Origin of the sequence: Mesobacterium pallidum (genome assembly GCF_019966535.1) — a bacterium.
Taxonomy (GTDB): Bacteria; Pseudomonadota; Alphaproteobacteria; order Rhodobacterales; family Rhodobacteraceae; genus Mesobacterium; species Mesobacterium pallidum.
The window spans coordinates 279,708-363,486 of the sequence record NZ_JAIMID010000003.1 but is presented as its reverse complement, the minus strand read 5'-3'; the positions used below and the strand labels follow the sequence as shown (position 1 = coordinate 363,486).

At 67.2% G+C, this 83,779-nt stretch carries 95 protein-coding genes and 1 pseudogene (1 of these 96 running past the window's edge); 45 read left to right on the top strand and 51 right to left on the bottom strand.

Features of this window, described 5'->3' with window-relative positions; genetic code table 11:
* Nucleotides 1–35: 35 nt before the first annotated feature.
* The 9 genes and pseudogenes from MF270_RS07120 to MF270_RS07080 form a co-directional block, all read right to left on the bottom strand.
* Nucleotides 36–284, bottom strand: coding sequence for a hypothetical protein (locus tag MF270_RS07120; RefSeq protein WP_238365181.1), 249 nt, complete (start codon nucleotides 282–284; stop codon nucleotides 36–38).
* A gap of 125 nt (nucleotides 285–409) precedes the next feature.
* Nucleotides 410–679 (bottom strand): hypothetical protein, encoded by a 270-nt coding sequence (locus tag MF270_RS07115; protein ID WP_238365180.1) that lies wholly within the window; start codon nucleotides 677–679, stop codon nucleotides 410–412.
* A 381-nt stretch (nucleotides 680–1,060) separates the two neighbouring features.
* Complete coding sequence (locus MF270_RS07110; protein ID WP_238365179.1) at nucleotides 1,061–1,549, bottom strand: hypothetical protein; 489 nt, start codon at nucleotides 1,547–1,549, stop codon at nucleotides 1,061–1,063.
* Nucleotides 1,550–1,568: 19 nt separating this feature from the next.
* Nucleotides 1,569–1,700: pseudogene (locus tag MF270_RS07105) on the bottom strand (transposase domain-containing protein); the annotation flags it as partial.
* Nucleotides 1,669–1,833, bottom strand: a complete 165-nt coding sequence (locus MF270_RS07100) for a P-loop NTPase family protein (protein ID WP_238365186.1) — start codon at nucleotides 1,831–1,833, stop codon at nucleotides 1,669–1,671. The pseudogene MF270_RS07105 and the gene MF270_RS07100, both read right to left, overlap by 32 nt.
* Nucleotides 1,834–1,889: 56 nt before the next feature.
* Entirely contained in the window at nucleotides 1,890–2,510 is a 621-nt protein-coding gene (locus MF270_RS07095) for a 2OG-Fe(II) oxygenase family protein (protein WP_238365178.1), read from the bottom strand.
* A gap of 52 nt (nucleotides 2,511–2,562) precedes the next feature.
* The gene (locus tag MF270_RS07090) at nucleotides 2,563–3,633 is read right to left on the bottom strand and encodes a calcium-binding protein (RefSeq protein ID WP_238365177.1); all 1,071 of its coding nucleotides are present in this window, start codon (nucleotides 3,631–3,633) and stop codon (nucleotides 2,563–2,565) included.
* A gap of 68 nt (nucleotides 3,634–3,701) precedes the next feature.
* On the bottom strand, nucleotides 3,702–4,781 hold the full coding sequence (locus tag MF270_RS07085; RefSeq protein ID WP_238365176.1) for a hypothetical protein: 1,080 nt from the start codon (nucleotides 4,779–4,781) through the stop codon (nucleotides 3,702–3,704).
* 196 nt (nucleotides 4,782–4,977) lie between these two features.
* Nucleotides 4,978–5,880, bottom strand: coding sequence for a LysR family transcriptional regulator (locus MF270_RS07080; protein WP_238365175.1), 903 nt, complete (start codon nucleotides 5,878–5,880; stop codon nucleotides 4,978–4,980).
* Nucleotides 5,881–5,970: 90 nt separating this feature from the next.
* Here MF270_RS07080 and MF270_RS07075 point away from each other — a divergent pair, with 90 nt between their 5' ends.
* Nucleotides 5,971–6,186 (top strand): hypothetical protein, encoded by a 216-nt coding sequence (locus MF270_RS07075; RefSeq protein ID WP_238365174.1) that lies wholly within the window; start codon nucleotides 5,971–5,973, stop codon nucleotides 6,184–6,186.
* 6 nt (nucleotides 6,187–6,192) lie between these two features.
* Here MF270_RS07075 and MF270_RS07070 read toward each other — a convergent pair whose 3' ends face one another.
* Entirely contained in the window at nucleotides 6,193–6,759 is a 567-nt protein-coding gene (locus tag MF270_RS07070; protein WP_238365173.1) for a hypothetical protein, read from the bottom strand.
* 293 nt (nucleotides 6,760–7,052) lie between these two features.
* On the opposite strand from MF270_RS07070, the gene rpmC reads away from it, so the two are divergent.
* The 11 genes from rpmC to rpmD all read left to right on the top strand — a co-directional run bounded on the left by rpmC (nucleotide 7,053) and on the right by rpmD (nucleotide 11,419).
* Nucleotides 7,053–7,253 (top strand): 50S ribosomal protein L29, encoded by a 201-nt coding sequence (gene rpmC, locus MF270_RS07065; RefSeq protein WP_238365172.1) that lies wholly within the window; start codon nucleotides 7,053–7,055, stop codon nucleotides 7,251–7,253.
* 13 nt (nucleotides 7,254–7,266) lie between these two features.
* Nucleotides 7,267–7,497 carry a 30S ribosomal protein S17 gene (gene rpsQ / locus MF270_RS07060; RefSeq protein WP_238365171.1) on the top strand — a complete coding sequence of 77 codons (231 nt, stop codon included), beginning with the start codon at nucleotides 7,267–7,269 and terminating at the stop codon, nucleotides 7,495–7,497.
* A gap of 77 nt (nucleotides 7,498–7,574) precedes the next feature.
* Complete coding sequence (rplN, locus tag MF270_RS07055) at nucleotides 7,575–7,943, top strand: 50S ribosomal protein L14 (RefSeq protein WP_100164027.1); 369 nt, start codon at nucleotides 7,575–7,577, stop codon at nucleotides 7,941–7,943.
* Nucleotides 7,943–8,248: a 50S ribosomal protein L24 gene (gene rplX / locus MF270_RS07050; protein WP_238365170.1), complete on the top strand. Its 306-nt coding sequence runs from the start codon at nucleotides 7,943–7,945 to the stop codon at nucleotides 8,246–8,248. The genes rplN and rplX overlap by 1 nt, the downstream gene beginning before the upstream one ends.
* The gene (gene rplE, locus MF270_RS07045) at nucleotides 8,248–8,811 is read left to right on the top strand and encodes a 50S ribosomal protein L5 (RefSeq protein WP_238365169.1); all 564 of its coding nucleotides are present in this window, start codon (nucleotides 8,248–8,250) and stop codon (nucleotides 8,809–8,811) included. The genes rplX and rplE overlap by 1 nt, the downstream gene beginning before the upstream one ends.
* A 21-nt stretch (nucleotides 8,812–8,832) precedes the next feature.
* Nucleotides 8,833–9,138, top strand: coding sequence for a 30S ribosomal protein S14 (rpsN, locus tag MF270_RS07040; protein ID WP_238365168.1), 306 nt, complete (start codon nucleotides 8,833–8,835; stop codon nucleotides 9,136–9,138).
* A 12-nt stretch (nucleotides 9,139–9,150) separates the two neighbouring features.
* Nucleotides 9,151–9,543, top strand: a complete 393-nt coding sequence (rpsH, locus tag MF270_RS07035; RefSeq protein ID WP_238365167.1) for a 30S ribosomal protein S8 — start codon at nucleotides 9,151–9,153, stop codon at nucleotides 9,541–9,543.
* Nucleotides 9,544–9,553: 10 nt separating this feature from the next.
* The gene (gene rplF / locus MF270_RS07030; RefSeq protein WP_238365166.1) at nucleotides 9,554–10,087 is read left to right on the top strand and encodes a 50S ribosomal protein L6; all 534 of its coding nucleotides are present in this window, start codon (nucleotides 9,554–9,556) and stop codon (nucleotides 10,085–10,087) included.
* An 11-nt stretch (nucleotides 10,088–10,098) separates the two neighbouring features.
* Complete coding sequence (gene rplR, locus MF270_RS07025; RefSeq protein WP_238365165.1) at nucleotides 10,099–10,458, top strand: 50S ribosomal protein L18; 360 nt, start codon at nucleotides 10,099–10,101, stop codon at nucleotides 10,456–10,458.
* A 190-nt stretch (nucleotides 10,459–10,648) separates the two neighbouring features.
* Nucleotides 10,649–11,227 (top strand): 30S ribosomal protein S5, encoded by a 579-nt coding sequence (gene rpsE / locus MF270_RS07020; RefSeq protein ID WP_238365164.1) that lies wholly within the window; start codon nucleotides 10,649–10,651, stop codon nucleotides 11,225–11,227.
* A gap of 3 nt (nucleotides 11,228–11,230) precedes the next feature.
* Nucleotides 11,231–11,419 (top strand): 50S ribosomal protein L30, encoded by a 189-nt coding sequence (rpmD, locus tag MF270_RS07015; protein WP_025311786.1) that lies wholly within the window; start codon nucleotides 11,231–11,233, stop codon nucleotides 11,417–11,419.
* Between the two features lie 365 nt (nucleotides 11,420–11,784).
* Here the strand turns inward: rpmD and MF270_RS07010 are convergent, their stop codons facing one another.
* From MF270_RS07010 to MF270_RS06980, 7 genes are all read right to left on the bottom strand, one after another.
* Complete coding sequence (locus tag MF270_RS07010; protein WP_238365163.1) at nucleotides 11,785–11,955, bottom strand: hypothetical protein; 171 nt, start codon at nucleotides 11,953–11,955, stop codon at nucleotides 11,785–11,787.
* An 80-nt stretch (nucleotides 11,956–12,035) separates the two neighbouring features.
* Nucleotides 12,036–13,028, bottom strand: a complete 993-nt coding sequence (gene lpxK, locus MF270_RS07005; RefSeq protein ID WP_238365162.1) for a tetraacyldisaccharide 4'-kinase — start codon at nucleotides 13,026–13,028, stop codon at nucleotides 12,036–12,038.
* Nucleotides 13,028–14,260 carry a 3-deoxy-D-manno-octulosonic acid transferase gene (locus MF270_RS07000; protein WP_238365161.1) on the bottom strand — a complete coding sequence of 411 codons (1,233 nt, stop codon included), beginning with the start codon at nucleotides 14,258–14,260 and terminating at the stop codon, nucleotides 13,028–13,030. Before MF270_RS07000 ends, lpxK begins: the two co-directional genes overlap by 1 nt.
* Nucleotides 14,261–14,281: 21 nt before the next feature.
* Complete coding sequence (locus tag MF270_RS06995) at nucleotides 14,282–14,512, bottom strand: DUF4170 domain-containing protein (protein ID WP_238365160.1); 231 nt, start codon at nucleotides 14,510–14,512, stop codon at nucleotides 14,282–14,284.
* Nucleotides 14,513–14,647: 135 nt separating this feature from the next.
* Nucleotides 14,648–15,427 carry a 3'(2'),5'-bisphosphate nucleotidase CysQ gene (locus MF270_RS06990; protein ID WP_238365159.1) on the bottom strand — a complete coding sequence of 260 codons (780 nt, stop codon included), beginning with the start codon at nucleotides 15,425–15,427 and terminating at the stop codon, nucleotides 14,648–14,650.
* Complete coding sequence (locus tag MF270_RS06985) at nucleotides 15,414–16,760, bottom strand: TldD/PmbA family protein (protein WP_238365158.1); 1,347 nt, start codon at nucleotides 16,758–16,760, stop codon at nucleotides 15,414–15,416. Before MF270_RS06985 ends, MF270_RS06990 begins: the two co-directional genes overlap by 14 nt.
* 513 nt (nucleotides 16,761–17,273) lie before the next feature.
* A complete protein-coding gene (locus tag MF270_RS06980; RefSeq protein WP_238365157.1) occupies nucleotides 17,274–18,830 on the bottom strand; it encodes a DUF2125 domain-containing protein in 1,557 nt (518 codons plus the stop codon).
* A 136-nt stretch (nucleotides 18,831–18,966) separates the two neighbouring features.
* On the opposite strand from MF270_RS06980, the gene MF270_RS06975 reads away from it, so the two are divergent.
* Entirely contained in the window at nucleotides 18,967–19,716 is a 750-nt protein-coding gene (locus MF270_RS06975) for an SDR family oxidoreductase (protein WP_238365156.1), read from the top strand.
* The gene (locus MF270_RS06970; RefSeq protein WP_238365155.1) at nucleotides 19,713–20,324 is read left to right on the top strand and encodes an enoyl-CoA hydratase/isomerase family protein; all 612 of its coding nucleotides are present in this window, start codon (nucleotides 19,713–19,715) and stop codon (nucleotides 20,322–20,324) included. The genes MF270_RS06975 and MF270_RS06970 overlap by 4 nt, the downstream gene beginning before the upstream one ends.
* A gap of 341 nt (nucleotides 20,325–20,665) precedes the next feature.
* Here MF270_RS06970 and MF270_RS06965 read toward each other — a convergent pair whose 3' ends face one another.
* A complete protein-coding gene (locus tag MF270_RS06965; protein ID WP_238365154.1) occupies nucleotides 20,666–24,241 on the bottom strand; it encodes a hydantoinase B/oxoprolinase family protein in 3,576 nt (1,191 codons plus the stop codon).
* A 160-nt stretch (nucleotides 24,242–24,401) separates the two neighbouring features.
* Between MF270_RS06965 and MF270_RS06960 the strand changes: the two genes are divergently transcribed.
* Together MF270_RS06960 and MF270_RS06955 are read left to right on the top strand one after the other, a co-directional pair.
* The gene (locus MF270_RS06960) at nucleotides 24,402–26,075 is read left to right on the top strand and encodes a bifunctional protein tyrosine phosphatase family protein/NAD(P)/FAD-dependent oxidoreductase (RefSeq protein WP_238365153.1); all 1,674 of its coding nucleotides are present in this window, start codon (nucleotides 24,402–24,404) and stop codon (nucleotides 26,073–26,075) included.
* A gap of 93 nt (nucleotides 26,076–26,168) precedes the next feature.
* On the top strand, nucleotides 26,169–27,962 hold the full coding sequence (locus MF270_RS06955) for a SulP family inorganic anion transporter (protein WP_238365152.1): 1,794 nt from the start codon (nucleotides 26,169–26,171) through the stop codon (nucleotides 27,960–27,962).
* Between the two features lie 3 nt (nucleotides 27,963–27,965).
* Here MF270_RS06955 and MF270_RS06950 read toward each other — a convergent pair whose 3' ends face one another.
* The 6 genes from MF270_RS06950 to petA form a co-directional block, all read right to left on the bottom strand.
* Entirely contained in the window at nucleotides 27,966–28,664 is a 699-nt protein-coding gene (locus MF270_RS06950; RefSeq protein ID WP_238365151.1) for a sirohydrochlorin chelatase, read from the bottom strand.
* Between the two features lie 96 nt (nucleotides 28,665–28,760).
* Nucleotides 28,761–29,369 (bottom strand): glutathione S-transferase, encoded by a 609-nt coding sequence (locus MF270_RS06945; protein WP_238365150.1) that lies wholly within the window; start codon nucleotides 29,367–29,369, stop codon nucleotides 28,761–28,763.
* An 18-nt stretch (nucleotides 29,370–29,387) separates the two neighbouring features.
* The gene (locus MF270_RS06940; RefSeq protein ID WP_238365149.1) at nucleotides 29,388–30,011 is read right to left on the bottom strand and encodes an FMN-binding negative transcriptional regulator; all 624 of its coding nucleotides are present in this window, start codon (nucleotides 30,009–30,011) and stop codon (nucleotides 29,388–29,390) included.
* A 128-nt stretch (nucleotides 30,012–30,139) separates the two neighbouring features.
* Nucleotides 30,140–30,931, bottom strand: a complete 792-nt coding sequence (locus tag MF270_RS06935) for a cytochrome c1 (protein ID WP_238365148.1) — start codon at nucleotides 30,929–30,931, stop codon at nucleotides 30,140–30,142.
* A 17-nt stretch (nucleotides 30,932–30,948) separates the two neighbouring features.
* Nucleotides 30,949–32,274, bottom strand: a complete 1,326-nt coding sequence (petB, locus tag MF270_RS06930; protein ID WP_238365147.1) for a cytochrome b — start codon at nucleotides 32,272–32,274, stop codon at nucleotides 30,949–30,951.
* A gap of 15 nt (nucleotides 32,275–32,289) precedes the next feature.
* Nucleotides 32,290–32,874, bottom strand: coding sequence for a ubiquinol-cytochrome c reductase iron-sulfur subunit (gene petA, locus MF270_RS06925; protein ID WP_238365146.1), 585 nt, complete (start codon nucleotides 32,872–32,874; stop codon nucleotides 32,290–32,292).
* Nucleotides 32,875–33,126: 252 nt separating this feature from the next.
* Between petA and MF270_RS06920 the strand changes: the two genes are divergently transcribed.
* Nucleotides 33,127–33,783 (top strand): outer membrane protein, encoded by a 657-nt coding sequence (locus tag MF270_RS06920; RefSeq protein WP_238365145.1) that lies wholly within the window; start codon nucleotides 33,127–33,129, stop codon nucleotides 33,781–33,783.
* A 48-nt stretch (nucleotides 33,784–33,831) separates the two neighbouring features.
* Here MF270_RS06920 and MF270_RS06915 read toward each other — a convergent pair whose 3' ends face one another.
* Both MF270_RS06915 and MF270_RS06910 read right to left on the bottom strand, forming a co-directional pair.
* Nucleotides 33,832–34,476, bottom strand: coding sequence for a ChrR family anti-sigma-E factor (locus MF270_RS06915; protein ID WP_238365144.1), 645 nt, complete (start codon nucleotides 34,474–34,476; stop codon nucleotides 33,832–33,834).
* Nucleotides 34,473–34,991, bottom strand: coding sequence for a sigma-70 family RNA polymerase sigma factor (locus tag MF270_RS06910; protein WP_272490703.1), 519 nt, complete (start codon nucleotides 34,989–34,991; stop codon nucleotides 34,473–34,475). Before MF270_RS06910 ends, MF270_RS06915 begins: the two co-directional genes overlap by 4 nt.
* A gap of 271 nt (nucleotides 34,992–35,262) precedes the next feature.
* Here MF270_RS06910 and MF270_RS06905 point away from each other — a divergent pair, with 271 nt between their 5' ends.
* From MF270_RS06905 to MF270_RS06890, 4 genes are all read left to right on the top strand, one after another.
* Nucleotides 35,263–36,561, top strand: coding sequence for an NAD(P)/FAD-dependent oxidoreductase (locus MF270_RS06905; protein ID WP_238365142.1), 1,299 nt, complete (start codon nucleotides 35,263–35,265; stop codon nucleotides 36,559–36,561).
* Nucleotides 36,558–37,310 carry a DUF1365 domain-containing protein gene (locus MF270_RS06900; RefSeq protein WP_238365141.1) on the top strand — a complete coding sequence of 251 codons (753 nt, stop codon included), beginning with the start codon at nucleotides 36,558–36,560 and terminating at the stop codon, nucleotides 37,308–37,310. Before MF270_RS06905 ends, MF270_RS06900 begins: the two co-directional genes overlap by 4 nt.
* Complete coding sequence (locus tag MF270_RS06895; protein ID WP_238365140.1) at nucleotides 37,307–38,038, top strand: SDR family NAD(P)-dependent oxidoreductase; 732 nt, start codon at nucleotides 37,307–37,309, stop codon at nucleotides 38,036–38,038. The genes MF270_RS06900 and MF270_RS06895 overlap by 4 nt, the downstream gene beginning before the upstream one ends.
* Nucleotides 38,039–38,101: 63 nt before the next feature.
* Complete coding sequence (locus tag MF270_RS06890; protein WP_238365139.1) at nucleotides 38,102–38,443, top strand: DUF3775 domain-containing protein; 342 nt, start codon at nucleotides 38,102–38,104, stop codon at nucleotides 38,441–38,443.
* 79 nt (nucleotides 38,444–38,522) lie between these two features.
* On the opposite strand, the gene MF270_RS06885 is transcribed toward MF270_RS06890, so the two are convergent.
* The 12 genes from MF270_RS06885 to ffh all read right to left on the bottom strand — a co-directional run bounded on the left by MF270_RS06885 (nucleotide 38,523) and on the right by ffh (nucleotide 47,256).
* Nucleotides 38,523–39,662 (bottom strand): saccharopine dehydrogenase family protein, encoded by a 1,140-nt coding sequence (locus tag MF270_RS06885; protein WP_238365138.1) that lies wholly within the window; start codon nucleotides 39,660–39,662, stop codon nucleotides 38,523–38,525.
* Nucleotides 39,659–40,720, bottom strand: coding sequence for a saccharopine dehydrogenase (locus MF270_RS06880; RefSeq protein ID WP_238365137.1), 1,062 nt, complete (start codon nucleotides 40,718–40,720; stop codon nucleotides 39,659–39,661). Before MF270_RS06880 ends, MF270_RS06885 begins: the two co-directional genes overlap by 4 nt.
* 11 nt (nucleotides 40,721–40,731) lie before the next feature.
* On the bottom strand, nucleotides 40,732–41,391 hold the full coding sequence (locus MF270_RS06875; protein ID WP_238365136.1) for a histidine phosphatase family protein: 660 nt from the start codon (nucleotides 41,389–41,391) through the stop codon (nucleotides 40,732–40,734).
* An 84-nt stretch (nucleotides 41,392–41,475) separates the two neighbouring features.
* Nucleotides 41,476–42,306 carry a hypothetical protein gene (locus tag MF270_RS06870; RefSeq protein ID WP_238365135.1) on the bottom strand — a complete coding sequence of 277 codons (831 nt, stop codon included), beginning with the start codon at nucleotides 42,304–42,306 and terminating at the stop codon, nucleotides 41,476–41,478.
* Between the two features lie 2 nt (nucleotides 42,307–42,308).
* A complete protein-coding gene (gene rimM / locus MF270_RS06865) occupies nucleotides 42,309–42,815 on the bottom strand; it encodes a ribosome maturation factor RimM (protein ID WP_238365134.1) in 507 nt (168 codons plus the stop codon).
* Nucleotides 42,812–42,967, bottom strand: a complete 156-nt coding sequence (locus MF270_RS06860; protein WP_238365133.1) for a hypothetical protein — start codon at nucleotides 42,965–42,967, stop codon at nucleotides 42,812–42,814. Before MF270_RS06860 ends, rimM begins: the two co-directional genes overlap by 4 nt.
* Before the next feature lie 233 nt (nucleotides 42,968–43,200).
* A complete protein-coding gene (rpsP, locus tag MF270_RS06855) occupies nucleotides 43,201–43,590 on the bottom strand; it encodes a 30S ribosomal protein S16 (protein WP_238365132.1) in 390 nt (129 codons plus the stop codon).
* 44 nt (nucleotides 43,591–43,634) lie between these two features.
* On the bottom strand, nucleotides 43,635–43,934 hold the full coding sequence (locus MF270_RS06850) for a chorismate mutase (protein ID WP_238365131.1): 300 nt from the start codon (nucleotides 43,932–43,934) through the stop codon (nucleotides 43,635–43,637).
* Nucleotides 43,931–44,539 carry a GNAT family N-acetyltransferase gene (locus tag MF270_RS06845; RefSeq protein ID WP_238365130.1) on the bottom strand — a complete coding sequence of 203 codons (609 nt, stop codon included), beginning with the start codon at nucleotides 44,537–44,539 and terminating at the stop codon, nucleotides 43,931–43,933. The genes MF270_RS06850 and MF270_RS06845 overlap by 4 nt, the downstream gene beginning before the upstream one ends.
* Entirely contained in the window at nucleotides 44,536–45,060 is a 525-nt protein-coding gene (locus tag MF270_RS06840; RefSeq protein ID WP_238365129.1) for a GNAT family N-acetyltransferase, read from the bottom strand. The genes MF270_RS06845 and MF270_RS06840 overlap by 4 nt, the downstream gene beginning before the upstream one ends.
* Nucleotides 45,057–45,605, bottom strand: a complete 549-nt coding sequence (locus MF270_RS06835; protein WP_238365128.1) for a GNAT family N-acetyltransferase — start codon at nucleotides 45,603–45,605, stop codon at nucleotides 45,057–45,059. The genes MF270_RS06840 and MF270_RS06835 overlap by 4 nt, the downstream gene beginning before the upstream one ends.
* A gap of 142 nt (nucleotides 45,606–45,747) precedes the next feature.
* Complete coding sequence (gene ffh, locus MF270_RS06830) at nucleotides 45,748–47,256, bottom strand: signal recognition particle protein (protein WP_238365127.1); 1,509 nt, start codon at nucleotides 47,254–47,256, stop codon at nucleotides 45,748–45,750.
* A gap of 341 nt (nucleotides 47,257–47,597) precedes the next feature.
* Here ffh and MF270_RS06825 point away from each other — a divergent pair, with 341 nt between their 5' ends.
* Nucleotides 47,598–48,347, top strand: a complete 750-nt coding sequence (locus MF270_RS06825; RefSeq protein ID WP_238365126.1) for a glycosyltransferase family protein — start codon at nucleotides 47,598–47,600, stop codon at nucleotides 48,345–48,347.
* On the opposite strand, the gene MF270_RS06820 is transcribed toward MF270_RS06825, so the two are convergent.
* Nucleotides 48,334–49,266: a calcium/sodium antiporter gene (locus tag MF270_RS06820; protein WP_238365125.1), complete on the bottom strand. Its 933-nt coding sequence runs from the start codon at nucleotides 49,264–49,266 to the stop codon at nucleotides 48,334–48,336. The genes MF270_RS06825 and MF270_RS06820 overlap by 14 nt on opposite strands.
* A gap of 153 nt (nucleotides 49,267–49,419) precedes the next feature.
* Nucleotides 49,420–50,232: a M15 family metallopeptidase gene (locus MF270_RS06815; RefSeq protein WP_238365124.1), complete on the bottom strand. Its 813-nt coding sequence runs from the start codon at nucleotides 50,230–50,232 to the stop codon at nucleotides 49,420–49,422.
* A 179-nt stretch (nucleotides 50,233–50,411) separates the two neighbouring features.
* Between MF270_RS06815 and MF270_RS06810 the strand changes: the two genes are divergently transcribed.
* Entirely contained in the window at nucleotides 50,412–51,293 is an 882-nt protein-coding gene (locus MF270_RS06810) for a LysR family transcriptional regulator (RefSeq protein ID WP_238365123.1), read from the top strand.
* A gap of 13 nt (nucleotides 51,294–51,306) precedes the next feature.
* Nucleotides 51,307–52,188: a DMT family transporter gene (locus MF270_RS06805; protein ID WP_272490690.1), complete on the top strand. Its 882-nt coding sequence runs from the start codon at nucleotides 51,307–51,309 to the stop codon at nucleotides 52,186–52,188.
* A 134-nt stretch (nucleotides 52,189–52,322) separates the two neighbouring features.
* Here the strand turns inward: MF270_RS06805 and MF270_RS06800 are convergent, their stop codons facing one another.
* From MF270_RS06800 to MF270_RS06775, 6 genes are all read right to left on the bottom strand, one after another.
* The gene (locus MF270_RS06800; protein ID WP_238365121.1) at nucleotides 52,323–53,129 is read right to left on the bottom strand and encodes a trypsin-like serine peptidase; all 807 of its coding nucleotides are present in this window, start codon (nucleotides 53,127–53,129) and stop codon (nucleotides 52,323–52,325) included.
* Nucleotides 53,126–53,959 (bottom strand): trypsin-like serine peptidase, encoded by an 834-nt coding sequence (locus MF270_RS06795; protein ID WP_238365120.1) that lies wholly within the window; start codon nucleotides 53,957–53,959, stop codon nucleotides 53,126–53,128. The genes MF270_RS06800 and MF270_RS06795 overlap by 4 nt, the downstream gene beginning before the upstream one ends.
* 62 nt (nucleotides 53,960–54,021) lie before the next feature.
* Nucleotides 54,022–55,314, bottom strand: a complete 1,293-nt coding sequence (glcF, locus tag MF270_RS06790; protein ID WP_238365119.1) for a glycolate oxidase subunit GlcF — start codon at nucleotides 55,312–55,314, stop codon at nucleotides 54,022–54,024.
* Nucleotides 55,315–55,324: 10 nt separating this feature from the next.
* Nucleotides 55,325–55,465, bottom strand: a complete 141-nt coding sequence (locus MF270_RS06785) for a hypothetical protein (protein ID WP_238365118.1) — start codon at nucleotides 55,463–55,465, stop codon at nucleotides 55,325–55,327.
* Nucleotides 55,462–56,568 carry an FAD-binding protein gene (locus tag MF270_RS06780; RefSeq protein ID WP_238365117.1) on the bottom strand — a complete coding sequence of 369 codons (1,107 nt, stop codon included), beginning with the start codon at nucleotides 56,566–56,568 and terminating at the stop codon, nucleotides 55,462–55,464. Before MF270_RS06780 ends, MF270_RS06785 begins: the two co-directional genes overlap by 4 nt.
* Nucleotides 56,569–56,675: 107 nt before the next feature.
* Nucleotides 56,676–58,109, bottom strand: a complete 1,434-nt coding sequence (locus MF270_RS06775) for an FAD-linked oxidase C-terminal domain-containing protein (RefSeq protein ID WP_238365116.1) — start codon at nucleotides 58,107–58,109, stop codon at nucleotides 56,676–56,678.
* Between the two features lie 83 nt (nucleotides 58,110–58,192).
* Here MF270_RS06775 and MF270_RS06770 point away from each other — a divergent pair, with 83 nt between their 5' ends.
* The 3 genes from MF270_RS06770 to MF270_RS06760 all read left to right on the top strand — a co-directional run bounded on the left by MF270_RS06770 (nucleotide 58,193) and on the right by MF270_RS06760 (nucleotide 59,889).
* Nucleotides 58,193–58,933, top strand: coding sequence for a DUF599 domain-containing protein (locus MF270_RS06770; RefSeq protein WP_238365115.1), 741 nt, complete (start codon nucleotides 58,193–58,195; stop codon nucleotides 58,931–58,933).
* Nucleotides 58,934–58,942: 9 nt separating this feature from the next.
* Nucleotides 58,943–59,308 (top strand): hypothetical protein, encoded by a 366-nt coding sequence (locus tag MF270_RS06765; protein ID WP_238365114.1) that lies wholly within the window; start codon nucleotides 58,943–58,945, stop codon nucleotides 59,306–59,308.
* An 80-nt stretch (nucleotides 59,309–59,388) separates the two neighbouring features.
* The gene (locus MF270_RS06760; protein WP_238365113.1) at nucleotides 59,389–59,889 is read left to right on the top strand and encodes an OsmC family protein; all 501 of its coding nucleotides are present in this window, start codon (nucleotides 59,389–59,391) and stop codon (nucleotides 59,887–59,889) included.
* A 337-nt stretch (nucleotides 59,890–60,226) separates the two neighbouring features.
* Here MF270_RS06760 and xylB read toward each other — a convergent pair whose 3' ends face one another.
* Complete coding sequence (gene xylB, locus MF270_RS06755) at nucleotides 60,227–61,678, bottom strand: xylulokinase (protein ID WP_238365112.1); 1,452 nt, start codon at nucleotides 61,676–61,678, stop codon at nucleotides 60,227–60,229.
* A 135-nt stretch (nucleotides 61,679–61,813) separates the two neighbouring features.
* On the opposite strand from xylB, the gene MF270_RS06750 reads away from it, so the two are divergent.
* Complete coding sequence (locus MF270_RS06750) at nucleotides 61,814–62,974, top strand: MFS transporter (protein WP_238365111.1); 1,161 nt, start codon at nucleotides 61,814–61,816, stop codon at nucleotides 62,972–62,974.
* 2 nt (nucleotides 62,975–62,976) lie between these two features.
* Here MF270_RS06750 and MF270_RS06745 read toward each other — a convergent pair whose 3' ends face one another.
* Nucleotides 62,977–64,008 (bottom strand): substrate-binding domain-containing protein, encoded by a 1,032-nt coding sequence (locus tag MF270_RS06745; protein WP_238365110.1) that lies wholly within the window; start codon nucleotides 64,006–64,008, stop codon nucleotides 62,977–62,979.
* Nucleotides 64,009–64,162: 154 nt separating this feature from the next.
* Here MF270_RS06745 and MF270_RS06740 point away from each other — a divergent pair, with 154 nt between their 5' ends.
* Complete coding sequence (locus MF270_RS06740; RefSeq protein ID WP_238365109.1) at nucleotides 64,163–64,855, top strand: D-lyxose/D-mannose family sugar isomerase; 693 nt, start codon at nucleotides 64,163–64,165, stop codon at nucleotides 64,853–64,855.
* On the opposite strand, the gene MF270_RS06735 is transcribed toward MF270_RS06740, so the two are convergent.
* On the bottom strand, nucleotides 64,852–65,304 hold the full coding sequence (locus tag MF270_RS06735; RefSeq protein ID WP_238365108.1) for a MarR family winged helix-turn-helix transcriptional regulator: 453 nt from the start codon (nucleotides 65,302–65,304) through the stop codon (nucleotides 64,852–64,854). The two genes, MF270_RS06740 and MF270_RS06735, sit on opposite strands and share 4 nt — an antisense overlap.
* Nucleotides 65,305–65,461: 157 nt before the next feature.
* Here MF270_RS06735 and MF270_RS06730 point away from each other — a divergent pair, with 157 nt between their 5' ends.
* From MF270_RS06730 to MF270_RS06660, 15 genes are all read left to right on the top strand, one after another.
* Nucleotides 65,462–66,160, top strand: a complete 699-nt coding sequence (locus MF270_RS06730) for a fumarylacetoacetate hydrolase family protein (protein ID WP_238365107.1) — start codon at nucleotides 65,462–65,464, stop codon at nucleotides 66,158–66,160.
* 223 nt (nucleotides 66,161–66,383) lie between these two features.
* Nucleotides 66,384–67,427 (top strand): TRAP transporter substrate-binding protein, encoded by a 1,044-nt coding sequence (locus MF270_RS06725; protein WP_238365106.1) that lies wholly within the window; start codon nucleotides 66,384–66,386, stop codon nucleotides 67,425–67,427.
* 152 nt (nucleotides 67,428–67,579) lie between these two features.
* Entirely contained in the window at nucleotides 67,580–68,347 is a 768-nt protein-coding gene (locus MF270_RS06720) for a crotonase/enoyl-CoA hydratase family protein (protein WP_238365105.1), read from the top strand.
* 28 nt (nucleotides 68,348–68,375) lie between these two features.
* The gene (locus MF270_RS06715; RefSeq protein ID WP_238365104.1) at nucleotides 68,376–70,178 is read left to right on the top strand and encodes a feruloyl-CoA synthase; all 1,803 of its coding nucleotides are present in this window, start codon (nucleotides 68,376–68,378) and stop codon (nucleotides 70,176–70,178) included.
* A gap of 10 nt (nucleotides 70,179–70,188) precedes the next feature.
* A complete protein-coding gene (locus MF270_RS06710; RefSeq protein WP_238365103.1) occupies nucleotides 70,189–71,064 on the top strand; it encodes an amidohydrolase family protein in 876 nt (291 codons plus the stop codon).
* A 109-nt stretch (nucleotides 71,065–71,173) separates the two neighbouring features.
* Nucleotides 71,174–72,763, top strand: a complete 1,590-nt coding sequence (locus MF270_RS06705; protein ID WP_238365102.1) for an acyl-CoA dehydrogenase family protein — start codon at nucleotides 71,174–71,176, stop codon at nucleotides 72,761–72,763.
* A gap of 202 nt (nucleotides 72,764–72,965) precedes the next feature.
* Nucleotides 72,966–74,498, top strand: a complete 1,533-nt coding sequence (locus MF270_RS06700; RefSeq protein WP_238365101.1) for a benzoate-CoA ligase family protein — start codon at nucleotides 72,966–72,968, stop codon at nucleotides 74,496–74,498.
* Nucleotides 74,498–75,322, top strand: a complete 825-nt coding sequence (locus MF270_RS06695; protein ID WP_238365100.1) for an alpha/beta fold hydrolase — start codon at nucleotides 74,498–74,500, stop codon at nucleotides 75,320–75,322. Before MF270_RS06700 ends, MF270_RS06695 begins: the two co-directional genes overlap by 1 nt.
* Nucleotides 75,323–75,325: 3 nt before the next feature.
* A complete protein-coding gene (locus MF270_RS06690) occupies nucleotides 75,326–75,787 on the top strand; it encodes a DUF309 domain-containing protein (RefSeq protein ID WP_238365099.1) in 462 nt (153 codons plus the stop codon).
* A gap of 198 nt (nucleotides 75,788–75,985) precedes the next feature.
* Nucleotides 75,986–77,641 carry a 2,3-epoxybenzoyl-CoA dihydrolase gene (gene boxC, locus MF270_RS06685; protein WP_238365098.1) on the top strand — a complete coding sequence of 552 codons (1,656 nt, stop codon included), beginning with the start codon at nucleotides 75,986–75,988 and terminating at the stop codon, nucleotides 77,639–77,641.
* Nucleotides 77,642–77,751: 110 nt separating this feature from the next.
* Nucleotides 77,752–79,203, top strand: coding sequence for a benzoyl-CoA 2,3-epoxidase subunit BoxB (boxB, locus tag MF270_RS06680; protein ID WP_238365097.1), 1,452 nt, complete (start codon nucleotides 77,752–77,754; stop codon nucleotides 79,201–79,203).
* Between the two features lie 147 nt (nucleotides 79,204–79,350).
* Nucleotides 79,351–79,518, top strand: coding sequence for a hypothetical protein (locus MF270_RS06675; RefSeq protein WP_238365096.1), 168 nt, complete (start codon nucleotides 79,351–79,353; stop codon nucleotides 79,516–79,518).
* Between the two features lie 86 nt (nucleotides 79,519–79,604).
* On the top strand, nucleotides 79,605–80,792 hold the full coding sequence (gene boxA, locus MF270_RS06670) for a benzoyl-CoA 2,3-epoxidase subunit BoxA (protein WP_238365095.1): 1,188 nt from the start codon (nucleotides 79,605–79,607) through the stop codon (nucleotides 80,790–80,792).
* Nucleotide 80,793: 1 nt separating this feature from the next.
* The gene (locus tag MF270_RS06665; protein ID WP_238365094.1) at nucleotides 80,794–81,216 is read left to right on the top strand and encodes an acyl-CoA thioesterase; all 423 of its coding nucleotides are present in this window, start codon (nucleotides 80,794–80,796) and stop codon (nucleotides 81,214–81,216) included.
* A 150-nt stretch (nucleotides 81,217–81,366) separates the two neighbouring features.
* Nucleotides 81,367–82,353 carry a hypothetical protein gene (locus MF270_RS06660; RefSeq protein ID WP_238365093.1) on the top strand — a complete coding sequence of 329 codons (987 nt, stop codon included), beginning with the start codon at nucleotides 81,367–81,369 and terminating at the stop codon, nucleotides 82,351–82,353.
* A gap of 181 nt (nucleotides 82,354–82,534) precedes the next feature.
* Here the strand turns inward: MF270_RS06660 and MF270_RS06655 are convergent, their stop codons facing one another.
* Nucleotides 82,535–83,248 carry a M48 family metallopeptidase gene (locus MF270_RS06655; RefSeq protein ID WP_238365092.1) on the bottom strand — a complete coding sequence of 238 codons (714 nt, stop codon included), beginning with the start codon at nucleotides 83,246–83,248 and terminating at the stop codon, nucleotides 82,535–82,537.
* A gap of 139 nt (nucleotides 83,249–83,387) precedes the next feature.
* Between MF270_RS06655 and MF270_RS06650 the strand changes: the two genes are divergently transcribed.
* The gene (locus MF270_RS06650; RefSeq protein ID WP_238365091.1) at nucleotides 83,388–83,624 is read left to right on the top strand and encodes a hypothetical protein; all 237 of its coding nucleotides are present in this window, start codon (nucleotides 83,388–83,390) and stop codon (nucleotides 83,622–83,624) included.
* On the opposite strand, the gene MF270_RS06645 is transcribed toward MF270_RS06650, so the two are convergent.
* On the bottom strand, nucleotides 83,621–83,779 hold the 3' portion of the coding sequence (locus MF270_RS06645) for a DUF167 domain-containing protein (protein ID WP_238365090.1). It continues 93 nt past the right edge of the window; 159 of the gene's 252 nt are visible here — the last part of the coding sequence; its start codon lies off the right edge, out of view — the gene reads right to left on this strand; the stop codon is at nucleotides 83,621–83,623. The genes MF270_RS06650 and MF270_RS06645 overlap by 4 nt on opposite strands.

Sequence of the window (83,779 nt, the reverse complement as noted above, 5' to 3'; positions counted from 1 at the left end):
CTCAGCATAACAACGAAAGCCGCCTGATCATGCCCTCAGGCCATCCGGGAAATTACACCACCTTGACGGACGTGACCTTCAGGTGGATTTAAGCTGAGGGAGAACAGGTGATTGATGCACCGCGTTCCCATCGAGATGGCTTCAGCTTCCAGGAGCGCGCCATGCAAGTCATCGGAGACGAAGCCGCGCAGATCATGCAGTTCGACGTGATCGTTGTCGCGAATGTTCAACAGATGGCGCGCAAGCTCCTTCGCGTTGCCGCGTTCATTGCCGTTCAAGATCATGACTCACCCCCGTCCTTGCCGAAGGCTTCGAGCAGAGCGGTTCTCATCTCGTGCACCTCGCCGCAGGCACGGCGAAGGTCTGCCTCCGTTTCGGGATGCACTGGCAGGGTGCCGGTGTTTACGGCTCACGCCATTTGGTTGAGGTTTGCAGACAGGCGTGACTGTCCGAGCGTGGCCAGCACGCGGCCCAAGGCCTCGTGGTCTTTGACCGGCTGGGTGTTCCGTCGCCGCACTTTGGGCAAGCCGCTGCCGAAAAGCACCGCCTTGATATAGGTGCCAAGCGGCACGCCGTTTGCGGCGTCCTCCAACTTGGCACGTTCCTCGAATGTCAGTCTGAGCGAGAAGGGCGCTTCACGCTTTCGCTGACTTCCATGTGTATTGAACTCGGTTTTCATGTCGGGTTCCTTTCGGACCCGGCATGACGGCGGAAACAACTTTCCTGAGCGATTGCATCATAGTTTCAAACGCTTAGGAGGCGTATCGCCATGCCGAGAAGTCTGGCGCGAAGATCAGCAAGTTAAGTTGGTTGCGAGCCCCCGCAACCAACTTATCCTGCGACCCTCGCAGGTTAAGTTTAGATCGCCCTCCCGCAACCAGTTTTAGCGAACAGGCCGCTCCCGAAAGGGACGCGGCCTTTTTGACGTCCCCAAAGCCCATCCCAACAAAACGAACCGCTCAAAGAGCAAACGCCTGGTAGCTCCGCCCAAAAAAGATGGAGCAGGACCTGCACACCGCGGAAAGCATCCGTCCGTTAAGGGCGCTAACCAGCTCGTAGCTCAGTTTTGTTGTTTCCTTAGCAACTTTCGAATTTGGACTGCGAATGACCGGGCGCTTTCGGCGGCCAGTTGCAGTCTGGTTTGGCGTGCGTCCGACGCTTGGTCCGAACTGTTGAGTCCTCGAGTTATATAGCTCCAATTAGGTGCATTGTTTTCAAAGCACAAAGCGTCCCATGTCGCAGAGCCCGGTTCGATGATTTCACCAAGGTCCTCGCAAGCGTCTTCGATGAGGTTGGTCCAGACGGTGAACTCCTGGAGCAAACATCGCTCCTTCGCGAGGGTTGGATTTGCGGCGATGCCAAGCTGTTCGCCCATACAGGTATAGTACGTCACATCAAAACACTGGTGCTCAGCGCCTTGATAATCGAACAGGCAAGCTTGCAGAGCCAACGTTTCGCGCTGTCCTGCGCCGTCAGCCCAGGACGGGCCTGCACATATCGTGCTCAAGGCGAGCAACGATAGCAGCCTTGCCGTGCGTGCATTCGCCATGCTTTCAAAACCCTTCTTTCTACGTCCACGGCATCAGTTCATCGAGGCGATTGACTTTGTGACCTGGCAACTGCTCCCAGACCCACGCCAGCCAAGCCCTTGGATCGACGCCGTTCATCTTAGCCGTTTCGATCAGCGTGTAGGCGATGCTCGGCCCGGTCGCGGACCTGCCAACCGGGCAGCCAGCGGATGTCGCGGTCATGACTGACGTAAGGGATGTCGAGCCGCGCCGCGATCTGTTGTGACAGGGTTGATTTTCCGGAACCAGACACGCCGATGACCATGATCCGCCGCGCCCTTGGCAGCAGGGCGCACGCCTCGTCCACAGAGAGCCGGCGCCTCACTCCCACTTGTAGTTGAAGCTGACCGAGATCCGCTCGTCCTCGGCCATGTTCATCGGCACCTCGTGCCGCAGCCAGGATTCCCACAGCAGCACATCGCCAACCTCCGGCTTGGCGTAGACGAACGTCTTCAGCTCTTCCCGCGCATCCTTGCGGCGCGGAGGCGCGGCCATCATCCGCGCACTTCGGGGGTCTTCGAGCTTGAGCGCCGAGGTGCCTTCGGGCATCGCCACGTAGGTCGTTCCGGAAATTACCGAATGCGGATGCAGGTGCGAGCTGTGCGTGCCGCCTTCGGGCAGGACGTTGATCCAGAGATCCTCGAGCACCAGCTTGCGGCCGCCGAGGTCGAATTCCAGGTCCTCGGCAAAGGCCGCCACATGCAGGTCGAGCGATTTGACCAGGTCGGCAAAGATCGGGAAGCGCCAGGGCAGGTCGGTCAGCGACGCGTAAGAGGTGTAGCCCGGATAGCCGTTCTCTTCGCACCATTCCTGCCCGGCCTCGTCATCCTCGGCGATGCCGTAGCAGGACGCCTCCATCTCGGCGGCGTCGATGGCGGGGCCGTGCTCGGACAGGGCGGCACGGTAAAGGCGGGTCACGAAGAGCGAGGAAATCTGGGCCATGGCTCCTCTTAGCGCGGGCCAACGGCCTTGGCGAGAGGGGCCGTGAACAGCATCAGGCCACCGCGGGCGACAGCACCGGCACCTGCGCGCCGACAAAGGCGATGTCGGACCAGGTCGCCACCACGTCGCCAAGATCCACGGTCATCTCGCGCGGGTCGAGGCCGTCGCCCTCGTAGCGCAGAACCAGCGTGGAATGAGGCATGTCGTCGGTCACCTCGGTCTCGATCCGGGCGGCGGTGAAGGTATAGGGCGAGCCCTCGAGCGGGTCGGCGTTGATCTCGATTACGTCCTCGCCGGGGGTGAAATCGCCCAGCCGCACGGCTTCGAAGGTCTCCACCCCGTCGACCATGCGGATGAAATCCCACCCTTCGTAGGTGTCGCCGCCCGGGATCAGGTCGAGCGCGAAGGTGTCGCCATCCGCGCCTCCGTTCAGCTTCATCGGGCTGTAGCCGTCGCTGGCAAAGGTGATGTTGTCCTGCAGATAAGAGATCGTGTCCGCCCCCGCGCCGCCGTCGGTGGTGGTGTAGAAATTGCCGAAGGCATCGTTCGCGCCGCCGGTCACGAGCACATCGTCGCCCGCGCCGCCGTTCAGGGCCGTGTCGGTGCCGATCAGCGTATCGTTCCCCGCGCCACCGTCCAGCTCGGACACGCCTGCGTTGATGCCGGAGCCGCTGAGAAGGTCGTCGCCATCACCGCCGGTGACGGTCATGTCCTCCATGTAATCGAGGATCACCACGTCGTCGCCCGCGCCGCCGTTCACGAGGTTGCCAAGGGCCGCACCGACCAGCGTGTCGTCGCCGTCGCCAAGGTCGAAGGTTGAGGCCCAGGGCGCCGTTGCCGTCGGCTCGGTCGCGACGTCGAGATCTACGAAATCGTCACCGGCCCCGGCGTCGAGGTCGAGGATCATCGACCCGGCGCCCTCGAGCAGGATGAAGTCGTCGTCGCCGTCCGTACCCGTGACCTCGTCGGTACTGCCGTCCAGCAGGAAGGTCGTCGGGCCCTCGGTTTCGATCGGTTCCTCGGTCTCGGGCGCTTCGTCATCGTCGTTGCCGCCGAAGAGATCAAAGCCTGAAAAGACCATCAGGGCGGCGCCGGCAAAGCCGAGCAGGGCGAAAAGTTCCATTAGGTGTCTCCCTTCCGGAGCGCTTGAAACGTGTAAGTGGCGGAGGCGCAGGAGCGCGCCGTCCGGGGTCAGGCCAGGATCTCGGGCGTTGTCTCGCCGACAAAGGCGATGTCGTCCCAGCTGATCGTGTCGCTGTTCACGCGGATCACCAGCTCGCGCGGGGCGAGCGTTTCGTGGGCATAGGTGATGACCACGTCGGTGGTGCCCGCCTCACTGCCCGCGCGCAGCTGGGCGGTGGTCGGGGCATAGCTGTCGTCCTCGGTCAGCGGCTCGATCAGCAGCGTGTCCTCGGTCGGGTCGAAATCCGTGATGTTCAACGCGGTGATCGACTGGTCATAGGCGCCGCCTTCGAGCCTGTCGGACCCTTCGGCCAGCCATTCCTCGGTCGCGGTAAAGGTGACACGGAAGAGGTCCTCGCCGTCGCCGCCCGCCGCGTCGCCAGCGGAATGCAGCTCGCTGACGAAGGGGTCGCCCTGGTACCACAACAGGTCGTCGCCGGCGCCGCCGTCCACATTGACCTGGTAACCGGCGCCGCCCTGGTCGGGCTGGCCATACAGGATCACGTCATTGCCGTCGCCACCCGAGGCAGTGATGTTCTCCATCAGGCGCACGTCCAGCAGGTCGTTGCCCTCGCCGCCGTCGAAGCGGGCGCCGTCCCCGCTGAAGAGCTCGCCCGAGATGGTGTCATTGCCCGCGCCGCCGGTCACATCGGTGCCACCGGCAAAGCCGCGCAGCGTGATCAGATCGTCGCCTGCGCCGCCGTCGATGTCCGAATAGGTCATGACGGCATCAAGCGTGTCATCGCCATCGCCCAGATCGACCTCGGCATTGTCGAAGGAAATCTCGAAGGGGTTGGCCCCGTCGTCGGTTTCCGGATCGACGAGCAGGACGGCATCGTCCCCCGCGCCGGCGTCCAGCGTCATCCCGGCGACGCCGGCCGATCCGGACGTGCGCGTGAAGATGTCGCCGCCGTCCGTGCCTGTGACCTCGGTCGCGGTCTCGTCGATCACCAGCGTCAGGGGCTCCTCGGCCTCGGTCTGGCCGGCCTCGTCCGTGTTGTCCTGGTCGTCATCGCCGCCGAACAGATCGAAACCCGACAAGACCATCATCGCGGCGCCGGCAAATCCGAGCAGGGCAAATAATTCCATGACAATCCCCCAAAGACATCTCGGTAATTCCTTGTCGAATTGAGGCAGAAATTTGGCAATCAAGTCAAATGGATCGCGTCAAGCTCGTCGCTGATCTCGACATCAGGTAACAAAAGTCCCGAGGTGACGTCATTGTTGACAGGATGGCGGTATTGTCCACCCGCGCCGGGAAGAGGATTCGCCACTCGCGCCCGTGTCAACTCGTTGAGGACGTGCGGAAAATCTCGGCATAGCGGGGCGCAAAGAAGCTGACGAACAGCCGGACTTCGGGCCGGCGGTAGGCGTCGGGGCTGACCAGCAACTGGTGACGGGCCGCAAGTTCGGGGATCGGATCGCTGCACCGGATCAGATCGGGGTCCATTTCGGCCAGCCGAAGGTTGATGACGCCCAGCCCGGCACCGCCGCGGACGGCCATGTCCATCATCTCGAACTCGCTGAACGTGGTGACGATCCGGTCGGGCGGGACATGGCTGCGCAACCAGGTGTCGGAGGCCGCGGGCACGTCGCGCCTGACAAAGCTGACAAAGCGGTGCCTGGCGTAGTCCTCCGGTCCGCTGGGCAGGCCATGTTCCCGGGCATAGCTGCGCGCGCCGTAGAGCGCGAATTGCGCCGTGCTGATCTTGCGCTGGATCAGCTCGGGGTCGGGGTCCGAGCGCGAGATCCGCAAGGCCACGTCCGCCTCGCCGGCCATCAGGTCGAGGATGCGTGTCGACGACAGGAATTCCAGCCTGATGCCCGGATGCTGCATCGCGAAATCGCTGAAGATCGCAGTGATCCGGGGAGAGAAGTTCTTTGAGAAGGCGGTGATGAGAATCGGCTTTGACTGCCGGCAATCTGCGGCGGCCTCGGCCAGGGCGATGGCTGCGCGTTCCATCGCCTCGGCCTGCGGCGCAAGGGCTGCGGCGGCCGAGGTCGGATGAAAGCCCCGCGTGTCCCGCTCGAAAAGCACCAGACCGGTCTCGTGTTCCAGCGCGTCGATCCGGCGGGCCACGGTCGGCTGCGCCATCCCGAGACCGCGCGAGGCCGCAAGCGTCGATCCCGACCGCAGCACGGCCAGGAAGACGCGGACGTCCGACCAGTTGCCGAATGCGCTCTTCATTTTTGAAGAACAGCACAACGTCGCAGGCAATACCACAAAAAGCGGCAGCGGCGCAGGATGATCGCATCACCCCTGTCGAGGACCCCAGCCATGACCATGACGATCGACACGCCCCGCAGCCTGTCCCGGATCGGGCTTTCCCTTCTGACGGTCCTGCGACCGCGCCCTGCGCCCGAGCCGGACCTGAACGATGCGGAGGACGTGCGGCGTGACTTCATTCTCGGGCGGATGGCCGATGCTCCGGATGCCTTTGCCAGCGAATACGACGTCGCCGCGATGGCGCTGCATTTTCCGCGGTCCTTCTGACAGCGCTCAGCGCGTCGCGTCGAATCCCTGGTACCAGGCGATGGCCTCGGCAAAGCGGTCCTGCGCCGGGGCAAGGTCGATGGGCGCCGCGAGCGGGCGCGAGACGTTCTTTTTCGGCAGCGTGAACGCATCGCCGTAGAGCGACCGCAGGTAGGCGACGAAGACATCCATCTCTTCGTACTTGTAGACCCGGTCGACCCGGGCACCCGCATCGGGCGCGAAGATGAAATCGCGGTCGTCCACCTCCCGGGCCGGAACCTGCGCCACGAATTCGGCAAAGCTGAGGTCTCCGGCATAGCGCGGCGACCCGGCCAGCCCCTTGCGCGAGCGGAACTTGTACCAGCTGAGCGCCTTGCTGGCCGGGTGACGGATCATGCAGACGGTGGTGAACCCCTCGGTCCGCAGGATCGGCGCCAGCTCGAGGTAGCGGGGAAACTTGATGTGCTTGATCGACGGATGGCCGTCAATCCGACCCAGCTGGCGCACGTGCTTGTCCAGCGCGGCCTCGACGCTGGACGAGGCGACCTTGGAGTTGGACAGGAAAACGAACTTCTTGGCGAAATCTATGCGCATGGGCGGCTCTTGCTGACCTGTGCCGGGCGGGCTATGCCCTTCCGGCTACCCGGCCACGGCGCCGAAGGCAAGGCAGCCGCGTCGCGCCTGCGGCGCTTGGGGGCGGGCGGCTGGGAAAAACGGCAGTGCGGGGAAAAACCTCCTTGCCACGTGAGGCGCACATCCTTATAGGGACCCATCCCGCAGATTCCGTGCGATGCACGGGATTCGCGTGTGCATGACATCCATCCACCAGGTGACGGGTGACCCTGACAATCAGGGGCTCGCTGGTGTTCTGAGAAAGGACAAGGCGCATGAGTGCCAAGGATCTTCGTGAGAAGACCGCGGATCAGCTCCGCGAAGAGCTCGCAAATCTCAAGAAGGAGGCGTTCAACCTCCGATTCCAGCAGGCCACCGGCCAACTGGAAAGCACTGCCCGCATGCGGACCGTCAAGCGTGACGTCGCCCGCGTGCTGACCGTGCTGAACGAAAAAGCCGCTGCGGCAGCCGAGTAAGAGGAGCCAACAGATGCCCAAACGTATCCTGCAAGGCACCGTCACCTCGGACGCCAACGCACAGACGATCACCGTCCTGGTGGAGCGTCGCTTCAAGCACCCGGTCCTGAAAAAGACCATCCGGAAATCCAAGAAGTACCGGGCGCACGACGAGAACAACGCCTACAAGGTGGGGGACAGCGTTCGCATCGTCGAATGCGCGCCCCGTTCGAAGACCAAACGCTGGGAGGTGCTGGAGGCTTAAGCCCCAGCGCCTTTCCGGCACATACGAAACCCTGGGGGAGCTAATCAGAAAAGCCCCCAAAGGTCGGGAGAAACCACATGATCCAGATGCAGACCAATCTGGATGTCGCTGACAACTCCGGCGCACGCCGAGTTCAGTGCATCAAGGTCCTGGGTGGTTCCAAGCGTAAGTACGCTTCGGTGGGCGACATCATTGTCGTCTCCGTCAAGGAAGCCATCCCGCGCGGCCGCGTGAAGAAAGGGGACGTCCGCAAGGCCGTCGTCGTGCGCACCGCCAAGGAAGTCCGTCGTGAAGACGGCACCGCCATCCGCTTTGACCGCAACGCCGCCGTGATCCTGAACAACTCAGGTGAGCCGGTCGGCACCCGTATTTTCGGGCCGGTCGTGCGCGAGCTGCGGGCCAAGAACTTCATGAAGATCATCTCGCTCGCTCCGGAGGTGCTCTGATGGCTGCGAAACTGCGTAAAGGCGACAAGGTCGTCGTGCTCACCGGCAAGGACAAGGGCAAGACGGGCGAGATCTCGTCGGTCGACCCCAAGGCCGGCAAGGCCGTCGTGTCGGGCCTGAACATGGCCATTCGCCACACCCGTCAAAGCCAGACCTCGCAGGGCGGCCGCCTTCCCAAGGCGATGCCGATCAACCTGTCGAACCTGGCCATCGTCGATGCAAACGGCAAGGCAACCCGCGTCGGCTTCCGCATGGAAGGCGACCAGAAGGTGCGTTTTGCCAAGACCACCGGGGACGTGATCTGATGCTGGATACTGCCAACTACACCCCGCGTCTGCGCGAGCTCTTCGAAAGCACCATCAAGGCTGCGATGAAGGAAGAGTTCGGCTACACGAACGACATGATGATCCCGCGTCTGGACAAGATCGTCCTGAACATCGGCTGCGGCGCCGAGGCGGTGAGGGATTCCAAGAAGGCCAAGTCGGCCCAGGAAGACCTGAGCGCCATCGCCGGCCAGAAAGCCGTCATCACCAAGGCGAAGAAGTCGATCGCAGGCTTCCGCGTCCGTGAAGAGATGCCGCTGGGCGCCAAGGTGACCCTGCGCGGCGCACGGATGTACGAATTCCTCGACCGCCTGGTCACGATCGCCATGCCCCGCGTCCGCGACTTCCGCGGCGTCAATGGCAAGTCGTTCGACGGTCGCGGCAACTACGCCACCGGCCTGAAAGAGCACATCGTGTTCCCCGAGATCGAGTTCGACAAGGTCGACGAGGTCTGGGGCATGGATATCGTCATCTGCACCACCGCGAAAACCGACGCGGAAGCCAAGGCGCTGTTGAAGCATTTCAACATGCCCTTCAACAGCTGATCCGCCGGAGGGATTTGAGACATGGCTAAGAAAGCAATGATCGAACGCGAGAAGAAGCGTCAGGCGCTGGTGGAGAAATATGCCGCCAAGCGTGTCGCTCTGAAAGAGATCGCGAACGACGAGAGCAAGCCGATGGAAGAGCGCTTCAAGGCGCGCCTGAAGCTGGCCAAACTGCCGCGCAACTCGGCCCCGAGCCGCCTGCACAATCGCTGCCAACTGACGGGCCGTCCCCACGCTTACTACCGTAAGCTCAAGGTCAGCCGGATCATGCTGCGCGAGCTGGCGTCGTCGGGCCAGATGCCCGGCATGGTGAAATCGAGCTGGTAAGGAGGACATCGAATGAACGATCCTATCGGCGATATGCTCACCCGCATCCGCAACGCACAGATGCGTGGCAAGTCGGTCGTGAGCACCCCGGCCTCCAAGCTGCGCGGCTGGGTTCTGGATGTCCTTCAGGACGAAGGTTACATCCGTGGCTACGAAACTGGCACCGACGCGGCGGGTCACCCGACGCTCGAGATCAGCCTCAAGTACTACGAAGGCGAGCCTGTCATTCGCGAACTCAAGCGGGTTTCCAAGCCCGGCCGTCGCGTCTACCTGAGCGTCAATGAGATCCCGCAGGTCCGCCAGGGCCTGGGTGTTTCGATTGTCAGCACGTCCAAGGGCGTGATGTCGGATGCAAGCGCACGCAGCCAGAACGTTGGCGGCGAAGTGCTTTGCACGGTGTTCTGAGGAGGTCGCAATGTCTCGTATTGGCAAGAAACCGGTCGAGCTGCCCAGCGGCGTGACCGCGTCGGTCTCCGGCCAGACCATCGAGGTGAAGGGCCCGAAAGGGACCCGCAGCTTCACCGCAACCGACGACGTGACCCTCGCGGTCGAGGACAGCAGCGTTTCGGTCACCCCCCGTGGGTCGTCCAAGCGTGCGCGCCAGCAGTGGGGCATGTCCCGCAGCCAGGTTGCGAACCTCGTCCAGGGCGTGACCGGCGGCTTCAAGAAAGAGCTCGAGATCCAGGGTGTGGGTTACCGCGCTCAGGTTCAGGGAAACACCCTGAAGCTGAACCTCGGCTACAGCCATGATGTCGATTTCGACGTGCCGGCAGGCATCACCGTGACCTGCCCCAAGCAGACCGAGATCGTCGTCGAAGGCATCGACCAGCAGCTGGTCGGCCAGGTCGCGGCGAACATCCGCGAGTGGCGTGCACCCGAGCCCTACAAGGGCAAGGGCATCCGCTACAAGGGCGAGTTCATCTTCCGCAAGGAAGGCAAGAAGAAGTAAGGACGACAGAGATGGCAAACAGCAAGAGACAACTGTTCCTCAAGCGCCGCCTGCGCGTCCGGAACAAGCTTCGCAAGATGAACGCCGGGCGCGCGCGCCTCAGCGTGCATCGCTCGAACAAGAACATCAGCGTCCAGCTGATCGACGACGTGCAGGGCCGGACGCTGGCCGCGGCATCGTCGCTCGAGAAGGACCTGGGCGTGGTTGGCAAGAACAACCGCGAAGCGGCCGCCAAGGTTGGCGCGCTGATCGCGGAACGTGCCAAGGCAGCCGGCGTCGAGGAATGCTACTTCGACCGTGGCGGCTTCCTCTACCACGGTGGCATCAAGGCCCTGGCCGATGCCGCGCGTGAAGGTGGCCTGAAGTTCTGACGGAGCATGGGTGGGGTCTAACCCCACCCTACCGTCCCTCCGGACGGTTCGAGAAATCCGTAGGGTGGGGTTTTACCCCACCTTGCATTTTGCAGGCGGGTGACCGCCTCGATGACCGGGGAGCCGCGTCCGCGCACTCACTTCGGTTGTGACATCAGGCCGCGAGGCCGCAGTGATAAGGAAGCCATTCATGGCAGAACGTGATAACCGCCGGGGCAACCGTCGCGACCGCGAGGAAGCACCGGAATTCGCAGATCGCCTGGTCGCGATCAACCGCGTGTCCAAGACCGTCAAGGGCGGTAAGCGCTTCGGCTTCGCCGCGCTCGTCGTGGTCGGTGACCAGAAGGGCCGCGTCGGCTTTGGCAAGGGCAAGGCCAAGGAGGTCCCCGAGGCCATCCGCAAGGCGACCGAGCAGGCCAAGCGCCAGATGATCCGCGTGCCGCTGCGCGAAGGCCGCACGCTGCACCACGACATCGAGGGCCGTCACGGCGCAGGCCGCGTCGTCATGCGCACCGCCCCGACCGGGACCGGGATCATCGCCGGTGGTCCGATGCGCGCCGTGTTCGAGATGCTGGGCGTCCAGGACGTGGTCGCCAAGTCGATCGGCTCGCAGAACCCCTACAACATGATCCGCGCCACCCTGGACGGTCTGAAAAAGGAAATGTCGCCCCGCACCGTGGCCCAGCGCCGCGGCAAGAAAGTGGCCGACATCCTGCCCAAGCGCGACGAGGCCCCGGCCGAGTCGAGCCAAGTCGCAGAGGAAGCGTAAACCATGGCCAAGACCATCGTCGTCAAGCAGATCGGCTCGCCGATCCGTCGCCCCGAGATTCAGCGCAAGACCCTCATCGGCCTGGGCCTGAACAAGATGCACAAGACTCGCGAGCTCGAGGACACCCCCTCGGTCCGCGGCATGATCAACAAGATCCCGCACCTCGTCGAGATCGTCGAAGAGCGCGGCTGAGCCAGCGTCTTCCGGGTCTCGGCCCGGTGATCACAGAACAGGAACGCCCCGATCCAGCGGATCGGGGCGTTTTTCGTTGGTGCGGTCAGTGGCAGTGATACGGCTGTTTGCCCGCGTGGCAGCATTGCCCGGGCGGAGAGGACTTGCGGCACCCGCCGCCGTGGCCGAGTTCGTCTGTGGTCGCCGCTGTGGGTATCTGCGGCGCAAGGGCGGGGGCCGCGTGCACGGGCAGGCAGGCCCCTGCCAGCACGAGTCCAAGGATCAGTTTCTGCACTATGGGTCGCCTTCATTTTGGTTAACAATTCGTTAACGTTGCAACCCGACGTGGCATATTTGTGAAGCTTCCGTGGCGCGGCCGGTTCCTGTCACCTGTGTGACCGGGTCTCGACGCAGCCACAATCGATGGCGGGCTCGGCAGTGCCATCACGCCGGGCCATCAGGGCAGCGATCTGCCGGTCGCGGCACAGGGCCTGCACCTCTTCTTCGATGCGGCGGGTGATGTCCGAAGGGCGGGATTGAAAGAAGGACGTGAACATGGGTCATCTCCGATTGCGTTGATGATCCAAGGATGCGACCTCAAGCGGACTTTAGGTCAAGGAAAAAGAAACGTTGAGTTTCAACGCTTCGCGGGCATGGTTCCATCAAGTGCCGCGTCCAGCGAAGCGGTGTCGTCAAAGACCAGGCGCACCGGCAGCGTCACCACCTTTGGCCGGAACTCCGCCGGGAGGCGTACCGCGTCCTTCTCGGTGCAGACGATCTGCGCGCCGGCCTGCAGCGCCTCGGCTTCCAGCCGGCGCAGCAGGGTCGGGGTCAGGGCCTGATGATCGTCCAAAGCCTCGGCCCGCACCAAGTCCGCCCCGAGACTCCGTAGCGTGCGGAAGAACTTGGATGGGTTGCCGATCCCTGCGAAGGCGAGGCAACGGAGCCCCTCCCAGTCCATCCCGGTTTGCAACGGTTCCAGGCATGCACGCAGGCGGGGCAGGGCGATCTCACCGCCCCAGCGGGTCTCGAAGGCCGCCTGAGCCTCGGCATCGCCAATCGTCAGCACGAGATCGGAGCGGGCCAGCCCGGCCGCCACGGGTTCGCGCAAGGGGCCGGCAGGCAGGCAGAACCCGTTGCCAAAACCCGCCCCCGCATCGACCACCACCAGCGTCAGGTCCTTGGCGACCGAGGGGTTCTGGAGCCCGTCATCCATCACGATGACATCCGCCCCGGCGGCTTCGGCCAGCCGGGCGGCCTCGGCCCGGTCGCGGGCCACGTGGACGGGGGCAAAGGCGGCCAGCAGCAGCGGCTCGTCCCCGACCTGCTCGGCCGAGTGGCGGCGCGGGTCCACGGTCACCGCGTCGCGCGCAGACCCGCCGTAGCCGCGCGAAATCACATGCGGTGCCAGCCCGCGCCCCTGCAACGCCTGCACCAGCGCGATCACGGTCGGCGTCTTGCCGGTGCCGCCCGCGTTGATGTTGCCGACGCAGATCACCGGCACCGCAGGGCGATAGCCCGGCCCGCGGGCCACACGTGCCCGCGTCGCCCGAGCGGTCAGCGCGCCCAGCGGCGCCAACAGGCGCGCCACCAGCCCCGGCGGGCGGTCCCAGAAAGCGGGCGCGCGCATCAGCCGCCCCCCGCGTGGTCAAGCAGGTCCAGCGCCAGGTCGACCACCTGGTCCGTGACCTCGGCGCCCTCGGACAGGCATTCCCAGGCCGAATGCGCCATCGAGGCCGAGACATCCGGCGCGATCAGCCAGGTTACAGCCGCCGCGAGGCCCGAGGCGTCCTTGACCACCCGTGCGGCCCCCGCGGCGGCCAGGCGGTTGTAGGCCGCGAGGTGACGCCGCACGTGCGGCCCGTAGATGATGGCCGAGCCCAGCGTGGCAGCCTCGTAGGGGTCATGCCCGCCCGTCCCCGAGGCCAGCGAGCCGCCGACGAAGGTGATCGGGGCCAGGCGATACCACAGCCCCATCTCGCCGCGGGTGTCGGCCAGGATCACCTCGGTCTGTTCGTCCGGCCAGCCGCCCGTGGACCATTGCACGTAGGCCAGCCCCGAATCCTGCAGCGCGTCGATGAAGGGTTCGGGCGCCTCGGGGTCCTCGGGCACGAGGATCAGCAGCAGCCGATGCGCGGTGCGCAGGGCGCGCTGATGCGCCTCGAGCACCTCGCAGACCTCGTCCGCCGCCAGACGCGCGGCGAGCCAGACCGGGCGGCTGCCGAAGACGTCGCTCATCTCTTCCAGTTCCGCCTCGTTCACGCGCAGCGGGATGGCGCCGTCCTGCAAGGGCCCGCTGAGGTGGATGTCGTCATCCGCCACGCCCAGCCGGCGCAACCGCCGCGCGGCATTGGCCGAGCCGGCGTAGATCGCGGAAAAGCGGTCCAGCGTGCTGCGCGTGAGGTCAAGCAGGGGCCGCAGCGATCGGTCCGACAGCGCGCCCTCCGCCGCGTCCACGAGGATCATCGGCACCCCTGCTTCGTCGGCCCGCGCGATCAGCAGGGGCCGCAGCTCTCCGGTCGACCAGAGACAGAGGTCGGGCATCCAGTGGTCGATGAACTCGGCCACCGTTTCGGGATGTTCGGCCGGACAGGGCTCCCAGGTGATGTAGGGGCGCTTGTGCAGCTGCGGTGGCGTGTCCTCGAGCGTGGTCAGCAGCACATGCGCCGGCTCGCCGCTTTGCAGGGCGATGCGGCCCGCGAGGTGCAGCGCCGCGGCACGGCGGCTGGTGTCGGGTGCATGGACCCAGAAGACACGGCGATCCTTGGGCCGTGGCGCCCGCGTTGCCGGATCGACGGAAGGTGGACGCGGCCCGCGCCGCGACAGCGCCTGGTAGGCCTTGAGCGACAGCGGCCGTTTCATCGCCCGGCCCCTGGGGCGACGTCAGCCGCCGGCGTTTTCCCCGGCCTCCTCATCGCGCAGCCTGTGCAGGTGCGCGATGAAATAGCGCATGTGGGCATTGTCCACGGTGCGCTGCGCCTCGGCCTTCCAGGCGTCGTAGGCGGTGGCGTAATCCGGGAAGATGCCGACGATATGCAGGTCGTTCACATCGCGAAAGACGGTCTTGGCCGGATCGACCAACTCGCCCCCGAAGACCAGGTGCAGGCGTTGCATGGCATGTCCTTTCAGCATCTCGGCATCGCCCCGACCCTAGCGGCAAATGCTGCAGGTGCAAGGACAGGGCGCGGGCGCCGGCCATGCCGGACCGGATACGCCATCCGGATGAACAGCGAATGAACACGCGGGCGCTCATGCCGGCCCCAGCCGCGCCAGCAGCGGGCCGTGCAAGCCCGGCGCGGCGGCCAGGATGCCGCGGGTGCGCGGGTCGGCGTTGTTGAACCGCAGCGGTGCGCCGGTGCGGTCGGTGACCCGGGCGCCGGCCTCCTGGCAGATCAGTGTGCCGGCGGCGATGTCCCATTCCCAGGACGGTCGCAGCGTCAGCATGGCATCGAATCGCCCCTCGGCCACGAGGCACAGCCGGTAGGCCAGCGAGGGCCGGTAATGACGGTAGAGCTCGGGTGGCGCGCCCTTCCAGTGCTCGGCGGCCAGCGCGGGCTTGGCGGCCAGCACCCGCGCGCCGTCGGGATTATGCGCGACCGAGGGCACCAACGCTGCGCCGTTCAGATCCGCGCCCTGGCCCAGGGCGGCCGAGAACATGCGGTCCCGCATCGGCAGGTACACGGCGGCGGCGACCGGCTTGCCATCCCGCACGACCGCCAGCGAATGCGCCCAGGTCGTGTCGCCCTGGATGAAACTGCGGGTGCCGTCGATCGGATCGACGACAAAGGTGGCAGGGGCGCTCAGCCGCTCCGAATCCGGCGGGCTCTCCTCGCTCAGCCAGCCATAATCGGGCCGGGCCCCGCGCAGCACCCGTTCCAGTGTCGCATTGGCGGCCAGGTCGGCCTGGGTGACCGGCCCGGCGCCATCGTCCTTTTCCTCGATCTCCAGCGGCTGGCCGAGCAGGTCGCGCACGGTCTGCCCCGCCGCGCGGGCGGCCCGGATCAGCAGCTCGAGGTCAGTTTCCGGCAAGGGTCAGCCCCTCGACCAGCAGCGAGGGCACCACCGTGGACAGCCAGCTGCGCGCGTCGTTGGCGGGGGTCAGCCGGGGCAGAACCTCCAGCAGGTTCCCCGCGATGGTGCATTCGTTGACCGGGTAGGCGATCTCGCCGTTCTCGATCCAGAAACCCGAAGCGCCGCGCGAATAATCCCCGGTGTTGGGGTTGATCGTGGCGCCGATAAGCGAGGTGACCAGCAGCCCGGTGCCCATGTCGCGGATCAGCTCTTCGCGGCTGGCGGTGCCCTGAGTCAGCGCGATGTTCCAGTTGGACGGGGACGGCGGGGCCGAGGTGCCGCGCGTGGCATTGGCGGTGGATTGCAGCCCCAGTTGCCGCGCGGTGGCCAGGTCCATGGTCCAGCCCTGCAGGACGCCATCGCGGACGATGTCGCGCGGCCGGGTCGCCAGCCCCTCGGCATCGAACAGGCGCGAATTGCCGACGCGGGGGCGGTGCGGATCCTCGGTGATCGACAGGGCCTCGGGCAGGATCACCTCGCCCAGGCGGCCGCGCAGCCAGGACGACCCGCGCGCCACGGCGCTGCCGCTGGCCGCCGCCAGCACGTGCCCGATGAGCGAACTCGAGATACGTTCGTCGAACAGCACCGGGTAGGCGCCGGTGGCGGGCTTGCGCGGGGCGCGGCGTTCGACCGCGCGTTCGGCCGCGCGGGCACCGATCTCTTCGGGGCTGCGCAGGTCTGTGGCGTAGATCCGGCTGTCGCCGTCGTAGTCGCGCTCCATCCCCAGCCCTTCGCCCGAGATGGCGACGCAGGAGACCGAGGTCGAGGTCCGCGCGTAGCCGCCCGAAAAGCCGTTGGTCGCCGCCATGTGGAACTCACGCGCGCCGTAGCCGGCCGAGGCGGATTGCACCTGGGAAACGCCCGCGTTCTCCAGCGCGGCGGCCTCGGCCCGGACCGCCATGTCCTGCAACGTGGCGGGGGCCGGCTCTTCGGCCGGATCGCAGAGGTCGAGACCCTCGGCCGTGCCATTCCTGACCACGTCTCCCGGCTCGGCGAGCCCGGCATAAGGGTCCTCCGGCGCCTCGCGGGCCATGGCGACGGCGCGCGCGGCCATCTCGGCGATGGTTTCGTCGCGCGTGTCCGAGGCGGACACGCAGGCCTGGCGCCGCCCGATCAGCACGCGCAGGCCCAAGTCGGTGCCCTCGGACCGCTCTGCCTGCTCCAGCGCGCCGTGGCGGATGTCGATCGAGATCGAGCTGGCCGAGACGGCGATGGCATCGGCCGCATCGGCGCCGGCGCGTTTGGCGGCGCTCAGCAGCGCTTGGGTCAGGTCGGGCAAGGGGCGGATCATGCGGCCTCCGGGTCACTTGGGTCTGTTCGGAGGTAAACGCCGGGCGGTCCCGGTTCAAGCGCCGCTTGCGGTTTCCAGCGTCGAAAGCGCGCGGCATCCACGGCGCGCCCAATACCACGAGGCGACGCCGACGGGCTCGGTTGCATTGAGTATTTCTAGAAAAGTGAAGGCAGGGGCGCCCCGATCCGTTCTTCATCTTGCCCCTAAACTCCGGGGAGTGTGAGGGGCTGGCCCCTCACTCCGACACGCGCCTCGGGCGCCCCGGTGCGATGCCTCGCAACAAGGGGACCAGGCACCCCGATCCCCTTCATCTTTCCGAAAATATGCCGGGGAGCGCGAGGGGCTGGCCCCTCGCTTGTTGTGGTACCGCGCCTCTGGCGCAGTTGACGTGCCGCGCCTCCGGCGTAGTTGACGCGCCGCGCCTCCGGCGTAGTTGACGCGCCGCGCCTCCGGCGTAGTTGACGCGCCGCGCCTCCGGCGCGAGGGGCTGACCCCTCGCTTCCGCCTCAGCGCTCAGCGCAGGCGTTGGCCATTGGCCAGGACGTGGCCCTGTTCGTTTACCTCGATGGTGGATTTCAGCGTGTCCTCGCCGTCGCCCGGGACGGCGAACATGCCCATCATCATCCGCGCGCCCATGGCCTGTTCCTGCGGCAGCAGGCCCATCTGGACGAGGTTGTCCATCAGCGCATTGGCGCCTCTGAGGGTCAGGTTCAGCTCGCCTTCCGGGCGGGGCATGCCGTCAAAGGTCTCCATGTCCGTGTTGTCGATGGCGAAGCTGCCTTCGCCCGTCAGCCGGGCGCCGGCCGCTTCGACCAGCAGACCGTCAAGCGTGACCTGGTGCAACTCGCCCGGCATGGCGGGGGCCTGGCCCATGCCCATGCCGCTCATTTCGTCCTCGATCTTGAAGAGGTTCATGAACAGCCTGGCCTGGCCGCTGAGGTCGATGTCGATCGTCGCCGGGTCGCGCGGCAGCACGCCCTGCATGTCGAAGAGCGACCAGATCATGTCGGACATCTGGAACCCGCCCAGCGTCACGTCCAGCTCGAAATCCTGCGGATCATCGGTGGGCTGGACCGGCACCGACAGCTTGAAGCCGGTCTCGGCCATGGCCAGCGACACCGGGAAGGGCAGCTGCGAGCCGGTGAGGTCGATCTTGGCATCGGTCCCGCCCGCCTCGTAGGACAGCCGGTCGCCGTTCATCATCATGGCAAAGCTGCCGGTCGCGGCGCCGGCGGTGCCGTTCACCGTGTCGCCGTTGTCGTTGAACGAGAACTGCGCCTGAGTCGGTCCGTAGGAATACGAGGCATCCACGGCAAACCCTGCCTCGACCGCGGCGCCCATGTCGGCCATGTCCGTGTTCTGCGGGATCGCGCCCGTGGCGGCAAAAGCCAGGTTGTCCAGCGTCCCGGTCAGGACGAGGCGGTCCTCCTCTTCCTCGGGCGGCTGCACATCGATGTCGTAGGTCACCTGCGCGACCGATCCGCTCTGGTCGAATTCCCGTAGCTCGCCCACCTTCATCGTGCCCGTGCCGGCCACGTCATCCATGCCGATGACGACACGGAAGACGTCGCTGCCAAAGGTCTCGCCTTCGGCCGTCACCTCGTCCAGCTGCACCGTGATGCTGTCGGCGCCGACAGTGGTCTGCGTGTCGCCCGGGCTGCCCGAGATCACCGTCTCCATCCCCTCGCTGAGGTAGCTGAGCCTGCCCGACACCGGGTCTTCGCCCGCGATGGCGACATCGAATTCAAGCGGCCAGCTGGCGGGGATGGACAGGGACACGGTGCCGTCACCGCGGTCCACCAGCGCCAGGTCGCCCATGCGGATGATGACCGTGCCTTCGGCGTCCGGGATCTCCATCGACATGGTCAGGTCGGTGACATTGAGCGTGTCGCCGGATTGCGCGGTGGTCGCGGTGATGTCGTAGCCGAAGCCGGTCATGTAGGCCTGCAGGTCGGTCCAGACCTCCTGCGCGGTGATATCGGCCTGGGCCGCGCCGGCGCCCAGGCAAAGGGCCAGCGCCGATGTCGAGGCAAGCGAGGCAAAGCGGGTCATGATGATACCTTTCGTCAATCGATTGACTCACCTTCACGCGCGCGGCGCGGCAAGGTCAAGGGGGGCTTTCCTGACCCTTTCCCCGTAGCGGTTGCGCTTGCCCGCCGCGCCGGTGACAATACCGCGATCTGAACTTGAGCCGAAGGAACGGGGCATGGAGATGCAGGGCAAACGGGTGATCGTGACGGGCGCAAGCCGGGGGATCGGGGCAGAGACGGCGCGGGCCTTTGCCGCGGCCGGCGCAAAGGTCATGCTGGTCTCGCGCGGGAGCGGCGAGATCGGCAAGCTTGCGGACGAGATCGGCGGCGACGCGGTGGCGCAGGCTTGCGACGTCTCGGATGCCGGGGCGGTGGCCGCGATGGTCGCGAAAGCGGGCGATCTGTGGGGCGGCGTGGACGTGCTGATCAACAACGCCGGCGTGATCGAACCCATCGCCCGCATGGACGCCGCCGACGTGGCCGAGTGGGGCCGGGTGATCGACATCAACCTCAAGGGCGTCTTCTATGCCATGCACGCGGTGCTGCCCGGCATGATCGCGCAGGGCGGCGGGACGGTGCTGACTGTGTCCTCGGGTGCCGCGCATGGGCCGGTCGAGGCCTGGTCGCATTACTGCGCCTCCAAGGCCGGGGCGGCGATGCTGACCTCCTGCCTCGACAAGGAATACCGCGATCAGGGCATCCGCGCGCTGGGCCTGTCGCCGGGGACCGTCGCGACGCAGATGCAGCGCGAGATCAAGGCCTCGGGCATCAACCCGGTCAGCCGGCTCGAATGGACGGACCACATTCCGCCGGACTGGCCGGCCAAGGCGCTGCTGTGGATGGCCTCGGCCGACGCGGATGACTTCATCGGGACGGAAATCAGCCTGCGTGACGAGGCAATCCGCAAACGGCTGCGCCTCGCATGATCGAGGTCGGCAAGGACGGCGCCGCCTGGGTGCTGCGGCTGAACCGGCCGGACAAGGCCAATTCGCTGACCGCAGAGATGCTGGAGAGGCTGGCCGAGACGGTCGAGGCGGCGCATGAGGGCGCGCGGGTGCTGATCCTGACCGGGACGGGCAAGGTGTTCTCGGCCGGTGCCGACCTCGAGGCGGCCCGGGCCGGGCTGGCCACCTCGCCGCTGTGGGAGCGGCTGTCGTGCGCGATCGCCGCCTTTCCGGGTCTCAGCATCGCCGCGCTGAACGGCACCTGCGCTGGCGGGGCGATGGGCATGATGCTGGCTTGCGACCTGCGGATCGCGGTGCCGGGGGCCAAGATCTTCTACCCGGTGATGAAACTCGGGTTCCTGCCGCAGCCCTCGGACCCGGCGCGGCTGGCGGCCTTGGCGGGGCCGAGCCGGGCCAAGCTGATCCTGATGGGCGGGCAGAAGATCCCGGTCGAAGAGGCGCAGACCTGGGGCCTCATCGACCGGATCGTTGCGCCCGAGGCGCTGATGGACACGGCTGCGGACCTCTCTGCCGACACGCTGGCCGCGCCCGAGGATGTGGCGCGGGGGATCAAGGCGTTGTGCGGGTGAGGGTGACGGGGGCGGTTTGGTCACAAGCCGCGCAGCGTCGGGTCGCGATACGGCGATCCAACCTTTTTGGTGGGAACTTTATCCCAGCCAAGTCCGTAGGACCTGTGAACGTAACGCCCAGCTCAGCCAAATCGCCGTGCCGGGGGGCGGCCTGTCATGTCGGAGACATGCCTCCGGCATGATGCGCGCCGGCCTGTCGGCCTTGGTTCCGCGCGGGGTCTTCTAATGAAACCGTTTCGAACAGGTCGTCTTGGTCGCGGTTTTCGTTCGTTGGCGGAGCTGCAAATTGGGCCAGCGGCAGAGGTCGGCGCAACCTTGCCGCTGCACCGTAGGGTGGGGTTTCACCCCACCTTGCCCCACCCCCCGCCACCGGGCGTCGCCATCCCGAACACGGCGCCTTCCGGAAGGTCGATCTCGTCATTCCCCTGCAGGTCCACCCGGCTGCCATCCGGCATCTCGGCCCAGTTCTCTCCGACCTTGCCCGGCGCACCGCCCGCCGCGCCGAAGGGCGGCACCCGCCGGTGCGAACAGAGCGTCGTCACCGTCACCGGCTCCAGAAACCTCAACCGCCGCAGCGCGCCATTGCCGCCGGGCCATTCGCCGGCCCCGCCAGACCCCGCCCGGACGCCGAATTCCTCCAGTCGCACCGGAAAGCGCTTTTCCAGGATCTCCGGGTCGGTCATCCGCGTGTTGGTCATGTGGCTTTGCACCGCGTCGCAGCCCGCAAAGCCCGGCCCGGCGCCGGTCCCGCCCGCGATGGTCTCGTAATTCTGGAAGGTCTCGTTGCCCCAGACGAAGTTGTTCATCGTCGCCTGGCTTGACGCCATCGTCCCCAGCGCGCCGTAAAGCGCGTTGCAGGCGGCCTGGCTCACCTCGGTGTTCCCGGCGATCACCGCCGCCGGGTAGACCGGGTTCAGCATGGACCCCTCGGGCACGACGATGTCGAGCGGTTTCAGGCAGCCTTCGTTCAGCGGGATCTCGGCCCCGACCAGCGTACGGAAGACATAGAGCACCACCGCATGGGCGATGCTTTTCGGCGCGTTGTAATTGCCCGCGTGCTGCGGCGCGGTGCCGGTGAAGTCGATTTTCGCCGTCCGGGCGGCGCGATCGACCGACACCGCCACCTCGATCCGCGCGCCATGGTCCATCTCGTAGCTGAAGCGGCCATCGCGCAGCCGGTCGATGACCCGGCGCACGCTTTCCTCGGCATTGTCCTGCACATGGCCCATGTAGGCGCGCACCACGTCCAGCCCGTGGGTGTCCACGACACGCAAAAGCTCGCGCCGCCCGGTCTCATTCGCGGCCACCTGTGCCTGCAGGTCGGCGAGGTTCTGTGTCACGTTCCGCGCAGGGTACTTGGCGCCTGTCAGCACCTGCGCCGCGCGGTCCGACAGGAAGCGGCCCTCGTCGACCAGCTTCACGTTGTCGATCAACACGCCTTCTTCCTCGATCCGCGTCGAATCCGGCGGGGCCGAACCGGGTGTGCGCCCGCCGATATCCGCATGGTGCCCGCGCGAGCCGAGCCAGAAGACGATGTCATCCCCGACAAACACCGGCGTCACCACGGTCACGTCGGGCAGGTGCGTGCCGCCGTTGTAGGGCGAATTCAGCATGAAGGCGTCGCCGGGGGCGATCTGGCCTTCGTTCTCGCGCATCACGGTGCGGATGCTGTCGGCCATCGACCCGAGGTGCACCGGCACATGCGGCGCATTCGCCACGAGGTCCCCGGCGGCGTCGAAGATCGCGCAGGAAAAATCCAGCCGTTCCTTGATGTTGACCGACCAGGAGGTGTTGGCCAGCGTGGCGCCCATCTGGTCGGCGACGGACATGAAGAGGTTGTTGAAGACCTCAAGCAGCACCGGGTCGGCCTTGGTGCCGGCGGCGTCTTCGCGCGTCGCTGCCTCGGTCCGCTCCATCACGAGGTTGCCCAGATCGTCAAGGAAGGCGGTCCAGCCCGGTTCGACCACGTTGGTGCCGGTGGGTTCGGTGATCACCGCGGGGCCGGGGATGCGGGCGTCGCGGGGCAGGTCGGTGCGGTCGTGCAGGGGGATCTCGCGGGCCTCTCCGCCCGTGTGGACGGGGATCATCGCCAGCGGGCTGGCGTCGCTGCCGAACTCCGCCGCGCCGGGGCGCTCGCCGGTGGCGCCGACGGCCTCTACGCTGATCATCTCGTAAAGGATCGCGCGGTCCGGGGAGTGGAAGCCGAAGCGCTGGCGATGCGCCTCCTCGAACGCCGCCTGCATGTCCTGGGGCGGGCCGAAGAGCACCTCGAGCGGCTGGTGCGAGCCGTCGTAGCGCAGGTGGGCACGGATCATCAACTGGGTCTCGGTGATGCCCTGCGCGCGGACCTCGGCCTCGGCCTCGTCAATCAACGCGTCGCGGGCGGCCTCGGCCCCGGCGGTGTCCGACAAGGGCGCGTCGTGCTGGACCTCGCGCATGGCGCGGATCTCGGCCAGGCCCATGCCATAGGCCGAGAGCACCCCGGCGTGGGGGTGTACGAAGACCCGCGTCATCCCCAAGGCATCGGCGACAAGGCATGCGTGCTGACCACCCGCGCCGCCGAAACACTGCAGCGTGTAGCGGGTCACGTCATGGCCGCGCTGCACGCTGATCTTCTTGATCGCGTTGGCCATGTTGTCGACGGCGATGCGCAGGAAGCCCTCCGCCATTTCCTCGGGAGAGCGGGCGGCATCGCCCGTCGCCTCGGCCACCTCGGCGGCGAGTTGTGCGAACCCGCGCCGCACCGCGTCCACGTCCAACGGCTGATCGCCGTTCGGGCCGAAGACGGCGGGAAAGTGAACCGGGTTCAGCTTGCCCAGCATGACGTTGCAATCGGTGACCGTCAGCGGCCCGCCCCGGCGGTAGCAGGCGGGGCCGGGATCGGCGCCCGCGCTTTCCGGGCCGACCTGGAAGCGGCCATCCTCGAACTTGCAGATCGACCCGCCGCCCGCCGCGACGGTGTGGATATCCATCATGGGGGCACGCATGCGCACGCCCGCCACCTCGGTCTCGAAGCTGCGCTCGAAAGCGCCAGCGTAGTGGCTGACATCCGTCGACGTCCCGCCCATGTCGAACCCGATCAGGCGGTCGTGTCCCGCTGCCTCGGCCGTGCGGACCATGCCCACGATGCCGCCCGCGGGGCCCGACAGGATCGCGTCCTTGCCCTGGAACAGCTGCGCATCGGTCAGCCCGCCGTTCGATTGCATGAACATCAGCCGTTCGCAGGCGGTGCCGAGGTCCAGCGCCTCGGCCACCTGCGCCACGTAGCGGCCGAGGATGGGCGAGAGGTAGGCGTCGACCACGGTGGTGTCGCCGCGCCCGACCAGCTTGGCCAGCCGGCTGACCTCGTGGCTGGTCGACACCTGGGTGAAGCCGATCTCGCGGGCGATCTCGGCGGCGCGGGCCTCGTGACCCGGGTTCAGGTAGGCGTGCAGCCCGGCGATGGCCACGGCGCGGATGCCCGCGTCATGGGCGCTTTGCAGGCTGGCGCGCAGGGCGTCCTCGTCCAGCGGCTCGAGCACCTCGCCTTCGGCATCCAGCCGCTCGGCCATCTCCTCGACCTGCTCGTACAGCAGGTCGGGCCGCTTGATCGCAAGGTCGAAGAGGCGGGGCCGCGTCTGGTAGCCGATCTTCAAGAGATCCCGGAACCCCCGCGTGATCAGCAGCAGCACCCGTTCGCCCTTGCGCTCGAGCAGCGCGTTTGTCGCCACGGTCGTGCCCATCTTGACCGCGCGGATGGAGCCCGGCGCGAACTCCGTGACCCCCATCAGCTCTCGGATGCCCTGCACGGCGGCGTCGCGGTAGCGCTCGGGGTTCTCGGACAGCAGCTTGTGCGTCACGACTTCTCCGTCCGGCTTGCGCGCCACGATGTCGGTAAAGGTGCCGCCCCGGTCGATCCAGAATTCCCACGCGCTCATCGTCTGCTCCTTTTCACAAGGACTGGTTCGCCCCCCGCTCACCGAATGTCAACGCGGCTGAGCGATAACCGAAAATGCACGCCCGGGGTTTACATATTCTTGAATGCGAATATATACAGGACAACCTCATGATTCTGCCCCGCCCGGAGGAGCGCGCACCATGGATCTCAAGAAAATCTCTGACGACATCACCGTCTCTCCGCAGATCACCGCAGACGACATCCCGGCCATCAAGGCGGCCGGTTTTCGCAGCATCCTGTGCAACCGCCCCGATGGCGAGGCGGCCGACCAGCCCACCGTGACCGAGCTGCAGGCCGCCGCCACGGCCGCGGGTCTAGAGATGCGCTACCAGCCGGTGGTGCCGGGCAAGGTGTCGGATGCCGACGCCAAGGCCTTTGCCACCAACATGCGCGAACTGCCGGGGCCCGTGCTGGCCTATTGCCGCACCGGCACGCGGTCGGCGACGTTGTGGTCGCTGGCTGCGGCCAAGACCATGGCGCCGGCCGATATCCTCGCCGCGACCAAGGCGGCGGGCTACGACATGGCGGGCGTGGTGCGCCGCATCGTCAATGGCGGCAAGACGCCCACCGACTCCGGCGATGCGTCCTTCGACGTGGTGATCGTCGGCGGCGGGGCGGCCGGCATCTCGGTCGCGGCCAGCCTGCAGGCCCGCAAGGCCAGCCTGAACATCGCCATCATCGACCCGGCCGACATCCACTATTACCAGCCCGGCTGGACCATGGTCGGCGGCGGCATCTTCGAGGCGCAGGACACGGCCCGCACCATGGGCAGCCTGATCCCCAAGGGCGTCCACTGGATCAAGTCGGCCGTCGCCGCGTTCGAGCCCAAGGACAATGCCGTCATCCTCGACGGTTGCCGGGTGGTGAAATACACCCGCCTGATCGTGGCGCCCGGTCTCAAGCTGGACTGGCACGGGGTCGAGGGGCTGGTCGAGACGCTGGGCAAGAACGGCGTCACCTCGAACTACCGCTACGACCTCGCGCCCTATACGTGGGAGCTGGTGCGCGGAATGACATCCGGCCGGGCGTTGTTCACCCAGCCGCCGATGCCGATCAAATGCGCCGGCGCGCCGCAAAAGGCGATGTACCTGTCGGGTGATGCTTGGGTCAGGGCCGGTGTCATCAAGGACATCGACATCCAGTTCATGAACGCGGGCGGCGTGCTGTTCGGGGTCAAGGATTACGTGCCCGCGCTGGAAACCTACGTGAAGAAATACGGCGTGGACCTGAACTTCTTCCACACGCTCAAGGCCATCGATGGGCCGGGCAGGACGGCGACCTTCAAGGTCGCCAAACCCGACACCGAGCCGACCGAGGTGACGGTCGAGTTCGACATGATCCACGTGGTGCCGCCGCAGGTCGCGCCCGACTTCATCCGCGTCTCGCCGCTGGCCGATGCCGCCGGTTGGGTTGACGTGGATCAGAGCACGCTGCGCCACAAGGAGTACGACAATATCTGGAGCCTCGGCGACGTGATGAACGCCCCCAACGCCAAGACGGCGGCGGCGGCACGCATCCAGGCGCCGATCGTGGCCCAGAACGTCGCCGACGACATCGCGGGCCGCTCGCCCACGGCCGTCTACAACGGCTACGGGTCCTGCCCGCTGACCGTCGAGCGTGGCAAGATCGTCCTGGCCGAGTTCGGCTATGGCGGCACCCTGCTGCCGAGCTTTCCCAAGTGGATGCTGGACGGCACCAAGCCGAGCCGCGCGGCCTGGCTGCTCAAGGAAAAGGTGCTGCCGCCGATCTACTGGAAGGCGATGCTGCGCGGAAAGGAATGGATGGCCAGCCCGGAACCCGTGTCGGCCAACTGACGACCCGGCGGGCCCCGCGGCCCGCTACACCCCGCCCCCGGGCGGACCCGGGCCCGCGATCGGGAGGCGCGGGCCAAGTAAAGGAAATGCGCCATGAGCCTTCCCAAGATGAACCGCGCCGCGTTCGAGCGCACCATGCCGATCCTCACCTGGGGACGGAGCTATAACCGAGACACGCTGACCTCGGATGCCGTGGCCGCCGTGATCGTGACGATCATGCTGATCCCGCAATCGCTGGCCTATGCGCTGCTGGCGGGGCTGCCGGCCGAGATGGGGCTGTATGCCTCGATCCTGCCGCTCTTTGCCTACGCGGTCTTCGGCACCTCGCGGGCGCTGGCCGTGGGGCCGGTGGCCGTGGTGTCGCTGATGACCGCCGCCGCCGTCGGCAACCTTGGCCTGACCGACCCGGCTGCCATCGCGCTGGCCGCGGGCACGCTCGCCTTCATCTCGGGCCTGATCCTGACGCTGCTCGGGGTGTTCCGCCTCGGGTTCCTGGCGAACTTCCTCAGCCACCCGGTGATCGCGGGCTTCATCACCGCCTCGGGCGTTCTGATCGCCACCTCGCAGCTCAAGCACATCTTCGGCGTGCCGGCCCATGGCCACACGCTGCCGGGGCTGCTGAGCTCGCTCCTCAGCCACCTTGGTGAGATCAACGTCATCACCCTGATCATCGGCGTCGCCGCCACCGCCTTCCTGTTCTGGGTCCGTAAGGGGCTCAAGCCGCGCCTGCTGGCCGCCGGGTTCAAGCCACGCATGGCCGATATCCTGGCCAAGGCCGGGCCGGTCGCCGCCGTGGTCGTGACCACGCTGCTGACCTGGGTGCTGGGCCTGTCGAACTGGGGTGGCGTCAAGGTCGTGGGCGAGGTCCCGATGGGCCTGCCGCCGCTGACCATGCCCAGCCTCGATCCGTCGATGTGGAGCCAGCTTTTCGTCGCCGCCCTGCTGATCTCGATCATCGGCTTCGTCGAATCCGTCTCGGTCGCGCAGACGCTCGCCGCCAAGCGCCGCCAGCGCATCGTCCCCGACCAGGAATTGATCGGCCTTGGCGCGTCGAACATCGGCGCCGCCCTGACCGGCGGTTACCCGGTCACCGGCGGGTTCGCCCGCTCGGTCGTGAACTTCGACGCAGGCGCCGAGACGCCGGCGGCCGGGGCCTTCACCGCCATCGGCATCCTGCTGGCCGCGCTGCTGCTGACGCCGCTGCTCTACTTCCTCCCCAACGCGACGCTGGCCGCGACGATCATCGTCGCCGTCATCAGCCTCGTCGATTTCTCGATCCTCAAGAAGACCTGGGGCTATTCCAAGGTGGACTTTGCCGCCGTCACCGCGACCATCGTGCTGACGCTGGGCTTCGGGGTCGAGGTGGGCGTTTCGGCCGGGGTCATGATCTCGATCGGGCTGTTCCTTTACCGCACGACCAAGCCGCACGTGGCCGAGGTCGGGCTGGTGCCGGGCACGCAGCATTTCCGCAACATCAAGCGGCACAGCGTCGAGACCAGGCCGTCGCTGGTCACCCTGCGGATCGACGAAAGCCTGTACTTTGCCAATGCGTCCTTCCTGCAGGACCTGGTGCAGGACCGCGTGGCCTGTGACGAGCCGATCACCGACGTTGTCCTGATGTGCTCGGCCGTGAACGAGATCGACCTGTCGGCGCTGGAAAGCCTCGAGGCGATCAACCTGCGGCTCAAGGATTACGGCATCAAGTTGCACATGTCCGAGGTGAAGGGCCCGGTGATGGACCGCCTCAAGCGCTCGCACTTCCTGGAGGAGATGACGGGCCAGGTGTTCCTGTCGCAATACGACGCCTGGCGGACCCTGACGGCGACCGAGACCACCCCGGTCGAAACCGCCGCCAACCCCGACGGCCCGTCCGAGAACGCCGCCTGACGCTCAGGCCGCCATCCGCGCGGCGGCCGCGATCAGGGCGGGCACCTGCGGGTGATCGCCCAGCACGGGCAGACGGTGCCCTTGGTATTCGACCTGCCCGAGCGCCTCGGGCAGGTCGTCCAGCACATGCCCCCCCTCGAGCGCGAAGAACGGCAGGCACAGGCTTTGCGGCCCGAGCCCCCGCGCGGCATCGACGAGGCGCGGGTCCTGTTCGACGAAGCCGACGGTAAAGCGCGTGGCGGGCAGCTGCGCCGCCAGCTTGTCGGTGAAATCCAGCGCCACCTCGGCCGGGCGGTGGCTGCGGCCCGACCCATGGGCGGCCAGCATGACCGACAGGTCCTCGGGGGGCCAGCCGCGCTGGGCGGCCTCGGCCACCAGCCATTGCGCGGCCAGCACCGGCAGCGCGGGGTCGAGCCCGAAGGGCGCGAGCTGCCGGAACCGGCGGGGGCCGAGCTTGCGCGGCAGGTTTTCCTGCGTGAACCAGCCATCGGCCATGAAGAACGGGTAGATCAGCGCGTCATCGGGCAGGCTCTGGCCCAACTCGGCCAGCTTGCCGGGCGTGGCGATGGTGGCGCTGCGCACCTCCCAGCCCGGCAGGTGGCCGGCCACGCGGGCCGCCAGTGCTTCCATGTGCGCCTCGGGCGGCTCGGGCTCGCTGGGTTGGCCATGGGCGACGATCAGCAGGGTCTTGGCTTGGGTCATCCGGATCCAATTGTGCGCTTCCGCGCGCTTTAATTCAGCAAGGGGCGCGGCGACGCCCCACCCTTTCCGTCCGAGATGGCGCGGGCGAGCGCGGGGTCAAGGATCGACGGGCGCTGTGTCGGCCAGGCTCGGGCGGTCCTTGATCTTGTCGTACCAATCCGCCAGCGCCTCGCGTCCGCTGCGCCAGTCCCGCCCGCCGTGGCGGAAATCGAGGTAGCCAAGCGCGCAGGCTACGGCGATATGGCCCATGTCCACGGGGCCGTGCAGGTGGCTCATCCAGCGCGCGTCCAGCGCGTCGAGCGCGCGGGTCACCTTGGCCCACTGCCCTTCGATCCACTCGGGGCTTTGCTGCGCTTCGGGGCGCAGGCGCTTTTCGTAGATCATCAGCACGGCCGCCTCGGCGATGCCGTCGGCCGTGGCCTCGAGCGTCAGCACCTCCCAGATGCGCGCCTCGGGGTACAGCTTGCCGCCCGCCCGCGCGTCGAGAAACCGGGTGATGACCCGGCTGTCGTAAAGCGCCGGGCCGTCGTTGCGGATCAGCGCGGGGATCTTGCCCAGCGGGTTGGCGGCGGCGGCCTCGGGCGCGGTCTTGAGCGCGGAGGTGGCGACCACCAGCTCTTCGACCGCATCCACAAGGCCGGTTTCGCGCAGCACCGCGCGGACCTTGCGGACAAAGGGCGAGGCGGGGGACGAGATCAGTTGCATGGGGCTTCTCCTTGATCGTCAGGTGTCGGGCAGGTCGGTCATCAGGCGGGCAAGGTCGTCCAGCCCCTCGCCATGGGGCGAACTGGCAAGGCCCGCGGCGGCGGCCAGGCGGGCCGCGTCGGGCTTGTTCTGACCCAGCTTCCAGGTGCCGTCGATCTCGGCCACCTGCATGCGGAAGGGCAGGATCATGCGCATGAAGCGCCCCTGCATGTCGTCCGTCAGCTTGTCCATCAGCCAGACCGGCTTGGGCGCCTGCGCGGTTTCGAAATGGGTCGAGAGGGCGGACAGGTGGTCGGGCAGGTCCTCGACCGGGCGCGGTTCGATCTGGCCGACGAGGTGCACGGCAACGTAGTTCCAGGTCGGGACCTGGTCGTCCAGCCCGTACCAGTCGGGCGAGATGTAGCCATGCGGGCCGGTCACGGCCAGCCGCGCGGCCAGCGGGCCCTTGCAGGCCCGGGCGATGGGGTTGGAGCGGGCGAGGTGGAACTCGGCCGTCGTCCCGTCCTCGCTCAGCAGGAAGGGGATGTGGGACATCAGCGGCGCGCCCTCGGCCACCACGGCCAACGTGCCGAAGCCACGCGTCCGGGCGAAGGCGAGGTTGCGGTCGCGCGGGGCGCCGCGAAAGGCCGGATTCGGGTGCATGATCTCCCCCCTCCTGGGATCCGGGGGCAGAATGCGCGGGGCCGCGGGAAAGGTCCAGACAGAAGACGCGGAAAGAAAAAGGCCCGCCGGAGGGGCGGGCCTTTCGGATCTCGCTGGGGAAGCGGCGCTCAGAGCGCGGTCTTCTTGCCCTTGATCGGGGCCCAGAGCTTCTTGTTCGTGAGGTACAGCAGCACGGCGAAGATGGTCAGGAAGAACACGCCGAGGAAGCCGAAGTGCTGGCGGGCCATCATCTTGGGCTCGGCCGTCCACATCAGGAAGGCGGCGACGTCTTCTGCCATGTTATGCACGTCATTGGCGTGACCGTCGTCGAATTCCACCTGCTCGTCCGACAGCGGCGGGCCCATCGAGATGTAGCCCGACGGGAAGGCCGTGTTCTCGTAGAGGAACGTGCCTGCCTGTTCCATTTCCTCGCCGGTGTAGCCGGTCAGCAGCGAGTAGATGTACTCGCCCCCGCCCATGCCGTTGAAGAGCTGGCTCAGGCCGGTGCCGTAGGGCCCGTGGAAGCCGGCGCGGGCCTTGGCCATCAGGCTCAGGTCCGGTGCGCCGACGCTGGTGTTGGCCGGGAAGTGGTCCGAGGGGATCGCAGGACGGAAGTCTTCCAGCTCGTCGTCGTAGACCTCGAAGCCCGAGGCATAGACGCGGACCTGGTCCTCGGTGAAGCCCACGCCGCCCTCTTCGGCCAGCGACCGGAAGGAGACGTATTGCAGACCGTGGCAGGCCGAGCAGACCTCGGTGTAGACCTTCAGTCCGCGCTGCAGCTGGTTCTGGTCAAAGGTGCCGAAGGGACCTTCGTACGAGAAGGCGATGTCTTCGACATGGCCTCCCTCGACGGCGGCGAAGGACGCCGCCGGTACGAGTGCCAGCGCAGCAACCGCGGAGATGGCAAGTTTCTTGAACATGTTCATCAGTCCCTTTTTCATTCCGCCGGCGTCGCGTCGGACTTGCCGTAATGGGCGTTGAAGTCCGCTTCGATCGTGTCGGGCAGTTCGGCCGGCTTCTCGATCACGCCGAGGATCGGCAGGATGACCAGGAAGTAGGCGAACCAGTAGGCGGCCCCGATCAGCGAGATGATCGAATACGGCGGTTCGGCCGGCTGGGCGCCACACCACATCAGCACGACGAAGTCGATCGCCAGCAGCCAGAACCACCACTTGAACATCGGGCGGTAGGCGCCCGAGCGCACGCGGGAGGTGTCGAGCCAGGGGGTGAAGAACATCACCGCGATGGCGCCGAACATGGCGAGCACGCCGAAGAACTTGGCGTCGATGATGCCGCCGGTGACCCAGCTTGCGATCATCACGACCCAGACGTCCGAGGTGAAGGCGCGCAGGATGGCGTAGAACGGCAGGAAGTACCATTCGGGCACGATGTGCGCCGGCGTCGAGAGCGGGTTCGCCTCGATGTAGTTGTCGGGGTGGCCGAGGTAGTTCGGCATGAAGCCGACGATCGCCCAGAACACGGCCAGAACGACGACCAGTGCGAACAGGTCCTTGATCACGAAGTAGGGCCAGAAGGGCAGGGTGTCCTTCTTGGCGTCTTCCTTCGAGGTGCGGCGCACTTCAACACCCGTGGGGTTGTTGTTGCCGGTCGTGTGGAAGGCCCAGATGTGCACCGCCACCAGCGCCGCGATGACGAAGGGCAGCAGGTAGTGCAGCGAGAAGAAGCGGTTGAGCGTGTAGTTGTCCACGGCGGGCCCGCCCAGCAGCCAGGTCTGCAGCGTCTCGCCCACGAAGGGGATGGCGCCGAAGAGGCCGGTGATCACGGTCGCGCCCCAGAAGGACATCTGGCCCCAGGGCAGCACGTAGCCAAGGAAGCCGGTGGCCATCATCAGCAGGTAGATGACCATGCCGATGATCCAGGTGACTTCGCGCGGGGCCTTGTACGAGCCGTAGTAGAGGCCGCGGAAGATGTGGATGTAGACGGCAAAGAAGAACAGCGAGGCGCCGTTCATGTGCAGGTAGCGCAGCATGTAGCCGCCGTTCACGTCGCGCATGATATGCTCGATCGAGGCGAAGGCGTAATCGACATGCGGCGTGTAGTGCATAACCAGCACGATGCCGGTGACGATCTGCAACACGAGGCAGAAGGCCAGGACGATGCCCCAGATCCACCACCAGTTCAGGTTCTTGGGGGTGGGGATCATCAGGGTGTCGTAGACGAGCCCGAGAATCGGCAGGCGGCTGTGCAGCCACTTTTCACCGCCGGTCTTCGGCTCGTAGTGGTCGTGGGGGATACCAGACATTGTTCGCGCGCTCCCTTAACCCAGTTGGATCGTGGATTCGTCCACGAATTCGGCGACCGGAACCGGCAGGTTCTCGGGCGCGGGCCCGCGGCGGATACGGCCGGCGGTGTCGTAGTGAGACCCGTGGCACGGGCAGAACCAGCCGCCGAAGTCACCGGCGCCATCACCCAGCGGCACGCAGCCGAGGTGGGTGCAGACGCCCATCATGACCAGCCATTCGCTGTCGGTGCCTGCCTCGGCGCCCGGCGGCAGCAGGCCGCGGTTCGGGTCCGTGGCGGGGGCATCGCCCGAAATGTTCTCGTTCCGGGCAATCGGGTCCGGCAGCGAGCTCACGTCCACGTCGTTGGCGGCTGCGATCTCGTCTTCCGTGCGACGACGGATGAACACCGGCTTGCCCAGCCACTTGACCGTGATCTGGGTGCCGACCTCGACGCCCGACACGTCAACCCGGATCGAGCTGAGCGCCTGCACGTCTGCGGACGGGTTCATCTGGTTGATCAGGGGCCAGACAGCGGCACCGGTTGCCACGGCACCGGCACCGGCCGTGGCATAGTAGAGGAAGTCCCTCCGGGTGCCTTCGTGATCTTCTGCGTGGGACACGAGGTTTTCTCCAGTTTCCTTGGCCCCCGAAGGGCCGCCTGCGATTACGGGGCCCAGACCCCGTTAGGGGCGGCCCTATCGGGGCCGCTATTTATACGGGCAACTTCCACCCGTCCAGCGGCGAATGCCCGCCATGGCCGGGGCGGGCTGATGTGTCGCGGTTGCGCCCGGGCGCAAGGCGGCATATCTGTCGATCAAAAGCGCCCGGTTTCCGACCGGACGGGCGTGGCACGGGCGCACTGGATGGTTTCTATGCAAAAGGCTCTTCTCGCGGCAACGATTCTCTCGGCCTCGCTGGCGGGTGGCATGGCCGCGGCCGAGTTCCGGCTCGAGGTCTACGGTGGAGCGCAGACCTCACCGCACAGCCGCGTCAAGGGCGACCAGCCGGATGGCGGCACCTACAACGCGCTCATCGGGTGGGACGGCAAGAGCTTTTCGCCGCCGCCCTACTACGGGATGCGCGGCACCTGGTGGCGCACCGATACCTCGGGCTTCGCGCTCGAGCTGACCCATGCCAAGGTCTATGCCCCGGATGCCGAGCGCAACGCGATGGGCTTTGACCGGTTCGAATTCTCGGACGGGCACAACATCATCACCGTGAACTACATGCGCCGCTGGCCCGGCCAGTTCGGCGAGGTGACGCCCTATGCCGGCGCCGGCATCGGTGTCGCCTTTCCCCATGTCGACGTGCTGAGCGCGGGCGGAGAGCACACTTACGGTTACCAGCTGACCGGCCCCGCGGCCCGGGCGCTGGCCGGCGTGAGTTACCAGCTGAACGACCGCTGGTCGCTGTTCGGCGAATACCAGTTCACGATTTCCCAGAACCACGCCGAGCTTGACGGTGGCGGCGATCTGGACACCCGGATCATCACCAACGCGATCAACGTCGGCGTCGGCTTCGACTTCTGATCGCCTTGTCCATGGGCAGGGCCGGCCGGCCCCACCCTTGGGCTTGGGTCAGATCTTGAGGAACGGCTGCGCGAGGCGCGGCATCCAGCCCTTGAACTTCAGCGGCGCATCGGTGACCGCAAGACAGATGCAATCCTCGCCGGCTTCGGCAACGGGGGTATGTTCGAGATCGTCATCCGCGGTCTCCACGTCACCGCGCGCGAATCGGTCGGTCTGGTCGGAAAAGGCGCCCTGAAGCACCATCGTCAGCTCGAGGCCGCGGTGCGAATGGTCCGGCACCGATTGTCCGGCCGGAATATACAGCAGCCGCGCCGAGGCGCCCTTGTCGGTCGGCAGGATCGCCTGCTTGACGCCCATGCCAACGGGCCGCCACCGGATCGCATCCAGCCCGCCACCGACATACTCGGCCAGCGGCGCCGGCAGCACCGGATCCTTGGGCCGTGCTGGTGGCTCGGTCGCGCCCTCGCCCGACTTGATGCGCGCCATGCAGGCGGACAGGCTCTCATGGCCCATCGCGATCGGTGCCACGTCGTCCAGAACCGCGCCACCCAGCGCCTCGAAGGCGCCAAGCGCCGCACGGCAGTCGTCGCAGACCGACACATGCGTGGCGATGATCAGGTTGAAGGCCTCGGGCAGGGTGCCGGCCGCGTACCCCGCCAGAAGGCTGTCTGAAATGTGATGCCTGATAGTCATTCGTCGTCTCGTCCCATTGCGTGGCGCAGGCGGTCCATGGCCAGGCGCAACCTGCTCTTGATCGTTCCCATCGGAAGCCCCGTGACCTCCGCGATTTCGCTGTGGGTCAGGTCCCCGAAATAGGCCTTCTCCACGATGTCCCGCTGCTTTTTCGGCAGGGCCTTCACGGCCTCCCGCAGGCGGGCGGAATCCTGGCTCACCGCCAGCTGTTCGTCCGGTTCCACCTCGGGCTCGGGGCCCCAGGGCAGATCCTCGGGTTCGGGCCTGCGGCTGCGACGGATCACGTCGATGCGCTTGTTCCGCGCGATCGTGAAGACCCATGTCGCGACCGAGGCCCGCGCCGGATCATAAAGGCGGGCCTTGTTCCAGACCGTCGCCATCACGTCCTGCGCGCAATCCTCGGCCAGCGCCGCATCACTGCCCGACCGGATCAGGAATCCCTTCACCCGCGGGGCGAAGTGGTCGAACAGCGCCGCAAAGGCCGCCGCGTCCTGCCGGTCGCGGATCGCAAGCATCTCTGCGACCCAGTCCTGTGTCTTGTCGTCTCCCTCGCTCACGCGCGGTGGTCCCCATGCAGATCTTGTCTTCCGCTCCGCTCTAACACGAGGCGGAACGGGGGGCGAGGTCATCACGGCGCTGGAGGGCTCGGGATTGTACATGTTCGTGTTACGTCACCCCTGCGCGGCCGGATCACTTTGCGGCAAGATTTTTTGGCTGGCGGGCAGAAGTGAACCGGGCGGGGCGGGCCGCCGTATCAGACTGGAACATCAAGAGGAATTCCATCGCATGTTGCAGTCACCGCTTGCTCCGACCCGCAGCCGCATCGCCGTGATCGGAGGGGGCATTTCCGGGATGGGGGCCGCCCACCTGCTGGCCCCTCACGCACAGGTGACCCTGTTCGAGGCCGAAAAGCGCCTGGGCGGCCATGCGCGGACCAAGCTGGCGGGCAAGCGGGGCGACCAGCCGGTCGATACCGGCTTCATCGTCTACAACAAGGCGAATTACCCGCATCTCGTGTCGCTGTTCGAAGATCTGGACGTGCCGGTCACGGAAAGCGACATGAGCTTCGGCGCCAGCCTGCGCGGCGGGCGGCTGGAATACGGGCTGCGCGACCTGCGCGCGGTCTTCAGCCAGCCCTGGCGGGCGGGGGACCCGCGTTTCGTGCGGATGCTGCGCGACATCATCCATTTCAACGCCCGCGCGCTCGAGACGGCGGGGCCTGGCATGACCATCGGTGACCTGCTCGAGGTGCTGGGCACCGGGCGCTGGTTCCGCGACTATTACCTTCTGCCGCTGTCGGGGGCGATCTGGTCCACCCCGCGCGACCAGATCCTGCGCTTTCCGGCCGAGGCGATGATCCGCTTTTTCGAAAACCACGCGCTGCTCAGCCACACCGGCCAGCACCAGTGGTACACCGTCAAGGGCGGCTCGGTGCAATATGTACGCCGGCTGGATGCCGCGCTGCGCCGCGCTGGGGTCGAGGTCCGCACCGGCACGCCCGTCGCCGGGGTGCGCCGCACCGGCGGCGTCGCCGTCCGGGCCGAGGGTGGCGAGTGGGAGGCCTTCGACGAGGTGATCTTTGCCACCCATTCCGACGACACGCTGTGTCTGCTGTCTGACACGACCCGCGAAGAGGTCGCGGCGCTGTCGGCCATCCGCTACCAGCCGAACGAGGTCGTGCTGCACGCGGACGAGACGCTGATGCCGCGCCGCAAATCGGCCTGGTCCAGCTGGGTCTATACCGAAGAGGCGGACCGCCGCGCCGAGGGCATCGACATCACCTACTGGATGAACTCGCTGCAACCGATCCCCAAGGACGATCCGCTTTTCGTGACGCTGAACTCGCGCCGCCCGATCCGGGAAGAGCTGATCCATGACCAGGTCACCCTGCGCCATCCCGTCTATGACAGCGCGGCCTTTGCCGCGCAGGGACAGCTGGCGCGGATGAACGGCCAGAACGGCACCTGGTTCTGCGGCGCCTGGATGAAGAATGGGTTCCACGAGGACGGGCTGTCCTCGGCCGTGGACGTGGCCCGTGCGATCACCGAACGCGCCGTGCAGCCCGCCCGGGTCGCGGCCGAGTGACCGGGGTCGAGCATATCCCCGGCCACACCTGGCACGGTCGCAAGGACGGGCCCGAGAACGGCTTTCGCTATTCCATCGACTACGTGCTGCTGGACGCCGAGGCCGCGCCGGACACGCCCAGCCTGTTCGCCCGCAACGCCGGGGCGCCGATGTCCCTGCATGACGTCGACCACGGCGGCGCCCCGGGCGAGGGGCGCGGCGCGGTCTGGGCGCGCGAGGTGCTGGCAGCCCATGGCCTCGACCTGCCGGGGCCGCTGTTGCTGCTGGCGCAGCCGCGCCTGCTGGGACATGTGTTCAATCCGGTCAGCTTCTGGCTGTGTCACGATGCCGGCGGGCAGATGTGTGCCGTGATCGCCGAGGTGACGAACACCTTCGGCGACCGGCATTCCTACCTCTGCCACCACGAAGACCTGCGGCCCATCGGCCCCTCGGACCGGCTGAGCTCGCAAAAGATCTTCCACGTCTCGCCCTTCCAGCCGATCGCGGGGGAGTACACCTTTCGCTTCGACATCCGGCCCGATCGCATCGGGATCTGGATCGACTTCACCCATGCAGGGGGCGGGATGGGCGCCAACCTGGTCGGCCCGCGCCAGCCGCTGACCTCGGGCGCGATCCTGCGCGCTGCGCTGCGCCGCCCCTTCGGCTCGCGCCGGGTGCTGGCACTGATTCACTGGCAGGCGTTGAAACTCTGGTGGAAGGGCGCGCGTTACCGCAGCAGACCCGAACCGCCATTGGATGACGTGACATGACCGACCTTGCAGGACAGACATGGTGGCTGGTGGGCGCCAGCGAAGGCTTGGGCGCCGCGCTGGCCCGCAAGATGAGCGCGGCAGGCGCCACACTGGTCCTCTCGGCCCGTTCCACCGACAAGCTGACCGAACTGGCGGACAGCCTGCCGGGGCCTGCACGCGGCGTCGCCTGCGACGTGACCGACAGCGCCTCGGTACGCCAAGCCTATGCCGAGGCGGGAGAGATCGACGGCATCGTCATCCTCGCCGGGGCCTACTGGCCGGTGAACGCCAAGGACTGGCAGGCCGAGCACGTGGAAACGATGATCGACGTGAACCTCACCGGCATGGCCCGGGTGCTGGGCGCGGTGGTGCCGGATTTCGTCGCCCGCGACCGGGGCCGCATCGTGCTGACCGGCAGCCTGTCGGCCTACGTGGGCCTGCCGGGGGCCATCGGCTATTCGACCTCAAAGGCCGGGGTGCAGGGGCTCGCCGAAAGCATGGCGGTCGACCTGCACGGCACCGGGGTCACGGTGCAGCTGGCCAACCCCGGCTTCATCAAGACCCGGCTGACCGACAAGAACGCCTTCAAGATGTACCAGATCATGGAGCCGGACGAGGCCGCCGGCCACATGATGCGGCTCATCGGGTCGAACCGCTTCAGCCTCGCCTTCCCGAACCCCTTTGCGCTGGTTTTCCGGGGCGCGCGCTTCCTGCCGCAGAAGCTGTTGAACCGGCTTTTTGCGTAGGATCAAGGTGCAGGCTCGCCGCGATGGTGTTAACCTGCGCGGGAACACGAAGGAAACGACGCCATGCTCACCATTTCCGAACGCAAGATCGCCGAGATCGTCCTGCTGGGCCACGAGATCGCCAACAAGCAGACCCGCCGGGCCGAGCCCGAGCTGCGCGCGCTGATCGACGGCATGAACGAGGATGAACAGGCCGAGCTGGTGGCCGTCATGTGGATCGGCCGCGGGTCGTTCGTGGCCGAGGAACTGGGCGAGGCCATCGCCACCGCCCGGGCCGAGGCGACGACCCCCACGGCGGATTACCTGCTGGGCACGCCCAACCTGTCGGACAACCTCGAGGTCGGGGCCGAGGCGCTGGGCCTCGAGCTGTCGGACGATGCCGACGACCTGATGCGCGGCGTCTAGGCCGCGCCGCCAAACGAAACGGGCCGGGGCAATGCGCCACCGGCCCGTGTCTTATCTGCGCCTACGACCGGGCGCGGGGTCACTTCAGGTGATCGACCAGCGCCAGGTGCTGGGCCAGGTGCTCGAGCTCTGTCAGCCAGCGGTTGACCAGCTTGGGATCGTGCGGGGCCGGGTGCACGCCGGCCGGAATCTCGCGGTCCAGCACCGCCTCGACCGCCAGCGCCACGGTCTGCGACACCAGCCGCGCCATGGCCGTGCCGCGCGCATCGCCCCAGGCATCCATGGCCCAGGTCTTGTGGTAGACGGGCGTGCCGTCCTTTTCCGCCTTCAGCGACACACACAGCACCACGCGGTCGGGCTCGCCCTCGTCATAGGCATGCTGGGCCCAGAACTGGTCCGACATCTCTTTCAGCCGCGCGTCGCCCTCGGGGCCCGACAGCGTCTCGATCTCGCGGAAGACCGGCGTCCAGGCCTCGGCCCAGCCGTTCAGCCGCAGGGTGCCGCGGACAAAGTTCTTGACCGTCCAGGACGGGTCGAACCGGTAATCCTCGATGAAGGGCAGCGAGTCGCGGTTCGGGTAGACCTCGAAGGTCTCGGGGGTCTGCAGCGGCGCGGAATAGCTGGTGATCGCGTCCCAGGGGCGCGCGACCTTCAGCTCTTCGTAATGCCGGATCGAACGCGAGGGCGAGCGCAGCGCCTTCAGCACGCCCAGCGGCGACCAGCTGAACTTGTAGCGGAAGGCATTGGCGTGTTTCGGCACCCCGCCGCAATACGAGAGGAACGACAGGTGGTTGTCCGGGGCATAGCCCTTGGACTTGCGGTAATCGGCGACCAGCGCATGGGCCATCAGGTGGTCGAGGCCGGGGTCCAGCCCCACCTCGTTCACCAGCGCCACGCCCGCGTCGCGTGCCTTGGCGTCCAGCGCCTTCATCTCGGGCGCGATGTAGGAGGACGACACGAAATGCGCCCCCTTGGCGATGGCCAGCTCGGCCAGCGGGACATGCCAGTCGCCGGGCAGCATCGAGACCACGACGTCACCGGGCTGCAGCTCGGCCTCCAGCGCCTCGATGTCGAAGGCGCGGATGGCATCGGTCAGGTCACCGACCGCCTCTTGCGCCTTGTCGATGGTCCGGTTCCAGACCGTGACGGGCTTGCCGTCTTGGATCAGCTTGCGCAGGCCGGGGATGGCCGAAAGGCCGGTGCCACACCAATGGATCATGCTGAAACTCCCTTCATATGTGTGTCGAACCTGGCCTTCGCGCGGCCCCAGACGCCCGCATCGAGGCTGCCAAGGGTCAGCAGCGAGGGCAAGAGCTGGCCCGCGTAATCCTCCGAGCTTTCGACCGGCAGCATCGAGGGCAGGTTGTCTATGGCCATGACGTCAAGCAGCGGGGCCTCATGCACCCGCACCACCGGCGCATCCCAGCTGGTGGCGCGCCCGTAGACCGGGATCGGGTTGTAATCGCTGTCCGGGTCGCAGGCGATGTCACCGATGGCGGTCAGCTGTCGCGGGGCGTCCAGTGCGGTCTTCGGGACGAAGACCGGCGTGCCCGGACGCGCGAAGATGCAGTTGAGGAACACGTCGTGCTCCAGGATCTGCGGGAAAGGCCCGCCGCCGGCCGTCTCGGCCATGTCCCAGCGCGTCACCGGGACGCCCAGCAGGTCGCAGAGGTCCGACGCCCCGGTGCCGACCCGCCCCAGCGCGCCGATCACGATGGCGGCGGGCAGGTCGCGGCCCGTCTCGTCCAGCGCGATTCCCAGCGCATCGACCAGCGCGTCCTTGTCCGGGTAGGCGCCCACCGCCGGGCAGATCCCGCCCTCAGCCTGCGCGGCCCAGGCCAGCAGCGTGACCGCCGCACCGGCAAAGCCCGCCCAGTAGCCGAAGGCCGCCACGCGCCGGCCGCTTTCGTCCACGAGGTATTCGAGATCGTAAAGCGTCCCGCCCCCGGCTTTGAGCCGCCGGAGCAGTTCGCGCCCCGAATGCTGGCCCTTGAAGGCATGGCCGAACATGATGTGCCGGTGGCGCAGGGGCGTGCCGTCGTCCGGCAGCTCCTTGAGCCCGAAGACGATGGCGTCGTCCGGCGCGTTCACCCAGGCCCCCTCGGCCGCGCGGTCGGCCCCGGCGGCGGCGAACCCGTCATAAGGGATCGCGCGGGTGGCGCTTTCCTCGACCGTCACGCGGAAACCGGCCGCAATCAGCGCCCGCACCCCCTCGGGCGTGACGCCGACGCGGTCCTCGTTCGGGCGGCTTTCGGCCCGGACCCAGAGATGTGTCATGGCTGTCCCTCTCAGATATGGGTCCGTGCGAACTGGCGCTGCACGGTTTCGAGATGCGGCAGGGCGTTGAACTGCGCCAGCATGAGCTGCCCGTTCAGCGGCTGCAACCGCGTCACGCTGGTGTTCATCACCGACATCATCATCAGGCTCATCTGCTGCGGTCCAAGCTCCATCAGCTGCGCCAGCGCCACGCCGATCCAGCCGCCCGAGGTGACCACCAGCGCGCGTCCCTTGCCGGCGGCGATCTCGTCGATTGCCTCGCGGATGCGGGTCATGAAGTGGTCATAGCTCTCGGGCGTGTCTTCCAGCTGCCCATCGCGCCACATGCCGATCATCCTGACCGAGTGGCGCGCAAACTCCTCGCGCCCCTGCGGGATCGCTAGCCCGTGCTGTTCCAGCGCCAGGTGCGCCAGGTCGAAATAGCGGATCTCGTTCAGCCGCTCGTCCAGCACCAGCTCGGCGTGGCGCTCGGTGCCGATGCCCGCGGCCGTTTCCCGGTGGCGGCGCAGGGTGCCGCTGTAGACCCGGGCAAACCGTTCCCCGCTGGCGTCGAAATGCTCGCCCAGCCAGCGCGCCTGCTGGTGGCCCAGCTCGCTGAGCTTGTCATAGCTCTGCTCGTCCCGGGCCTGGCTGTTGGCCTGACCGTGCCGGACAAGGGTGATCTGGCTCATCTGGTCCTCCGCCTGCTGCAGGGACGTGCTAGGCCAGAGCGCGCCCGGGGGAAAGGGGGAAGGGGCGGATTTTCGCGGCCGGTGTCAGGCGGACGCGGCGTCCATGGCGCGGGCAAGGTCCTCGAGGCGCGGGTCCTCGGCGGCGAGGCTGTCGACCAGCGCCGGGTCGGGCCAGAAGGCCGGGTCGTCGCCGGCGTCGATCATCGCCAGCGTGGTGAGGACGGCCTCGCCCCGCACACCCGGATCGCGGCTGGCAAGGCCACATTCCAGCAACCGCGACACGCCGACCGCGTGGCCGGGATCGCTGCGCATGTAGCCGGGGGCGAGCAGGCGCATCACGGCGAAATCCACGTCCGGGTCGGTGCCGATCTCGTGCAGCAGATGCGGGATCGCCCCGGGCCCCATCTCGGCTTCCAGCCGCTGCGCGATGGGATCGACAAGGCCGGTGGTCCGCGCGGGCAGGGCCTGCACATCGCGCAGGAACCGCGCGACGGGGGCGGGGCGCTCGGGCGTCTCCATCGCCTCGACGGTCTCGATCATGCCGTCCAGCATCCGGTCCATCGCATCCGCGTTCCGGTAGCGCTGCATCGCAAGCACAGCCGCCGCGCCCGAGACCGCCAGCGGGAGCCAGGTCGGCAGGTCGGGAAACGCCCGGACCACGCTCAGCAACCGCCCGAACCCCATCAGCGCCTGCACCAGGGCCACCTGCACCACCGCCAGCAGCCCAAGCTGCGCCCAGCCCGCGCCGGTCCCCAGATCGGGCCGCCGCAGCCAGGTCATGAGCGCCAGGAAGATCAGCGCAAAGGGCCAGGCCATAGCCATCGGATGCCCCGCCCAGCCGGCGACGATCGGCCCCGCGAAAAGCGGCGCATAGGCCAGGATCAGCCCGCCGGCGCTGTAGCGCGGCGGCAGCATGGTCAGAACAGCCCCTCGGGCGGGTCGGCCACGATGCGTCCGGCATCGATATCGACGGTGGGCACACAGGCACGGGTGAAGGGCAGCAGCACGGTCGCCGATTGGCCCGGCACCCGCAGCTCCAGAAGGTCATCGGCGCCGTTGTTCTGCACCGCCGTCACATGGCCAAGCTCGGCCCCGCCGGTATCAAGCACCACCAGCCCGATCAGGTCCGCATGGTAGAACTCGTCGTCGGGCAGGTCAGGCAAGCGGTCCCGCGGCACCCAAAGCTGCACGCCCTTCAGCGCGTCGGCGTCTTCCTTGGTCAACACGCCCGACAGCCGCGCGGCAAACCCGTTCTTGATCGGCCGCTCGACCGAGATGTCCCAGCTGCGCCCGCCATCCTCGCTCTCCAGCGGAGAATAATCTCCGATCGCCGCCGGGTCCGAGGTGAAGGACTTGATCCGCACCTCGCCCTTGACGCCGAAGGCCCCGGCTATCGCGCCCACGCAGACCCGCTCTTCGCTCATTCCCCGATCCCTTCTTCGCCGCCCGGCACACAGGTGTCGCTGACGACCTCGCCGCCCGCGGCGATGCACAACTCCGCCACGCGGTTCCGTTCAAAAAGCATTCCCGCAAGGAAGGCAAGCGGCAGCAGGATCACGAGGCGCAGCAAGGACATCATCGCCCGACCATGCCCCGCGCAAAGGCAATGGGCAATTCCCCCCAGCCCTTCATCGTTTCGAAAATACCTCGGGGGGCGGGCGCCCTGGCGCCCGGGGGGCAGCGCCCCCCACCGGCCTGCGCCTTGCGCAGGCTGACACTGTGTGCCGTCAGGCACACAATCTGATCAAGCCACGAAAAAGGGCCGCGCCGGTGTCCCGGACGCGGCCCCGAAGTGCCATGCGGGCAGGATCACTCCTCCGCGGCAACCTCTTCGGCCGGTGCAGCAGCGGCTTCGGCGGCGGCCTTGGCCTTCTCGGCCTTGGCGTCGGCGCGGTCCTGGGCCTTCTTGCCCGGGGTGCCCTTGTTGGGGTTGCTGCGGGTCTTCTTCTCGATGACGCCGGCGGCTTCCAGCATGCGCGACACGCGGTCGGTCACCTGGGCGCCTTCACCGATCCAGTACTGGACGCGCTCGACGTCCATCTTGACGCGGTCTTCGCTGTCCTTGGGCAGCAGCGGGTTGTAGGTGCCCAGCTTCTCGATGAAGCGGCCGTCGCGCGGCATGCGCGAATCGGCGGCGACGATGCGGTAGAACGGACGCTTTTTCGAGCCGCCGCGGGCGAGACGGATTTTCATGGCCATGGGGGTATCTCCTTCGAATGGCTTCTTGGTGACGGGCGATCCCGTCAGGATTGGTGTTTCTCGTGGTGCTTGATGACTTCCCGAATGATGAAATTCAGGAAGCTCTTGGCGAATTCCGGGTCGAGGTCGGCCTGGATCGCCAGGTCTTCGAGCCGTGCGATCTGCGTGGCCTCACGCGTGGGATCGGACGGGGGAAGGTCGTGTTCGGCTTTCAGCTTGCCCACCGCCTGGGTGTGCTTGAACCGCTCGCCCAGCGTGTAGACGAGGATCGCGTCGAGCCGGTCGATGCTCTCGCGGTGGCTATTCAGCAGCGCGGCGGCGCGGGTGACGGCATCGTCGCTCATGCGGCGGCTCCTTTCATGGTCGAGGGGAAGATGGCCCCCTGGTAATGGGCGATCTCGGCTTCGATGGCGTCGCGGATCTGGCTGTTGCCAAGGTCGGCGGGCGAGGGATGGCGATAGACGGCATCGTTGCCGTCGACGCTTGCCGCGGCCTTGTCCTTCCTGGCGCCCAGCCGCTCGGCCAGCTTGATCGATTCGAGGTTCTTGGGGTCGATGTAGCTGACCGCCCCGTCCCAGCCCTGCTGGCGGTAGAAATAATCGCGGCAGGCATGGGTCGCCTCGAGCGCGATGCCCTTGCCGGCCACTTCGGGCCAGATGATCCACGCGAGTTCACGCTCGGGCCACATGGCGGGGAACCAGCCGCCGGCCATGCCCAGCGTCTTGTCGGTCGCGCGGTCGTGGATCATCCACATGCCGAAGCCGCGGATCTCCCAATGCCCCATCTCGGCGGCATAGAGCATCCAGGTCTCGTAGGGGTTCAGCGGCCCGCCCATGAAGCGCGAGCGGTAGCTGGAGAAGGTCGCCCGGAAGTTCGGGTAATCCCCGGGTTCCGGCCCGCGCAGGATCAGGCGCCGGGTTTCCAGCACGGGGATCTGGATGCCGCTCATGCCGTGCCCTCCGCCTTGGGATGGCGCCAGACGTCGACCTCGGTCCCCAGCAGCACATGTTTGCTTTCGGGCGCCGCGCCAAGGCGACGGGCCAGGGCCTGGCTGCGCGCATTGGCCGGGTGGATGTAGGAAATCACGCTGTCCAGCCCGAACTGCGCCGCGCCATGGGCGCGCGCGGCGGCGGCGGCCTCATGGGCATAGCCCTTGCCTTCGCCGTCCCAGATCTGCCAGCCCAGCTCCGGCTCCTGCCAGCCCTCGCGGTAGATAAAGCCGACAAGGCCGATTGGCGTGCCGGTCTCCTTGCCGTCGATCACCCACATGCCGTAGCCGCGCAGCAGCCAATGGCCGAGATTGCCGGCGATCATCTGCCAGCACCGCGCGCGGTCCAGCGGCCCGCCGACAAAGGACGACCGGTCGCCTTCATAGAAGGCGGCCAGCGCGTCCAGATCATCCTCGCCGATCGCGCGCAGGGTCAGGCGCCCGGTCTCGATCACCGGGATATGAGCGGCATGGGAGGTCATGCGTAGGCCTCCATCCCGCCATCGGCCAGATCCTCGGGCGAGGGGTGCCGCCACAGCTCGTCCTCGCCCATGTTGGTGTTCACGTAGGTCCGCTCGTACCTGGCGCCCAGCCGTCTCGCCAGCGCGACCGAGCGGTCGTTGCCCGGCACGATGTTCGACGTGAGCGTGGTGAAGCCGAGCTCCTCGTAGGCCCATTGCCGGGCGCGGAAGGCTGCCTCGAAGGCGATTCCGCGGCCCTCGAAGCCGTCGAAGACGACCCAGCCGACCTCGGGCTCGGGCCAGGTCTCGGGGTTCCAGATGCCGGAGATGCCGGCGACCTCACCCTCGCGGGTCTCGATCACGAAATAGCCGTAGCCGTGCCAGTGCCAATGGCCGACGTTCATGGCGAACCAGCGCCAGGCATTGCCGCGCTCGGCGATATGGCCGAAGCCTTCGCTGCGCAGCGGGTCCTGGAGAAAGCGGATCACGTGCTCGGCATCCGACTTTTCCGGGCCGCGCAGGATCAGGCGCGGGGTCTCGAGGCGGGGGGCATTGGTCAGGCTCATGCCGCGCCTCCCGCCGGTTGAGACCGGGCGATTGCATATTTGTGGAAAGATGAAAGGCAGGGACGTGCGCCATCGCAGCCGGTCCGCGGGGCGGATCGGGTCGTCATCGGGGCGGGGCCCGGGATATGCGACAGGCGCAGGCTCACTTCTTCTTGCCGAATCCCGAGAGGCCCGGAGGCAGGGCGCCGCCGCCAAGGCCGGGCAGCTTGCCGCCCATGCCCATCTGGCGGGCGGCCGCTTCCAGCGCCTTGGGGTCCATCTGACTGGGGTCCATGCCGGCCATGTCTGCCGGCATGCCGCCCTTGCCGAACATGCCCTTCATGGCCTGTTTCAGCATGCCGCCTTTGCCCATCTTGCCCATCTTCTTCATCATATCGGCCATCTGACGCTGCATCTTGAGCAGCTTGTTCAGTTCCGACACTTCCATGCCCGCGCCGGCGGCGATCCGCTTTTTTCGGCTGGCCTGGAGAATCGCCGGGTTGGCGCGTTCGCGCTTGGTCATGGACTGGATCAGCGCGATCTGCTGGCGGATCACCTTGTCGTCGATCCCGGCGCCGTCGAGCTGCTTGGCCATCTTGCCCATGCCGGGCATCATCTGCATCAGCCCTTCCATGCCGCCCATCTTGAGCATCTGCTCGAGCTGCATCTTGAGGTCGTTCATGTTGAACTGACCCTTCTGGAAGCGCTTCATCATGCGCTCGGCCTGCTCGGCCTCGATGGTCTCCTGCGCCTTTTCGACGAGGGCCACGATGTCGCCCATGCCGAGGATACGGCCGGCGATCCGCTCGGGCTCGAAGGTCTCGAGCGCGTCCATCTTTTCGCCGAGGCCGACGAAGCGGATCGGCTTGCCGGTCACGGCGCGCATCGACAGGGCCGCACCGCCGCGGCCGTCGCCATCCATCCGGGTCAGGACCACGCCCGAGACGCCGATCTTGGCGTCGAATTCCTGCGCGACCTCGACCGCGACCTGGCCGGTCAGGCCGTCGACCACCAGCAGCGTCTCGCGCGGCTTGACCACATCGCGGACGTCCTCGACCTCCTGCATCAGGACCTGGTCGATCTGCAGCCGGCCCGCGGTGTCGAGCATGTAGACGTCGTAGCCGCCCATGGTCGCCTGCTGCTTGGCGCGGCGGGCGATGTCGACGGGCTTCTGGCCCGGCACGATGGGCAGGGTGTCGACGCCGATCTGCGCGCCAAGGATCTGCAGCTGGTCCATGGCCGCCGGGCGGTAGATGTCGAGCGAGGCCATCAGGACCTTCTTGCCCTCGCGCTCCTTCAGGCGCTTGGCCAGCTTGGCGGTGGTCGTCGTCTTGCCGCCGCCCTGCAGGCCGACCATCAGGATCGGCGCGGGCGGGTTGTCGATCTTGAGCTTGCCGGGGTCCTCGGCGCCGGTCAGCGTGTCGACCAGCGCGTCGTGGACGATCTTGACGACCTGCTGGCCCGGCGTCACCGACCGGGTCACGGCCTGGCCGGTCGCCTTGTCCTGCACCGCCTTGACGAAGTCGCGCGCCACGGGGAGAGAGACGTCGGCCTCGAGCAGGGCCACGCGGACCTCGCGCAGGGCGGTCTTGACGTCGTCCTCGCTCAGCGCACCTTGCTTGGTCAGGCGGTCGAAGACGCCAGAGAGGCGTTCGGATAGGTTTTCGAACATGTCCGGCCCTTTCACAACCGTTGTCACATGGCCCCTAGATAGTCAGGAACCGGCTCGACCCCAAGCAATGCGGTGCGGCCTCCGTGGGCGCGACGCGCTGACGGAGGGCGATCCCGGGCACAGCCCATGGGACCGGAAGACACGAAGACTCCCGGAGATTGCGCGGGCGATACGGGGATATAGGGTGGGAGTCAAGGGAAATGGGGTGTTTGCGTGGCGGGTGGAGAAAGCGGGGGGGCTGTCTGCCCCCCGTCGCCATTGTCTTTCGGACCAATGGCGCGACAATGGCAACCCCCGAGAGTTTATCGGAAAGATGAAGGGGATCAGGTGAGGGATTTGGCATGCGAGACGGGGTGATCTACGTGGCGGTGGGCGGCGATTACGTCGACCTGGCCGTGCAGTCGGCGGAAAGCGTCAAGCGGTGGAACCCGGGGCTGGCGGTGGACCTGGTGACCGACGTGGCGCAGCGGCCGGAGGTGTTCGACGCGGTGCATGTGGCGCCGTCGTCGCATCCGCGGGTCTATCTCGAGTGTCTCGGGGCGGCACGGTTCGAGCGGGTGCTCTATCTCGATGCCGACACGCTGGCGCTGGCGCCCTTCGGCGATCTGTTCGACATCGCGGACCGCTTTCCGCTGGCGCTGGCGCATGACGTGCGGCGGCGCTCGGCTCTGGTGAAGGAAGGCGGCGGGCCCTATGCCTTTCCGCAGATGAACTCGGGCGTGATGTTGTACCGGCAGGGCGCGCGGATGCAGGCGTTCTTTGACGCCTGGAAGGCGCGGTATGATGCGCTGGGCCTGCTGCGAGACCAGGTGAGCCTGAAGCAGCTGCTGTGGGAGGGGGAGCTGCCCTTCTACGTGCTGCCGCCCGAGTTCAACCTGCGCCGCACCACGTTGCTGGACGCCTGGGAGCCGTTGGATGCCGACCCGGTGATCCTGCATTCGCACCGGCTGCTGCAGCATTTGCGTGGGCAGGGCGCGCAGGTCACGACGTTGGACGAGATCCGGGTGCTGGAGCGCGCGGCGCTGGCCGAGGAATGGGCGAACGAGCTCGACCTGCCGGAGTTCCGCCCGCTGGGGTTCAGGGACGGATGAGGCCGAGGTAGCCGACATAGCCCGCCAGCAGCAGCCCGCCTTCCCAGCGCTCGATCCTGAGCCTGGTGGCCGAGACGAGCACCAGCAGGACAGAGGCGCCGATCATCAGCAGATTGTCGAAACTCGCGATGCGGGAGGGAACCGCGCCGGGGGACAGGGTGGCCGTGGCCCCGCCGATGGCGAGCACGTTGTAGATGTTCGAGCCGACGATATTGCCGAAGGCCACGTCGGTCTGCCGGCGCAGGGACGCGACGACCGAGGTGACGAGTTCGGGCAGCGAGGTGCCGACCGCGACGATGGTCAGGCCGACAAGGGTCTCGGGCAGCTCCAGCGCGGCGGCGATCCCGATGGCGCCGCGCACCAGCAGCGTGCCGCCCGCGAGCGTCGCGGCGAGCCCGGCGAGGGTTAGGGCGATGTCGCGGGCCGGGTGGCCGCGCGCCGGCAGGTCAGTCGGGGCGGCCGGGGCCGGCGCGGCGCGCCGTTCCTGCCATACGGCCAGCACGAGGTAGGCGACGAGCAGCAGCAGGAAGCCGAGGCCGGCCACCCGGCCCAGCGGCCCGGCCAGCGCGAGCCCGGCAAAGAGCAGCGCGGCGGCCAGCATCACGCCCGCGTCGCGGCGCAGCGCCATGGGCGTCACGGCGATAGGGCAGATCAGCGCCGAGATGCCGAGGATCAGCAGGATGTTGGCGATGTTCGACCCGACGATGTTGCCATAGGCTATGCCCGGCGCGCCCGACAGGGCCGCCTGGACCGAGGTCACCAGCTCGGGCGTCGAGGTGCCGAAGCCGACCAGCGTCAGCCCGATCACCAGGGGCGAGATGCCGAGACGATCGGCGAGGCGGACCGCGCCGCGCACCAGAAGGTCGCCTCCGACACACAAAAGGACCAGCCCGACGCCGAAGGGCAGCCAAGTTTCCATCGTCCAAACGCCCTTTCATGCGGGTCGGCCTGGGGGTCTGGCAGGGGCTGCCCGGCGACGGGCAAGCCTGCAGACCCGGCGTCTGGCACCGAGATGTGGGGCGCGCGGCGCGGCGTCAATCCGCCCGGACGGAATTATTTTCAGGCGCCGGGCTCAGAGCCGCGCGCGCTGGAAGTGCATCGCGTCCTTGCCCCAGAGCCGGATCGCGGGAAGCCATTCGTGGTCCTGCATGATGTCGAGGAAATCCTTGTACGCGGCCCCGCAGAACAGCGCCTCGGGGCACTGGGTGCGCAGCCCGTTCGGCTCGGCGTAGAAGTCGATGGCGCAGCCATAGGCATGCATCGACCAGCTGTTGCCGCCGCGCATCTTGCGGTGGTTGTAGGCCCCGGCATAGCGGTCGATGCCGAGATCGCGCATGCGGTCCGGCCCATAATGGGCATGGACGGCGACCAAAGCGGCCATCAGCTGGTCGGCGCAGTCGCGGTGCACCGTGATCCGGGTTGCCTTCTGCCGCAGGTTCCAGTCGATGCGCAGGCTGAAGGGCAGCTTGATCGTCACCAGCCGCTTCTTGATCTGGTCGCCGGGCGAGCCATAGACGCGGCCGACCTCGGCCTGGGTCGGGATCGACCCGCCGCCGACGGGGGCCGCCAGCGGGGTGCGGTCGATCACCTCGGCCTTGCCTGTGGCCTGCTTGAACAGGAACCCGTTCAGCGCCTCGGTCGTGTTGTTGCCCATCCAGCCGTCGATCGCGCCCGGATCGTGCCCGAGCTTGTCGAGACAGGCCTGGGCCACCGCCACCTCGCGCCGGGCCTCGGTCGAACCGGTGGGGTCGAAGGTGTAGCGGTCGCGAAAGGCGGCCTCGATATCCCGCATGGCCTGGCGTGACTTCGGGCCGATCTGCCCGTCGATGCCGCCGTGGTAATGGCCCGTGGCCGCCATCAGCATCTGGAGGTGACGTTCGTTCATGGTTCCCACCCTTTTCGCGCAATCGCGCACATGGGGCGCGCACCCATGGCGGGAAGGATACATCAAATGGTAGAGTTTCCCAAGCGTCACCCGCGTTCGCGTTCAAGGAAGCCTCTTGCATCCGCGGGGCACATGGCGGCACATGGCGGCACTTGGTTTGTCAACGCACAGGTGGCCACATGGACAACTGGGACGAGGTACGGACCGCCTACCAGGTGGCGCGCATCGGGACGGTCAGCGGCGCGGCCGAGATCCTGGGCGTGCACCATGCCACCGTGATCCGCCATATCGACGCGCTCGAGGGGCGCATGGGCGTCAAGCTGTTCCAGCGCCATCCGCGCGGCTACACGCCGACCGAGGCCGGGCAGGACCTGTTGCGCGTGGCCCAGACCACGGACGAGCAGTTCGCCCAGCTGGAAGGCCGGATCAAGGGCCGTGGCGCTGGGGTCGAGGGCGAACTGGTCGTGACCTCGCTGGTCAACCTGGCGCCCTTCATGGTGCCGGCGCTGGCCGCCTTTCGCGAGCAATACCCCGAGGTCACGGTGCGCTACCTGACGGGCGAGCGGCTGTTCCGCCTGGAATACGGCGAGGCGCACCTGGCCGTGCGGGCGGGCAGCGCGCCGCAGAACCCCGACAACGTGGTGCTGCCCTTCATGGATTACGCCGTGGGGCTTTACGCCTCGGACAGCTACATCGCGCGCAAGGGGCGGCCCGCGGGGGTCGAGGACTTCGGCGCGCATGATTTCGTCTGCCACGACAACCCCGAAAGCCGGGCGCTGTTCTACGCCTGGCTGCGCAAGCATGCGCCCGAGGACAACATGGTCTTTCGCAGCACCGACCCCCGCGCGCTCGAGCTTGCGGTGGTGAACGGGGCGGGCATCGGCTTCATGCCGCGGATGGAGGCGGCGCGCTTTCCCGATCTGCAGGAGGTCATCCCGCCGCTCGAGGCGGAATGGCGGTCGCAGCTGTGGCTGGTGACCCATGTGGACCTGCACCGCACGGCCAAGGTGCAGGCGCTGGTGCGGCACCTCAAGGAAGCGTCCAAGGACATCGCCTGCTGATGCGCGCCCGTCGATGAGTCCGGCGGCCCTTGGCCACCTGGCCATGTTCACCTTTTCAGCGCTGGTGGCGGGGTCGTTCTCGCTTGGGGTGCGGGCGGCGCCGCTCATCGACCCGGTGGCGATGAACGTGGCGCGGTTCGTGCTGGGCGCGGTGGTGGTCGGGGCGGTGGGCCTTGCCACGCGCGGGATCTCGGGGCGGGACATGCGGGCGCCGTGGCGCTACCTCGTGCTGGGCGGGACATTCGCCACCTATTTCGTGCTGATGTTCGAGGGGATGCGCACCTCGGACCCGGTGGCGACCTCGGCCGTCTTCACCCTGACCCCGATCATGAGCGCGGGTTTCGGCTGGCTGCTGCTGCGCCAGCGCACCACGCCGCGCATGGCGATGGCGCTGGCCATCGGCGGGGCCGGGGCGCTGTGGGTGATCTTTCGCGCCGACTGGTCCGCGCTGGTGCAGTTCCACATCGGCGAGGGAGAGCTGATCTACTTCTACGGCTGCATCGCCCATGCCATCTACATCCCGCTGGTGCGGATGCTGAACCGGGGCGAAAGCGCGATTGCCTTTGCCTTTTTCACCCTGGTCGCGGGGGCGCTGCTGATGAGCCTTTACGGCGGCGGCCGCGTGGTGGCGACCGACTGGGCGGCGCTGCCGGGGATCGTCTGGATCGCGCTGGGCTACCTGACCGTGGCGACCACGGCGGTGACCTTCACGCTGGTGCAGTTCGGGTCGATGCGGCTGCCGGCGGGCAAGGTCATGGCCTACAATTACCTGACGCCGAGCTGGGTGATCGGGTGGGAGATCGCCCTGGGCGGGGATGTCCCGCCGCTGCTGGTCCTGGGCGGGGTGGGGCTGTCGATCGTGGCCCTTCTGCTGCTCTTGCGGAACGAGCATTAGGCGGCCTGCGCCCGTGGCGGGCGTTGGACGTGCATATTTGTGGAAAGATGAAAGCGCGGGCCGGGCGCCTTGGGGCTGCGGCCGGGATGTGAGTTTTTGGGGAAAAGTGAAAGCAGGGGCGGGGCGCGGGGGCGTCAGGGCCGCACGAACTTGGCCCCGGTGCTGTTGCCGTCGCCGACGGTGATGCGCTTGACCACCGTGGGGCGGGCGGCGGCGATGCCGGCGGGGGCGATGTGCAGCTGGCGCTTGACCTCGGCCACCACCGTCGGCAGCTCCATCCCGAAGGAGATCGTCTTGCCCGCGTCGATCTGCGCCGCGCTGATGAGGGCGACGATGCGGCCCCGGTTGCCCTCGCGGTGGAAGACCGGCGCGCCGGACGAGCCCTGCACGACGTCGCAGTCAAAGACCATCAGCCCGCCGCCCTTTTCCACGATGCCGCATTCGCGCTGCCACGAGGGCGCGTCGTCGCGGCCGCGGCCGTAGCTGACCACGCTGACGCGGTCGCCCAGCTGGCTGCCGCTGTGCAGGGCAAAGGGCGCGGCGGCGGAGGTGGAGATCTCGGTCTCGAGCTCGAGCAGGGCCACGTCGTGCAGGATGTTCTCGGCCTGCACGCCCACGGAGGGATCGTAGCCCGCATGCGCCGCGAGGCGCCGGGCCTTGCGGCTGGCGACGAAAGCCCCGTCATGCAGCCCGGCGCGGAAGGTGAACTCTGCCGCCGGCAACAGCTTGCCCGAGGCATCGTAGACGCAATGCGCCGCCGTCAGCACCAGCGTTGGCGAGATCAACGTGCCGGTGCAATAGCCGGTGCGGCCGATGTCGACGCGGCCCACCGCCTCCCATCCCAGCAGGGATTGCCGGGCGTCGAGCCGTTCCAGGCCGGAATTCTCGGCCCAGGCGGGCGCGGCAAGGAGGAGGCAGAGGAGGGCTGCGAGATGTCTCATGGCTTGATGAACTTTGCGCCGGTGTCCCCGCGCGAGGCGGGCACGGGTTGCGACAGCCGGGTGATCCCGGTCGGGGCGGCGGTGTCGAACCCCGCGCCGGTTTCCAGCGCGGCGATCAGGGTGGCCAGCGGCTCTTCGAGCGCGGTGCCAAGCGAGACCGCTTCGCCATCCACCTCGGCCTTGGCCGAGACGACCGACACGATCTGCGGCCGGCCCGAGGCGCCCAGCCGGAAGACCGGCGCGCCCGAGGCGCCGAAATCGACGTCGCAGGTCATGACCAGCACGCCTTCCTGCCGGGTGCGGACATCGCAGAGCTCCTGCAGGCTGGGTGCCTCGGACCGGCCCTTGGCGTAGGACACGACGCCGATCTGGTCGCCGGGTCGCGGGTCATGCGCGGTCTCGAAGGGGATCACAGTTGTGTTGCGCACCGGGTGGTGCAGTTCCAGCAGCGCAAGGTCATGGCTGACGCGGGTGGCCGAGGGCGCGTCCTCGAACACGTAGCCGGGGTGTTTCACGGCCCGCCGCACCCGGCGATAGGCCGAGGCGCGACCGTTGCGCCAGCCGGCGAGGAACTCGATATCTTCGGGCGCGATGCGTTCGCCGGTGGTGGAGTCGAACAGGCAATGGGCCGCGGTCAGCACAAGCGTCGGCGCGATCAGCGCCCCGGTGCAGAAGCCGCGCCCGCCCAGGTCGATGCGGCCCACCGCCTCCCAGCCGCGTCCCTGGTCGCCGGTGTCGAGCCGGCGCAGGCTGCTGTCCGCCAGCGCGGGGGTCGCGAGGGCACACAACAGGAGAAACCGGGTAAACAGGTGCCGCACCACGCGATCCATGAACTGATCCTTACTTGCTCCGCAGGCTATCCCGCAGATGGGGCGAAAATGCGGCGCGACGGTTAATCATCCGTTGCCAGGGCCCGGGGTTTCGGCCCGCCCGTCGCCCAGTCGATCAGCTCGACCGTGTGGACGACCGGCACCGAGGCGCCCGAGCCGATCTGCATCATGCAGCCGATGTTGCCGGCGGCGATCACGTCGGGCTGTTTGGCCTCGAGCGTCCGCAGCTTGCGCGCCTTGAGCTGGCCCGAGATCTCGGGTTGCAGCAGGTTGTAGGTGCCGGCCGAGCCACAACACAGGTGCGGGTCCGCCGGTTCGACCAACTCGAACCCGGCGCCGCGCAGCAGGGCCTTGGGGGCGTCCTTGATCTTTTGCCCGTGTTGCAGCGAACAGGCGGCATGGTAGGCGATGCGCAGCGCCTCGGGCGCCTTGGCCTCCGGCGCGAGCCGGGTCAGCAGTTCCGAGACGTCGCAGGCGAGGCTGGCGACCTCGGCCGCCTCGCCCGCCAGCGGACCCGAGCGGAACATGTGCCCGTAATCCTTGACCGTCGTGCCGCAGCCGCTGGTGTTGATGACGATGGCATCCAGCCCCGCGCCCCGCATCTCGGCCTGCCAGGCGCGGATGTTCGCGGCGGCCGAGGCATGGGCCTGCGCCTCCTTCCCCATGTGATGGGTCAGCGCGCCGCAGCAGCCGGCGCCTTTCGCCACGACCACCTCGCAGCCCAGCCGCCGCAGCACCCGGATCGTGGCGTCGTTGATGTCGGTGTTCAGTGCCTTCTGCGCGCAGCCGGTCATCAGCGCGACCCGCATGCGGCGCGCGCCCTGCGCCGGGAAGACCTGCGCATCGTCGTTGCGGCTGACCGGCGGGATCTCTTTCGGCGCCATCTCGAGCATGGCGCGCAGGCGCGGGTCCGGCAGGAAGCGGCGGAAGGGCCGACCGATCTTGGCCCCCAGCAGCGCCAGCCGGAACCGCGTCGGATGCGGCAGCACCGCGGCCAGCACCCAGCGCAGGGCCCGGTCGGTGAAGGGCCGCTTGTAGCGCTTGTCAATATAGGCCCGCGCGTGATCGACAAGGTGCATGTAATGCACGCCCGACGGGCAGGTGGTCATGCAGGCAAGGCACGACAGGCAGCGGTCGATATGCTTGACGGTCCTGGCGTCCGGCTCCCGCTCGTTCTCGAGCATGTCCTTGATCAGGTAGATACGGCCGCGCGGGCTGTCGAGCTCGTCGCCCAGCACCTGGTAGGTGGGGCAGGTGGCGGTGCAAAAGCCGCAATGGACGCAGGCACGCAGGATCTGGTTGGCCCGCGCGGTGCCCGGGTCCTTCAGCTGGTCCTCGGTAAAGGTGGTCTGCATGGGCTTGCCTCTAGTTGGGGCGGGCGGGCGTGCCGGTCAGCCGCCCGTCCGATCTATGTGTGCGGCACGCCCCACGCGCCGGGCAGGCGTCGATCCGGGCGCGCGTCCCGGCGGGCTGGCGGGCGGCCATCCAGTCGTCGGCTGTCGTCATCCCAGGATCCCCGGGTTGAGGATGCCGCGCGGGTCGAATTTCTGCCGCAGCCCGGCGGTCAGCGCGGCCACGGGCGCAGGCTCGGGCTGGAACACCGCCAGCCGCGACCGGGTCTCGGCCCCGGCGCGGATCAGCGTGGCATGGCCGCCAAAGCCTTCCAGCCGCGCCCGCAGGTCGGTCCCTTCGGGCACACGCGCCCAGATCAGCCCGCCGCCCCAGTCGAGCAGCACCTGATCGGCCCGCATCTGCTGCACCAGCCCCGGCGCCTGCGACGGTCGCACCGACAGCCGCCAGACATCGCCCGCGTCCGTCGCCAGTTCCTCGACATCCGCGATCCGCCGCCACAGCGCGCGGCTGTCGACCGCCTCCAGCACCTGAGGGGCGCCGAAGCCCGTCAGCAGTTCGGTCAACTGGGCCGTCCGATAGCGCACCTGGCTCTCGAACCCCTCGACCCGCAGGCAGGTCCCGGCGACCCCATGCGCCGCCCCGCTCACCTCGAAGGGCGAGCCGAGCGCGCGTGACATGGCCGCCACGGCGGTCTCGGCCACGAGCCCGGGAATGACCAGCGTCGCCTCGGTCTCGGGCGCGGGCAAGACCTTGAGGCTGATTTCGGTCAATACCCCCAGCGTGCCCCAGGATCCGGCCATCAGCTTGACGAGGTCATAGCCGGTGACGTTCTTCATCACCCGCCCGCCATTCGACACCACGCGCCCGGCGCCATCGACAAAGCGCACGCCCAGCATGAAATCCCGCGGCGCACCCACGGAAATCCGCCGCGGACCCGAGACGTTCGCCGAGGCCACCCCGCCCAGGGTCGGCTCGCCCTCGGTGCCCAGAAGCACCCGGTGATCCATCGGCTCGAAGGCCAGCCTCTGCCCCTCGGCCCCCAGCATGGCCTCGATCTCGGCCACGGGCGTGCCCGCCTTCGCCACCAGTGTCAGCGCGCCCGGCTCATACAGCGTCACGCCCGACAGCCCGCCGGTCTCCACCACCTCGCCCTGCACCGGCGCACCGATGTCCCGCGTCCCGCCGCCCCGCACCCGCAGGGGCCCGTTCGCGGCCCGCACCATCTCGGCCAGCTCGTCTTCGCTCTCAGGTCTCATGTCTTCATTGTTTTCCAAATACCTCGGGGAGCGCGAGGGGCTGGCCCCTCGCTGTTCTTGATGCCACACCTGCGGTGTGAGGGGCTGGCCCCTCGCTCCTGCACCTTTCACCCAGCGCGACGCCCGGCCGAAACAGGCAACGGAAACACCTTCGCCGGGTTCAGCAGCCACTTCGGGTCGAACACGTCCTTCACCGCCATCTGCGCCTCGAGATCCACGTCGCGATACTGGTGGCTCATCAGGTCGCGCTTTTCGATCCCCACGCCATGCTCTCCGGTCAGGCAGCCGCCGACTTCGACGCAGAGCTTCAGGATATCCGCCCCGAAGGCCTCGCATTTCTCGAGATCGCCTGGCTTGTTCGCATCGAACAGGATCAGCGGATGCATGTTCCCGTCGCCCGCGTGGAAGACGTTCCCCACGCCCAGCCCGTACTCGGCGCTCATCTCGCCGATTCGTCGCAGGACATAGGGCAGCTCGCTGACCGGGATCGTCCCGTCGAGGCACATGTAATCGTTGATCTGCCCCATGGCTCCAAAGGCCGACTTGCGCCCCAGCCAGATGCGGGCGCTTTCCTCGGCGCTCTTGCTCTCGCGCAGCTCGACCGGGTCGTGGCGGCGGGCGATCTCTATGATCCGCGCCAGCTGGTCGTCGATCTCGGCCGGGCTGCCCTCCACCTCGACGATCAGCAGCGCCTCGCAATCGGGATAGCCTGCCTTGGCGAAATCCTCGGTCGCGCGGATGCAGGGGCGGTCCATGAACTCGATCGCGACGGGCAGGATGCCGGCCTTGATGATGTCGCTGACGCAGCGCCCCGCGACTTCGTTGCTGTCAAAGCCGATCAGCACCGGCCGCGCGCCCTCGGGCTTGCGCAGGATCCGCAGCGTGGCCTCGGTGACGACACCCAGCTGGCCCTCGCTGCCGCAGATCACGCCCAGGAGGTCGAGGCCCCCGGCATCCAGATGCGCGCCGCCAATCTCGACCACCGTGCCGTCCATCTGCACCAGCGTGACGCCCATCAGGTTGTTGGTCGTCACCCCGTACTTGAGGCAATGCGCCCCCCCGGAGTTCATCGCGATGTTCCCGGCAATCGCGCAGGCCAGCTGCGAGGACGGATCGGGCGCGTAGAAGAAATCGCCCTCCTCCACCGCGCCCGTCACGGACAGGTTCGTCCGCCCCGTCTGCACCCGGATCACCCGGTCGGCATAGTCGATCTCGAGCACCTCGGTCATTCGCGCCACGCCCAGGATCACGCTGTCGGCCGTCGGCAAGGCGCCCCCGGCCAGCGAGGTGCCCGAGCCGCGCGGCACCACCGGCACGCCCAGCTCATGGCAGATCCGCAACACGTCCGACACCTCTTGGGTCGACGACGGCAGCACGGCACAGAGCGGCGGGCAGCGATAGGCGGTCAGCGCGTCGCATTCATAGGCCCGCGTCTCCTCGGGCGCGTCGATCACGGCATCCTCGGGCAACACCTCGCGCAGCCGTTTCACCAGCTGCGGCTTGATCGACAGGACGCGGGCGTCCGGTTCGGGCATCTGCATGGGTCTTCCTCCCTTTCGGCGGCAGGGTGACGGGTGATCACATGGGCTGGCAAGCCCCCGCCTTCCGCAATAGTGTCGCACAGATGGACTGGAATGGAAGCCTCGCGCAATTCACCGCGCTCGATTTACTGGCCGTGACCCTGCTGGTCGCGGCCTGGTTGCTCACGGGCTGGCGGATCGAGCACCCCTCGTCGACCCGCCCCTCGGTGTCGATCATCATGGCGCAGTACCGCCGCGAATGGATGCGCCAGATGGTGACGCGCCAGCCGCGCATCTTCGACGCCTCGATCCTGGCCAACCTGCGGCAGGGCACGGCCTTCTTCGCCTCGGCCAGCATGATCGCGCTGGGCGGCGGGCTGGCGCTCCTGGGCGACACCGAGCGCATCGCTTCGGTCGCGGCCGATCTCGACCTCGGGCGCGACCCGCAGATCGTGTGGGAAATCAAGCTGATCTGCATCCTGCTGCTGGTCGCCAATGCCTTCCTGAAATTCGTCTGGTCGCACCGCCTGTTCGGCTATTGCTCGGTCCTCGCTGCGGCCGTGCCGAACGACCCGGACGATCCCGACGCGCTGCCCCGCGCGGCGCAGGCGGCCGAGATCAACATCACCGCCGCCCGCGGCTTCAACCGCGGCCTGCGCTCGGTCTATTTCGCCCTCGCCTCGGGCGCCTGGCTGCTCGGGCCCGAGGCACTGCTGCTCGCCACCGCGCTCACCGTCACGACGCTCTGGCGGCGCGAATTCGCCTCGCAATCGCGGGCTGCGCTGCTCAGCCGCCCGGTGCCGCAACACGGCAAAGTGACCCCTGTTACGCCCGATGCGGACTAGGGTCGCGCCATGATCCGCGCCGCCCTGCTTATTGCCCTGTCTCTGACCTCGCCCGCCCTGGCCGAGGTGCCCCGCATCCTGGCGGTCGATGTCAGTCATCCCGGCATGGGCTGGCGCTTCGACGTGACGCTGGAACACCCCGATACCGGCTGGGACCATTATGCCGACGGATGGGAGATCCTCGATGCCAAGGGCAAGGTGCTGGGCACCCGCAAGCTGGCCCACCCCCACGTCACCGAACAACCCTTCACCCGGTCCCTGTCGCGCGTGATGCTTCCCGACGGGCTGCGCGAGATCTACATCCGCGCCCGCTGCTCCTCCCAGGGCTGGGCGACCAAGCCCTACCGGGTGCGGCTCGACCCCTCGGTGGACTGACCCCGCAAGGCACTTGAACAATCGTTCAACTCCCTGTCTGCTCGCCCCAGGCAACGGGAGGATAAGAGATGAGCCAGGGAATGACATTCGAGACCGCGCCGCCGCGCGCCGAGGTCGAGTTTCACTGCAGCGGCAAGGCCACGGGCAAGATGCGCAACGAACTCGACGTGCGCATGGTCAAGCCCTTCACCGAGCCGTCCCATGCGCTGGCCACCGACGAAGGCCCCTTCCACGGCGGCGATGCCTCGGCCCCGCCGCCGCTGGCGCTCTTCGTCGCCAGCCTCACCGGCTGCCTGATGACCCAGGTGCGCGCCTTCGCCAAGCGGCTGGGGGTGCAACTCAACGATCTGGACGTCGAGACCCGGGTCTGCTGGGACTGGGCGCGCGAGGGGCGCACCTACGAGACCGCGCCGAAAAGCTTCGAGATCGACGTGAAGATCGACAGCGATGCGCCCCTGGCGGACCAGCTGGCCCTCGTCGCGGCAGCCAAGCGCGGCTGTTTCATCGAACAGACCCTCGGGCGCCAGAACACGATCACCCATAAGCTGAAGACGCCGGAGGGCTGGATCTCGGCCGACTGACCGCAGCCGGGGCGCGGGCCCGCCGTGATCGTGCGGCTCCCCATGCCTTCATCGTTTTCCAAATACCTCGGGGAGCGCGAGGGGCTGGCCCCTCGCATCTTTTGTTGTCGCGCCCGCGGCGCGAGGGGCTAGCCCCTCGCATCTGTTGAAGCCGCGCCTGCGGCGCGAGAGGCTGGCCCCTCGCATCTATTGATGCCGCGACTGCGGCGCGAGGGGCAGGGCCCTTGCTCCGGCCGTCACCACGGGCGCTGCCGCTTGGGCTCTTCCTCGAACCGTGCCACGCACCGGCGCGCGGCGCAGCCGCGCGCCCCCGGTCGGATTGCGCAGCAATCCGAAATCACTGAACGGCGCGAATCGCCGCGTAGCTGGCGCGGTGCTTGTCCCAGGCCGCCGCGTAGGCGTCCCTGAGATCGGCGCGGGGGGCGACCACGTCGCGGACGGCGGGCGGGGTCATGACCTCTTCGGGCGCGGCCCCGGTCACGCCGCAGATTGCCAGCCGGGCCGCGCCAAGCGCCGCGCCGAACTCGCCCGCCTGCGGCAGGTCGAGCGGCAGGTCCAGCACCGTCGCGATGGTTTCCAGCCAGAAGCGCGAGGCGGTGCCGCCGCCGATGGCCAGCGCCCGGTCGATCTGCGCGCCGGTCGCCTTCAGCGCCTCGTGGCAATCTCCAAGCGCAAAGGCCACGCCCTCCATCACCGCCTGGGTCAGCTGCGCCGGCCCGTCCGACTGGCCCAGCCCGGTAAAGGCGCCGCGGATGGCCGCGTCGTTATGCGGCGTCCGCTCGCCCGACAAGTAGGGCAGGAACCGCACGCTCGCCGGCCCCTCGATCGTCGCCGGCAACAGCCCCGACAGCTGCGCCGCGCTCTGGCCGGTCATCCGCGCCAGCCAATTCAGCGAATCCGTCGCCGACAGGATCACGCCCATCTGGTACCAGCGCCCCGGCACCGCGTGGCAGAAGGTGTGCACCGCGCTTTCCGCCAGCGGGCTGAACCCGTCCCGCGCGGCGCAGAGCACGCCCGAGGTGCCGAGACTGACAAAGGCCTGCCCCTCGCGCATGGCGCCCACGCCGCAGGCCGCCGCGGCATTGTCGCCGGCCCCGCCGACCACCACGACCGATTGCGGCAGCCCCAGCACCTCGGCGGCGCGGGCCGACAGGGTACCGGCGACCTCGCTGCCCTCGACCAGCCGGGGCATCTGGGCCTTGGTCATGTGCCCGGCCTCGAGCAGCGCATCCGACCAGTCGCGCGCGCCCACGTCCAGCCACGACGTCCCGGCGCTGTCGGACATGTCGGCCACCGCCTCGCCCGTCAGCCAGAAGTTCACGTAGGCGGCGGGCAGCAGCACCTTGTCGACGCGGGCAAAGGCTTCAGGCTCATGCGTTTCGACCCAGAGCAGCTTGGGCGCGGTGAAGCCGGGAAAGACGATGTTGCCCGACAGCTCCCGCACGCCGGGCGTCGCGTCCAGCGCGGCCGCCTCGGCATGGCTGCGGGTGTCGTTCCACAGGATGCAGGGCCGGATCACCGCGCCCGCCGCATCGACCAGCGTCGCGCCGTGCATGTGGCCCGAGACACCGATCCCCTTGACCGCGCCCCATTCGGCTGGGTGGCTGGCGCGCAGCTCGGCCGCGGTGGCCTGCAGCGCGTCGGTCCACTGGGCCGGGTCCTGCTCGGACCAGCCGGACCGGGGATGCTGCGTGGCAAAGGCCCGCTCGGCCGCCACCACGGGCGCGCCGCTGCCGTCGACCAGCATGGCCCTGAGGCCCGAGGTTCCGAGATCAAGTCCGAGATACATGGCGAGCCTCCACCCACGGTTGCCTTTCCGGTGGGCGCAGCGCTCCATACGGCCACCCCCTGTTAACGCTAGCGCTTGCAGAGATTTCCCCCGCATGTCAACACAGGGGCCATTGAAGCAAGGCGGGACGCCCATATGAGCGCCGGACAATTCGCGGTCACCCGCTACTACTTCACATTGTTCTGGGTCATGGCGGCCGCGAACACCTATCTTCCCATATGGCTGGAAAATCGCGGGATGAGCGATGCGCAGATCGGCGTGCTCAACGCGGTGCCGATGGCGACGGTGCTACTTTTGGGTGTCTTCGTCGGGCGGCTTGCCGATGCCGCGCGCGACTGGCGGCAAGCCATCGTGATCGGGCATTTCGTGGCGCTGTTTTTCACCCTCTGGCTGGGTCTGGCCGAGGGGTTCGTGATGCTGCTGCTGCTGCTGTCGCTGGCGGTCGTGCCGGCCGGGTTGGTGATGCCGGTCTCGGACGGTGCCTCGATCCGCTTCGGGCAGGCGCAGGGCTTTTCGTTCGGGCCCGTGCGGGCCTGGGGTACCGTCGGTTACACCGTCATGTGCGTGGTCACCGGCTACGCGGTGCTTTGGGGCGGCGACGGCATCTTCCCGCTGCTGCTGGTCGGCTTTGCCGCCGCGCGGGCGCTGGGCGCCTGGCGCCTGCCGCTGCTGCGCAGCGGGACCGAGGCGGGGCTGCCGCGCAAGGGCCTGGCCTTTTCCGCCAGCCTGCGCGCGGCGCTCAGCCCCTGGGTGCTGCTGCCCATCGTGGCCGGCGCGCTGCTGCAGGCCAGCCACGCGGTGATGAACGCATTCGCCGCGCGTTATTTCAGCGATGGCGGGGTCGATCCCGGCGGCATCGGCCTGCTGATCGCACTGGGGGCGGGCGCCGAGGCGCTGGTGATGTTCCTGTTCCCGCGGCTGCAGGCGTGGTTCTCGGCCCGGATGCTGATCCTGATCTCGGCCGCCGCCGGGCTGCTGCGCTGGGGCCTCTTGGCGCTGGCCCCGGACCTGGCCTGGTTCTGGCCGCTGCAACTCATGCACGGGCTGACCTTTTCGCTGTCGCTGCTGGGGGCGATCTACTTCATCGCCAGCCGCACCCCGGTCGAGGTGACGGCCGAGGCGCAAAGCCTCTTTGTCGTCATGCAGATGGCGACCTCGGTCCTGCTGGTCGCGGGGTTCGGCGCGCTTTACGGCGCGGTCGGCGCGCCGGCCTTCTGGGCGGTGGGTGCGATCTCGGTCCTTGCGGCGCTGCTGATCCTCGCGTCCTTCGCGCTGCAACGGGCCGAGAGCGCCTGAGCTCAGCTGCTCTCGTCCGGCACGTCGAGCCCCTGGATCGGCGGCAACTCGGGATGCTCGATGGCCTGGATCAGCGCCTTGGCGAGCGTGGCGCCCGCGCGGGGCACGTCCTCGGTCACCAGCAGGGTATTGCGCCGGAAAAGCCGCATCAGCGTGCCGGTGCCCGGGTCCTTGGTCAGCAGGTCCACGCCCGAGCCGATCTCGAGCCCGATCGCCTCGAGCCCGGCAATCGCCGAGATGGCGGCCGCGTTGGTGGCGGCGATGATCCCGTCGGGCTGGAAGCTGGCGCAGGCGTCTCTGACCGCCGGTTCGATCATGTCGATGGGATCGTCGGTGGTCGCGCCCGGCATGACCTCGACCCGGATCCCGAGGCGTCTGGCCTCGTCCTTCGCACCGCGGATCATGTCGGCGGAATAGGCCTGCGCGACGGGCGGCACGAGCATCAGCAGCCGCCGCCGCCCGCGCATCTGCAACCGTCGCACGGCGATCCGGCCAAACGTCTCGTTGTCGAAATCGAAATAGGGGTGGCGGTCGCACCATTCCGTCCGGCCATGGGTGACGAAGGGGATCCTGCGGTCCATCAAGAACTTGATCCGGGTGTCCCTGGGCTGGATCTGGTTCAGGATCAGCCCGTCGGCGATCCCCGCCTCGACCACCTGCCGGACCATGCGCAGCGAGTCGGCAGGGCGTGCGACCGGCGTGATGATCACGTGGTAGCCGCCGGCCTGCGCCTCTTCGGTGATCGCCGAGACAAGGCGCGAGGTCTGGGCCATCAGGTCCTGTTCCTCGGGCAGCACCAGCGCCAGCGCATGGGTCTTGCCCGTCCGCAGCCGCAGCCCGGCGCGGTTGGTCACGTAGCCCACGCTGCGCGCCACCTCGCGCACCCGCGCCTTGGTCGTCGCCCCGATGTCGGGCGCATCGTTCAGCGCACGCGAGATGGTCGGCACCGCCAGCCCGGTCAGCCGCGCGATTGTCTTGAGGGTTGGTCGCTCACCGGGCCTGAGACGGGCGGCGTCATCCTCGCTGCTACTCATCTTTCCTCTACTTCCTCGGGGCAACTACCGGGGTTGTTGACTGGTCCGTCAACAACCGGCGCGACCCTAAATCGTTTTAGGTGCGCCGATCATCCTTGACAAGGGGGCAGCTAGGGCGGCTCGCTGGGTGTGGCAATACCAAGGAGGGTGCGACATGAAACGAAGTATCGTGAACGAGATCATCGCCGAAAGCGGGGCCTTCATTCGCAGCCATGGCTTCGTGCTGCCCCCCTTTTCCGAATGGTCGCCCGAGACGCTGAAGGCGCGGGTCAGCGATGACAGCGCGATGATCCGCGACCATGCGCTGGGCTGGGACATCACCGATTACGGGCAGGGGAGGTTCGACGACCTCGGCCTGTTCCTGTTCACCGTGCGCAACGGGACCAACGACAACCTCGCGACGGGGCGGGGGATGCTGTACGCCGAAAAGATCATGATCTCGGGCGAGAACCAGCTGTCGCCGATGCACCGCCACGTGCTCAAGACCGAGGACATCATCAACCGCGGCGGCGGGATCCTGGTGCTCGAACTGTTCAGGATGGGCGCGGATGGCCAGCCCGACCCCGAGGCGCGAGTGCCCGTGCGCACCGATGGCACGATGCGCGACCTGCCGCCGGGCGCGCTGCTGGAACTGGCCCCGGGCGAAAGCGTGACGCTGACCACCGACATCTGGCATGCCTTCTGGGGCCGGGGCGGGCGCGTGCTGATCGGCGAGGTGTCGAACGTCAACGACGACCGAACCGACAACATCTTTCGCGACCCCATCGGGCGGTTCTCGCAGATCGAGGAAGACACCGACCCGACCCGCCTGCTGGTGTCGGATTACGATACCTGGCTGGGCGCCTAGTCGCGGGTGGCGGCCGCGATCACCTTGGCGCCAAGGGTCAGGAACTGCGCCCGCTCCTTGTCCGTGAGGCCGGCCAGGATATCGTCCTGCAGCCCGTCCACCAGCGGCCGAACCTCGTCGAACAACGCCTGCCCCTGCTCGCTCAGCCGCACCTCGCGGGCGCGGCGGTCGCGGGGAGAAACGCAGCGTTCGACCAGCCCCTTCTGTTCCAGCCGGTCGACCACGCCGCCGATGGTGGCGCGGTCATAGGCGATGCGCGCCGCCAACCCGGCCTGGTCGATGCCGGGATGTTCGGCCAGCGTGCGCAGCGCGGCGTATTGCACCGAGGTCATCTCGTGGCCCGCCGCCTTTATCCGCTCCTGGAACACCGCCGTCGACAGCTGGTGCAGCCGCCGCAGCACGTGGCCGGGCATGGTCAGCAGCGGATCGAGGCGGGCGGTGTCGGTCATCGGCGCGGGGTCCTCGGGCGGTGATCGTAAGTACGCACATTATGCCGCGCGCCTGCGGGCCGCAAGGTGGGGCAGGGCGGCTTTCGCGGGGCGGCGTTTGCCGGTATCACGGGACCCGAAGCGGCGCTTTGGCCGCGATGAGCCAAGGAGGCCGCCCATGACCGACACGCTCTTTCCCCCGCCCGTGGTGCAGACGATCCCGGTAAACGGCGAAGCCGCGGCCTACCCGGTGGCGCGGATCTTCTGCGTCGGGCGCAACTACGCCGCCCACGCGGCCGAGATGGGGGCCGAGGTCGACCGCGAGGCGCCGTTCTACTTTACCAAGAATCCGGCCGCCGTCCTGCCCACCGGCAGCACGCTGCCCTACCCGCCGGGCACCTCCGACCTGCATCACGAGATGGAGCTGGTGCTGGTGATCGGCCATCCGGTCTTTCGCGCCTCGAAAGCCGAGGCGGCCAAGGCGATCTACGCCTATGGCTGCGGGCTCGACATGACCCGGCGCGACCTGCAGAACACCGCCAAGGACAAGCGGCGGCCCTGGGACCTGGGCAAGGATTTCGAAGGCGCGGCGGTCTTTGCCCCGCTGACCAGGGCCGCTGATTTCGGCCCGGTCGCCGACCAGCGCATCCACCTGTCGGTGAACGGCGCGACCCGCCAGGACGCGACCCTGGACGAACTGATCCACAAGTGCGACGAGGTCATCGCGGACCTGTCGACATACTACCACCTCGCCCCCGGCGACGTGATCATGACCGGCACGCCCGCCGGTGTCGGCGCCGTGGTGGCGGGTGACCAGATTACCGGCGGTATCGACGGGCTGGACCCGATCGCCCTGGCCATCGGTCCGGCGGACTAGCCGTCGCCGTCCCGCCGGGCCCTGCAGTATGTCGCGGTGAAATCGCGCGATATAGTGCAGTGCGCCCAATCACATGATCGGCGCAGGCATTAACTGACGGGTCATCCACATCTTTGACGGGAAACCCGGCGCCATGCGAAAAATTGACTTGGCAAGATAGTGCAAAACATGGACAGTCCTGCACCATAGATCACACGACGTCGATCCACAGGGAGGATTCACGATGACGACAAGACGCAAGGTCCTGGGCGCGCTGGGCGGCGTTGCCCTTGCCGCGATGGCCGCAACCGGGGCGCTGGCCCAGGAAGTCACGCTTAAGCTGCACCAGTTCCTGCCGCCGCAGGCCAACGTGCCCAAGCTGGTCCTGGATGTCTGGGCCGACAATGTCGAAAAGGATTCGGGTGGCCGTATCAAGGTCGACCGCTATGCCTCGATGTCGCTGGGCGGCACCCCGCCGCAGCTGATGGACCAGGCCCGCGACGGTGTTGTGGACATCGTCTGGACCGTGGTCGGCTACACGCCCGGCCGCTTCCCGGGCACCGAGGTGTTCGAGCTGCCCTTCATGATGACCAATGCCCGCGCCGTGTCGCGCGCCTATTGGGAGATGTATGAAAAGCACTGGAAGGAAACCGATTTCAAGGATGTCCATATCCTGGGCACCTGGGTCCACGGCCCCGGCATGATCCACACCAAGGACCCGGTCACTGCGCCCGGTGACCTGGCGGGCATGAAGATCCGCGGTGGTTCGAACTCGGTCAACCTGCTGCTGACCGAACTGGGCGCGACGCCCGTCGGCATGCCGGTTCCGGCCGTGTCCGAGGGCTTGTCGAAAGGCGTCATCGACGGCACCACGATCCCGTGGGAAGTCACCTCGTCGCTGAAGGTGCCCGAGCTGGTCAGCAACCACACCGAGTTCGCGGGCGAGGCGCTGTACGTGCTGACCTTCGTGCTGGCGATGAACAAGCCGCGTTACGATTCGCTGCCCGATGACCTCAAGAAGGTGATCGACGACAATTCCGGGATGGAATTCTCGGTCTTTGCCGGTGGCACCCAGGCGGATGCGGATGGCCCGGCGCGCCAGATCGCCGTCGACCTCGGCAACAACATCATCACTGTCGAGGGTGACAACATGCAGGCCTGGCGCGACGCCGCCCAGCCGGTCTATGAGCAGTGGATCGCCGAGATGGACAAGCGCGGCATCGACGGACAGGCGCTGATCGACGAGGCCCGCGGCCTGATCGCGGAATACACCCCGATGTACGAATAATCACCGGATCACCCGGTGAAACGGCGGCCGCGGCACTCTCGTGTCGCGGCCGTTCTCGTTTCAAAGATCGTTTGCAAAGCGCAGGCGATTCTGGCAGATCGTTCTTGAACCTAACAATCGGTACTCAGAACGAATACGCGCGGGAGGATGTGATGGCGGAAGAAGTGGTGAAGGTCTCTGTCGACGGGCCCGTGGCAACCGTGACGATGAACCGTCCCGACAAGCGCAACGCGATGTCCGACACGTTGCTGAACGGCCTCTCCGAGGTGTTCTTCACCCCGCCCGAGGGCGTGCGCGTGATCGTCCTGACCGGTACGGCGGGCCATTACTGCTCGGGCCTCGACCTTTCCGAGCACACCCAGCGCGATGCCGAAGGCACGTTCTACCACAGCCGCAACTGGCACAAGGTGATGGAGCAGATCCAGTTCGGCGGTCTGCCGGTCGTCTCGGCCATGTTCGGCGCGGTGATGGGCGGCGGGCTGGAACTCGCCACCTCCACCCACGTGCGAATCGCCGAACCCTCGACCATGTTCCAGCTGCCCGAGGGGCGGCGCGGGATCTTTGTCGGCGGCGGCGCGAGCGTGCGTGTCGGCCGCATCATCGGCCCGGACCGCATGACCGAGATGATGCTGACCGGCCGCCGCTACAACGCCGAGGATGGCCGCATGATGGGCCTCGCCCACGAGCTGGTCGGAGAGGGCGAATCGATCGCCCGCGCGCAGGAACTGGCCGAGCGCATCGCCGGCAACGCGCCGCTCACCAACCACATCATCATCCAGTCGCTGGCCCGCATCGGCGACATGAGCCGCAATGACGGGCTTTTCACGGAAAGCCTCTGCGCCTCGCTGACGCAGACCAGCGCCGATGCGCTCGAGGGGCTGCAGGCCTTCCTCGAGAAACGGCAACCGAACTTCCGCTGAAAAGGCGGCCATGACGGGAGGCATGGACATGGACAGCAAGTACAGACCGCATTCCACCAAGCTCGAAACGCGCGCCGACGGCACCATGGTGTTCCGGTCCGCCTACGTGCGGAGCCCGGTCGTCGCCAAGACCTCGGACTGGTTGCACCACTGGGCGCGCATGACGCCGAACGCCACCTTCATCGCCGACAGGTCCGGGGATGGCTGGCGCGAAGAGTCGTTCCTCAGCGCCCTGCAGATCGTGCAGGCGCTGGGCGAGGCGATGCTGGCCCGGGGCATGGGGCAGAACACGCCGATCCTGATCATTTCGGGCAACTCGGTCGACCACGGGCTGCTGACGCTGGCCGCGCAATATGTCGGCGTGCCGACCGTGCCCGTGGCCGAGCAATACGCGCTGATCCCCGGCGCCCACCGCCACCTGCGCCACGTGATCTCGGTCACCGATCCCGGCATGATCTTTGCCGAGGATGGTGACCGCGTCGCCGAGGCCTTGGCCCTGAACGAGATGCACGGCCGCGAGATCGTCATCTCGCGCGGGCAGATCGAAGGCGCCACGATGCTGGCGGACATGCTCAAGGGCGCGAACGGCGTGGACCTTGCCGCCGCCAATGCCGCCGTCGGCCCCGACACGGTCGCCAAGTACCTGATGACCTCGGGCAGCACCTCCGCTCCCAAGGCGGTCATCACCACCCAGCGCATGATGTGCACCAACCAGGCCCAGCTGCTCGACACGCTGCCCTTCCTCAAGGCGCGGCCGCCGGTGATCGTCGACTGGCTGCCCTGGAACCACGTCTTCGGCGGGTCACACAATTTCAACCTGATGCTGGCCAATGGCGGATCGCTTTACATCGACGACGGCAAGCCGACGCCGGACCTTTTCCCGCGCACGCTGGAAAACCTGCGGATGAAGACCGGCACCCTGGCCTTCAACGTCCCCGTTGGCTACGCCAAGCTGCTCGAGGCGATGCGCGCCGACAAGGCGCTGGCGGAAAGCTATTTTGCCGGGCTCGACATGCTCTTCTACGCCGGCGCGGCCCTGCCGCAGGATGTCTGGAAGGGGATCGAGGACCTGGCGAAAGAGGTCACGGGCCACGTCCCGCTGATGAACTCGTCCTGGGGCCTCACCGAAACCGCCCCTGCCGCGCTGATCCAGCACGAACCGACCCACATGTCCGGCATCGTCGGCGTACCCCTGACCGGCCTCGACGTCAAGCTCGTGCCGGTCGAGGACGCACGCGTCGAGGTCCGGGTGAAGGGCGACAGCATCATGCCCGGCTACCTGAACGAACCGGAGAAAACCGCCGAGGCCTTCGACGAAGACGGGTTCTTCCGCACCGGCGACGTCATGGCCTTCGTCGACCCGGCCGACCCCGACAAGGGCCTGCGCTTCGTCGGCCGCCTCACCGAGGAATTCAAGCTGACCTCGGGCACATGGGTCCGCGCTGCGACCCTGCGCCTTGATGTGCTGGGCGAGCTGGGCGGCATTGCCGCAGATCTCGTCATCACCGGCGCGAACCGGTCCGAGATCGGCGTGATGATCTTCCCGAACCCGGCGACTCTCAAGGCCCGTGGCATCACGGTCGAGCCGGGGCAGGAGGTCATCATCGACCCCGCCCTGGCCGAGGACATCCGCGCGGCGCTGGCCCCGCGCCTCAAGGCCGGCTCCTCGGCCCGCATCTCGCGCGCGCTGGTGCTGGCCGAACCGGCCTCGCTGCCCGAAGGCGAGATCACCGCCAAGGGCAACCTGAACAGCAACAAGATCCTGTCGCGCCGCGCGCATCTCGAACAGCGCCTCTACGACGACAGCGATCCGGCAACGATCCTGATCTGAGGAAATACCCATGGTCGATATCACCAAGATCCGCGCGATCGACATCCACACCCATGCCGAGGAACCCTGCGGCTGCCACAGCGACGACGGCTACGACGACCTGCAATCGTCGATGGCCAAGTATTTCGGCGCGCCCTGGAGCCATCCGCCGACCATCCCGGAAACGGCGGCCCACTTCCGCGCACAGAACATCGCCGCGGTGATCTTCCCGGTCGATGCGGAACGCGAAACCGGATACCGCCGCTATTCCAACGACGAGGTGGCCGAACTTGTGGCCGAAAACGCGGACGTGCTGATCCAGTTCGCCTCGATCGACCCGTGGAAGGGAAAGATGGCCGTGCGCGAGGCGCGCCGCCTGATCCGCGACTACAAGGTCAAGGGCTTCAAGTTTCACCCGACCATGCAGGGCTTTTTCGCCAATGACCGCATGGCCTACCCGCTCTACGAGGCGCTGGAAGAGGAAGGCTGCATCGCGCTCTTCCACACCGGCCAGACCGGCGTGGGCAGCGGCATGCCCGGCGGCAACGGCATGCGGCTCAAGTTCTCGAACCCGATGTACATGGACGACGTGGCGGTGGATTTTCCGGACCTCAAGATCGTGCTCGCCCATCCCTCCTTCCCCTGGCAGGAAGAGGCGCTGTCCGTCGCGCAGCACAAGCCAAACGTCTATATCGACCTCTCGGGCTGGTCGCCGAAATACTTCCCCGAGATCCTCGTGCGCTATGCCAACACGATGCTGAAGAAAAAGATGCTCTTCGGCTCCGACTGGCCGATGATCTCGCCGGAAAAATGGCTGGCCGCCTTCGACAAGGCCGCGTTCCGCGACGAGGTCCGCGAGGACATCCTCAAGAACAACGCCGCCCGCCTCCTCGGCCTGATGGAGTAAACGGCGCCTCGACACGCGCCGATCCCCCTTCATCTTGCCACTAAACTCCGGGGTCCGGGGCAGCGCCCCGGGGCTCTCCACCAAGGGCCAGACCCCAAGGATTGCAGACATGAAACCCTTCTCCGCCCCCCAGGACGATATCCTCTTCTGCATGGAGGCCGTCGCCGGCGCCCCCGACCTGCCCGATTACGACGGCGAGCTGGCGCGCGAGCTGCTCCAGCACTTCTCGGCCTTCGCCGAGGCCGAGATCGCGCCGATCGACGAGGAGGGCGACAAGATCGGCGCGCGGCTGGAAAACGGCCGCGTGCGCCTGCCCGAAGGATACCTGAAAGCCTATGCCGCCTATGCCGAACAGGGCTGGGCGGGCCTGACCATGCCCGAGGCATACGGCGGCCAGGGCATGGGCAACCTCTACCAGGTCATGCTGTCCGAGGTGTTCTCGGGCGCCTGCCACGGCATGCAGATGCTGGCCGGTCTCGCGCCGGGTGCGGCACGCACGCTGCTCGCCAATGGCACCGACAGCCAGAAGCAGCGCTTCGTCCCGCCGCTGGCCGATGGCCGCTGGCTGGCGACCATGGCGCTGACCGAACCGGGCGCGGGCTCGGACCTGGGCCGCATCCGCACCCGCGCGGTGAAGGAGGGCGATGTCTACAAGATCACCGGTGAAAAGATCTTCATCTCGGGCGGCGACCAGGACGCCTCACAAGGTATCCTGCACCTCGTCCTCGCGCGTACCAGCGATGGCGGAACCAAGGGGTTGTCGCTCTTCGCCTGCACCTCGGACCTGCCCGATGGCACCCGCAACCCGATCACCGTCACCCGGATCGAGGAAAAGATGGGCCTGCACGGCTCGCCCACCTGCCAGCTCGCCTTCGACGGCGCGACGGGCGAGCTGATCGGCGAAGAGGGCAAGGGCCTGGCCGCCATGTTTGTCATGATGAACTACGCCCGGCTCGACGTGAGCTCGCAGGGCACCGCCCATGCCGCGCGCGCGGTGGACGTTGCCCGCAGCTACGCGGCCGAGCGCCAGCAGGGCAGGGGGCCGGACGGTGCCGTGACCATCGACCAGCACGCCGACGTGGCGCGGATGCTGGACGAGGCGGACAGCATCGCACTGGGCATCCGCGCGCTCGTCCACCTCTCGGCCGTCGAGATCGAGCGCGGCACAAACCCGATGCTGGTCGAATTCCTGACCCCGCTGGCCAAGGTCTACGGCTCCGAAGGCGGGATGAAGGCGGCCGAGCTGGGCCAGCAGGTGCTGGGCGGCTACGGCTACCTGCATGAATACCGGCTGGAGCAGACCTACCGCGACGTGCGCATCACCGCGATCTACGAGGGCGCCAACGGCATCCACGCCATGACCCTCTGCCGCCACCTGCTGCACTGGAAGGGTGGCGCGCCGCACAATGCGTTCGAAGCCTTCTTGCGCGACGAGATCGCCGCCGGTGCCGACGTGACCGACCTGCTGGACGCCTGGAAGGGCGCGCAAGCCCGCGTGCGCGAGATGGCCGACCCGGGTCCGGTTGCCACGGATTTCCTGTGGCTGACCATCGACCTGGCCCTCGCCGTGCTCTGGGCGCGCATGGATCGCGCGGCCGACCGCGCGCCCGACCCGGCCCGTATCCGCCGACTGGCCGCCCGCGTGGCGCGCCGCAAGCCACTGGCGCTGGCCCGGGCGCAGGTGATGGACTTCGGCTGACCAGTTCCAACTTGGAACCAGGATGCGCATGGTGCAATAAAATGCACCATGCGTTTCTTTTTGTTGCCCAGACAGCCCACTTGTGCATTATATGTCACAAACGCGCGCCGCCCGGGGATTCGGGTGCGGATGGGGAGTCCGCGCGCGTCGCAAGGTTCACCGCCCCCGCGCAAGGGCAGGGCGGCCCCAGGGAGGACAGACCATGACCAACGAGAACGCGGCCCTCTATTTCGTCGACCGCCACGTGGGCGAAGGGCGCGCCGAAAAAGTCGCCTTCCGCGAGGCCGACGGCGGCAAGCGCAGCCTGACCTATGGCAAGCTGGCGCAGCAGTCGGCCTGCTTTGCCGGCGCGCTGGCCCGCCACGGTGTGCGCCGCGAGGAACGCATCGCCATGATCGTCCGCGACCAGCTGGAATTCCCGGTGGTCTTCTGGGGCGCGCTCAAGCTGGGTGCCATCCCCGTGCCGCTGAACACGCTGCTCAGCTCCTCGGTCTACGAGGACATCCTGACCGACAGCCGCGCCTCGATCCTCGTGGTGTCCGAACAGCTGTGGGAGGTCGCAAAGCCCGCCATCGAGACCAACCGCTACCTGCGCGCCGTCGTCGTGATCGGCGAGGCGCCCGAGGGCACCGAAAGCTACGCCGATTTCATCGCGGGTGCCGAGCCGCACGCGGTCGAGGAGGTCCACGGGGACGAGCTGGCCTTCTGGCTTTATTCCTCGGGCTCGACCGGTACGCCCAAGGGCGTGCGCCACGTGCATTCCAGCCTCAAGGCGACCTGCGACACCTTCGGCCAGGGCGTGCTCGGCATCCGCGAAGATGACACGGTCTTTTCCGTCGCCAAGATGTTCTTTGCCTATGGCCTCGGCAATGCCATGTCCTTCCCGCTGTCGGTCGGCGCGACTACGGTGATCTTCGGTGGCCGGCCCACGCCGCAGGCCGTCTTCGACATCATGGCGCATGAAAAGCCGACCCTCTTCTGCGGGGTGCCGACGCTTTACGCCGCGCTTGTGGCCGAGCAGGAGAAGAGGGGCGGCAAGCCCGACCACTCGGTGCGTCTGTGCACCAGCGCCGGCGAGGCGCTGCCGCGCGAGGTGGGCGAGCGGTGGGAACGGCTGTGGGGCGCAGAGATCGTGGATGGCGTGGGCTCGACCGAGATGCTGCACATCTTCCTGTCGAACCGCCCCGGCGATTGCGTCTACGGCACCTCGGGCCTGCCGGTGCCGGGCTACGAGGTGCGGCTGGTCGACGAGCATGACGAGGACGTGGGCGAGGGCGAGGTGGGCGAGCTGCTGGTGCGCGGCCCGTCTGCGGCGGACGGTTACTGGAACCGCCGGCTGAAAAGCATGGCGACCTTCCAGGGCCACTGGACCCGCACCGGCGACAAGTACGAACGCGACGCCAAGGGCCGGTTCGTCTACTGCGGCCGCACGGATGACATGTTCAAGGTCTCGGGCATCTGGGTCAGCCCCTTCGAGGTCGAACAGGCGCTGATCGAACACCCGTCGGTGCTCGAGGCGGCCGTGGTGGCGCAGGCCGATGACGAGGACCTGATCAAGCCCGCCGCCTATATCGTGCTGAAAGAGGGCGCCGAGGCCGCGCCGGACGATCTGAAGACCTTCGTCAAGGACAAGATCGGCATGTGGAAATACCCGCGCTGGGTGACGGTCGTGGACGAGCTGCCCAAGACCGCCACGGGCAAGATCCAGCGCTTCAAACTGCGGAAGGCAAGCTGATGGCGATTGACTGGAGCGCTGGCAAAGGCCGGCTGAGCGCGGGCGGCAAGTCGCTGGAATGGGCCGCTTTCGGCCCCGCGCCTGCGGGAGATGCGCCGGTGATCGTGCTGTTGCACGAGGGGCTCGGGTGCCTGGCGCTGTGGCGCGATTTCCCGCAGAAACTGACCGCCGCGACCGGGTTGCCGGTCTTTGCCTTCAGCCGCGCGGGTTACGGCCAGTCGGATCCGGCCGCGCTGCCGCGCCCGCTGGATTACATGACGCGCGAGGCGGTGGATGTGCTGCCGGACGTGCTGAACGCGGTGGATGCCAAGCATTACGTGCTGATGGGCCATTCCGACGGCGCCACCATCGCCGCGATCTATGCCGGCAGCGTCGAGGATTTCCGTGTCCGCGGCATTGTCCTGATGGCGCCGCATTTCTTTACCGAAGCCATGGGGCTTGCCTCGATCGCCGAGGCGAAGGAGGCCTTCGCCTCCACCGACATGCGCGAGAAGATGGGCAAGTACCACGCCGACCCCGAGGCGACCTTCCGCGGTTGGAACGATGCCTGGCTGGATCCGGGTTTCAAGGCCTGGAACGTCGCCGAGGTCATCGACTACCTGCGCATCCCGACGCTGGCGATTCAAGGCGTGCAGGACCAATACGGCACCAAGGCGCAGATCGACGAGGTCGAAACCCGGTCTTACGCGCCGGTCGACGTGGTCATGCTGGACGAGTGCCGCCACGCGCCGCAATTCGACCAGCCGCAGGCCGTGCTGGACGCGGTGGCCGAGTTCACCGCCCGCCTGCAACGGATCGAGGCCGAGCTGGTCGAGATCCGCTGAGCCATGCCGGGCAGGCCCCTGTCAGACCCCGAGGGCCTGCCCGGCCACGCCTATATCCCCGGCCAGACACCCCGCCACCCCGAGGGCGCCTTTGACGCCCTGCGCGCCACCGCGCGGCCGGGGATGCCGGCCGCCGACCTGATCGCCTCGCCCGCCTGGCGCGCCGGGCTGCGTTTCGACGCCGCCGGCTTCCACTGGGAGGCGCACGAGGTGATGGAGTCGGTCTGGCTGGCCCTTCCCCCCAATTCGACCGAACGCCGCGTGGTGCAGGCCGCGATCCAGCTGGCCAATGCCCGGCTCAAGCTGCGCATGGGGCGCCCCGAGGCCTGCCTGCGCCTCATCGCTCTTGTCGCGAAACTGGTTGTCGCAGACCGGGTCCCGGCGGGGCGGCTGATCGCCATGGGCCTGCCGCCGGGCTGGCCGGCGCAGGACCTTGCCGAGTTGCGGGACCGCGCGAATCGATGAGGGCGCGGCGGAGATTGAAATTGCAATATAATGCATAAATAGGGATGGATCGGGCACAAAACTGCGAAATAAATGGAAGCTAAGTCATTTATAAACCTTGGTGCAGTCAGGTTTGGTGAACTATCATGCACAATATCCTTTACGCAACGGCTTCGGGGGCGTATAAGACTGGCAACAGGATGCGAGGAGAGCCCCCCCATGACCAAGGTCATCGATTTCCAAACCGACCCGTCGAACTACCACCACTGGCGCGTGGAATACGACGGTGCCGTGGCCAACCTCTACATGGACGTGGACGAGAACGCGGGCCTCTTCGACGGCTACCAGCTCAAGCTCAACTCGTACGACCTTGGCGTCGATATCGAGCTGAACGACGTGATCCAGCGGATGCGCTTCGAGCATCCCGAGGTGAAGGTCGTCGTGATGCGCTCGGGCAAGGACAACGTCTTCTGCGCCGGCGCCAACATCCGGATGCTGGGCGGCGCGTCGCATGCGCACAAGGTGAACTTCTGCAAGTTCACCAACGAGACGCGGAACGCCTTCGAGGCGGCCGAGGCCGACTCGGGCCAGAAATACATCGCGGCCGTCAAGGGCGCCTGCGCCGGCGGCGGTTACGAGCTGGCCCTGGCCTGCAACTACATCATGCTGACCGACGACAGCACGTCCTCGGTCGCGCTGCCCGAAGTCCCGTTGCTGGCGGTGCTGCCGGGCACCGGCGGTCTGACCCGCGTCACCGACAAGCGCAAGGTGCGCCGCGACCGGGCGGACATCTTCTGCTCGATCGAGGAAGGCATCAAGGGCAAGCGCGCCGTGGAATGGCGCCTTGTGGACGAGGCCGTGCCGAACGCCAAGTTCGAAGAGACCGTCGCCGCCCGCGCCAAGGAATTTGCCGAGGCCTCGACCAAGGCGGTCGGGGCCGGCGTCCAGCTGACTCCGCTGCAGCGCTCGATCACCGAGGACGCGGTGACCTATTCGACCGTCGAGGTCGCGCTGGACCGCAAGGGCCGCAAGGCGACGATCACCATCAAGGGGCCGGAAGACGCCGCCCCCGCCGACATGGACGCCATGCAGGCGCTGGGCGCCGAGGCCTGGATGCTGCGCGCCTGCCGCGAGCTCGAGGATGCGATCCTGCACCTGCGTCTCAACGAGATGGAGCTGGGCCTGATGGTCTTCCAGACCCAGGGCGACCCGGAAACCCTGCTGGCGCACGAAGCGCTGCTGCTGGCCAACAAGGACCACTGGCTGGCGAACGAGATCCTCGCCTTCTGGAAGCGCACGCTCAAGCGGGTCGACATGACCTCGCGCAGCCTTGTCGCGCTGGTCGAGCATGGGTCCTGCTACGCCGGCGTGCTGGCCGAGCTGCTCTGGGCCGTGGACCGCAGCTACATGATGGAAGACGAGTTCGACGGCGACAACCGCCCCGTCGCCACCATCACGCTGAGCGAATCGAACTTTGGCCAGTACCCGATGGGCAACGACCTCACGCGGCTCGACACCCGTTTCCTGGGCACGCCAGAGGACGTGGTGGCGCTGAAGGACAAGATCGGCGAGCCGCTCGAGGCCGAAGAGGCCGACGCGCTGGGTCTTGTGACCTACATCCTCGACGACATCGACTGGGACGACGAAGTGCGCATCTTCATGGAAGAGCGCGCCAGCTTCAGCCCCGACGCGATGACGGGCATGGAGGCCAACCTGCGCTTTGCCGGCCCCGAGACGATGGAGACCCGGATCTTCGGCCGCCTCACCGCCTGGCAGAACTGGATCTTCAACCGCCCGAACGCGACCGGCCCCGATGGTGCGCTTCAGCGCTACGGCACCGGCGTGCGCGGCGATTACAACATGCAGCGCGTCTGACGACGGGCCAAGACGGTGGGGTCCGGCCCCACCCTACGGGCCCCGGCCACGGCTGGTCCCGTTCATTCCGTAGGGTGGGGTTCCACCCCACCGCCAAAGGGAGCATACACATGATCGATCTCATCAACGTCAGCTACGACACGCAGATCCCCAACAACGTGGGCCTGTCGTCCGACCGCAAGGTGCTGAAGGCACTGGAAAAATGGCACCCCGGTTACATCAACTGGTGGAATGACCTGATCCCGCAGAACTTCCAGGAATCGCTGGTCTACCTGCGCACCGCCGTCTCGGTCGACCCCAAGGGCTGGGCCAAGTTCGACTACGTCAAGATGCCCGAATACCGCTGGGGCGTCCTGCTGGCCCCCGAGGTCGAAGGCCGCACCATCCCCTGCGGCGAGCATTACGGCGAACCGGCGTGGCAGGAAGTGCCCGGCGAATACCGCAACCTGATGAAGCGCCTGATCGTCATCCAGGGCGACACCGAGCCGGGCTCGGTCGAGCAGCAGCGCTTTCTCGGCCTGACCGCGCCGTCGCTTTACGACATGCGCAACCTGTTCCAGGTTAACGTGGAAGAGGGCCGTCACCTCTGGGCCATGGTCTACCTGCTGCAGAAGTACTTCGGTCGCGATGGCCGCGAAGAGGCCGATGACCTGCTGATCCGCTCGTCTGGGTCCGAAGAGGCCCCGCGTATGCTGGGCGCCTTCAACGAGGAAACGCCGGACTGGCTGTCGTTCTTCATGTTCACCTACTTCACCGACCGCGACGGCAAGATGCAGCTGGAATCTCTGGCGCAGTCGGGCTTCGACCCGCTGTCGCGCACCTGCCGCTTCATGCTGACCGAGGAAGCCCACCACATGTTCGTGGGCGAAACCGGCGTGGGCCGCACGATCCAGAAGACCTGCGACGTGATGAACGCCAACGGCATCACCGACCCCTATGACATCGACAAGATCCGCGACCTGGGCGTGATCGACCTGCCGACGATCCAGAAGAAGCTGAACCTGCACTACACGCTCAGCCTCGACCTGTTTGGCCAGGAAGTGTCGACCAACGCGGCGAATGCCTTCAACGCCGGCATCAAGGGCCGCTACATGGAGCATCGCCTCAAGGACGACCACAAGCTGCACGGCGACACCTACGAGGTCTGGGACTTCGAGAACGGCGCGCTGGTCCGCAAGGAGGTCCCGGCCCTGACCGCGATCAACATGCGCCTGCGCGACGATTACACCAAGGACGCCGCCGGTGGCGTCGGCCGCTGGAACAAGATCATCGAGAAGTCGGGCATCGAGTTCGAGATGAAGCTGCCGCACGAGGCGTTCCACCGCCAGATCGGCGTCTTCTCGGGCAAGACCTTCGACCCCGAAGGCAACCTGCTGTCGGGCGAGGAATTTGACAAGCGCCAGCACGAGTGGCTGCCGACCCATGCGGATGGCGATTTCATCCAGTCGCTGATGAAGCCGGTCTACGAGCCCGGCCAATACGCCAGCTGGATCTCGCCGCCGAAGGTGGGCATCGACAACAAGCCGGGCGACTTCGAATACGTGAAGCTGCACATGGCGTAAGGCCAGACCGGCCCCGCGGATCGTTCGCGGGGCCGCCAACAAGGCGCTGGCCCGCGCGGGCCAGTCCCGCTAGGCTGGAGAGAGAGACCCAGCCGCCGCGTCGGACCAGCGGTCCGGCACCTCGAGGAGGAGGGACGACCGATGCACATGACCCAGTCCACCGCCCGGACCCCCCGGACCGAGGCCATCGCCCGCGAGGTTGCGGCCCTGGCCGGTCCCTGCGTCGGCTGCTCAGATTGCAAGGGTCTGTGCCAGGCGCTGATCGACGCCATCTGCGTGCCGGAAGTCATCCTCTCCGGCCGCCAGACCGGCTAGACAGACCGACATTCCCCCGACAGACTCGGAACCGAGGAGACGGCGCCGGCCCCAAGGCACGCGCGCCCACCGAAGGAAGCGCGCCCATGAACAAGCCCCTGAAGCAACACCTGATCGACCCGGAAATCTGCATCCGCTGCTACACCTGCGAGATGACCTGCCCGGAAGAGGCCATCGTGCATGACGACATGAACGTCGTCGTCGATGCCTCCAAGTGCAACTTCTGCATGGATTGCATCCCGGTCTGCCCCACGGGGTCGATCGACGAATGGCGCGTGGTGGCCGAGCCCTATTCGGTCGACGAGCAATTCGAATGGACCGAGCTGCCCGAGCAGGAAGAGATGGGCGCAAGCCAGGACACCTCGATCGAGGCGATGGACGAGGCGATGGCCGCCCTTCTGGCCGAGGCCCATGCCGGCGCCGGCGGCAAGGCCAAGGCGCCCGCCAGCGCCTCCAAGCCGTCGATCAACATGTACACGCTGGGCAAGCCGGCCGAGGCGACGGTGCAGGGCAATTACCGCCTGACCGCCGAAGGGTCCGACACCGACGTACGCCACATCATCCTCGATTTCGGCGGCCAGCCGATGCCCGTGCTCGAAGGGCAGTCCATCGGGATCATCCCGCCCGGCACGGATGCCGACGGCAAGGCACACCTGCCGCGGCTCTATTCCGTGTCCTCGCCGCGCGACGGCGAGCGGCCGAACTACAACAACGTGTCGCTGACGGTGAAGCGCGAAGAGCAGGGCCTCTGCTCGAACTACGTCTGTGACCTGAAGCCCGGCGACAAGGTCAAGGTGACTGGCCCCTTCGGTGCGACCTTCCTGATCCCCGACGACCCCGAGGCGCGGCTCTTGATGATCTGCACCGGCACCGGCTCGGCGCCCATGCGGTCCTTCACCATGCGCCGCCAGCGCACCGTGGGCGCCAGGTCGGGCGGCATGGTCATGTTCTTCGGCGCCCGCAGCCCCGACGCGCTGCCCTATTTCGGCCCGCTCAAGAAGGTGCCGCAATCGCTGTTGCACCAGCACCTGGTGTTCTCGCGCCTGGACGGCCAGCCCAAGGAATACGTCCAGGACCGCATGCGCGCCGAAGAGGACGAGGTCGCGGACCTGCTGCAGGACCCCAAGACCCATATCTACATCTGCGGTCTGCGCGGGATGGAGGAAGGGGTCGAGAAGGCCTTTACCAACATCGCGGAAAGCATCGGCGAGCAATGGACCGCCCTGCGGGACACCATGCGGGGCGAGGGCCGCTACCACGTCGAGACCTACTGACGTGGCGCATTACACCCACGAGATCCGCGTCACCTGGGGCGATTGCGACCCGGCGCGGATCGTCTACACGGCCCGCATCCCGGGCTTCGCGCTCGACGCCATCGACGGGTTCTGGGAGGACCTGCTGGGCGGCGGCGCGGGCTTTTTCGCCAACGAGATCGACCGCGGTTTCGGCACGCCCTTCGTCCATCTCGACCTCGACTTCCGCGCGCCCCTGACCCCGCGCCACCGGCTGATCTGCACGGTGGACGTGCTGCGGCTGGGCGAGACCTCGATCACCTTCCGCGTGACCGGATCGCAGGATGGCGTGCTCTGCTGGGAAGGGACGTTCGTCTGCGTCTTCACCAAGCCGCCCGAGATCGCCAAGGCTGCGCCTCCGGCGGAGGTGCGGGCTGCGGTGGAGGCGGTGTTGGGGCGGGGGTGAGACGGGGCCGTCGCGTCTGAGTGGTGACTTTCGTGTCCGTCCGAAAGTCCGAAAGGCGGACTTTATTTCCGGTCGCCACAGCCGCTTGATCTGCGGTGCCAATGAAGGAGGTATCTATGCGCCAGCTTTTGACCCGGTTAAAGTTCGACGATGAGCTATGAATCGGAAAATGAGCTGCCCGCGGGAACCAGCGTGAAACGCCTCAAAGAGGTGGTGGAACTTCTGGGCTACAAGTCGGTCAAGGATGTATTTAAAATCCCCGAAAAGGTTGGGTGCTATTTCTGGGCCGACATATCCGAGTATAAGTCTTGGACAGGCGTTGAACTGAATGTCTATTACGACGAGGGCTTGCTCAAGGTCAGCACTCGGACACGTAGTTCCAGAAGCTACTGGGATTTAACGCATCAGAACAAGACCGTTAAAATGGTCCGCGATATATTTGGTGGAACCTTTGTGACCGACGCGGGGAGGAATCGCTACTTACGTCCTGAGCATCCTCCGCCTTCACCGTTGTCGTCTGGTTGCTACCTTGCCCGTTGGTCGTTTCACAACGCTCTGATGAAAGCTCGGTGGTACCTTTCGTGCCGAAAGCTCGAAGGGGACGCGGCGCGGGATGCTCCGAGCCCCTTCTCGTTCTTGGACGAAATGAATCCTCGCCTTCTGTCAAACAACCTATTGATTCCGTTCATAATCGCGATATGGGAGGAATACTTCCGAGCGACCTTCACGGCGGTGCTGCGCTATGCGGACAAGCGCGAGGTCGTGTTGAAAAAGGCGCGCCTTAGTCATGCCCAGCTAGAGAAGATTGCTGCCGAGAAGCAGATTGAACGTGCAATCGCAGAGTGCTTTTCCTTTCAGCGTCCGAGCGTCATCGGTGAGAACTTTAAGATGATTGATGCACGGCTGGATTTGGTGGGCGCGATGCGGAAACCCTACAGGAAACGGAAAGTCACCCTTAGCGAATCCATTGAGTCACTTGTCGAGTCGCGCAACGCTTTCGTCCACGCTGGTGATATGGACATGTCGCTATTCGACAAAGATCTACAAACCATCATGAGCGACATTGTTGTCGCGGTCGATAGGTCTTACGAGACGATAGGAAGCCACTTTGGATTTGCGACAATTCATGACTATTGACCCGGCGATTTTGCGCGCGCTATGCCGGAAGCGATAATCTTACGTGAACTCACCGCACCAATTGAAAGGGGAGCTATATTTGAAAATTCCCATGCGTGCGGATAGGTTGAAAATCAGTTCTGTGCTCCAAGCGGTCTTTGCCCAGCATGCCGGCCACACGCCCGGATAGACACCCCCCCGCCTACATCCCCGCAGCCGTCCGGCGCACGATCTCCATCCGGTCGCGGTTCGGCGGGTGGGTGCCAAGGAACCGGTTGCCCGGATCGGGAATGCGGTTGAAGAACTGCGCCCCCTTCAGCGGGTCATACCCCGCCCGGGCGGCGATGATGGTGCCCAGCTGGTCCGCCTCCAGCTCGTAATCCTTGGAATAGCTGCGCGCGCCGACCATGGCGCCCAGCTCCTGCGCGCTGCGCACCGCCTCGGCATTGCCGCCGCCGATCGAGGCCAGCCCGCCCATCAGGATCGCCCCGGCGGTCGCGGCCTCCTGCTGGCGGCCCAGGTGGTCGCGGATGTGGTGGCTTGCCTCGTGGCCCATGACAAAGGCCAGCTCGTCCTCGTTCTCGGCCATGGCGATCAGCGCGAGGTTGAAGGCGACGATCGGCCGGCCCGAGCTTTCACGCGTCTGGAAGGCGTTCGGCGGCTGGCCGGGGCGGTCATCGACCACGATCTTGAAATCGCAATTCAGCCCCGAGGTGCGGTTGCGGCATTCCTGCTCGGCCACCGGCTCCACGCTGTCAACCACGGCGATGAAGCGACGCACCGCCTGTTCGGCCCGTACCTTGTTGGCGATATTGCCCACAGGCGTTGCCGGCGTGTCCGATCCGGGCAGGGTGGTCTGCACGTCACAGGCGGCAAGGGCCGTCAGGCCAAGGCAAAGGGCAAGAAGTCTGAGCATGGCGGTCTCCGGTGCAGCGCGCACCAGACTAGGCAATGCCGCGCCCGGGTCCAAGTCCCAATCGCGTTATCGGCGCCGCCTCGCCCGGGTTGCACAAATGCCCATTCCCCCGGCCGCGCACCCGGTCTAGGCTGGTCCCATGTTTACCATCGAACACGAATTCGACTCGACCTGCGTGACCCTCGTGGACGAGGGCGACGTCCACCTGCAGGAGGACGTGATCATCAATTCCTTCGAGGAATGCATCACGGTCGAACAATACGATCCGCGCGAGGATCGGATGCACAAGGTCACCCTGTCGCTGACCCAGATGCGCGACCTCATCGCCGCCACCCAACTGCCCGAGGGCGTCTACCGCCGGGCAGACGAGGATTAATCCAGCAGCCGGAAGGTCTTGTCCCGGCTGGTCGCGCCCCGCACCAGCTCGAGCCGCGTCTTGCCCACCCCCAGCGCCGTGGCCAGCAGTTTAGCGACGGCGGCATTGGCCTTGCCGTCCTCGGGCGCGGTGGTGACATAGACGCGCACCTGGCC

Coding starts and splice junctions, on each gene's coding strand:
- MF270_RS06895 (WP_238365140.1), top strand. CDS start 37,307: ATGACCGACCTTGCAGGACAGACATGGTGGCTGGTGGGCGCCAGCGAA.
- MF270_RS06785 (WP_238365118.1), bottom strand. CDS start 55,465: ATGACGACAGCCGACGACTGGATGGCCGCCCGCCAGCCCGCCGGGACG.
- MF270_RS07080 (WP_238365175.1), bottom strand. CDS start 5,880: ATGAAGAGCGCATTCGGCAACTGGTCGGACGTCCGCGTCTTCCTGGCC.
- MF270_RS06850 (WP_238365131.1), bottom strand. CDS start 43,934: ATGAGCGACGATGCCGTCACCCGCGCCGCCGCGCTGCTGAATAGCCAC.
- rpsQ (WP_238365171.1), top strand. CDS start 7,267: ATGCCCAAACGTATCCTGCAAGGCACCGTCACCTCGGACGCCAACGCA.
- MF270_RS06700 (WP_238365101.1), top strand. CDS start 72,966: ATGACCAACGAGAACGCGGCCCTCTATTTCGTCGACCGCCACGTGGGC.
- MF270_RS06760 (WP_238365113.1), top strand. CDS start 59,389: ATGACATTCGAGACCGCGCCGCCGCGCGCCGAGGTCGAGTTTCACTGC.
- MF270_RS06795 (WP_238365120.1), bottom strand. CDS start 53,959: ATGGATCGCGTGGTGCGGCACCTGTTTACCCGGTTTCTCCTGTTGTGT.
- MF270_RS06800 (WP_238365121.1), bottom strand. CDS start 53,129: ATGAGACATCTCGCAGCCCTCCTCTGCCTCCTCCTTGCCGCGCCCGCC.
- MF270_RS06835 (WP_238365128.1), bottom strand. CDS start 45,605: ATGAGCCTGACCAATGCCCCCCGCCTCGAGACCCCGCGCCTGATCCTG.
- petB (WP_238365147.1), bottom strand. CDS start 32,274: ATGTCTGGTATCCCCCACGACCACTACGAGCCGAAGACCGGCGGTGAA.
- MF270_RS06985 (WP_238365158.1), bottom strand. CDS start 16,760: ATGATCCGCCCCTTGCCCGACCTGACCCAAGCGCTGCTGAGCGCCGCC.
- MF270_RS06715 (WP_238365104.1), top strand. CDS start 68,376: ATGGACAGCAAGTACAGACCGCATTCCACCAAGCTCGAAACGCGCGCC.
- MF270_RS06725 (WP_238365106.1), top strand. CDS start 66,384: ATGACGACAAGACGCAAGGTCCTGGGCGCGCTGGGCGGCGTTGCCCTT.
- rplE (WP_238365169.1), top strand. CDS start 8,248: ATGCTGGATACTGCCAACTACACCCCGCGTCTGCGCGAGCTCTTCGAA.
- MF270_RS06995 (WP_238365160.1), bottom strand. CDS start 14,512: ATGCAACGCCTGCACCTGGTCTTCGGGGGCGAGTTGGTCGATCCGGCC.
- glcF (WP_238365119.1), bottom strand. CDS start 55,314: ATGCAGACCACCTTTACCGAGGACCAGCTGAAGGACCCGGGCACCGCG.
- MF270_RS06735 (WP_238365108.1), bottom strand. CDS start 65,304: ATGACCGACACCGCCCGCCTCGATCCGCTGCTGACCATGCCCGGCCAC.
- MF270_RS06940 (WP_238365149.1), bottom strand. CDS start 30,011: ATGCACCCGAATCCGGCCTTTCGCGGCGCCCCGCGCGACCGCAACCTC.
- MF270_RS06915 (WP_238365144.1), bottom strand. CDS start 34,476: ATGACTATCAGGCATCACATTTCAGACAGCCTTCTGGCGGGGTACGCG.
- MF270_RS06970 (WP_238365155.1), top strand. CDS start 19,713: ATGATCGAGGTCGGCAAGGACGGCGCCGCCTGGGTGCTGCGGCTGAAC.
- MF270_RS06885 (WP_238365138.1), bottom strand. CDS start 39,662: ATGATCCATTGGTGTGGCACCGGCCTTTCGGCCATCCCCGGCCTGCGC.
- MF270_RS06875 (WP_238365136.1), bottom strand. CDS start 41,391: ATGAGCCAGATCACCCTTGTCCGGCACGGTCAGGCCAACAGCCAGGCC.
- ffh (WP_238365127.1), bottom strand. CDS start 47,256: ATGTTCGAAAACCTATCCGAACGCCTCTCTGGCGTCTTCGACCGCCTG.
- MF270_RS06935 (WP_238365148.1), bottom strand. CDS start 30,931: ATGTTCAAGAAACTTGCCATCTCCGCGGTTGCTGCGCTGGCACTCGTA.
- MF270_RS06655 (WP_238365092.1), bottom strand. CDS start 83,248: ATGCTCAGACTTCTTGCCCTTTGCCTTGGCCTGACGGCCCTTGCCGCC.
- boxA (WP_238365095.1), top strand. CDS start 79,605: ATGAACAAGCCCCTGAAGCAACACCTGATCGACCCGGAAATCTGCATC.
- MF270_RS06975 (WP_238365156.1), top strand. CDS start 18,967: ATGGAGATGCAGGGCAAACGGGTGATCGTGACGGGCGCAAGCCGGGGG.
- MF270_RS07090 (WP_238365177.1), bottom strand. CDS start 3,633: ATGGAACTTTTCGCCCTGCTCGGCTTTGCCGGCGCCGCCCTGATGGTC.
- MF270_RS06810 (WP_238365123.1), top strand. CDS start 50,412: ATGGACAACTGGGACGAGGTACGGACCGCCTACCAGGTGGCGCGCATC.
- rpsH (WP_238365167.1), top strand. CDS start 9,151: ATGAACGATCCTATCGGCGATATGCTCACCCGCATCCGCAACGCACAG.
- MF270_RS06860 (WP_238365133.1), bottom strand. CDS start 42,967: ATGTCCTTGCTGCGCCTCGTGATCCTGCTGCCGCTTGCCTTCCTTGCG.
- MF270_RS06950 (WP_238365151.1), bottom strand. CDS start 28,664: ATGACCCAAGCCAAGACCCTGCTGATCGTCGCCCATGGCCAACCCAGC.
- rplF (WP_238365166.1), top strand. CDS start 9,554: ATGTCTCGTATTGGCAAGAAACCGGTCGAGCTGCCCAGCGGCGTGACC.
- MF270_RS06825 (WP_238365126.1), top strand. CDS start 47,598: ATGCGAGACGGGGTGATCTACGTGGCGGTGGGCGGCGATTACGTCGAC.
- MF270_RS06650 (WP_238365091.1), top strand. CDS start 83,388: ATGTTTACCATCGAACACGAATTCGACTCGACCTGCGTGACCCTCGTG.
- MF270_RS07010 (WP_238365163.1), bottom strand. CDS start 11,955: ATGTTCACGTCCTTCTTTCAATCCCGCCCTTCGGACATCACCCGCCGC.
- MF270_RS07075 (WP_238365174.1), top strand. CDS start 5,971: ATGACCATGACGATCGACACGCCCCGCAGCCTGTCCCGGATCGGGCTT.
- MF270_RS06920 (WP_238365145.1), top strand. CDS start 33,127: ATGCAAAAGGCTCTTCTCGCGGCAACGATTCTCTCGGCCTCGCTGGCG.
- rimM (WP_238365134.1), bottom strand. CDS start 42,815: ATGAGCGAAGAGCGGGTCTGCGTGGGCGCGATAGCCGGGGCCTTCGGC.
- rplX (WP_238365170.1), top strand. CDS start 7,943: ATGGCTGCGAAACTGCGTAAAGGCGACAAGGTCGTCGTGCTCACCGGC.
- rpmD (WP_025311786.1), top strand. CDS start 11,231: ATGGCCAAGACCATCGTCGTCAAGCAGATCGGCTCGCCGATCCGTCGC.
- MF270_RS06965 (WP_238365154.1), bottom strand. CDS start 24,241: ATGAGCGCGTGGGAATTCTGGATCGACCGGGGCGGCACCTTTACCGAC.
- MF270_RS06660 (WP_238365093.1), top strand. CDS start 81,367: ATGAGCTATGAATCGGAAAATGAGCTGCCCGCGGGAACCAGCGTGAAA.
- MF270_RS06805 (WP_272490690.1), top strand. CDS start 51,307: ATGAGTCCGGCGGCCCTTGGCCACCTGGCCATGTTCACCTTTTCAGCG.
- MF270_RS06780 (WP_238365117.1), bottom strand. CDS start 56,568: ATGAGACCTGAGAGCGAAGACGAGCTGGCCGAGATGGTGCGGGCCGCG.
- MF270_RS06675 (WP_238365096.1), top strand. CDS start 79,351: ATGACCCAGTCCACCGCCCGGACCCCCCGGACCGAGGCCATCGCCCGC.
- MF270_RS06745 (WP_238365110.1), bottom strand. CDS start 64,008: ATGAGTAGCAGCGAGGATGACGCCGCCCGTCTCAGGCCCGGTGAGCGA.
- MF270_RS06690 (WP_238365099.1), top strand. CDS start 75,326: ATGCCGGGCAGGCCCCTGTCAGACCCCGAGGGCCTGCCCGGCCACGCC.
- MF270_RS06845 (WP_238365130.1), bottom strand. CDS start 44,539: ATGAGCGGCATCCAGATCCCCGTGCTGGAAACCCGGCGCCTGATCCTG.
- MF270_RS06880 (WP_238365137.1), bottom strand. CDS start 40,720: ATGACACATCTCTGGGTCCGGGCCGAAAGCCGCCCGAACGAGGACCGC.
- MF270_RS06840 (WP_238365129.1), bottom strand. CDS start 45,060: ATGACCTCCCATGCCGCTCATATCCCGGTGATCGAGACCGGGCGCCTG.
- MF270_RS06905 (WP_238365142.1), top strand. CDS start 35,263: ATGTTGCAGTCACCGCTTGCTCCGACCCGCAGCCGCATCGCCGTGATC.
- MF270_RS06960 (WP_238365153.1), top strand. CDS start 24,402: ATGGATCTCAAGAAAATCTCTGACGACATCACCGTCTCTCCGCAGATC.
- MF270_RS07095 (WP_238365178.1), bottom strand. CDS start 2,510: ATGGCCCAGATTTCCTCGCTCTTCGTGACCCGCCTTTACCGTGCCGCC.
- MF270_RS06740 (WP_238365109.1), top strand. CDS start 64,163: ATGAAACGAAGTATCGTGAACGAGATCATCGCCGAAAGCGGGGCCTTC.
- lpxK (WP_238365162.1), bottom strand. CDS start 13,028: ATGCGCGCGCCCGCTTTCTGGGACCGCCCGCCGGGGCTGGTGGCGCGC.
- MF270_RS06720 (WP_238365105.1), top strand. CDS start 67,580: ATGGCGGAAGAAGTGGTGAAGGTCTCTGTCGACGGGCCCGTGGCAACC.
- MF270_RS07115 (WP_238365180.1), bottom strand. CDS start 679: ATGAAAACCGAGTTCAATACACATGGAAGTCAGCGAAAGCGTGAAGCG.
- MF270_RS07085 (WP_238365176.1), bottom strand. CDS start 4,781: ATGGAATTATTTGCCCTGCTCGGATTTGCCGGCGCCGCGATGATGGTC.
- MF270_RS06890 (WP_238365139.1), top strand. CDS start 38,102: ATGCTCACCATTTCCGAACGCAAGATCGCCGAGATCGTCCTGCTGGGC.
- MF270_RS06710 (WP_238365103.1), top strand. CDS start 70,189: ATGGTCGATATCACCAAGATCCGCGCGATCGACATCCACACCCATGCC.
- MF270_RS06750 (WP_238365111.1), top strand. CDS start 61,814: ATGAGCGCCGGACAATTCGCGGTCACCCGCTACTACTTCACATTGTTC.
- MF270_RS06765 (WP_238365114.1), top strand. CDS start 58,943: ATGATCCGCGCCGCCCTGCTTATTGCCCTGTCTCTGACCTCGCCCGCC.
- MF270_RS07070 (WP_238365173.1), bottom strand. CDS start 6,759: ATGCGCATAGATTTCGCCAAGAAGTTCGTTTTCCTGTCCAACTCCAAG.
- MF270_RS06910 (WP_272490703.1), bottom strand. CDS start 34,991: ATGCTTGCGATCCGCGACCGGCAGGACGCGGCGGCCTTTGCGGCGCTG.
- MF270_RS07000 (WP_238365161.1), bottom strand. CDS start 14,260: ATGAAACGGCCGCTGTCGCTCAAGGCCTACCAGGCGCTGTCGCGGCGC.
- rpsP (WP_238365132.1), bottom strand. CDS start 43,590: ATGGCCATGAAAATCCGTCTCGCCCGCGGCGGCTCGAAAAAGCGTCCG.
- xylB (WP_238365112.1), bottom strand. CDS start 61,678: ATGTATCTCGGACTTGATCTCGGAACCTCGGGCCTCAGGGCCATGCTG.
- MF270_RS06955 (WP_238365152.1), top strand. CDS start 26,169: ATGAGCCTTCCCAAGATGAACCGCGCCGCGTTCGAGCGCACCATGCCG.
- rpsE (WP_238365164.1), top strand. CDS start 10,649: ATGGCAGAACGTGATAACCGCCGGGGCAACCGTCGCGACCGCGAGGAA.
- rpmC (WP_238365172.1), top strand. CDS start 7,053: ATGAGTGCCAAGGATCTTCGTGAGAAGACCGCGGATCAGCTCCGCGAA.
- rplR (WP_238365165.1), top strand. CDS start 10,099: ATGGCAAACAGCAAGAGACAACTGTTCCTCAAGCGCCGCCTGCGCGTC.
- MF270_RS07110 (WP_238365179.1), bottom strand. CDS start 1,549: ATGGCGAATGCACGCACGGCAAGGCTGCTATCGTTGCTCGCCTTGAGC.
- MF270_RS07100 (WP_238365186.1), bottom strand. CDS start 1,833: ATGGTCATCGGCGTGTCTGGTTCCGGAAAATCAACCCTGTCACAACAG.
- MF270_RS06945 (WP_238365150.1), bottom strand. CDS start 29,369: ATGCAACTGATCTCGTCCCCCGCCTCGCCCTTTGTCCGCAAGGTCCGC.
- rplN (WP_100164027.1), top strand. CDS start 7,575: ATGATCCAGATGCAGACCAATCTGGATGTCGCTGACAACTCCGGCGCA.
- MF270_RS06730 (WP_238365107.1), top strand. CDS start 65,462: ATGACCGACACGCTCTTTCCCCCGCCCGTGGTGCAGACGATCCCGGTA.
- MF270_RS06820 (WP_238365125.1), bottom strand. CDS start 49,266: ATGGAAACTTGGCTGCCCTTCGGCGTCGGGCTGGTCCTTTTGTGTGTC.
- MF270_RS07120 (WP_238365181.1), bottom strand. CDS start 284: ATGATCTTGAACGGCAATGAACGCGGCAACGCGAAGGAGCTTGCGCGC.
- rpsN (WP_238365168.1), top strand. CDS start 8,833: ATGGCTAAGAAAGCAATGATCGAACGCGAGAAGAAGCGTCAGGCGCTG.
- MF270_RS06770 (WP_238365115.1), top strand. CDS start 58,193: ATGGACTGGAATGGAAGCCTCGCGCAATTCACCGCGCTCGATTTACTG.
- MF270_RS06695 (WP_238365100.1), top strand. CDS start 74,498: ATGGCGATTGACTGGAGCGCTGGCAAAGGCCGGCTGAGCGCGGGCGGC.
- boxB (WP_238365097.1), top strand. CDS start 77,752: ATGATCGATCTCATCAACGTCAGCTACGACACGCAGATCCCCAACAAC.
- MF270_RS06775 (WP_238365116.1), bottom strand. CDS start 58,109: ATGCAGATGCCCGAACCGGACGCCCGCGTCCTGTCGATCAAGCCGCAG.
- MF270_RS06815 (WP_238365124.1), bottom strand. CDS start 50,232: ATGAACGAACGTCACCTCCAGATGCTGATGGCGGCCACGGGCCATTAC.
- MF270_RS06870 (WP_238365135.1), bottom strand. CDS start 42,306: ATGCTGCCGCCGCGCTACAGCGCCGGCGGGCTGATCCTGGCCTATGCG.
- boxC (WP_238365098.1), top strand. CDS start 75,986: ATGACCAAGGTCATCGATTTCCAAACCGACCCGTCGAACTACCACCAC.
- MF270_RS06705 (WP_238365102.1), top strand. CDS start 71,174: ATGAAACCCTTCTCCGCCCCCCAGGACGATATCCTCTTCTGCATGGAG.